This window comes from Fodinicola feengrottensis (genome assembly GCF_039530045.1).
In the GTDB taxonomy this organism is placed as follows: Bacteria; Actinomycetota; Actinomycetes; order Mycobacteriales; family HKI-0501; genus Fodinicola; species Fodinicola feengrottensis.
Window position 1 is genome coordinate 1 of sequence record NZ_BAAANY010000031.1, and the last position, 114,038, is coordinate 114,038.

The 114,038-nt window shown below is 68.4% G+C and carries 109 protein-coding genes, 1 tRNA gene and 1 riboswitch (1 of these 111 running past the window's edge); of the genes, 40 read left to right on the plus strand and 70 right to left on the minus strand.

All coding sequences use genetic code 11. The features are described from left to right. Window positions 1-15 precede the first annotated feature (15 nt). Window positions 16-92 (minus strand) — tRNA-Met (locus tag ABD301_RS31600). Window positions 93-287: 195 nt separating this feature from the next. Further along, window positions 288-3,209, minus strand: a complete 2,922-nt coding sequence (locus ABD301_RS31605; protein WP_344313929.1) for a UPF0182 family membrane protein — start codon at window positions 3,207-3,209, stop codon at window positions 288-290. A gap of 184 nt (window positions 3,210-3,393) precedes the next feature. Here ABD301_RS31605 and ABD301_RS31610 point away from each other — a divergent pair, with 184 nt between their 5' ends. Next, window positions 3,394-3,963, plus strand: coding sequence for a PPA1309 family protein (locus ABD301_RS31610; RefSeq protein ID WP_279582620.1), 570 nt, complete (start codon window positions 3,394-3,396; stop codon window positions 3,961-3,963). A 71-nt stretch (window positions 3,964-4,034) separates the two neighbouring features. Here the strand turns inward: ABD301_RS31610 and ABD301_RS31615 are convergent, their stop codons facing one another. Together ABD301_RS31615 and ABD301_RS31620 are read right to left on the minus strand one after the other, a co-directional pair. After that, window positions 4,035-5,030: a YlbL family protein gene (locus tag ABD301_RS31615; RefSeq protein WP_344313930.1), complete on the minus strand. Its 996-nt coding sequence runs from the start codon at window positions 5,028-5,030 to the stop codon at window positions 4,035-4,037. Window positions 5,031-5,068: 38 nt separating this feature from the next. Beyond that, window positions 5,069-5,542 (minus strand): MarR family winged helix-turn-helix transcriptional regulator, encoded by a 474-nt coding sequence (locus ABD301_RS31620; RefSeq protein WP_163572683.1) that lies wholly within the window; start codon window positions 5,540-5,542, stop codon window positions 5,069-5,071. Between the two features lie 126 nt (window positions 5,543-5,668). Between ABD301_RS31620 and ABD301_RS31625 the strand changes: the two genes are divergently transcribed. Beyond that, a complete protein-coding gene (locus ABD301_RS31625; protein ID WP_344313932.1) occupies window positions 5,669-6,958 on the plus strand; it encodes an FAD-dependent oxidoreductase in 1,290 nt (429 codons plus the stop codon). A gap of 194 nt (window positions 6,959-7,152) precedes the next feature. Here ABD301_RS31625 and ABD301_RS31630 read toward each other — a convergent pair whose 3' ends face one another. After that, a complete protein-coding gene (locus ABD301_RS31630) occupies window positions 7,153-8,217 on the minus strand; it encodes an NAD-dependent epimerase/dehydratase family protein (protein ID WP_163572682.1) in 1,065 nt (354 codons plus the stop codon). A gap of 95 nt (window positions 8,218-8,312) precedes the next feature. Between ABD301_RS31630 and ABD301_RS31635 the strand changes: the two genes are divergently transcribed. After that, window positions 8,313-9,551, plus strand: a complete 1,239-nt coding sequence (locus ABD301_RS31635; RefSeq protein WP_344313933.1) for a zinc-dependent metalloprotease — start codon at window positions 8,313-8,315, stop codon at window positions 9,549-9,551. A 134-nt stretch (window positions 9,552-9,685) separates the two neighbouring features. Here the strand turns inward: ABD301_RS31635 and ABD301_RS31640 are convergent, their stop codons facing one another. Then, entirely contained in the window at window positions 9,686-10,333 is a 648-nt protein-coding gene (locus ABD301_RS31640; protein ID WP_344313934.1) for a SpoIID/LytB domain-containing protein, read from the minus strand. Between the two features lie 57 nt (window positions 10,334-10,390). Continuing rightward, window positions 10,391-10,993: a CHAP domain-containing protein gene (locus ABD301_RS31645; protein WP_344313935.1), complete on the minus strand. Its 603-nt coding sequence runs from the start codon at window positions 10,991-10,993 to the stop codon at window positions 10,391-10,393. A gap of 133 nt (window positions 10,994-11,126) precedes the next feature. Between ABD301_RS31645 and ABD301_RS31650 the strand changes: the two genes are divergently transcribed. Both ABD301_RS31650 and ABD301_RS31655 read left to right on the plus strand, forming a co-directional pair. After that, entirely contained in the window at window positions 11,127-12,143 is a 1,017-nt protein-coding gene (locus ABD301_RS31650) for a hypothetical protein (protein ID WP_344313936.1), read from the plus strand. Window positions 12,144-12,271: 128 nt separating this feature from the next. Continuing rightward, a complete protein-coding gene (locus tag ABD301_RS31655; RefSeq protein ID WP_344313937.1) occupies window positions 12,272-14,623 on the plus strand; it encodes a family 20 glycosylhydrolase in 2,352 nt (783 codons plus the stop codon). On the opposite strand, the gene ABD301_RS31660 is transcribed toward ABD301_RS31655, so the two are convergent. Continuing rightward, window positions 14,624-15,265: a M48 metallopeptidase family protein gene (locus ABD301_RS31660; protein ID WP_344313938.1), complete on the minus strand. Its 642-nt coding sequence runs from the start codon at window positions 15,263-15,265 to the stop codon at window positions 14,624-14,626. It abuts the gene before it with no gap. 586 nt (window positions 15,266-15,851) lie between these two features. Between ABD301_RS31660 and ABD301_RS31665 the strand changes: the two genes are divergently transcribed. Beyond that, window positions 15,852-16,004 (plus strand): DUF5679 domain-containing protein, encoded by a 153-nt coding sequence (locus ABD301_RS31665; RefSeq protein WP_163510995.1) that lies wholly within the window; start codon window positions 15,852-15,854, stop codon window positions 16,002-16,004. Window positions 16,005-16,215: 211 nt separating this feature from the next. Further along, window positions 16,216-17,316: a hypothetical protein gene (locus ABD301_RS31670; RefSeq protein ID WP_344313941.1), complete on the plus strand. Its 1,101-nt coding sequence runs from the start codon at window positions 16,216-16,218 to the stop codon at window positions 17,314-17,316. 8 nt (window positions 17,317-17,324) lie between these two features. Here ABD301_RS31670 and ABD301_RS31675 read toward each other — a convergent pair whose 3' ends face one another. Further along, on the minus strand, window positions 17,325-18,257 hold the full coding sequence (locus ABD301_RS31675; RefSeq protein ID WP_344313942.1) for a PLP-dependent cysteine synthase family protein: 933 nt from the start codon (window positions 18,255-18,257) through the stop codon (window positions 17,325-17,327). 110 nt (window positions 18,258-18,367) lie between these two features. Between ABD301_RS31675 and ABD301_RS31680 the strand changes: the two genes are divergently transcribed. Continuing rightward, window positions 18,368-19,030: a winged helix-turn-helix transcriptional regulator gene (locus tag ABD301_RS31680; protein ID WP_344313943.1), complete on the plus strand. Its 663-nt coding sequence runs from the start codon at window positions 18,368-18,370 to the stop codon at window positions 19,028-19,030. Between the two features lie 53 nt (window positions 19,031-19,083). Then, complete coding sequence (locus tag ABD301_RS31685) at window positions 19,084-20,409, plus strand: ABC1 kinase family protein (RefSeq protein ID WP_344313945.1); 1,326 nt, start codon at window positions 19,084-19,086, stop codon at window positions 20,407-20,409. A gap of 1 nt (window position 20,410) precedes the next feature. Here the strand turns inward: ABD301_RS31685 and ABD301_RS31690 are convergent, their stop codons facing one another. The 4 genes from ABD301_RS31690 to ABD301_RS31705 form a co-directional block, all read right to left on the minus strand. Next, entirely contained in the window at window positions 20,411-20,626 is a 216-nt protein-coding gene (locus ABD301_RS31690; RefSeq protein WP_163572668.1) for a hypothetical protein, read from the minus strand. A 54-nt stretch (window positions 20,627-20,680) separates the two neighbouring features. Further along, the gene (locus ABD301_RS31695) at window positions 20,681-21,187 is read right to left on the minus strand and encodes a GNAT family N-acetyltransferase (protein WP_163572667.1); all 507 of its coding nucleotides are present in this window, start codon (window positions 21,185-21,187) and stop codon (window positions 20,681-20,683) included. A gap of 326 nt (window positions 21,188-21,513) precedes the next feature. Continuing rightward, on the minus strand, window positions 21,514-21,828 hold the full coding sequence (locus tag ABD301_RS31700) for a WhiB family transcriptional regulator (protein ID WP_279582608.1): 315 nt from the start codon (window positions 21,826-21,828) through the stop codon (window positions 21,514-21,516). A 779-nt stretch (window positions 21,829-22,607) separates the two neighbouring features. Beyond that, on the minus strand, window positions 22,608-23,129 hold the full coding sequence (locus ABD301_RS31705; protein ID WP_344313946.1) for an RNA polymerase sigma factor: 522 nt from the start codon (window positions 23,127-23,129) through the stop codon (window positions 22,608-22,610). Between the two features lie 94 nt (window positions 23,130-23,223). Between ABD301_RS31705 and ABD301_RS31710 the strand changes: the two genes are divergently transcribed. Further along, the gene (locus tag ABD301_RS31710) at window positions 23,224-23,709 is read left to right on the plus strand and encodes a GNAT family N-acetyltransferase (protein ID WP_344313948.1); all 486 of its coding nucleotides are present in this window, start codon (window positions 23,224-23,226) and stop codon (window positions 23,707-23,709) included. Between the two features lie 25 nt (window positions 23,710-23,734). Here the strand turns inward: ABD301_RS31710 and ABD301_RS31715 are convergent, their stop codons facing one another. After that, complete coding sequence (locus ABD301_RS31715) at window positions 23,735-25,891, minus strand: ATP-dependent DNA helicase UvrD2 (protein ID WP_344313950.1); 2,157 nt, start codon at window positions 25,889-25,891, stop codon at window positions 23,735-23,737. Between the two features lie 133 nt (window positions 25,892-26,024). Between ABD301_RS31715 and ABD301_RS31720 the strand changes: the two genes are divergently transcribed. The 4 genes from ABD301_RS31720 (at window position 26,025) to ABD301_RS31735 (ending at window position 28,100) form a co-directional block, all read left to right on the plus strand. Continuing rightward, a complete protein-coding gene (locus ABD301_RS31720; RefSeq protein ID WP_163572663.1) occupies window positions 26,025-26,270 on the plus strand; it encodes a mycoredoxin in 246 nt (81 codons plus the stop codon). An 85-nt stretch (window positions 26,271-26,355) separates the two neighbouring features. Further along, complete coding sequence (locus tag ABD301_RS31725; protein WP_279582607.1) at window positions 26,356-26,805, plus strand: ANTAR domain-containing protein; 450 nt, start codon at window positions 26,356-26,358, stop codon at window positions 26,803-26,805. Between the two features lie 20 nt (window positions 26,806-26,825). Then, window positions 26,826-27,443, plus strand: coding sequence for a nucleoside/nucleotide kinase family protein (locus ABD301_RS31730; RefSeq protein WP_344313951.1), 618 nt, complete (start codon window positions 26,826-26,828; stop codon window positions 27,441-27,443). Window positions 27,444-27,590: 147 nt separating this feature from the next. Further along, the gene (locus ABD301_RS31735) at window positions 27,591-28,100 is read left to right on the plus strand and encodes a DUF3558 family protein (protein ID WP_344313952.1); all 510 of its coding nucleotides are present in this window, start codon (window positions 27,591-27,593) and stop codon (window positions 28,098-28,100) included. Window positions 28,101-28,436: 336 nt separating this feature from the next. Here ABD301_RS31735 and nudC read toward each other — a convergent pair whose 3' ends face one another. From nudC to ABD301_RS31760, 5 genes are all read right to left on the minus strand, one after another. Then, window positions 28,437-29,327 (minus strand): NAD(+) diphosphatase, encoded by an 891-nt coding sequence (gene nudC / locus ABD301_RS31740; RefSeq protein WP_344313953.1) that lies wholly within the window; start codon window positions 29,325-29,327, stop codon window positions 28,437-28,439. Further along, window positions 29,324-30,655: a M16 family metallopeptidase gene (locus ABD301_RS31745; RefSeq protein WP_344313954.1), complete on the minus strand. Its 1,332-nt coding sequence runs from the start codon at window positions 30,653-30,655 to the stop codon at window positions 29,324-29,326. The genes nudC and ABD301_RS31745 overlap by 4 nt, the downstream gene beginning before the upstream one ends. Next, entirely contained in the window at window positions 30,652-32,007 is a 1,356-nt protein-coding gene (locus ABD301_RS31750) for a M16 family metallopeptidase (RefSeq protein ID WP_344313955.1), read from the minus strand. Before ABD301_RS31750 ends, ABD301_RS31745 begins: the two co-directional genes overlap by 4 nt. A gap of 73 nt (window positions 32,008-32,080) precedes the next feature. Next, window positions 32,081-33,091, minus strand: a complete 1,011-nt coding sequence (locus tag ABD301_RS31755; protein ID WP_344313957.1) for a PP2C family protein-serine/threonine phosphatase — start codon at window positions 33,089-33,091, stop codon at window positions 32,081-32,083. Between the two features lie 292 nt (window positions 33,092-33,383). Beyond that, entirely contained in the window at window positions 33,384-34,394 is a 1,011-nt protein-coding gene (locus ABD301_RS31760; RefSeq protein WP_344313959.1) for a DUF2510 domain-containing protein, read from the minus strand. 134 nt (window positions 34,395-34,528) lie between these two features. Here ABD301_RS31760 and ABD301_RS31765 point away from each other — a divergent pair, with 134 nt between their 5' ends. The 3 genes from ABD301_RS31765 (at window position 34,529) to ABD301_RS31775 (ending at window position 37,477) form a co-directional block, all read left to right on the plus strand. Then, entirely contained in the window at window positions 34,529-35,371 is an 843-nt protein-coding gene (locus tag ABD301_RS31765) for an endonuclease/exonuclease/phosphatase family protein (RefSeq protein ID WP_344313960.1), read from the plus strand. Between the two features lie 352 nt (window positions 35,372-35,723). Further along, window positions 35,724-36,740 carry a medium chain dehydrogenase/reductase family protein gene (locus ABD301_RS31770; RefSeq protein WP_344313962.1) on the plus strand — a complete coding sequence of 339 codons (1,017 nt, stop codon included), beginning with the start codon at window positions 35,724-35,726 and terminating at the stop codon, window positions 36,738-36,740. A gap of 20 nt (window positions 36,741-36,760) precedes the next feature. Further along, the gene (locus tag ABD301_RS31775) at window positions 36,761-37,477 is read left to right on the plus strand and encodes a class I SAM-dependent methyltransferase (RefSeq protein WP_344313963.1); all 717 of its coding nucleotides are present in this window, start codon (window positions 36,761-36,763) and stop codon (window positions 37,475-37,477) included. On the opposite strand, the gene ABD301_RS31780 is transcribed toward ABD301_RS31775, so the two are convergent. The 5 genes from ABD301_RS31780 to ABD301_RS31800 form a co-directional block, all read right to left on the minus strand. Further along, on the minus strand, window positions 37,469-40,774 hold the full coding sequence (locus ABD301_RS31780; RefSeq protein WP_344313964.1) for an ATP-dependent helicase: 3,306 nt from the start codon (window positions 40,772-40,774) through the stop codon (window positions 37,469-37,471). The genes ABD301_RS31775 and ABD301_RS31780 overlap by 9 nt on opposite strands. Window positions 40,775-41,784: 1,010 nt before the next feature. Next, on the minus strand, window positions 41,785-44,970 hold the full coding sequence (locus tag ABD301_RS31785) for an ATP-dependent helicase (protein ID WP_344313965.1): 3,186 nt from the start codon (window positions 44,968-44,970) through the stop codon (window positions 41,785-41,787). Between the two features lie 864 nt (window positions 44,971-45,834). Further along, complete coding sequence (locus ABD301_RS31790; protein WP_344313966.1) at window positions 45,835-47,046, minus strand: hypothetical protein; 1,212 nt, start codon at window positions 47,044-47,046, stop codon at window positions 45,835-45,837. Window positions 47,047-47,098: 52 nt separating this feature from the next. Further along, window positions 47,099-47,716 carry a TetR/AcrR family transcriptional regulator gene (locus tag ABD301_RS31795; protein ID WP_344313967.1) on the minus strand — a complete coding sequence of 206 codons (618 nt, stop codon included), beginning with the start codon at window positions 47,714-47,716 and terminating at the stop codon, window positions 47,099-47,101. 83 nt (window positions 47,717-47,799) lie between these two features. Continuing rightward, complete coding sequence (locus tag ABD301_RS31800) at window positions 47,800-48,162, minus strand: SPW repeat domain-containing protein (protein WP_344313969.1); 363 nt, start codon at window positions 48,160-48,162, stop codon at window positions 47,800-47,802. A gap of 282 nt (window positions 48,163-48,444) precedes the next feature. Here ABD301_RS31800 and ABD301_RS31805 point away from each other — a divergent pair, with 282 nt between their 5' ends. Then, window positions 48,445-49,590 carry a hypothetical protein gene (locus ABD301_RS31805; protein WP_344313970.1) on the plus strand — a complete coding sequence of 382 codons (1,146 nt, stop codon included), beginning with the start codon at window positions 48,445-48,447 and terminating at the stop codon, window positions 49,588-49,590. Here ABD301_RS31805 and ABD301_RS31810 read toward each other — a convergent pair. From ABD301_RS31810 to ABD301_RS31840, 7 genes are all read right to left on the minus strand, one after another. Next, window positions 49,587-49,910, minus strand: a complete 324-nt coding sequence (locus ABD301_RS31810; RefSeq protein WP_344313971.1) for an MGMT family protein — start codon at window positions 49,908-49,910, stop codon at window positions 49,587-49,589. The genes ABD301_RS31805 and ABD301_RS31810 overlap by 4 nt on opposite strands. Before the next feature lie 246 nt (window positions 49,911-50,156). Further along, complete coding sequence (locus ABD301_RS31815) at window positions 50,157-50,684, minus strand: hypothetical protein (RefSeq protein ID WP_344313972.1); 528 nt, start codon at window positions 50,682-50,684, stop codon at window positions 50,157-50,159. 69 nt (window positions 50,685-50,753) lie between these two features. Continuing rightward, window positions 50,754-51,917 (minus strand): adenylyltransferase/sulfurtransferase MoeZ, encoded by a 1,164-nt coding sequence (moeZ, locus tag ABD301_RS31820; RefSeq protein WP_344313973.1) that lies wholly within the window; start codon window positions 51,915-51,917, stop codon window positions 50,754-50,756. Between the two features lie 124 nt (window positions 51,918-52,041). Next, window positions 52,042-53,247: a WD40/YVTN/BNR-like repeat-containing protein gene (locus tag ABD301_RS31825; RefSeq protein ID WP_344313974.1), complete on the minus strand. Its 1,206-nt coding sequence runs from the start codon at window positions 53,245-53,247 to the stop codon at window positions 52,042-52,044. Next, window positions 53,244-53,867, minus strand: coding sequence for a SigE family RNA polymerase sigma factor (locus ABD301_RS31830; protein ID WP_344313975.1), 624 nt, complete (start codon window positions 53,865-53,867; stop codon window positions 53,244-53,246). Before ABD301_RS31830 ends, ABD301_RS31825 begins: the two co-directional genes overlap by 4 nt. Window positions 53,868-54,253: 386 nt before the next feature. Continuing rightward, window positions 54,254-55,171 carry a DUF3152 domain-containing protein gene (locus ABD301_RS31835; protein WP_344313976.1) on the minus strand — a complete coding sequence of 306 codons (918 nt, stop codon included), beginning with the start codon at window positions 55,169-55,171 and terminating at the stop codon, window positions 54,254-54,256. A gap of 58 nt (window positions 55,172-55,229) precedes the next feature. Beyond that, window positions 55,230-56,276, minus strand: a complete 1,047-nt coding sequence (locus tag ABD301_RS31840) for an alpha/beta fold hydrolase (RefSeq protein WP_344313977.1) — start codon at window positions 56,274-56,276, stop codon at window positions 55,230-55,232. Window positions 56,277-56,452: 176 nt separating this feature from the next. On the opposite strand from ABD301_RS31840, the gene ABD301_RS31845 reads away from it, so the two are divergent. From ABD301_RS31845 to ABD301_RS31855, 3 genes are all read left to right on the plus strand, one after another. Then, window positions 56,453-57,106 carry a TetR/AcrR family transcriptional regulator gene (locus ABD301_RS31845; protein ID WP_344313979.1) on the plus strand — a complete coding sequence of 218 codons (654 nt, stop codon included), beginning with the start codon at window positions 56,453-56,455 and terminating at the stop codon, window positions 57,104-57,106. Between the two features lie 20 nt (window positions 57,107-57,126). Next, on the plus strand, window positions 57,127-57,426 hold the full coding sequence (locus ABD301_RS31850) for a DUF3107 domain-containing protein (RefSeq protein WP_425552001.1): 300 nt from the start codon (window positions 57,127-57,129) through the stop codon (window positions 57,424-57,426). A gap of 372 nt (window positions 57,427-57,798) precedes the next feature. Continuing rightward, window positions 57,799-60,765 carry a helix-turn-helix transcriptional regulator gene (locus ABD301_RS31855; RefSeq protein WP_344313980.1) on the plus strand — a complete coding sequence of 989 codons (2,967 nt, stop codon included), beginning with the start codon at window positions 57,799-57,801 and terminating at the stop codon, window positions 60,763-60,765. 7 nt (window positions 60,766-60,772) lie between these two features. On the opposite strand, the gene ABD301_RS31860 is transcribed toward ABD301_RS31855, so the two are convergent. After that, window positions 60,773-61,438 carry a ferritin-like fold-containing protein gene (locus ABD301_RS31860; RefSeq protein ID WP_344314142.1) on the minus strand — a complete coding sequence of 222 codons (666 nt, stop codon included), beginning with the start codon at window positions 61,436-61,438 and terminating at the stop codon, window positions 60,773-60,775. Window positions 61,439-61,587: 149 nt separating this feature from the next. Between ABD301_RS31860 and ABD301_RS31865 the strand changes: the two genes are divergently transcribed. Then, complete coding sequence (locus ABD301_RS31865) at window positions 61,588-63,189, plus strand: DEAD/DEAH box helicase (protein ID WP_344313982.1); 1,602 nt, start codon at window positions 61,588-61,590, stop codon at window positions 63,187-63,189. Next, on the plus strand, window positions 63,186-63,491 hold the full coding sequence (locus ABD301_RS31870; RefSeq protein WP_344313984.1) for a hypothetical protein: 306 nt from the start codon (window positions 63,186-63,188) through the stop codon (window positions 63,489-63,491). Before ABD301_RS31865 ends, ABD301_RS31870 begins: the two co-directional genes overlap by 4 nt. Here ABD301_RS31870 and ABD301_RS31875 read toward each other — a convergent pair. Genes ABD301_RS31875 through ABD301_RS31885 form a run of 3 tightly spaced genes read right to left on the minus strand, consistent with a single transcriptional unit; the run spans window position 63,480 to window position 65,726 of the window. After that, window positions 63,480-64,283 carry an alpha/beta fold hydrolase gene (locus ABD301_RS31875; RefSeq protein WP_344313986.1) on the minus strand — a complete coding sequence of 268 codons (804 nt, stop codon included), beginning with the start codon at window positions 64,281-64,283 and terminating at the stop codon, window positions 63,480-63,482. The genes ABD301_RS31870 and ABD301_RS31875 overlap by 12 nt on opposite strands. A gap of 45 nt (window positions 64,284-64,328) precedes the next feature. Then, window positions 64,329-64,916: a TetR/AcrR family transcriptional regulator gene (locus ABD301_RS31880; RefSeq protein ID WP_344313988.1), complete on the minus strand. Its 588-nt coding sequence runs from the start codon at window positions 64,914-64,916 to the stop codon at window positions 64,329-64,331. A 21-nt stretch (window positions 64,917-64,937) separates the two neighbouring features. Continuing rightward, window positions 64,938-65,726: a ParA family protein gene (locus ABD301_RS31885; protein WP_344313991.1), complete on the minus strand. Its 789-nt coding sequence runs from the start codon at window positions 65,724-65,726 to the stop codon at window positions 64,938-64,940. Between the two features lie 70 nt (window positions 65,727-65,796). On the opposite strand from ABD301_RS31885, the gene ABD301_RS31890 reads away from it, so the two are divergent. Both ABD301_RS31890 and ABD301_RS31895 read left to right on the plus strand, forming a co-directional pair. Beyond that, window positions 65,797-66,621 (plus strand): alpha/beta fold hydrolase, encoded by an 825-nt coding sequence (locus ABD301_RS31890; RefSeq protein WP_344313992.1) that lies wholly within the window; start codon window positions 65,797-65,799, stop codon window positions 66,619-66,621. Continuing rightward, on the plus strand, window positions 66,618-67,487 hold the full coding sequence (locus ABD301_RS31895) for an oxygenase MpaB family protein (RefSeq protein ID WP_344313993.1): 870 nt from the start codon (window positions 66,618-66,620) through the stop codon (window positions 67,485-67,487). The genes ABD301_RS31890 and ABD301_RS31895 overlap by 4 nt, the downstream gene beginning before the upstream one ends. Before the next feature lie 34 nt (window positions 67,488-67,521). Here ABD301_RS31895 and ABD301_RS31900 read toward each other — a convergent pair whose 3' ends face one another. From ABD301_RS31900 to ABD301_RS31935, 8 genes are all read right to left on the minus strand, one after another. Then, window positions 67,522-68,358 (minus strand): RecB family exonuclease, encoded by an 837-nt coding sequence (locus ABD301_RS31900; protein ID WP_344313994.1) that lies wholly within the window; start codon window positions 68,356-68,358, stop codon window positions 67,522-67,524. A gap of 23 nt (window positions 68,359-68,381) precedes the next feature. Continuing rightward, a complete protein-coding gene (locus ABD301_RS31905) occupies window positions 68,382-68,990 on the minus strand; it encodes a MarC family protein (protein ID WP_163572705.1) in 609 nt (202 codons plus the stop codon). Further along, window positions 68,987-69,853, minus strand: a complete 867-nt coding sequence (locus tag ABD301_RS31910) for a PHP domain-containing protein (RefSeq protein WP_344313995.1) — start codon at window positions 69,851-69,853, stop codon at window positions 68,987-68,989. The genes ABD301_RS31905 and ABD301_RS31910 overlap by 4 nt, the downstream gene beginning before the upstream one ends. A 166-nt stretch (window positions 69,854-70,019) precedes the next feature. Further along, the gene (locus ABD301_RS31915; protein WP_344313996.1) at window positions 70,020-70,859 is read right to left on the minus strand and encodes a PH domain-containing protein; all 840 of its coding nucleotides are present in this window, start codon (window positions 70,857-70,859) and stop codon (window positions 70,020-70,022) included. 168 nt (window positions 70,860-71,027) lie between these two features. Next, entirely contained in the window at window positions 71,028-71,675 is a 648-nt protein-coding gene (locus ABD301_RS31920; protein ID WP_344313997.1) for a DUF6758 family protein, read from the minus strand. Between the two features lie 78 nt (window positions 71,676-71,753). Continuing rightward, window positions 71,754-72,491 (minus strand): type 1 glutamine amidotransferase domain-containing protein, encoded by a 738-nt coding sequence (locus ABD301_RS31925; protein WP_344313999.1) that lies wholly within the window; start codon window positions 72,489-72,491, stop codon window positions 71,754-71,756. 318 nt (window positions 72,492-72,809) lie between these two features. Beyond that, entirely contained in the window at window positions 72,810-73,430 is a 621-nt protein-coding gene (locus tag ABD301_RS31930; RefSeq protein ID WP_344314143.1) for a TrmH family RNA methyltransferase, read from the minus strand. A gap of 36 nt (window positions 73,431-73,466) precedes the next feature. Then, the gene (locus tag ABD301_RS31935) at window positions 73,467-74,126 is read right to left on the minus strand and encodes a MaoC family dehydratase (protein WP_344314000.1); all 660 of its coding nucleotides are present in this window, start codon (window positions 74,124-74,126) and stop codon (window positions 73,467-73,469) included. Between ABD301_RS31935 and ABD301_RS31940 the strand changes: the two genes are divergently transcribed. Further along, a complete protein-coding gene (locus tag ABD301_RS31940) occupies window positions 74,099-74,503 on the plus strand; it encodes a PH domain-containing protein (RefSeq protein ID WP_163572709.1) in 405 nt (134 codons plus the stop codon). The genes ABD301_RS31935 and ABD301_RS31940 overlap by 28 nt on opposite strands. A gap of 39 nt (window positions 74,504-74,542) precedes the next feature. Here ABD301_RS31940 and ABD301_RS31945 read toward each other — a convergent pair whose 3' ends face one another. From ABD301_RS31945 to ABD301_RS31955, 3 genes are read right to left on the minus strand one after another with little or no spacing between them, the layout of a single operon-like run. After that, window positions 74,543-74,923, minus strand: a complete 381-nt coding sequence (locus ABD301_RS31945) for a thiol-disulfide oxidoreductase DCC family protein (protein ID WP_344314001.1) — start codon at window positions 74,921-74,923, stop codon at window positions 74,543-74,545. Next, window positions 74,920-75,423: a suppressor of fused domain protein gene (locus ABD301_RS31950; RefSeq protein WP_344314002.1), complete on the minus strand. Its 504-nt coding sequence runs from the start codon at window positions 75,421-75,423 to the stop codon at window positions 74,920-74,922. Before ABD301_RS31950 ends, ABD301_RS31945 begins: the two co-directional genes overlap by 4 nt. Window positions 75,424-75,427: 4 nt before the next feature. Continuing rightward, window positions 75,428-76,309: a LysR family transcriptional regulator gene (locus ABD301_RS31955; protein ID WP_344314004.1), complete on the minus strand. Its 882-nt coding sequence runs from the start codon at window positions 76,307-76,309 to the stop codon at window positions 75,428-75,430. Window positions 76,310-76,390: 81 nt separating this feature from the next. On the opposite strand from ABD301_RS31955, the gene ABD301_RS31960 reads away from it, so the two are divergent. Continuing rightward, window positions 76,391-77,206 (plus strand): isocitrate lyase/PEP mutase family protein, encoded by an 816-nt coding sequence (locus ABD301_RS31960; RefSeq protein ID WP_344314005.1) that lies wholly within the window; start codon window positions 76,391-76,393, stop codon window positions 77,204-77,206. A gap of 158 nt (window positions 77,207-77,364) precedes the next feature. Here ABD301_RS31960 and ABD301_RS31965 read toward each other — a convergent pair whose 3' ends face one another. Continuing rightward, window positions 77,365-80,349: a DUF6242 domain-containing protein gene (locus ABD301_RS31965; RefSeq protein WP_344314006.1), complete on the minus strand. Its 2,985-nt coding sequence runs from the start codon at window positions 80,347-80,349 to the stop codon at window positions 77,365-77,367. A 118-nt stretch (window positions 80,350-80,467) separates the two neighbouring features. Here ABD301_RS31965 and ABD301_RS31970 point away from each other — a divergent pair, with 118 nt between their 5' ends. Further along, entirely contained in the window at window positions 80,468-81,556 is a 1,089-nt protein-coding gene (locus ABD301_RS31970) for an Rv2578c family radical SAM protein (protein WP_344314007.1), read from the plus strand. 170 nt (window positions 81,557-81,726) lie between these two features. Here the strand turns inward: ABD301_RS31970 and ABD301_RS31975 are convergent, their stop codons facing one another. Further along, window positions 81,727-82,917 carry an acyl-CoA dehydrogenase family protein gene (locus ABD301_RS31975; protein ID WP_344314008.1) on the minus strand — a complete coding sequence of 397 codons (1,191 nt, stop codon included), beginning with the start codon at window positions 82,915-82,917 and terminating at the stop codon, window positions 81,727-81,729. Between the two features lie 199 nt (window positions 82,918-83,116). Here ABD301_RS31975 and ABD301_RS31980 point away from each other — a divergent pair, with 199 nt between their 5' ends. Further along, the gene (locus ABD301_RS31980; protein ID WP_163572713.1) at window positions 83,117-83,473 is read left to right on the plus strand and encodes a DUF4190 domain-containing protein; all 357 of its coding nucleotides are present in this window, start codon (window positions 83,117-83,119) and stop codon (window positions 83,471-83,473) included. A 42-nt stretch (window positions 83,474-83,515) separates the two neighbouring features. Here the strand turns inward: ABD301_RS31980 and ABD301_RS31985 are convergent, their stop codons facing one another. Beyond that, window positions 83,516-84,286 (minus strand): SDR family NAD(P)-dependent oxidoreductase, encoded by a 771-nt coding sequence (locus ABD301_RS31985; protein ID WP_344314009.1) that lies wholly within the window; start codon window positions 84,284-84,286, stop codon window positions 83,516-83,518. 132 nt (window positions 84,287-84,418) lie between these two features. On the opposite strand from ABD301_RS31985, the gene ABD301_RS31990 reads away from it, so the two are divergent. Beyond that, window positions 84,419-84,772 carry a DUF4190 domain-containing protein gene (locus tag ABD301_RS31990; protein ID WP_344314010.1) on the plus strand — a complete coding sequence of 118 codons (354 nt, stop codon included), beginning with the start codon at window positions 84,419-84,421 and terminating at the stop codon, window positions 84,770-84,772. Here the strand turns inward: ABD301_RS31990 and ABD301_RS31995 are convergent. After that, window positions 84,769-85,860, minus strand: a complete 1,092-nt coding sequence (locus ABD301_RS31995) for a serine hydrolase domain-containing protein (protein WP_344314011.1) — start codon at window positions 85,858-85,860, stop codon at window positions 84,769-84,771. The two genes, ABD301_RS31990 and ABD301_RS31995, sit on opposite strands and share 4 nt — an antisense overlap. 154 nt (window positions 85,861-86,014) lie before the next feature. Further along, a riboswitch (cobalamin riboswitch) is annotated at window positions 86,015-86,077 on the plus strand. Window positions 86,078-86,170: 93 nt separating this feature from the next. Between ABD301_RS31995 and ABD301_RS32000 the strand changes: the two genes are divergently transcribed. The 3 genes from ABD301_RS32000 to ABD301_RS32010 are packed head-to-tail and all read left to right on the plus strand — an operon-like array spanning window position 86,171 to window position 88,910. Beyond that, window positions 86,171-87,130: a helical backbone metal receptor gene (locus ABD301_RS32000; RefSeq protein WP_279582652.1), complete on the plus strand. Its 960-nt coding sequence runs from the start codon at window positions 86,171-86,173 to the stop codon at window positions 87,128-87,130. After that, entirely contained in the window at window positions 87,127-88,125 is a 999-nt protein-coding gene (locus ABD301_RS32005) for a FecCD family ABC transporter permease (protein ID WP_344314012.1), read from the plus strand. Before ABD301_RS32000 ends, ABD301_RS32005 begins: the two co-directional genes overlap by 4 nt. After that, on the plus strand, window positions 88,122-88,910 hold the full coding sequence (locus ABD301_RS32010) for an ABC transporter ATP-binding protein (RefSeq protein WP_344314014.1): 789 nt from the start codon (window positions 88,122-88,124) through the stop codon (window positions 88,908-88,910). The genes ABD301_RS32005 and ABD301_RS32010 overlap by 4 nt, the downstream gene beginning before the upstream one ends. Before the next feature lie 73 nt (window positions 88,911-88,983). On the opposite strand, the gene ABD301_RS32015 is transcribed toward ABD301_RS32010, so the two are convergent. Both ABD301_RS32015 and ABD301_RS32020 read right to left on the minus strand, forming a co-directional pair. Then, window positions 88,984-89,997, minus strand: coding sequence for a DUF8189 domain-containing protein (locus ABD301_RS32015; protein ID WP_344314015.1), 1,014 nt, complete (start codon window positions 89,995-89,997; stop codon window positions 88,984-88,986). A 137-nt stretch (window positions 89,998-90,134) separates the two neighbouring features. Further along, window positions 90,135-90,944, minus strand: a complete 810-nt coding sequence (locus ABD301_RS32020; RefSeq protein ID WP_344314016.1) for a siderophore-interacting protein — start codon at window positions 90,942-90,944, stop codon at window positions 90,135-90,137. A 133-nt stretch (window positions 90,945-91,077) separates the two neighbouring features. Between ABD301_RS32020 and ABD301_RS32025 the strand changes: the two genes are divergently transcribed. Both ABD301_RS32025 and ABD301_RS32030 read left to right on the plus strand, forming a co-directional pair. Further along, the gene (locus tag ABD301_RS32025) at window positions 91,078-91,251 is read left to right on the plus strand and encodes a hypothetical protein (RefSeq protein WP_344314017.1); all 174 of its coding nucleotides are present in this window, start codon (window positions 91,078-91,080) and stop codon (window positions 91,249-91,251) included. A gap of 62 nt (window positions 91,252-91,313) precedes the next feature. Next, window positions 91,314-92,546 carry an MFS transporter gene (locus ABD301_RS32030; RefSeq protein ID WP_344314018.1) on the plus strand — a complete coding sequence of 411 codons (1,233 nt, stop codon included), beginning with the start codon at window positions 91,314-91,316 and terminating at the stop codon, window positions 92,544-92,546. A gap of 322 nt (window positions 92,547-92,868) precedes the next feature. Here ABD301_RS32030 and ABD301_RS32035 read toward each other — a convergent pair whose 3' ends face one another. The 9 genes from ABD301_RS32035 to ABD301_RS32075 all read right to left on the minus strand — a co-directional run bounded on the left by ABD301_RS32035 (window position 92,869) and on the right by ABD301_RS32075 (window position 102,096). After that, window positions 92,869-93,336, minus strand: coding sequence for a RidA family protein (locus ABD301_RS32035; protein ID WP_344314020.1), 468 nt, complete (start codon window positions 93,334-93,336; stop codon window positions 92,869-92,871). 31 nt (window positions 93,337-93,367) lie between these two features. Further along, window positions 93,368-94,519 (minus strand): aminotransferase class V-fold PLP-dependent enzyme, encoded by a 1,152-nt coding sequence (locus ABD301_RS32040; protein WP_163572720.1) that lies wholly within the window; start codon window positions 94,517-94,519, stop codon window positions 93,368-93,370. Then, window positions 94,516-95,388, minus strand: coding sequence for an acetylxylan esterase (locus ABD301_RS32045; RefSeq protein ID WP_163572721.1), 873 nt, complete (start codon window positions 95,386-95,388; stop codon window positions 94,516-94,518). The genes ABD301_RS32040 and ABD301_RS32045 overlap by 4 nt, the downstream gene beginning before the upstream one ends. Next, the gene (locus ABD301_RS32050) at window positions 95,385-96,332 is read right to left on the minus strand and encodes an acetylxylan esterase (RefSeq protein ID WP_344314021.1); all 948 of its coding nucleotides are present in this window, start codon (window positions 96,330-96,332) and stop codon (window positions 95,385-95,387) included. The genes ABD301_RS32045 and ABD301_RS32050 overlap by 4 nt, the downstream gene beginning before the upstream one ends. A 5-nt stretch (window positions 96,333-96,337) precedes the next feature. Next, window positions 96,338-97,501 carry an ABC transporter ATP-binding protein gene (locus ABD301_RS32055; RefSeq protein ID WP_344314022.1) on the minus strand — a complete coding sequence of 388 codons (1,164 nt, stop codon included), beginning with the start codon at window positions 97,499-97,501 and terminating at the stop codon, window positions 96,338-96,340. 3 nt (window positions 97,502-97,504) lie between these two features. Continuing rightward, window positions 97,505-98,410: a carbohydrate ABC transporter permease gene (locus ABD301_RS32060; RefSeq protein WP_344314023.1), complete on the minus strand. Its 906-nt coding sequence runs from the start codon at window positions 98,408-98,410 to the stop codon at window positions 97,505-97,507. Beyond that, window positions 98,407-99,363 carry a carbohydrate ABC transporter permease gene (locus tag ABD301_RS32065; RefSeq protein ID WP_344314024.1) on the minus strand — a complete coding sequence of 319 codons (957 nt, stop codon included), beginning with the start codon at window positions 99,361-99,363 and terminating at the stop codon, window positions 98,407-98,409. The genes ABD301_RS32060 and ABD301_RS32065 overlap by 4 nt, the downstream gene beginning before the upstream one ends. 4 nt (window positions 99,364-99,367) lie before the next feature. After that, on the minus strand, window positions 99,368-100,711 hold the full coding sequence (locus tag ABD301_RS32070; protein WP_344314025.1) for an ABC transporter substrate-binding protein: 1,344 nt from the start codon (window positions 100,709-100,711) through the stop codon (window positions 99,368-99,370). Window positions 100,712-100,791: 80 nt separating this feature from the next. Further along, window positions 100,792-102,096 carry a hypothetical protein gene (locus ABD301_RS32075; RefSeq protein ID WP_344314026.1) on the minus strand — a complete coding sequence of 435 codons (1,305 nt, stop codon included), beginning with the start codon at window positions 102,094-102,096 and terminating at the stop codon, window positions 100,792-100,794. Window positions 102,097-102,378: 282 nt separating this feature from the next. Between ABD301_RS32075 and ABD301_RS32080 the strand changes: the two genes are divergently transcribed. Genes ABD301_RS32080 through ABD301_RS32090 form a run of 3 tightly spaced genes read left to right on the plus strand, consistent with a single transcriptional unit; the run spans window position 102,379 to window position 104,574 of the window. Continuing rightward, on the plus strand, window positions 102,379-103,620 hold the full coding sequence (locus tag ABD301_RS32080) for a magnesium transporter MgtE N-terminal domain-containing protein (protein ID WP_344314027.1): 1,242 nt from the start codon (window positions 102,379-102,381) through the stop codon (window positions 103,618-103,620). Continuing rightward, entirely contained in the window at window positions 103,613-104,122 is a 510-nt protein-coding gene (locus ABD301_RS32085; RefSeq protein WP_344314028.1) for a DUF1003 domain-containing protein, read from the plus strand. Before ABD301_RS32080 ends, ABD301_RS32085 begins: the two co-directional genes overlap by 8 nt. Before the next feature lie 11 nt (window positions 104,123-104,133). Continuing rightward, the gene (locus ABD301_RS32090) at window positions 104,134-104,574 is read left to right on the plus strand and encodes an SRPBCC family protein (RefSeq protein WP_163572729.1); all 441 of its coding nucleotides are present in this window, start codon (window positions 104,134-104,136) and stop codon (window positions 104,572-104,574) included. Window positions 104,575-104,704: 130 nt separating this feature from the next. Here the strand turns inward: ABD301_RS32090 and ABD301_RS32095 are convergent, their stop codons facing one another. From ABD301_RS32095 to ABD301_RS32105, 3 genes are read right to left on the minus strand one after another with little or no spacing between them, the layout of a single operon-like run. Further along, window positions 104,705-105,025 (minus strand): AzlD domain-containing protein, encoded by a 321-nt coding sequence (locus ABD301_RS32095; RefSeq protein ID WP_163572730.1) that lies wholly within the window; start codon window positions 105,023-105,025, stop codon window positions 104,705-104,707. Then, window positions 105,022-105,726: an AzlC family ABC transporter permease gene (locus tag ABD301_RS32100; RefSeq protein ID WP_344314029.1), complete on the minus strand. Its 705-nt coding sequence runs from the start codon at window positions 105,724-105,726 to the stop codon at window positions 105,022-105,024. The genes ABD301_RS32095 and ABD301_RS32100 overlap by 4 nt, the downstream gene beginning before the upstream one ends. Window positions 105,727-105,736: 10 nt before the next feature. Beyond that, the gene (locus ABD301_RS32105) at window positions 105,737-106,594 is read right to left on the minus strand and encodes an AraC family transcriptional regulator (protein ID WP_344314030.1); all 858 of its coding nucleotides are present in this window, start codon (window positions 106,592-106,594) and stop codon (window positions 105,737-105,739) included. Window positions 106,595-106,702: 108 nt separating this feature from the next. Here ABD301_RS32105 and ABD301_RS32110 point away from each other — a divergent pair, with 108 nt between their 5' ends. Beyond that, a complete protein-coding gene (locus ABD301_RS32110) occupies window positions 106,703-107,848 on the plus strand; it encodes an Mrp/NBP35 family ATP-binding protein (protein ID WP_344314031.1) in 1,146 nt (381 codons plus the stop codon). 146 nt (window positions 107,849-107,994) lie between these two features. On the opposite strand, the gene ABD301_RS32115 is transcribed toward ABD301_RS32110, so the two are convergent. The 5 genes from ABD301_RS32115 to sigE all read right to left on the minus strand — a co-directional run bounded on the left by ABD301_RS32115 (window position 107,995) and on the right by sigE (window position 112,621). Next, window positions 107,995-108,426, minus strand: a complete 432-nt coding sequence (locus tag ABD301_RS32115) for a Sec-independent protein translocase subunit TatB (RefSeq protein ID WP_344314032.1) — start codon at window positions 108,424-108,426, stop codon at window positions 107,995-107,997. Between the two features lie 115 nt (window positions 108,427-108,541). Further along, entirely contained in the window at window positions 108,542-109,996 is a 1,455-nt protein-coding gene (locus ABD301_RS32120; protein ID WP_344314033.1) for a S1C family serine protease, read from the minus strand. A 97-nt stretch (window positions 109,997-110,093) separates the two neighbouring features. Further along, window positions 110,094-111,230, minus strand: coding sequence for a sigma-E factor regulatory protein RseB domain-containing protein (locus ABD301_RS32125; protein WP_163573793.1), 1,137 nt, complete (start codon window positions 111,228-111,230; stop codon window positions 110,094-110,096). A gap of 73 nt (window positions 111,231-111,303) precedes the next feature. Further along, on the minus strand, window positions 111,304-111,888 hold the full coding sequence (locus ABD301_RS32130) for an anti-sigma factor (protein WP_344314034.1): 585 nt from the start codon (window positions 111,886-111,888) through the stop codon (window positions 111,304-111,306). A 91-nt stretch (window positions 111,889-111,979) separates the two neighbouring features. Then, window positions 111,980-112,621, minus strand: a complete 642-nt coding sequence (sigE, locus tag ABD301_RS32135; RefSeq protein WP_344314035.1) for an RNA polymerase sigma factor SigE — start codon at window positions 112,619-112,621, stop codon at window positions 111,980-111,982. Between the two features lie 485 nt (window positions 112,622-113,106). Between sigE and ABD301_RS32140 the strand changes: the two genes are divergently transcribed. Continuing rightward, window positions 113,107-113,754, plus strand: coding sequence for an O-methyltransferase (locus ABD301_RS32140; protein ID WP_163573796.1), 648 nt, complete (start codon window positions 113,107-113,109; stop codon window positions 113,752-113,754). A gap of 4 nt (window positions 113,755-113,758) precedes the next feature. On the opposite strand, the gene ABD301_RS32145 is transcribed toward ABD301_RS32140, so the two are convergent. Then, window positions 113,759-114,038: the 3' portion of a hypothetical protein gene (locus tag ABD301_RS32145; protein WP_163573797.1), read on the minus strand. 32 nt of this gene lie beyond the right edge of the window; 280 of the gene's 312 nt are visible here — the last part of the coding sequence; the start codon falls outside the window, past its right edge; it ends in the stop codon at window positions 113,759-113,761.

A 114,038-nucleotide genomic window follows, 5' to 3' on the forward strand; every position in this document is an offset into this window, starting at 1 on the left:
CGGCGCCCTTTTCCCTGGTAGCGGGGGTAGGATTTGAACCTACGACCTCTGGGTTATGAGCCCAGCGAGCTACCGAGCTGCTCCACCCCGCGTCGCTGAAGAGAACATTACACGGCCCCGCAACGCGATGGCAAAGGGGGTCGCCCTTCCACGCCGGATAAGTGGCCACCATCACGTCATAGGCACGTCACGCTGCGGAAACGTCATGTTCGCCGAGTGGCCGCACAGTCGTACGGGCCTGGTGAAAGCTCACCAGGCCCGTACCAGAAGTGACCGAGGTTACAAAATCAGCTGGGCGCCTTCGGCGACCCGGACGGTCCAGGCGACGCTGAGGCCGATGGGCTGGCGCTCGCGCTGGGTTGGGCCGCCTGCGCGGCCTGGAACTTCTCGATGGCCGCCTCCAACTGTTGTTGCGCGCGGCCGATCCGGACGAAGTCGTCCGCCTTCTGGGCGGCATGCAGCTCGGTGATGGCGGCCTGGATGGCCTTGACCGCGTCGTTGAGCTGGGAGCTCACGCCGGTCGGTGGGCTGCCGGAGGTGGGCGGGGTGCTCGTGGTGGGCGGGGACTGTCCAGTCAATGCTTGGATAACGTCGGACACGGACGACCCGGAGACGACCTTTCCGTTGTACGAGGCGAAGATCAGCTGCAGGGTGGGGAAAGGCGCGGCCCCGGACTGGGGTTGCAGGTAGACCGGTTCGATGTAGAGAAGTCCCCCGTTGACGCCACCAATCGGCAACATCAGCAGATTTCCGTATTTCACATCGGATCCGGAGGTCGCACCGGACCCCTTCAGCTGGGTAAGTCTGGTGGCGATCGCCTGGTCGTTGACCAAGTTCGTCTGAGCCTGGTTGGGGCCGGCGGTCGACGACGTGGGCGGCAGCGGGTAAAGGTTCAGCACCGTGCCTCCATCCCCGTCGTACGAGGCGGAGAACATCGCCGCGAGGCCGTCGCCTTTGGCAAAAGTGAGGGCGCTGGTGGTCTGGAATGTCAGGTTGTTCTGCTTGGGAAACTGGGCAAGCAGGAAGTACGGCGGCTGGGCGCCGGTAGGCCGGGTCGGATCCGGTGGCACCTTCCAGAAATTCTGGCCGCCGAAGAACTCCTGCGGGCTGGTCACGTGATAGCGGGTCAGAACTTCGCGCTGGACCTTGAAAAGATCCTCCGGATAGCGGAAGTGCGCGGCGAGGTCCGGCGAGATATCGCTGGCCGGCTTGAGAATCCCACCGAACGCCTTGTCCCAGGTGTCCAGCAGAGGGTCGTCCTGGCCCCATTTGTAGAGTGTCACGGCGCCCGTGTACGCGTCGACCGTGGCCTTGACGGAGTTCCGGATGTAGTTGATCTGATCCTTCTGCTGCGCCACGGTTCCGTTGCCCGTCAGCGAGTCCTGCGTCGCGTCACCCAGAGTTTCGCTCTGCGCATAGGGAAAGCTCGACGACGTGGTGTAGCCGTCCACGATCCAGACGACCCGCCCGTCCACGACCGCCGGGTACGGGTCGCCGTCGACTCGCAGGAAGGGCGCCACCTTCAGGACCCGATCGCGTGGATCCCGTACGTAAAGCAGCTTGGATTCGGAGTTCACCGCACCGGGCAGGATGAAGTTCACCGCGTGCATGTTGATCGCGTACGCCAGCTGGCGCAGATACGAGTTGATCGGCACGCCACCGACGCCATTGGCCGCCTTGTACGTCGTGTAAACCGGCGCACCGGTGGACGTGACGTGGTCGTACTCCTGCGGCTGGCTGCCTTCCGGCGCGCCGACGATCGAGTAGTTGTCCTCGAATTCCTCGCCGTAGTAGATCTGTGGGTCTCCCACCGGGATTTGCTGCTCGTTGCACATCGCGGTCTGGTCTGAGGACAGGAAACCAGAGACATAGCAGGGCTGTCCGTTGTTGGTTACCTTGCTGGTCGGCGCGGCGACGAATCCGTACCCGTGCGTGTAAACCTTGTGCTCGTTGCTCCAGTTGGTCTGAGTGCCGGTGAGCCCGTCGTAGTTGAACTCGCGGACGCCGACCACGTATTCCTCGGGTTTGCCGGCAGTCTGCGAATACTGGTCCACGTCAAGTTTGTCGTTGAACTTGTAGAAACCGTTGCCGCGCTGGTTCTGCAGGAAGGTCGCGGACACCACGCTCGGGTCCAGCAGCCGGATGTTCGGCACGTTCTGGGTGTCCGTATGCAACAAGGAGGTGGGTGCCGACTGGCTGGGGTTGTAGCTGGTCTGCTTCACCCCGGCGATGCCGTACGAATACCGGGTCGCCTCGATGTTTCGCTGGATATAGTTCGATTCCAGCTGCGCCGCGTTCGGCTTGACGTAGACCTGGTCGGCGACGAAGGGCACGATGCCGCCGGCCAGCACCGCCGACACGCCCAGCAGCGCGATCGCGACCACCGGCAGCATGGCGTTGCGCACCCAGATCGCGATCACGAACATCACCGCCACGAACACCGCGATCAGCAGCAGGATGTTCTTGGCTGGCAACAGATAGTGGATGTCAGCGTACGAGGCGCCGTCCACGCCGGTGATGTCGCTGGACGAGAAAACCAGGCCGTAGCGGTCGAGGTAGTACGCGTATGCCTTCAGCAGCAGAAAAGCGGCCAGCAGTGACCAGATGTGCAGCCGCGCGCGGTCGCTCATCCGCTCCCCCGCGCCCTGCAGCCGCACGCCGCCGTACAGCCAGTGCAGGAAAACCGCGCCGACCAGGCTCAGCACCACGGCCGTGAAGGCGACTCCGAGGACGTACCGGAAGAACGGATATTCGAACATATAGAACGAATAGTCCTTGCCGAACTCCGCGTCGGCCTTGCCGAACGGCGTGGAGTTGGCATATTGCAACCACACCTGCCATTGGCCCTGCGCGGTCAGCCCGGCGACCACTCCACACAGCCCGGCGACCAGCGAGATCAGCAGCCGCAGCCGCGGGGTCAGCCAGAGTCGATATCGCTCCAGGTTCTGTTGCTCCAGCGACATCGGCCGGTATGCCGGCTGCAGGCGGTATGCGAGCCACAGGTTCAGCCCCACGAACGCGGCCATCACGGCCCCGACGATCAGGAACATGAAGACCCTGGTCTGGAGCATCACGGTGTAAACGTCGCTGTAGCCGACCGAGTCGAACCACCACACGTCGGTCAGGACGGTGACCAGGCTGGAGCCCAGCAGTGAGATCGCCAGCAGCACCACCACGACCACCAGCAGCACCCGGCTGCGACGGCTCACGGTGGGCAAAGGTGCGCGCATCGCCACGCTTAACTCCCGGTGTTTTCTCGCTTACCTACCACTACCCGGTCCACTATTGCCCACTCGGAACACGTCCGGGCCGGCGGGCCGACCAGCGGCGCCACCTGCGACCGTATCCCGCTGCGCGGCAAAGCGCCGGCAGGTCGTTTGCGAAGATGAACAGATGCTTTCTGAAGCCAACGCCGAACAGCCCGCCGACGGTTCCGCCGCAGCAGCGGCGGACGGCCAGCTCACCGCGGTGGTGGCCGAGCTCGAGCAGCACGCCGACAGCCTCGGCTGGGACCGCCCGCCGACGCTGTTCGCGCTGGTCCCGACGGCCGAACTGGTGGCCGCCGAGCCGGCCCTCGCGGCTGCGCTGGGCCTCGCGGACGGCCCGGTGGATGCGGGCGGCTTGACGCCGGTCGAGCAGGAGCCACTCGGGGACGGGCCGCTGGATGAGGCGCTCGCCGGCATCCAGTGGCCGCCGGAGGTGGCCGGTTGCGCGTTGATCAACGAGGTCCTCGTGCTACCGCCGTCGGCCGGCGAGGCGCCGGCGGGCACCGACCCGATCCGCTGGGCCAGCGAGCATCCAGCGCGCCGCGAAGTACGGCTGGTGGTCGGCGTCGTACGGGACGGCGGGCGCGCGTCCCTGCTGCGGATCCGGCCGACCGCGCTCGCGTCCGACGAACCGGTCGTACCAGGCGCCGACCTGGCCCCCAACCTCGCCGCCGCGCTGCTGTCCACTTTGGACTGACCGCTTTTGTCCGCAACGCCCCGCCGCTTGCGCAACGCGCGAGTAACGGGGCGTTGCGGACGAAAGATACGTCAGCAGGCCGGGATCGCGCCGGACTTCTGGCGGAGGTTGGTCAGCGCGGTCACCGCGCCGCCGAGCGTGCTGACCTTCACCAGCCGCAGACCGGCCGGGGTCGCGGATGACGCCTCGGCGCAGTTGCCGTCAGGCACCAGGAAAACCGTCGCGCCGGCCTGCCGGGCGGCGATCATCTTCTGCTGGATGCCACCGATGATCCCGACGTTGCCGTCGTCGTCGATCGTGCCGGTGCCGGCGATGAAGGCGCCGCCGGTCAGATTGGCGTCGCTGGCGGTGTCGACGATGCCGAGCGCGAACATCAGGCCGGCGGACGGGCCGCCGATGTCGGAGAGCTGGATCTTGACGGTGAAGGGATGCGGTTGCGTCTGATTCAGCCGTACGCCCAGGATCGCCCGCTTCTGGTCGTCCATGCCCAGTTGTACGGTCGCGCTGCCAGCCGATCCGCCCCGCAGATAACCGACTTTCACCGTGTCCTTGGGCTGGTGGGTGGCCAGTTGGGCCTGCAGGCTCCCATTGCTGGTCACCGGCTTGCCGTCCACGGTGGACAGCTCGTCGCCGGCCTTGAGTTTGCCGTTGGACGGCGAACCGTCCGACAGCGACACGACCTTGACGTGTACGGGGAAACCGATCTGGCGCAGCGCCGCGGTCTCCGCGGAGGTCTGCGACTGGGTGAAGTCGTCGGCGTTCTTCGCCTCGATCTGCTTGCGCGACTGGTCCGGCGGGTAGACGAACTCGCGTGGCAGCACCGCCGAGTCGCCGTCGATCCAGTAGCGGATCGCGGTGCCGAGGTCGATCTGGTCAATCGCACTGACCGTGGTCAGGTTGAGGTGACCGCTGACCTGCCGCGCCGTCCGGCCGTCCAGCGTGATGATCTTCTTGCCGCCCACACTGCCGAGCGTGTTGACGGTCGGCCCGGGCAGCTCGGCCACGTACGGCACCGGCAGCCACGCGAGGGCGATGCCCATCACGATCAACAGGACCGCTCCGGTCAACACAGTCCACCCTCGCCGCATCACCCGCCCAGTCTGCCTTAGCCGGAGTCCGGGTCGCTGACCAGCCTCTGGGCGTGCTCGTAGTAGAGCCGGGTGTTGAAACGCATGAATTCAGTCAGGTGGGTGAGCGTGGTGTCGTCCAGGCCCCGGAGGTAGACGTTGCCGTCCTCCACCAGCGGCCCGTAGATCCCCATCGCCAGGTCGGCGCCCTTCTCGGTCGGTTGGACGAGCACCCGCCGCCGGTCGCCGCTGTCGCGTACGCGCGTCACATAGCCAGCGCGTTCCAGCCGGTCGATGGCGGTGGTCACCCCGCCGGTCGTGAGGCCGGCCGCGGTCGCCAGCTCGCCGGGCGTCAAGGTGCCGCCGCCGAGCGCCAACTCCAGGCAATGCATGTCCGTACGGTTCAAACCGAGCCGATCCGCCACTCGCTGGTCGAGCACGTCCAGCGCACGTTGGAACTCCTGCATCACCGGCCCCAACTGCCGTACCAGCCGCTCGTGTGTGGACTCCATATCCAACCTCCGTCACAAGTCTCTTGACATTCTAGAGATCTCTCGCCTAGATTCTCCGTCAGGTTAGGTTACTAGAAATTCTAGAGAATCTTTGCGGGAATCTCTCATTGATCTAAGGAGTTTGCGATGCGAGTCATCATCATCGGAGCCGGAACCGGCGGCATGTGCCTCGCGCACGGGCTGCGGCGCGCAGGCGTCGAGGTGTCCGTGTACGAGCGGGACCGCACTCCTACGGGCGGGCTCTTCGGCTATCGGGTCGGCATCGACCCGACCGGCAACCGGGCGCTGCGGGACTGCCTGCCGCCGGAACTCTTCGACACGTTCCTGGCCACCTGCGCCCGGGCGCCGAAGCATTTCAACGCGTACACGCAGGACTTGAAGCGGCTGGTCTCAGTTGACCTGCGAGACGACAGCGACCCGATCAACAGTGAGCGGTCGGTGTCCCGGACGATCCTCCGGCAGGTGTTGCTGACCGGCATGGACGACGTGGTCCATTTCGACAAAACCTTCGTACGGTACGAGCAGCACACGAACAGCGTGACGGCATATTTCAGTGACGGCAGCAGCGCCACCGCAGATGTGCTGGTCGCCGCCGACGGCACGCGTTCGGCCGTACGCCAGCAATATCTGCCACACGCGCGCGTCGAGGACGCCGGTGTCATCTCGCTGACAACAAAACTTCCCATCACCGCCGAGACGCGCGCACTGTTGCCTAAGGAGGCTTTTGAGGGCCTGTCGCTGATCTTCGGCACTCGGGGCACGCTCGGCATCGTGCACGTGATGGAGTTCAACTGGAACAAGCCCGGTGGTTCTGAACCACTCAACCGCTGGCATGGACTACTTCGCGACAACACCGACGACTACATCAACATCGCCATGTGGACGTCCGCGGACCGCTTTGCGGCGAATGTCGGCAAACTCCGCGGCGCCGAGGTCATCGAGCTCGCGCTGGAAATGACCCCACACTGGCACCCGCACCTGCGCCGGCTGTTCGAGCTGGGCGACCCGGCCAGTTCCTTCCCGGTGGTGACGGCCACGTCGGTGCCTGTCGACCCGTGGCCGACCACCAACGTGACCCTGCTCGGCGACGCGATCCACACCATGACACCGGGCCACGGAGTCGGCGCCAACACCGCCCTACGCGATGCCGCACTCCTTTGCCGCTGCCTTGTGGGCAGCGACGGAAGCCTGCTGGATGCCATCGGCGCGTACGAGGCGGAGATGATCCCCTACGGGTTCGCGCGGGTGCGTGACTCGCTCAACAACAACGGCACCAGCGGCAACGATCCGCTCTACAGACCATTCGCCGGCCGACTTGCGATGGCCGGCGCACGTACGTATTTCCGCGCTGTCGACAAGATCCCCTCAGTACGCCGGAAGTTCGTCGATGACCTCACCACTTACCGCGAATCCTGAGGGTGCGGCGCGAAACTGTCGTACCCACCCCGAAAAATCACCCCCACCCAGAACGGGTGGGGGGCGGGTTAGAGGAAAACTGTCCACTGAAAATAAGAACAAAAGCCTCACACCCACCCCCCACCCGCTCAAAGGGAGGGGGCAAGAAAACAGCACGCGTACGACAGTTTTGAGCCCCACCCGGCGTGTCGGCTCTACTTGCCCGAGGCGCGCCGTTTGCGGGCCCGCCGCACCAGGGCGGCCGTGCCAATCAAAGCCACCGTCGCCCCAGCGGCAGCGGTGGCGGCTGTCGCGCCCTTGGGATCGACGGGCAGCCGGTAGCCGCGAGCGGGGCGGCCGTCCGCGTAGTCAGTCAGCGCTTCGACGTTCGAAAAGGTCGGTTTCCACCCCGCGTCGCGCAACCGCTCGCTGCCCACCACCCAGGGATAGACCAGGTAAGCCAACTCCGAAGGTGAGCTGGTCACCCCGATCGAGTGCAGCCGGGCGGCCGTACCGAAGGCGATGGCGGCTGGTAGTTCCAGCGGGCGGCGGCGCAGGACGCGTTGCACTTCGGACTGGTCGATCCAGCCGTCCGAGCCGACCGTGGCTGGGCCGGACATCCGGGTGGTGACGGCGGTCGCGACGGCGGCGGCGAGGTCGTCGACGTGGCAGAACTGCCAGTGCGGCTGGGTTCCCCTGACGACCAGCAGCCGCGGCCCGTCGAGCAGGCCGTTGGCGGGGTTGGGCAGCCCCGGGGCGAGCAGCCAGGCCGGCCGGAGCACACACACGTCGGTCTGCGGATATGCCTGGTCCACCGCGTACGCGAGGCGTTCCAGCTCCAGCAGCTCGGCGACCGTGCCGTCGGCGGTGGCCAGGATCTGCTGGTCCTCGGGCAGCGGCACCGGGTTGTCGGCGGCGGCGCCGTAAACCTGGGCGCTGGAGACCAGGACGACTTGGCGTACGCCGGCGGCGGCCGCGGCCATCAGCGCAACGGAGACACCGACCTCGTTGGCCCGCCGCTGGGCACGGTCGGGTTGCTGGTCGGTTTCGCTTGGCGCATAAACCAGCGCTTGTACGCCCCGAAGCGCACCCGCCAGCGAGGCATCGGTCACGTCCACCCGGCGCAGGGTCACTCCGGGCACCGGTGGGCGCACAGTTCCGAGGGCGATGACCTGCCTGATCGGCTCGGTCGCCAGCAGCGCACGGCAGATCGCCGCGCCGCTCACCCCGGTCGAACCGATCACCGCCACCACCCGCGGCGACTCGCCGCGCGCGGTCACCGCGGCCCTCCCTGAGAACTGGCAGGTCGTGCCCGAGACAACCGCGCGCTGGGGACTACCTTTGAATCCATGACCGCCGCCGCTGTGAGCACGCCGTGACCACTCCTCCCACCCCACCGGGTTTCCCCGGCATGCCAGATCCGAACGACCCCGGCCAGATGCAGGCGTTCCTGGCCCAGCTTCAGCAGATGTTCGCCACCGCCGGCACCTCCGACGGCCCGGTCAACTGGACGCTGGCCCAGCAGATCGCCGAGCAGGTCGCCCGGCCGACGGACCGTTCCCTGACTGCCGCTGAGCGTACCTCGGCAGCGGACGCGATAAGGCTCGCCGACGTCTGGATCGACCCGGTCACGACGCTGCCTTCGGGCGCGCGTACGACCGCGGCCTGGACGACGCTGGAGTGGATCGGCGAGACCCTGCCGGTGTGGAAACAGCTCTGCGACCCGGTCGCGTCGCGGGTGGTGGCGGCCACCTCCGGCTCGCTCCCGGAAGGCATGGCCGAGCAGCTCGGGCCGATGCGCGGGCTGCTGGACGGCATTGGCGGAATGGCGTTCGGGCAGCAGGTGGGGACCGGCCTCGGCCAGCTGTCCGCGGAGGTGCTCACCTCCTCGGACATCGGCGTGCCGCTCGGCCCGCCCGGCGTGGCGGCGCTGCTGCCGGCGAACATCGACACCTTCGCCGAGGGTCTGGAGCGCTCCGGCGACGAGGTGCGGCTCTACGTGGCACTGCGCGAGGCGGCGCACCAGCGGCTCTTCGAGCACGTGCCGTGGCTGCGGGCACACCTGCTCAACTCCGTCGACGCGTACGCGCGCGGCATCAGCGTCGACCGGGAGGCGATCGAGGACGCGATGTCGTCGATCGACCCGGAGCAACTGGACCCGACCAACTTGGAGTCCCTGCAGAACTCGCTGGCCGGCGGCATGTTCACGCCCAACGACACACCTGAACAGAAAGCCGCGCTGGCCCGCTTGGAAACCGCGTTGGCGCTGGTCGAGGGCTGGGTGACGATGATCGTCGAGGCGGCCGCCGGGGACCGGTTGCCGGGGCTGTCCGCGCTCGGTGAGGCGTTCCGACGGCGACGCGCGTCCGGTGGGCCGGCGGAGCAGACCTTCGCCACCCTGGTTGGCCTGGAGATGCGGCCGCGCAAGTTGCGCGAGGCGGCGGTGCTCTGGAAGACGCTAACCGAGGTGCGCGGCGTCGAAGGCCGGGACGCGATCTGGGGCCACCCGGACCTGCTGCCCTCCTCCGACGATCTCGACGACCCCGAAGCGTTCGTACGCGGCCAGGACGACGACGGCCTGGACGGCCTCGCCGACGACCTGAAAAACCTTTAGACGTATCAGCCTGGCGCCTGTTGAGGTTTTCTTTAGGATCACATTCCACGCTTGGGCACTCTTGAGGAGTCGCCTTGATGTGGATCCATTTTCGGCCGGGTAAGGCCGGCGGTCGCCCGCCGGCCTTACGTCGATCAGGTCGTGGTGCCCAGCGTGATGTGCGGGTAGTAGATGCCCAGCATGTAGCTGTAGTTGTGGCCCTGCAGCGCGCAGGTCTGCGAGGCCCACTGGTGCATGATGTTGGTTCCCTGGCCGGTCGTACAAGCCTGGCCGCGGGTGCCGGCGCGGTACTGGCTCGCGAAGACCACGCCGCCTTCGCGGGCGAGCACCTTCCAGGTCGCTTTCACGGCCGCAGTCGTGTTCGCGTTGGCGCTGCCAGCCTTGTAGACCTGGTAGCTGGTGGTGTCGTCGACGTCGTAGCACTTGCCGCCGTAGCTGTGCCCAGACGAGTGGTTCGCCCAATACCAGGCGAAAGTTTTCACGGCCACCGCGCCGGCATAGAGCGACTGCGCCTTCCAGCTGGCGATCCATTCGTTCGGCAACACGTTGTCGACGTACGTCTGGAATGGCACCGCCACGACTTTGCGTTGGGACCTAAGCAAAACGTGAATGGTGGTCGGCGGTCTGGTCTCGGAATGGAAGCCACCACAACCGGTGGCGGCCACCGCGGCTTCACCGGCACCACTGCTGGCACCGGGTCCGGTGTCCGCGGTTGCCGCACTCGTACCAGCGACCAGGAACGCCAATGTCATCGCCGCGACAGCGAAGAGTTTTCTTTTCATCGATTCACCTTCGTGGAAAGGGGAACCGCCGGCACCCGGCCGGCGGTTCACCGCGAATCAGACCCCGGGCGGGCTGACGTAGCCGGAAATCAGCCAGTTGCTGCCACCCGAGCGGGCGGTTATCGGATTGATGTGGCTCTTCACGACGTGCGTGCTGCCAGGACCTCCGGAGCCGTAGTCGCCATTCATGGTGTCGATGTATCCATTGCTGTAAACCGCGGTCACGATGCCCACGTGGCCACCCGTACCAGCGCCGGGCTGACCGAAGACGACGATGTCACCGACCAGCGGATTGCCGCGCTGGCCAGCCGGCCGCGCCTTGAAAACGTGATGCGCCTTGCCCCAGGTGCCGACGTCGGTGGCCACCCAGGTGGTCGGCGCTGGCGTGACTCCGGCGTGCCGCCAGACCCAGCTGGCGAATACCGCGCACCACCAGTTCTGGCAGGCGGACGTGCCGCCCGCGGTGGTGAACGACGTGCAGCTCTTGCCGACCTGCGCGTTCGCCATGCTCCGAATGCCAGCGCGGGTGGCTTTTGCCGGGGCGGCAACGGAACTGGAGTCCGCGTACGCCGAGCTGCTGGTCGCAGTGACGGCCATCGCCACCGCGGCCAGCGTGCCGAGCAACACGCCGACGAATCGGGTTGTTCGCTGTCTTGCCATCTGTGCCTCGCAATCTCGGCGGAGTCGGCCGGATTCGCTCGCCGGCCGGCGCCAAGGCAACCATCGAGTTCGGAACTCCAGCAGGGCGCAATAGCCAGCTGGCAGGTTTGTGCCATTGACTTCAGGAGAATTGATGGTCACTGACAATGTCTGGGCTACCGACCTGATCGCCGAGCTCGCGCCCACGATCACACCGTCCTACCTGCGACTTCTCGAGGATCGGGAGCTGTCCGTAAGAGCGGCGGCCGAAGAGCTCGGCGGCGCCGAAGTGCTGGAAGACCTGACCGCACTTGGCCTCGCCTTCGTCGATCCACGCGAACCCGACCAGGTGGTCGCGGCCCATCCATTGGACGCCCTACAGAGTGTTTTACTTGCCACCGAAAGGAAACTGTCCCGCCAGCAAAGCCGGGTGCGGGCGTCTTTCCAACAGCTGAGCGACATACAAAACCAACGCGCCCGCGATGGCGGCGACGCCACCGATCAGCTGGTACGGATCATCACCGATCCGCGGGAAATCGCCGGCCTCGCCACCGGCCTGATGAGCCTCGCACAGCAGGACTTCATGGTTCTGGACACGTACACATTCCCATGCGTGCCGACCGAGTCGGTGGCCGCGCCACCGATTTTTCCTTCCCAGCACCAGGTTCGCTGCCGAGCGGTCTACGAAGCCGAGTATTTCGACCATCCGGTCGGGCAGGCCATCCTCGCCACCGGGGTGATCGCTGGCGAAGAGGCGCGAGTGGTCCCCCGGTTGCCGCTCAAGCTGAAGATTGTGGACGACACGGCCGCGCTGGTGCCGCTCACCGACACCGGAGTGAGCACCGCGATGCTGGTGCGCTCCCCCACCCTGATCCGCGTGCTGCGGAACTATTTCGAGCTGCTCTGGGAAAGAGCCACGCCGATCCAGGTGACAGCCGGCCGGACATCGGCAAGGCAGGTGTCAGAGACCGCCGGGCCGGTGATTTCCCAACGGCAGGTGCGAATCCTGCGGTTGATGGTGCTGGGCCTCAAAGACGAGGCGATCGCCCGTCGCACCGACGCGAGCCTTCGAACCGTACGACGGGAGATCTCCGCCATCATGGACATCTTGATGGTGTCGACCAGGTTCGCCGCCGGCGCGGCCGCGCGGCGGCTGGGGCTGATCGAGTGAACCGTGGCCGCTTGCGGAAAGGATCCGTCCGCGACTTGATGGCAAATGTCACTTCCATGGAGTAGACCACTCTCTTACACTGCCTCCCGACTCGTCCGGTCGTGTTTCGGCGCGCGGGAGGCAATTTCATGTCAACGTCCGTACGAGCGATGGTCGCCGCGCTGCTCGCCGCGACCGCGCTGCTGGCCACGCCGGTGCACGGCAGCGCCGCCACCAAGATGCCCACTGTCGTACCAGCCCTGCGGCAGTGGACGGCTGGGACGGGCAACGACTACCAGTGGGCGACATCGAGCCGACTGGTGGTCGATTCGACGGCCTTGGCCGGCACCGCCGCGACTTTCGACACGGACCTGGCCACCCTGACCGGCCGCGCGGTACAGCAGGTGTCCGGGCCGGCCTCGTCCGCGCAGCCCGGTGACATCGTGTTGAGCCTCAGCGCCACCGCAACGCCGACGCAGTCCGAGAGCTATGCGCTGACGACCGGCGCGACGCTGACGGTTGCCGCTCGTACGGACACCGGAGTTTTCAACGGCACGCGTACGATCCTGCAGCTGCTGCGCCAACAGACACAGCTGCCGGCCGGCACCGCCACCGACTGGCCGGCCAGCCCGGAACGCGGTTTCAGCGTCGACGTGGCCCGAAAGATCTACACGGTGCCGTGGCTGCAGCGAGAAATTCAGGACATGGCCTACCTGAAGCTGAACCTGCTGCACCTGCACCTGTCCGACAACGAGGCATTCCGGGTGGAAAGCTCGACCGTGCCGGGGATCGTTTCGTCTGAGCACTACACGAAACAGCAGATCTCCGACCTGGTCACGCTGGCTGGCCGCTATCACATCACGGTGGTGCCGGAGTTTGACATGCCGAGCCATCTGGCCGCGTTGCTCAACGATCCGGACTACCAGAACCTGGCGATCGTGCCGGCCGCCAACGGCGCCATCGACATCGCCAACCCGGCCGCGCGCGACCTGCTGGCCTCGATCGTACGCGAATACCTGCCACTTTTTCCCGGCAAGTACTGGGATCTGGGCGCTGACGAATACGTGCAGAATTACGCCGCCTATCCGTCGCTGGTGAATTACGCGCATTCCCACTGGGGTCCCAACGCGCCCGCGATCGACACTTTCTATGACTTCGTCAACAGTATGGCGACTCTCGTCCAGGGCAGCGGCAAAACCCTGCGGATGTGGAATGACCAGCTGACCACCGATCCGCACCCCGAGGTGCCGCTCGCGGCCGGCATCGCGATCGACTACTGGAACGGTGGCGGTACGAACCTGCTCGGCCCGGATCAGTTGGTGGCCAACGGAAATCCGGTGATGAACGCGAGCTGGCACGCGGGCGCGGCCGGCACCACCGTGCTCTATTACGTGCTGGGCGGCGCGAAACCCGACAATCCCACGCTTTACCAGAACTGGAACCTGTTGATGTTCGACGGCAACCGGTCGATGAGTCCGACCAACGCCGGCAGTCTGCTCGGCGCCCAGCTCAGCCTCTGGTGCGACTCACCGCGCCAGCAGACCGAAGACCAGGTCGCGGTCGGCATTTGGCCGACCCTGCGAATACTCGCCCAACAGACCTGGGGATCCCCGAAACCCACCACGTCGTACGCGACTTTCCAGCAGATCATGGAAAACGTCGGCAGCCCGGTGCCACTGGGTGAATCGATGGCGTCGGTCCGCGGGCCGGACGGCCGGATGATGGTCTTCGCGGCCGGCGACGGCGGCACGGTGTCCGTACGCCAGCAGAACACCCCGAACGGTGGTTGGGGCGGATGGACCTCGCTCGGCGGCAGCGGCTACAGCGCCATCTCGGCCGCCGTCAACGGCGACGGTCAGGTCGAGGTGTTCGCGGTCGGCCCGTACGGCCGGGTCGCGGTCAGCGTCCAGGACGACGACGGCTGGCAACCCTGGTCGAGCGCACCGGGCGGCAATAACGTCCGCGGGATAGCAGCCGCCACGGACGGTCAAGGCGTCGTCCATCTCTTCGCGCTGGGCAGCAACCAGGTGCTTTACCAGAGCGCCCAGCAGCCGGACGGATCCTGGAGCACCTGGGACCCCTCGCTCGGCGGCTCGCAGCTACAGGCGATCTCGGCCGCGACCAGCCCCTCCGGGCAGGTACGGGTCTTCGCCGTCGGCGGCGACGGGGTGCTGTACCAGAAATACCGCAACGGCGACGGGTCCTGGTCCGGCTGGGACGGCTCACTCGGCGGCAGCGACCTGCGCGCCACCACGGCGAACACCGGCGTCGGATTCGACGTGTACGCCCTCGGCGGCGACTTCGCCGGATGGGGCCGGTTCAGCGACCCCAACGGCATCTTCCAGTCGTGGGCGTCGTACGGCGGCAGCGACCTGGAGCAGCTGGCCTCCGGCCGCAACGCGGACGGGCGGCCGGAGCTGTTCACCCTCGGCGGGAACGGCTCGTACTACACCACGTTCCAGCAGACCAACGGCGCTTGGACAGGCTGGATCAGCTGGTGACTATTCGCTCTCGTCGTCCTCGCCGATGTCCAGTCCCGCGGCAGCCGCCACACCCTCCAGGTAGCCCCGCGCGCGCTCGGTCCGCGGATACGCCTCCAGCAGCCGCCAGAACTTGGCGCTGTGATCGGGCACCCGCAAGTGCGCAAGTTCATGCAGCAGCACGTAGTCGACCACCCAGGTCGGCATGTCCGCGAGCCGATCGGAGAGCCGGATCGTACGGTCCGTCGGCGTGCAGGAGCCCCACCGCGTGCGCTGGTTGGTGACCCACCGGACGCTAACCGGGCGGGCGCCATCCAGATAGCGGCGGCCGAGCTCGACCGCGCGGGCCAACAGCTCCTGGTCACTGGCCGGCTGACGGCGCCTTCGGGCAGCCAGTCGGGCAACCATCCGGTCCACCCACTCGCGCTCCTGGGCCTTGGTGAAGCTGGCCGGCAGCAACACGACCACCCGGCCGTCGTCCTCGTACGCGGACACCGTCCGGCGCCGACGCCGGCTGCGGCGCACCTCCACCGGCAGACCGGTTTGCCCACCCGTTGAAGTGGTCGCTGGCAGGGTCCCTGGCATGGCGGCATCCGGCGCGTCCCGCCGCGGCTCTTCCCGTTGCTGCACAGACGCCCCGGCCGTCGGCCTGGTGCCGGTCACGAAACCCAAGGTAGTGGCTCAGATCGCACTTCATCGATCAACCCGGCCGGCAAAGCCGCAAACTTTTTCTCGTACACAGCCGGTGCGTAGTGTTTACGCAGGTCAGAAGGTAAACGCTGGGTGAACTTCAGCTGTGTCCACAGGGTCGTGCACCGACCCGTCCACAGTGGCGCCGGTCACTGTCCCCACCCCGTCCACAGGGTTATCCACAGGCTGTGGAGGTCTTGCATTGACGCCAGCCGTCCTTCGCCCTAGCGTCCTTAACAGCGGAGTCCTCGGCGAGAACACCGGCCCGATGCAAGGGGAAGGCAGCGGGAAGGCGTTGTTAGCCGGGGACTCTGTTTTTGTGTCTCTCGACACCTCTTCAGTGCCGGAAATTCGTTGTGGTCAGCCGGAAATTCATCCGGAAATGACCGCCGAATGATCCCTAACGCACCCCCTCCGCGTTACCGGAAAATCCGCTGAATCGCGACTCGCCCAGCGATTAGGGCCACCTCAAGCGGCCGGAACGCGAGAACGACGGTACTGTGCGATCGGCCCTGTCACACGCGTGACAGCGGGGGAATCGAGAGGTAGAGGAGGCGACGTGGCCGAGACCTACAACGGATACTGCGTCAAGTGCAAGGAGAAGCGTGACTTCTCCGGTGAAGTTAGCGTCAGCGACTCAGGACGTCGGATGGCGAAAGGCACTTGCCCTGTTTGCGGCACCAAAATGAACCGCATTCTGGGCAAGGCCTGATTCCATTCGGGGACGGATAACCAACTGTCCCTGTCGCACCAAAACGGTGGGCGGGTGGTCGCGAGACCACTCGCCCACCGTGCTTTCCACTGCCCTGTGGACACAAAGTCGTCCTGTGGAAAACCCGGATCGACCCATCGCGGACTGGCACGCTGTGCGATGACGGCGTGACCGAACGGCACGCCCGCCACGATCCGAAGGGGGCGCCGCGGTGGGACGCACGCTGATTCCGATCCGGGCGCTGTGGCGCGACGGCCGTACGCTCCAGCTCGGCACCGACCCGGACCGCTCGGTGGTGCTGGCCGAACTCCCGTCCGGGGCCGCCGAGGTGCTCGCGCTGCTGGACGGCGCCCACAGCGATGCGGCCGTACGAGCGTGTGCCCTGGATGCGGGCGTGCCCGCGGAAAACGTCAACGAGTTGCTGGAAGCGCTGCGGATCTGTGCCGCGGTCACCGACCACGACCCCGCTGGCGACCTGCCGTCCCGGATGCCCAGCGCCATCCGCCGGCACCTGCGCGGCGAGCTCGCGGCGCTGGTCCGGCGGCACGGCACGCTCGCCGGCGAAACGCTGAGCCAACGGACGCGCAAACGGGTCGTCCTCTACGGCGACCCTCGGTTCGTTGGCCCGCTGGCGTCGGCGTTGGCCGCGTCCGGCGTGCACCGGCTCTGGATCCACGCCACCGGCCAGGCTCGACTGTTCGAGGCCATGCCGGCGGGCCTGCGTAGCGACGACGAAGGTCGCCCTCGCGGCACCGCCCTCGCCGACGCCGTCTGGGCCGTCGCGCCGGAAGCCGACCTGCGCCCCTTCCCCGGCTGGACAGTCCCCGACCTGGCCATCATCGCCGGCCCGGTGGGCGCCGCCACCGGCGCCGAACCGCTGCTGGTGCGCCGGTCTCGCGCCCAACTCGCGCTCGGCGCTCGCGACGGCATGGCCGTGGTCGGCCCGTTGACCGTGCGCGGCCGGACCGCCTGCCCCGGCTGCGTGGAACTCACCCGGACGGACCGCGACCCGGGTTGGCCGGCCATCGCCGCCCAACTCGCCAGCTCAGCCGTACGCACCGACGTGCCACCTGACCCGTGCTCGGTCGCCACCACCCTCACCGCGGTCGGCCTCGCCGCCGAACAAGTCCTGGAACACCTGGACGGCGGCCGCCCCGCCGCCCGCTCCGCTTCCCTGGAACTCACCGCCGGCGGCGCGGTCATCCGCCGCCGCCAATGGGACCCGCACCCGTCCTGCCCTTGTACGCATTCCGCCGCGGCCCCCGCCCCCATTCCCGACGCCGCTGCCGCTGCCGCTGCCGCTGCCGCCTGACCTTGCGCTCAGCGTTGGTAAACGCTGGTGCTCAGGTATTTCAAGCCGGAGTCCACCAGCAGGGTGGCGACCCTCGCGGTCGGTCCCAGCCGCTGCCCGACCTGGATCGCCGCGAGGACGTTCGCGCCGGACGACGTGCCGGCGAACAGGCCCTCCTCCCGTGCCAGCCGCCGGGCCATCAGCTCGGCGGCGTCGGTCGGGACGGTCACGATCTCGTCCACCGCTGCCGGGTCCCACATCGGCGGGAGGTAGCCGATCCCGGTGCCTTCGATGCGGTGGGCGCCGGACGAGCCGCCGGACAGCACCGCGGACTCGGCCGGCTCAACCGCGACGACCCGCAGCCCCGGATGATGTCCGCGCAGTTCGGTCGACGCTCCGAGCAGCGAGGCGGTCGTACCGACGGACTGGACAAAGGCGTCCACCCGGCCGCCGGTCTGGTCCCAGATCTCCTCGCCCATCGGCCGGTAGCCGGCGATGTGGTCGGTGTTGGTGAGCTGGTCGGTCCAGTACGTACGGGGTTGCCGGCTGAGCCGCCGGGCGGTCTCGATCATGGTCAGGATGAGCTTGCGGGTGATCAGACCCCGCTCGCTGGGCACTACCGTCAGCTCGGCGCCAAAAGCCGCCATCTGGTTCAGTTTGTCCTGGCTGAAAGCGTCCGAGCTGACGATCCGGAGGCGATAGTCCCGGGCCGCGCAGACCAGCGCGAGCGAGGCGCCGGTGCTCCCACTGGTGTATTCGACGACCGTGTCGCCGGGTCGCAGCCGTCCATCCGCCTCGGCCCGGCGGACCATCGCCTGCGCCATTCGGTCCTTCATGCTCCCGGTCGGGTTCTGGCCTTCCAGCTTGACCACGATTTCCGCGCATCCCGACGGTACGACCCTGCGCAGCCGTACCAACGGAGTGTTCCCGATCGCCTGCAGCACACCGCTGCTGATACCCATGTGCAAACCGTTCCTCTCGATGGCCTGTCTCCAGGTCTCGATGGTCGATCCGGCCACTTCGCCTTCTCTAGTTCAATTGTTGAACTCGTACGGCTGGATACGCTGCTGCGATGAGCGGATACGGACAGTTCTGCGCGGTCGCCCGGGCCCTGGAGGTGCTGGGCGAACGGTGGACCCTGCTGATCCTGCGGGAGCTGCTGCTCGGCGCGAAAACCTTCACCGACATCTGCCGCGGTCTGCCTCGCATCCCGCGCGCGACGCTGTCCACCCGACTGCGCGGCCTGTGCGCCGCCGGCGTCGTCGAGCACGCTGACGGTGACTACCGGCTCACCGAGACCGGCCTCGCGCTGGCGCCGGTGCTGCGCGAACTCGCCCGATGGGCGGTGACCACCGACGCGGCCGCGCTGACCGACGGCGATCTCGACACCGCCGCGCTGACCTGGGACATGCAGCGCCGCGTCGAGGTTGGCGCGCTGCCCGACCGTACGGTCGTGCTGGCCATCGACTTCACCGACCGAGCCGCAACCGACCGGCATTTCTGGCTGCACCTGGCCCGGACAGGCGTCAACCTGTGCCGGCAGGACACCGGAGCGCCGGTCGACGTCTGGCTCGCCGCGCCGACTGCCGCGGCAACCCGGTGGTGGCTCGGCGACCTGTCGTGGGCACAGTTCCTGCGCCAGCCAGGCGTACGAACACACGGCGACCGGGTCCTGCAACGGCAGATGCACGGCTGGTTTTCCCGATACCTGTTCACGCCGGAAGCACTGGGCTGAAGCAATCCCGTACGAAGCGCGCTCGTGCCAGCCAACGTGGGATAATTACCCGTGTGAGTGACATTCCTCGGTGGGCGGTGACGCGGACGGTCAAGCTGGCGTCGTTGCCGTTGGGGATCGCTGGCCGGGCCACTCTCGGCCTCGGCCGGCGGTTGGGTGGCAAGCCCGCCGAGGCGGTGGCCGCGGAGATTCAGCGGCGTACGGCTGACCAGCTGTTCTCGGTGTTGGGGCAGCTCAAGGGCGGCGCGATGAAATTCGGCCAGGCCCTGAGCGTGTTCGAGGCGGCTTTTCCGGAGGAAGTCGCGGGGCCATATCGGGCAGCCCTGACCAAACTGCAGGAAGCGGCGCCGCCGTTACCGGCGCGGGCCGTTCACGAAGTGCTGGCCGAGCAGTTGGGGCCGCAGTGGCGGCGCAAGTTCCAGGAGTTCGACGAAAAGCCGGCCGCGGCGGCCAGCATCGGCCAGGTGCACAAGGCGATCTGGGCCGACGGCCGCGAGGTCGCGGTGAAAATCCAGTATCCGGGAGCTGGCCCGGCGCTGATCAACGACCTGAACCAGCTGGCCCGGGTGGCCCGGCTCTTCGGTGCCGTGCAGCCTGGCCTGGACATCAAGCCGCTGATCACCGAGCTGAAATCGCGGGTCGCCGAGGAGCTGGACTACCAGCTGGAGGCGCGAGCGACCCGGGCCTTCGCGAAGGCGTACGACGGCGACCCGGAGATCGTCGCGCCCAAGGTGCTGGCCGGCGCGGACAAAGTGCTGATCACCGAGTGGATCGACGGCACCCCGCTGTCCGCGATCATCGCCGACGGCACGCAGGAACAGCGCGATCGCTGCGGGCTGCTGATGGGGACCTTGCACTTCTCCGCGCCGACCCGGGCGAAACTGCTGCACGCCGACCCGCACCCGGGCAATTTCCGGCTGCTTGACGACGGCCGGCTCGGGGTGCTGGATTTCGGCGCGGTGGCTCGGCTGCCCAAGGGCCTGCCCGAACCGGTCGGCCGGCTGACCCGGTTGGCATTGGAAGGCGACGCCGACGGCGTGATGGAAGGCCTGCGGGCGGAAGGTTTCGTGCCCGACTCCGCGCACGTCGATGCCGAGGGCATCCTCGCGTACCTGCGGCCGATGCTGGAGCCGTTGGCGGTGGAGGAATTCCAGTTCAGCCGGGAATGGCTGCGCTCGGAGGCCCGCCGGATCGGCGATCCGCGCAGTCCGGCGTACGCGCTCGGCCGCCAGCTCAACCTGCCGCCGTCCTACCTGCTGATCCACCGGGTGACACTCGGTTCGATTGGCGTGCTGTGCCAGCTGAACGCGCGCGCTCCTTACCGCTCGATCGTGGAGCGCTGGCAGCCCGGGTTCGCCGCCCCGAAACTCACCAAGTAACTCACCACCACTCGGTGTCGAGCTTGGCCTCGATGTTCCGGAGGTTGACGCGTACGCACGCCTCGCACAGCCACCCGAACTCCGTGTCATGACTCCACCCCAGCGCCGGCAGCGGCGCTTGGTGACCGCAGCCGCGGCAACTGACCGTGTCGTTAGCCGCTTGGGCAGGTGACTCGTGGTCCGGCATTCCCTCGTCATACTCGCGCCGAGCCGCCACCGCAATACGCCACGCGAGGATGCCCGATAGTCGCCTCGGCAGGCGTTTACGCAGCTAAGAGGGTGTGCACCCGGAGATGTCGCACTCGTACCAGGTGCCTTGCTTGCCGCCGAGGTCAGCTGGGCCAGCCGGACCAACCGGCACGAAACCGGCTTTGGCCAACACCTTCTGGGACGCGGTGTTCGGGTGGGAGGTGGCCGCTCGCAAGGTGCGCACCCCGTGGCGTACGGCCGCCACCTGGCACAGCTCGCGAACGGTGGCGGTCGCCACACCGCGGCCGGCAACGTGCTGGGCGACCCGATAGCCGAGGTCGGCGGTGCCGTTCTCGATGCCGAAAAGGTTGAATCTGCCAAGCACTGAGCCATCTTCGTCGACCAGCACGTAGAAAGCGCAGCCGCCGGCTTCCTGGCTCGCCAACGAGGCGTTGTACAGGTCGGTGAAATGGTCGAAGAACTCGTCGCCGCGGTCGGAAATCGACGCCGCGAAGTAGCCGCGGTTCGCGATCTCAAAAGCCAACACGGCCGGGGCATGGTCACCGGTCAGCGGCTGTAGCTCGTACACGTGCGGACTCTAACCCCGACGGCGTTACCTTCGGAATCCGATTATTCGTACGTACGAGAAAAGGCGCGCCGCCCGCCGACCGGATCCGAGTCCGGTCGACGAGCGGCGATGATGGTTGTTTGTTTGATTAGTGCGGTAATCCGATTTTCAGTGCTCGCGCAGGTAACGACGGACGCTGCGCGCGACGACCCGGGCGGGGCGAGGCGCTGGATAACGTACGGTCTGTTCCTCGCGCATTCGCGCTCGGGCGTATGCCTCATGCATAACTAACATTCGAAGACTCCTAGTAAGTTCTGTGTCGCTGATAGTGGAACCGTGCTGGGCGCTCATGCCGCAACCACCGGGGTGCGGGCAGCGTCTGCCTTACGCGGGCGTCCGCGGGGACGCTTGCGGGCGATCACCGCGCCGCGTTCGAAAATCTCGCCACCCCACACTCCCCACGGCTCGCGCCGGTCCAGGGCGCCAGCGAGGCAGGCGGTGCGCAGCGGGCAGTCGATGCAGAAATCCTTGGCGCGGTCGAGGTCGCGCGGGTTTTCGGCGAACCACAGGTCGGGGTCCTCACGGCGACAAGGAAGCTCCGAGTCGTCGTCGATCCCCGGCTCGAGAACGGCAACAGTGACGCTCAGTGTCGGGTAAGACATGCCGGGTTTCACCTCTCTCCAGTCTTTACGGGCGGTAGCTCGTGGGCGGACGGTTTGAGTAGTGGCTGGTCAGGGGGTGGCCAAACAAAAAGGCCGTGGATCCCGGTGGGGATCCACGGCCTCGAAGTGAGCCGGCAGGAGGTCTGGTGACCTCATGTTCGCCTACTTCGAGGGGGGATTCCCGGGATGGGACGCCGCATCTTCATCTGGAGATCGCCCAGACCGCTGCCCGGCTTGACGGGCAGTACGGCGATGAAGGCAGACGTCTCCTGCTGGACTCGGGCGTCCGGACCACACGTACGAAGCGCGCCTCCGTACGTCGGTGCCATGTGAGCCTGCGCGCGCACAGCAGCCAGGACGGTCGACGCCTCATAAGTCATTTCGTTACCGCTCACGTCGCCCACCTCCTGTCTGCTCGTCAGATCGCACAGCGCCGCCTGCTGATGGCGACGATTGGAGGTTACGCGCACGGCGACGGGGAGCACAACGTATTTACCGGCAACTTTTTCCATCGTCGGCAAGATCACGCTCAAATCTCTTGGTGACCGCCCAGTATTCAGGATTTCGGCCGACCTGGACGGTGCCCGAACGGTTGCCCGCACGCTCGTCGCGATGCCGAACTTTCGGTTAACCGTCACAACGTCTGAGTGATCGGCACCTTTTGATCCCTGTCACCTGCCATGCGGACCGCTCATATTTACGGCCATTAGCGCTGGTCTTCTTTGCGGCCTTCTTTACGGCCTCGGTGGCGGCTTGAGCGGCGAACTGGCGTACCAACGTCAGGCGGCCGAGAGGCAGCGCTCGCCGGCGAGCGACTCGGCGAGCGCCTGCCGGCCGCGGCGGAGCCGGGATTTGACGACATTGGGCGACACCAGCTGCGACTCGGCGATATCGCCGACCGAGAGATCGGCCAAGTAGTAGAGAGTCACGGCTTCCCGTTGCTCGTACGGCAGCTGCCCGATCGCGGCGACCAGCATCACCCGGTCCGGCCCGGGCTCGGGCAGCCGCTCGTCGGCCAGCGGGAGCTGTCGCACCAGCCGGTCGTGGGTCTGCCGACGGCGGAACCGGGAACGGGCGATGTTCAGCGCGACGACCCGCATCCACGCGCCCGGACTGTCCGCCGCCGCCACCTTGCCCGGCTGCGCCAGGGCCCGGATGAACGCCTCCTGAACCACGTCCTCCGCCTCGGCGCGGTCGCCAGTCAGCGCGTACGCGGCGCCGACCAACCCCGGCGCCGACGCGCGATAGACCTGTTCGACGAAAGCCTCGTCGCGGTCCAGCTGGCTTGCGATGTCTCGCACCTCAGGCTCCTCACTCGGTGTTGCCCCTTCGAGACCACTCTGACCGTTTTGCCGGTGGAAATCGTCAACCCGGCGTGCGTCGTACCGTGGTGCTATGTCGATCACCGGAACAGTCGTACGACGTGCCGGACCAGCGGACGCGGCAGCGCTAGTTTCCTTGCGGGCATTGATGTTTCAGGAAATGGGCAGCGACATCGGCGACCCGGACGCGGCCTGGTTGGTCAGCGCCGAACGGTGGTTCGCCGACCGACTCGGCAAGCCGGACGAGTTCGCCGCGTTCGTCGTGGACGACCCGGTCGACGGTGTCATCTGCTGCGCGGCTGGCATCTGCGATTCGCACGCGCCGACCCCGAAGAACCTGAGCGGCCTGCATGGCACGGTCTTCAACGTCAGCACCGATTCCCGGCACCGCCGCCGGGGTCACGCGCGGGGATGCCTTACGGCGCTGCTCAGTTGGTTCCAGGACGAGACCGAAGTCCAGGTGGTCAATCTGAACGCGACCGGCGACGGCATCGGGCTCTACGAGTCGCTCGGCTTCGTACCACCGCGGTTCCCAGCGTTGGCGATCCGGCTGACCTGACCTGCGGGCTACTCGAGGGCAGGCGTCAGGCGGTGGAGTTGCCGGGGTCGGGGACGGAGTCCGGGAGGGCGCCGGCGACCAGGGCGAGCACGGCCTGGCCGTAACGGGTGAGCCGGGCCGGGCCCATGCCGGGGATCTCGCCCAGCTCGGCGAGTGAGTCGGGCTGGTCCTCGGCGACCGCGGTCATGCTCGCGTCGGTCAGGATCAAATACGGCGGGACCGCCAGCTCGGCGGCGATCCGTTCTCGCCACTCGCGCAGCCGCTCGAACAGCTCCGCGTCCGGTTCCGGTGGCGGACAGCCGCCGCAGCGGCGGAGCTTGCGCTGCGTCGAATCGAACAGCGCGACCCCGCAGAGCCGGCAGGTCGGCAGCCCACGCTTGGGCTTGGCAGGGCTGGACGCGACGAACGACGTCGCACGAGTGGCCTTCTGCTCCGGGGCATCGGTGGGCAGGAAGCGGCTGGGCCGCCGACCGGATCGGCCGCCGGGCTGGCGAGCCGCCGCCCAGGACAGCCAGAGCCGCTCCTTGGCCCGGGTGATGCCGACATAGAGCAGCCGGCGCTCCTCCTCGATGTGGTCGGTGGTCTGCGCGTACGAAATGGGCATGGTGCCCTCGGTCAGGCCGACCAGGAACACCGCCGCCCACTCCAGACCCTTCGCGGCGTGCAGCGACGCGAGCGTGACGCCCTCCACGGTCGGGGCGTGCTGAGCGGTGGCGCGGCCGGCGAGCAGGTCGTTGAATGCCGGCAGGCCAGCACCCGCCGTGCCAGCCACCGTGCCGGCCGCGATCGCGTCGGACGCCAGCCTCACCAGCGCGGCCAGCGCCTCCCAGCGCTCCCGGGCGGCGCCGCCGGGCGGCGGCGCGGCGGGCGTGAAGCCGCCCCCGGACAGCGCGTCGGTGACCGCCTCCACCAGCGGCTGGTCGGCCGCCGCCGCGTGCGCCGCCCCGCGCAGCAGGATCATCGCCTCGCGCACCTCGGGCCGCTCGAAGAACCGCTCGGTCCCCCGCACGACATAGGGCACGCCCCGCTCGGCGAGCGCCTGCTCATAAAGCTCGGACTGCGCGTTCGTACGGAACAGCACGGCGATCTCCGAAGCCGGGGTGTCACCGGTGATCAGCTCCGCGCAGCGGGCCGCCACTGCCTCCGCCTCGGCAGTCTCGTCCTCGCACCGGACCACCCGCGGCACCGGGCCGTCCGGACGTTGGCCGACCAGCTTCAGCCGAGCCGCCGCGTGCTGCCCGCTGGCCCCGGCGATCACCTGGTTGGCCAGCTGAACGACCTGTGGGGTCGACCGGTAGTCGCGCTCCAGCCGGACGACCACCGCGCCCGGCCGCTGCCGAGCGAACCCGAGCAGGTGATCAGCGCTGGCCCCGGTGAACGAGTAGATCGTCTGGCTCGCGTCGCCGACCACACACAAGTCCTCGCGGCCCCCCAGCCAGGCCTCCAGCAACCGCTGTTGCAGCGGGTTCACATCCTGGTATTCGTCCACCACGAAGTGCCGGTATTGCGAGCGGATCTGCTCGGCCACGTCCGGGTGCTCCTCCAGCGCCCACACCATGGCTCGCAGCAGATCCTCGAAGTCGATCCGCTGGGAACGGCGTTTGAGCTGCTCATATGCCATATAGACGGACGACAGCGCGGCCGCGTCAATGGGCAGCTCACGCTCGGCCTTTGTGGCCGCCGCCGGGAAGTCGCTGGCCTCGATCATCATCGCCTTGGCCCACTCGATCTCCGAAGTCACGTCCCGCACCGCGGTGCCGGCCAGCCGGACGCCCTCGCGCAGGGCGGCCTGGGAAACCAGCCGGCCCTTGCTCTCCAGCAGCTCCGGCATCGGCCGGCCCTGGAACAGCCGTGGGGCGAAATAGCGCAGCTGGCGAAGGGCGGCGGCATGGAACGTACGCGCCTGGGCACCGGCCACCCCGAGCTGGATCAACCGGCCGCGCATCTCACCAGCGGCCCGCGCGGTGAAGGTGATGGCCAGCACGTGCCGGGCCGCGGTCTCGCCGGTGAGCGACCTGTATGCGATGCGATGCGTGATGGTCCGCGTCTTGCCCGTGCCAGCACCGGCCAGCACGCAGACCGGGCCACCGGGGGCCAGCACCGCCTCGGTCTGCGCCTCGTCGAGGCCGGCGAGCACCGCCGACACCGCGGAACTTCGCTGCCGCTGCCCGGTTGTGGTCACGGGTGCGATCCTCGCAGCCGGGTCCGACCAAAACGCGCCGGACCCACCGCCCTGTCGTGTTGCATAGAGCACGGAAGATGTGGACGGGTCGCGGTGTTTAGCCATTACCAGGTCAAAGAGACAGAGGTGAGCAATGTCCAGCGTCACGATGTACAGCACTCCGTGGTGCGGTTACTGCAAGCGGCTGAAGGCCCAGATGGGTCGCGAGTCGATCCCGTACACGGAGGTGGACATCGAGCAGGACCCGGCGGCCGCGAAGTTGGTGATGAGCGTCAACGGCGGCAACCAGACCGTCCCGACCCTGGTGTTCGCGGACGGAACCGCGCTGACCAACCCGAGCCTCGCGCAGGTCAAGGAAAAACTCGCGTCAGCCGCATAAGTCTTTCGGAGCGGTACGCTTCTGGGCATCGTGGAGGCTGTGGTCTGTCCGCAGGCTTCGCACTGACCCGTAGGCGGCCCAAGAGATGCGTACGCAGGATCCACCGGAGGACCCGCTGCCGCTCCTGTCTCCCGTGGTCGTTCGGCGTACGCCAGCCGGCTGGGCGGTCGAGTCCGAAGAGGTCGACACCCTGGTGGAGGCGCTGGTTTTCGCCGACCTGGTGGCCGCCGACTCCGGCGGCCCGACGTCGCCTGGCCAGCGCCCCGGCCCGGTCGTCGGCGAGGTGAACGAGACCGAGCGGCTGCGGGCCGCGGTCAGCCAACTGCAGCACGCGCTGTCCGTACGGGTGACCATCGAGCAGGCCATCGGCATCCTCGCCGAACGTACGCACCAAGCCCCACGCGAGGCTTTCGAAGAGCTGCGCAAGGTGGCCCGGTCCCACGGCAGTCGCGTACACGACATCGCGGTGGCCATCGTCGCGTCGGTTACTGATGCTTCGATCGCCCTTCCCGGCGACCTTCCGACCCGGCCGTAACCGCGTTGCACCCAAAACCGGTGACGCCTGACGCCCTCGTGGAGCTCGTCGTCGATCTCTGTGCCAGCTCAGTCGCCGACGGCCGGCGGCTGCGAGTCGCTGTCGACGGGCATCCAACGGGCGGGACCGGGCCGCTGGCCGATGCCGTCGCCGCCGCGTTGCGGGCGCGGGGAACGACCGCGCTGCGGGTGTCGACGCGGTGGTTCCTGCGGCCAGCCTCGCTGCGGTTCGAGTTCGGGAAGCAGGACATCCAGTCGTACGCGGAGTCCTGGCTCGATGTTTCGGCGTTGCGCCGCGAGGTGCTGGATCCGCTCGGCCCCGGCGGCTCCGGTCGCTGGCTGCCCACCCGCTGGGACCCGGACGCCGACCGGGCCACCCGAGCCCCGTACGAGACCGCGCCGGCCCTCGCGGTGTTGCTGGTCGACGGCCCGTTGCTGCTCAGCCGTGGCCTGCCCTTCGACCTCACCGTGCACCTGCACCTGTCGGCCGGCGCGCGGCAGCGGCGCACTCCCGACGAGGAGAAGTGGACACTGCCGGCGTACGAGGACTACGACCGGACCGTCCGTCCCACCGACACGGCGGACGTCGTCGTACGCACCGACGACCCCCGTCACCCGGCGGTCGTTCTTCGGCACTGACCGAACGGGAACTGCCCCTTCAGGAAACCGAAAGGGACGTACCCGGCGTAAATAGGTGGTTCTACTGATACTCGGCGGCATTTCCCGGCTTACGTTTGCCGTGCGGTCATTTTCTCCGCGCCAGCATTCATCCAGAAAGGCCTTTCCGTGATCACCTCTCGCCGTCTGCTCCTTGGCTCCGCCACGGCCGGCATCGCCGCCACTCTCGCCCTCACCGGTTGCGGCCCAGCCGCCACCGCCACCGGCACCGGCAGCGGCCCGGCCGCCCCCAAGGCCGCCGCGGCGACCACCATTCCGGACCCCTGCACCCTGCTCACCAAGGACGACATCACCACCCTCACTGGGACCAAGATGGAAGCCGACGGGAAAGCCGGCGCCAACCACCAGTGCGACTGGAACGAGCCCGACCCTGCCACCGCCTACGGTGTGAGCCTGCAGATCCTTCCCATCACCAAAGAGCGATTCCAACAGGACGCGGCCATCGGACACCCGGTGACCGGCGTCGGCGACTCCGCATACACCCTGGCCGGTAGCCTGATCGCGCTGCACGGCACAGTGACACTCCGGGTCCTCTACCTGCCCGCCCTAACCACAGACAACACCCTCGTCATGAACGTCGAGAAGAAGATCGCCACCGCGGTCCTGGCAAAGTTCTAATCTTCACATCCCTCGGTGCGGCGCGAAACTGTCGTACGTGTCTGTTTTTCTTTCCCCCTCCCTTTGAACGGGCGGGGGGTGGGTCGAGAGGTAGACCTTGATTTTTAGTTGAACATCGGTCCTCGAACCCGCCCCCCACCCGTCACTGGGTGGGGGTGATTTTTCGGGGTGGGTACGACAGTTTTGAGCCGCACCCCTACGGACACGGTCGGCGCCATTGTGTCGCTACCTCATGTTGACCTTGGCCAGTTGGCCCTCCCCAAGCGGGAAAAATGGCCCACCTGGTGGGCCAACTGACCAAGATCAACAACAAATTCCAGCTGGATCGGATTTTCTTCAGATAATGCCGTCGAGCCAGTTGCTGATCAGGTAATACGCGATGGACGTGGTCATCGGCATCACCCTGTTCGCGTCCCGCTGCGCCCGGATCTCATCCCGGGTGAACCAACGAGCGTCCTCCAGCTCCTCGTCCACCCGGCGGATGGGCTGCGCCGGGTCCGCGAGCGCGCTGAAACCGAGCATCAGCGACGCCGGGAACGGCCACGGCTGACTGCCCACATACCGTACGTCGGTGACGGCGACCCCGGTCTCCTCGGCGACCTCGCGCACCACCGCGGCCTCCGCCGACTCCCCCGGCTCGACGAAACCGGCGAGCGTCGAATAGCGCCCGGGCGGCCACTCCGCCTGCCGGCCGAGCAGGGCGCGACCGGCCGGTCCGGCGACGCCGTCGTGCACCAGCACGATCATCGCCGGATCGGTACGCGGGAAGATCTGCGCGCCGCCCTCGGACACCCGCACCCAGCCGCCGTCGCGAGCCTGCGTGGGCGCGCCGGTCACCGGGTCATATGCGATGTTGTCGTGCCAGTTGGCCAGCGCCACCGCCTCGACGAACAGGCCGGCGTCGCGCGCGCCGAGGCTGGCGCCGACGGCCCGTACCGTGTGCGGCTCCGGCCCACCGGTCTCGGCCGGCAGCTCACCTCTGACGGCGAAATACACCTGCTCGTCGTCCTCGCCGAGGAACAGCCGGTCGCCGTCCGGCGCCGCGTCCGCGGCGACCAGGATCAGCTCGTACGGCCGGGTCGAGGTGTCGACCAACGCGCGGCCGTCGGCGTCGACGACCAGCACCTGCGCCCGTTTCCAGGCATCCGCCAGCCACTGTGTGTCCCGCCGCCGGTGGGCGGCCCGGTTCACCGCGGAACGCCCGAGCGGCAGCTCCCGCTCGGTCATCCGCGCTCGACCGCGCCCAACGCCGCCAGCGGCTCGGCGACCGTACTCGCCTCGCCGACCACCACGGTGACGGCGGCGGACGGCCGCAGGTATTTCAGCGCGGCGGCTCGCACCTCATCCAGCGTGGTGGCCTGCAGGTTCACCGCGTGCTGGTAGAACCACTCCAGATCCAGGCCGGCGCCGACCAGCGCGCTGATCGTGCCGGCAAGCCCGGACTGGGATGCCACCGAAAGGGCCTGGGTGCCGACGGCGTACTGCCGGGCCTGCTCCAGCTCCGCCGCGGTGATCGGCACCGCGCCGATCCGGCCGAGCTCGTAGTTGACCTCCAGCAGCGCCGGCGCGGTCACCTCGGTGGCCACGTCCGCGTCCACGCTGATCATCGAGCCGGCGACCGAATGCGAGAGCACCGCGTGCGGCGAGTACGTGTAGCCCTTGTCCTCGCGGATGTTCTCCACCAGCCGGGACGAGAAATAGCCACCGAAGACCAGGTTGGCCAGCTGCAGCGCCGGATAGTCCGGGTGCGAACGGCCGACCGCCGGCAGCGCGAGCCGCAACGACGACTGCACCGAACCCGGCCGGTCGACCAGGAACACCGGGCCCATCTCAGGTGCCGGCACCGGCTTGAGCGCCGCGGCGTTGGCCGTACCGGTCCAGTCCGAGAGCGCCTTCTGGGCCGCGTCCAGGGCCCGGCCGGGAGCCGTGTCGCCAACGATCACCAGCGTGCCGGCTTCCGGTACGACACGGGTGTCGTGCAGCTTGCGCAGCGCCGCCGAACCAATCGACCGCACCTCGTCGGGCTCGGGGACCTGGATCGCGTACGGGTGGTCGCCGAAATAACGCCGTTGCAGGGCCTTGCGGGCCACCTGCGAGGGCTGACTGTTGGCCATCTCCAACCGGTCGCCGAGCCGGTCCCGCTCCGCGGAGACCTCCTTGGCCGGGTAGGTCGCGTCGGTGAGCACGCCGCCGAGCAGCTCCAGGAGCTTGGACAGGCCGGACGCGAGCGAGTTGCCGCCCACCATCAGCCGGTCCGGGTCGGTCGACACCGACAGCCCACCACCGACGGTCTGCAGCTCGGCGGCGATGTCCACCGAGGACATCGTCGACGTGCCCGACAGCAGGGTCTCGGACAACATGAACGAACGCGGCAGATACGTCTTGCCAGTGCCGGCGAACGGCACCCGCAGCCGGATCTCCACCAGCGGCACGCTCGGTCGGCGGACCGCGATCACCCGCAGGCCGTTGTCGAGAATCCGCTCGGAAACCGACGGGCGCTTGGGCTTACGCGGCTCCTCGAGGTCGGGAAGCGTGGTCGGATATGGCTGGGTCACTGGGCACCTCCGGGGTGGACCTCGACAACTGCCCGGCGGTTCGGCGCCAGCGCGGCCGCGGCGGCCACCACCTGGTCGGCCGTCACCTCGGTCACCATCGTCGGCAGCTTGCCGACCAGCTCGGCCTCGCCGCGCTGCTGCTCGAAAACCGTCATCGCGAGAGTGCGGGACAGCACCGGGTCGGCTTCGCGCAACAGCTGGGCGGCGAGCCGGGCCTGGATCCGGTTGAGCTCGGCGGCCGAAAGCCCGTCGGTAGCCAACCGGTCCAGCTCACTGTCCATAGTGGACAGCACGGTGTCCGCGGCCACCCCGGGCGGCGAGTGCACCTGCAGGATCATGGCGGTCGGATTGCGTACGTCGAACGGGTCGCCCATCAGCCCGCAGTAGGCCGAGACGCTGGTTGCCAGCCGGTCGTCGTGCACCATCCGCTGCACCAGCCGGGAGGCCTCGCCGTCGGTCAGCACCTCGCCCAGGACCACATACGGCAGGTATTCCGAGAGCGACCCGATCGGATCCGGCACCCGCCACGCGGCCGCCAGCGCCGGCATCGGCGCGTGCGGGTCGGCGTACGACTGGCGGCGCTCGCTGGTCAGGTCCGGCTCGTCGAAGTCGGGGCGAACCGGCGTCTCGCGGCCAACGATCGCGCCAAAATGCCGCTCGACCAGCACCGCGCCATGCGCCACATCGAAGTCGCCGGCCACCGCCAGCACCGCGTTGCTCGGCGCGTAATAGCGGTCGAAGAACTCGGCCGCGTCGGCGACGGTCGCGGACTCCAGGTCCACGAAGGCGCCATAACCGTCGTGCGCGTTGGCGAAGGTGTCGAACAGCACCGGCGGCAGCTTCAGCCAGGGGAACCCGCCGTACGGCCGGTTCAGCACGTTGACCCGGATCTCCTCCTTGACCACCGAGATCTGGTTGGTCAGGTTCTCCTCGGTCAACCGTGGGCCGCGCATCCGGTCGGCCTCCAGGAAGAGCGCGCGCTCCAGCGCCGCCGACGGCATCAGCTCGTAATAGTCCGTGTAGTCCAGGTGCGTCGACCCGTTGAACACCCCGCCGGACGCCTGCACGTGCCGGAAGTGCTCCAGCTTCTCCAGGTTTTCCGAGCCCTGGAACATCAGATGCTCGAAAAGATGGGCGAACCCGGTTCGCCCCTCCGGCTCGCTGCGGATGCCGACGTCGTACGTCAGCGCGACGGCGACCACCGGCGCGCTGCGATCGGGTGCCAGCACGACCCTCAGGCCGTTGGCCAGGGTCAGGCGCTCGACCGGATAGCTCACCGGCTTCACGGTCACTGGACGGGAGGAGCCGCGCCGGGCCGGCGCGATCACAGAACTCGCTGATTGACGGGCCACCGCACGACCCTAACCGGCTCGGGTGCCCATTTGCTGGCAGGGCGGCGATGTTCGGGCGATCTCTTCGAACTGGTCAGGGCTGGGCGGGTTGGGTTCGCACGGTTTGCGGCTGGTTGTTCGCCGCCGGCTGCCGCTGGCTGTTCGCCGCTGGCTGGGGCTGGTTGTCCGCCGCTGGCTGGGGCTGGTAGTCCGCGATCACCACGGTGACGTTGTCCGGGCCGCCACCGGCCAGCGCGGACTCGATCAACCGGTCGACGCAGCCGGCCGGGTCCGGCTCGGCCGCGAGGATCCCAGCGATGGTCGGTTCGTCGACCGCCGACGGCAGGCCGTCGCTGCAGACCAGATAACGGTCCTGCGGGTCGGCGTGCAGCTCGGCGTAATAAACCTCCACCGGCTCGCCCCGCAGCACCCGCGTGACCACCGATCGCTGCGGATGGTCGTGCGCCTGCTCAGGGCTGATGGCTCCCAGGTCGACCAGCATCTGTACGAACGTGTCGTCCTTGGTCAGCTGCACGAACCGGCCGGCCCGCAACCGGTAGCACCGGGAGTCGCCGACATGAGCGAGAACCATGTTCGGATCCGGCTCATCTCTGCTTGGCTCTTTCGCGGTGGCGTCCGGGTCTGCCGTCGCCTCGGGTTGGGGGCTCGACTGTGCTGCGGCTTCCGGGGCCGGCTGTGCTGCGGCTTCCGGGGTCACCGCGCCTTGGGCGCTCGACGCGGCCTGGGAAGTCGACGCCACCGCCGGAGTCAGTAGCTCGGGCCGCTGCTCATCGTCGGCGAATACCAGCGCGGTCAGCGTCGTACCGGCGGCCACGATCGCCGGGTCGCTGTTGAGCTCCTCGGCGATCCGCCGGTTGGCCGACTCGACGGCGCTCTGGAGTGCTGTCCTGACATCCGCGAAACACCTCGGTCCGTCCAACCCGGCCAGCGTCTCGATGACCATCCGGCTGGCCCGATCGCCGGCCGACATCCCGCCCACGCCGTCGGCCACCGCCACCAGATGCGCACCGACGTGGTGGGAGTCCTCGTTGCCGACGCGAACCAGCCCGGTGTGGGTGGCGGCGGCCAAACTGAGGTGGGGCATGCAGCAAGGATGCCTCTCCGCAGCGACAAAGCGTCACCGAACCCGCACAATTCCTGCCCGGATGCCGGTCCGTCAGCCAGATGAACGCCCGTGACCGCACTGGTGAACGGTCATCTCACTTGCCATCAGCTCTGTCCAAAACTGGCCCGTTTCCCCGGCGAATCCCGCTCTGGCTCGATCCCACCCAGCGCCAGACTCCCCAGCCCGCCCCCGAATGTAACGATACAGCGAGGTTTCGCCCGTTTTGCGAACCGTACCGTCATTAGCGAGTACTCGAGCGGATGAGAAACAGCTACAGCGGCCGGATGGAGTCGATGACGCTTTCCACGGTGCTGTCGTACTGCGCGTGGGTGCCGGGGATGGACAGGTACAGGACCGCGGCGCTTGGTTTGCCGACGTCGACCAGGACGACACCAACCAGTTCGGAGGTGGCGTGCAGGCCTTCGGCGTGGAAGTGCAGGCGGAAGACCGACACCCAGGCGGGGCGGCCGCCGAGGGAGGTCATTTCGTCGCGGATGGGTTGGGTGGTGTTCGGGTTGGGGTAGAAGTTGGCGCGTACGTCTTCGGCGACCTGTTGGCCGGTGCACTTCAGGTCGAGTTCGGTGCCGTCGTTGACGGTGGCTGGTACGGAGCCGGACAGCACCGAGGCGAGGTAGTCACGGCCCGGCTCGTAGTCCGGTTCGGTCACGAAGTAGTAGCCGGTCTTGAACTGGACGCCGAGGGTGCCGGCGCTCCAGACTTGGTTCCACGGCATCCACGGGCCGTCGGCCTTGGCGTACGAGATGCCGGCGTCCGAGTCGGCCAGGCGTGGCCGGCTGTCCGGCGGGGGCGGGCTGCCGGGCGGGGCGGACGGTTCGGCGGTCGGCGGCGGGCACAGCTGGGCGAGCGGCGGTTTGGTCGGGCCTCCACCGAAGGGGCCGATGCCTCCGGACGCGAGCCCGGACGTGGTGCTGGCGACCAGCAGGACGACCACCAAGATGGCTGCGGCCACGACCACGATGCCGGCCGTCCACAAGACCGCCGGGCGCCGCCACAGCGGCCGCGGAGCCGGGATCGTTTCCTTGTCGGCGGCGGTGTCGTTGGGTCGCCAGCCGCCGAAAGGATGGGCGGCTCCGGCGGCGAGTACGTCGGCGGAGCGGCTCGGTTTCGACCCGGCGGCCGCCGAGGCGGCTGGCTGGGATGCCGCCGGCGTACCCGCCTTGGTGGCCGCTGACCAGCCCATTCCGTCCCACCACCGGACCTGGCCGGCGGTGCCGTCCGGGTCCGCGTACCACCCGGGCGCCCGGCGGTGAGGTCCAGTCATACGTCCATTGTCAGGCCCCGGCGCCAGCACCGACCCTGTGGCCTAGCTGAGCGTCGACTGGCCCTCTCGGGCGTACGGATGCGGCGCGGGTACGGCTGAACGGGATGACCGGCGCCGTCGCTACAGTCATCGCCATGCGGCTGGCCAGCTTCAACGTGATGCACGGCCGGACCCTGAGCGACGGGCGGATCGAGCCGGGCCGGCTGGCCGCGGCGATCGCCCGACTGAACGCCGACGTGCTGGGCCTGCAGGAACTCGACCGCGGGCAGCCGCGGACCGGTGGGCGGGATCTGACCGCCGAAGTCGCCACCGCGACCGGCACCGGCGCGCAGGCCAGGTTCGTAGCGACCGTCAGCGGGGTTCCGGGACAGGAGTGGGAGCCGGCCACCGGCGACCCGGTGGAGATCGACGCGCCGACTCGGGGGCCGGAGTACGGCATCGGGCTGGTCTCTCGGTGGCCGGTGAAGTCGTGGCACGTGACCCGGCTGTCGCCGACCAAGCTGCGCTCGCCCGTGCTGGTGCCCGGCCCCAAGGCGCAATCCGGCAAGTTGCTGGTGCCCTCGGCCCGGCCGGCGCTGATCCAGGACGAGCCGCGGGCGATGCTGGCCGCGGTGATCGAGGCACCCTTCGGGCCGGTGACCATCGCGACGACGCACCTGTCCTTCGTGCCGGGATGGAATGTCAAGCAACTGCGCCAGGTCTTCGCGGCGCTGGCCGAACTGCCCGGCCCGCATGTGCTGCTCGGCGACCTCAACATGCCCGCGCACGGGGTGAAACTCGCGATCAGCACGCTAGGCAACGTGGCCACCCCGTGGCGGATGCTGGCCAAACTGCCGACCTATCCAAGCAAGGGACCGCGGATCCAGCTCGACTATGCCCTCACTGACAGTGACGGTGAGCTGCCGGAGCTGCTGCACGCGCACAACCCCGCGCTGGCGCTCTCGGACCACCGGCCACTGCTGCTGGAGTTTGCCTGATTTCAGCGGGAAAGCTGGGTTTGGCAGCCACTTCACGTTGGACGGTCCGTTGCGTGACGGCAAGGCATCGGGGGCGCTGGCAGACATCGCGAGGGGGGTTCGGGATGTCCTCTTTCTCCGATGCACTCGACCGTACGTAACGGACCGCCTACAAAAAGTAACTGATCGTGGCCGAGAAAGGAAGACCCTCGGCCGAATATCTCGCCACAAAAGCAGCGCGACCATCGCCGCCGGCGAGCCTCGAGCTAACCCTGGCCCATCACACCTCTTTAAGACCTTGACATCGACTGCGTGACAGTTGCACACTTCAGTTAGAGCTTCTAACTAAAGTTAATGACTCTAAGGAGATCTGATGGACCGCCTAACCGAAGTTGTGTTGCCGGGGGTCGTCGAGCCCGAGGGCCTGCTTGTCCAGGAGCGGCCGATCCCGAGCCCCGGCCCCGGCCAGGCGCTGGTTCAGGTGGTGGCCACCGGCGTGTCTTTCGCCGAACTGCAGATGCGCAAGGGCCGCTACTACGACCAGCCGGCCTTCCCGTTCGTACCGGGCTACGACCTGGTCGGCGTCGTGACCGCCGCGGCCGATCCGGCGCTGGTCGGACAACGAGTCGCCGCCCTCACCAAAATCGGCGGCTGGACGACCCACGCGATCATCGACACCACCGACCTGGTCGCCGTGCCGGACGAGGTGGACGCGACGTACGCCGAGGCGGTCGTCACCAACGGCATCACCGCTTGGCAGATGTTGCACCGCAAGGCACGGGTCAGGGCGGGGCAGACGATCTTGGTGCACGGCGCCAACGGCGGTGTCGGCTCGCTGCTCGCGCAACTGGCGCTGATCGCCGGCGTACGGGTGATCGGCACCGCGTCCAGTCAGCACCACGAGGAACTGCGGGCGCTCGGGATCACCCCCGTCGACTACCGCACCGAGGACGTGCCGGCCCGGGTTCGCGAGCTGGCGCCCGGCGGTGTCGACGCGGTGTTCGACAACGTCGGCGGCCAGAACCTCGACGACGCGTGGGCACTGCTGCGACGCGGCGGTTCGGTCGTGTCGTACGGCGTCGCAAGCGCGGTAGACGGCAACGGCTCGGCGATGCTGGGGGTCTTGAAGGTCCTCGGCCGGATGTGGTGGTGGAACACCGTCCCCAACGGGCGCCGGGCCTACTTCTACAACCTGTGGGCCGGCCGCACATTCACCCGCGGCCGCTTCACCGCCCGGTTGCGGAAGGACCTTGGTGCCGTCTTCGACCTGCTCGCCAGCGGGCAGCTCAGCCCGCGGATCGCGGCCACCCTGCCGCTGTCCCAGATCGCCGACGCGATGAAACTCGCCGAGACGCGTACGGCGGTCGGAAAGATCGTGCTCATTCCGTAGCCGTTGGATACCGTCGTGGCGTGCCGGACGCGATTTTCGCTCACCCTCGCCTCGCCGCCATCTACGACGCGATGGACGGTGACCGCGACGACCTCACCGCGTACGTCGCGATCGCCGACGAATTCGGCGCCCAAACGGTGCTGGATATTGGCTGTGGGACAGGAAATCTGGCGATGTCGCTGGCCGGAACGGGTCGTACGGTCGTCGGCGTCGATCCGGCGGAGGCATCGCTTGAGGTCGCTCGTACGAAAGACCCAGCCGGAAAAGTCACCTGGATCCATGGCGATACGAATGCCTTGCCCATGCTGGCAGCAGATCTCGCGGTGATGACCGGAAATGTGGCGCAGGTTTTCCTCAGCGACGAAGAATGGACTTCGACGCTGCGAGCCATTCAGGCGACTCTTCGCCCGGGCGGCTACTTCGTATTCGAGACCAGGCGGCCGCAATTCCGGGGCTGGGAAGAATGGGCCACCGAGGTGACCGTCGACGTGCCGGGAATCGGCTCGGTCGAACAGCACCTTGAAGTCACCGAAATACGGCTTCCTTACGTTAGTTTCCGCCACACGTACACATTCCTGGCGGACGGCGAGATCCTCACCTCGGATTCAGCCCTGCGGTTCCGGGACCGCGACGAGGTGGAAACGAGCCTGGTGGCGGCCGGCTACCGGGTGCTGGACGTACGGGACGCGGCCGACCGCCCTGGGCGAGAATTCGTCTTTGTCGCCGCGTCAGGATGACGGCTCGGCCAACGGGACCGACGCGATCAAAGCGGCCAGGCCGTCGCTGTCCAGCAAGTCGGCGGGCCGGACCGTACGATTTGCTCGTACATAATGGAAAGCGGCACTGACCCGCTCCAGCGGGACGTGCCGGAGCCGGGCCCAGGCAAGGCGGTAGGCGGCCAGCTGGATGGCGGCCGCCTCGGCGTCCTTGCCGGTCGGCGGGCGGCCGGTCTTCCAGTCGACCACCTGCCAGGTCTGCGCGTGACCTTGGTCAGCGGTCTTGAAAACCGCGTCCATCCGGCCGCGGATGACCATGCCGCCAATCACCATCTGGAACGGCACCTCGACCGCGTGCGGGGTCCGCATCGCCCACTCGCTGGCCTCGAAAGCGGTCTGCAGCGCGGAAAGCTCGCTGTCCGGCTCGGCGCCGGCGTCCGCGGCACCGGGCATGCTGTCCAGGTCGAGCAGCACGTCCGCGGTGAACCGGCGCTCCAGCCAGGCGTGGAACGCGGTGCCGCGACGGGCCAGCGGGGCCGGTTTGTACGGCATCGGGCGGCGCAGCCGGCGAGCCAGCTCGGCCGGATCCCGGCGCAACGCCACCAGCCGGGACACCGAGAGCTCGCCCGGCAGCGTCACCACCAGGTCGTTGCGGCGGGCCCGGCGGGCCCGCTCGGCGAGCAGCACGTCCACGTCCTGCCGCCAGCTGTCGGCCACCGCGATGTCCTCTGTTGGCAGCATCTCGGTGACCGAGAACAGGCTCGGCTGCAGTGACTCGTCGGCCATCTCCGCCGCGTTGCCCACGCCCAGCTCGGCCAGCGCGGTCCGGACCAGGTCGGCGCCCACCTCCATCGCCGGCCGGCGGGCGGCCAGCGGATCGTACGGCCAGGTGTGCGTGACTGCCTCCGCCAGCAGCGGGTTCGCCGCGTCCTCGGCCGGCTCCTTGGCCCACTCCAGCACGGTGCCAGCGCCGTCCTCACAGGTTTCCCGGACCTCCTCCAGGAACCCCGACGGTCTTACGGCCTGCTTGCCTTCGCCCCAGCGGTAGCCCGTACAGACCAGCACGGACCGAGCCCGCGTCAGTGCCACGTACGCGAGCCGGCGCTCCTCGGTCAGGTCCCGCTGGCCGCAGTCGGCGCGGAAACTCTCCCGGGCCAGGTCCGCGTCCTTCTGGGTGTGCGCCCGGGCCAGGTTGAGCACCGGCAGCGAGTCGCGATCGCCGCGCAGCGGGAACGGCAACTGGGAGATGTCGGTCAGCCACGCCGACTCGGGCGAGCCAGCCGAGGCCGGGAAGAAGCCGTCGACCAGGCCCGGCACGAAAACCGCGTCCCACTCCAGGCCCTTCGCGCCATGCACGGTCAGCAGCTGGACCCGGTCCGGGTCGACGTCGACGTCGCCGGCCTCCAGCCCGCGCTCCGCCTTCTCCGCGGCCTCCAAATACGCCAGGAAAGCCGGCAGCGTGACCTGCCCGGTGCCGACGAAGTCCGCACAGACATCGGCGAACCGGTCCAGGTTGCTCCGAGCCGTACTCGGGCTGCGGCCCGGTCGGGACGCCACCTCGATGTCGAGGCGGAGCGTACGTTCCACGTCCGCCACCAGGTCCGGCAGCGGCTGGCCGGCCCGCCGGCGCAGCCCGGCCAGCTCACCCGCGAGGTGGCGCAACCTGGCATAACCCTGCGGGGAAAACCAGTCGGCCGGCGGGAGCTGGTCCAGCGCGTCCACGATGGACACCTCGTCCAGCTCGCCCGGCACCGGGCTCTGCCCACTCTCGCCGCGGTTCTGCCGGACCATCACCCGGGCCCACCGGCCAAGCGCCTCCAGGTCGCGGGCGCCGATCCGCCAGCGCACGCCGGTCAGCAGCCGCATCAGCGCGTCGCCAGCTCGCGGCTGGACCACCACCCGCAGGGTGGCGACCAGGTCCCGCACCTCCGGGGTGGCCAGCAGGCCGCCAATGCCGACCACCTCGACCGGGATGCCTTCCAGCCGCAACGCCTCAGCGATCGGCTCCAGCCTCGTACGCTTGCGGCACAGCACGGCGATGCTGCGACCGCCCTGCCCGGCCGCCCGCCGGTCGGCGTCCACCGCCCACAGTCGGCTCACCCGGTCGACGATCGAGTCCGTCTCGTCGTTCACTGTCTCGTACACCGCGCAGCTGACCTGGCCGGCACCCGCGCCCGGGCCGGGCATCAGCTCGTCCACGTCGATGCCGCCGCCGCGCAGTGGCCCGGACACCCGGTTGGCCACCGCCAGCACGCTCGCGCTGTTCCGGAAACTGGTCTGCAGCGCGTACCGCGGCGCGGGCGTCTTGTCGACGGTCCGGAACTCGGAGCGGAACCGGGCCAGCGTGCCGGCGCTCGCGCCCCGCCACGAGTAGATCGACTGGCACGGGTCGCCGACCGCGGTGACCGGGTGGCCGCCGCCGAACAGGCTGCGCAACAACACCAGCTGCGAATGGCCGGTGTCCTGGTATTCGTCCAGCAACACCACGCCATAGCGAGTCCGCTCGACCGCGCCCACCTCCGGCACTTCGCGAGCGATCTCGGCGGCCAGCCGCATCTGGTCACCGAAGTCGAGCACTTCCCGCTCGCGCTTCAACCGCTGGTATTCGGCCAACAGCGGCAGCAGCTGTACGCGGGCCTTCTGCCTGGTCAGCACCCTCGCCATCGGCGCGAGCGGGGCGTCCGCCGACCCGCCGACCTTACGCGGCAGGGCCTCGACCTGACCGACCAACGCGGCGGTGAAATCGGCCAACTGCTCGGGGTCGACCAAGTGGTCGGCGAGCTCACCGGACAGCGCCACGATCGCCTGCACAACGGTCGCCGGAGCCAGGTCGACCGCATCCATCGGGCCGTCCCAGCTGTGCACCACCTTGAAAGCCAACTGCCAGCAAGCAGCCTCGCCGAGCAACCGTACGGACGGCTCGACACCAATCCGCAACCCATGCTCGGCGACCAGGCGAGACGCATACGAGTGGTAGGTGCTGACCATCGGCTCGCCGTCCACCGCACCCTGCTCACCCGGCGGCAACAACCCGAGCGCCCGCACCTGCGCGAGCCGTCGCCGCAGCCGCTGCGCCAACTCGGCGGCGGCCTTGCGGGTAAACGTCAGCCCAATGACCGCGTCGGCTCGTACGGCACCGCTGGCCACCAGCCACACCACCCGGCTGGTCATCGTCTCCGTCTTGCCCGACCCGGCGCCGGCCACCACCAGGCTCGGCTCCACCGGGGCCGCGATGACAGCCGCCTGGTCGTCCGTCGGCCGAGGCAACCGCAGACGCTCAGCCAGCTGGAACGGATCCAACGCCAGCGTCGCGGTCATACCACTATCGGACCACGTCCGGTGCATAGAACCGACGAGACCCCACCGGCGTGTCTGAGTTTATGGCCGCAGTTCCTGCGGCGGCGCATCCGGTTCGCGTCGCCGGGGCGCCCAAAGAGCGGGCACCCCACCGCCGCGAACCTGGGTGGCCTTCGGCCGCCGCGCGGACGGGGTGGGGATCGGTGTGGTGCGGATTGGTGTGGCTGGGATGGGTGTTGAAGTACCTGTTACGGCGCGAAATTGTCGTACGTGTCTGTTTTTATTTCCCCCTCCCTTTGAACGGGCGGGGGCAATGCCCTTAAGTAGTTGAGAGCTGTTTGTGCAGGTCAGAGCCTATGTTTGGATGCGCGAGACAGGGGGTGAGCTGGGTCTTTTCGCGGGTCGGCGAGACACTGCCGCGGTCTCGGTCCGGGCGAGGAGACGAGCGCGACGTACGTCAGCAGTCCGCAACACTCAGCGTCACCGAGTCGCGGAGCTTGTAGCTACTGGTAGTGAGATTCGTTGTTGATCTTGTTCAGTTTGCCTACCCAAAACGGACATGGGACTGAATTGTCTTTTTTGGGTAGGCAAAGTGAACAAGATCAACAACTTCGACACCGACACAGCCGCAGCCCCGGCCCGCACAAAGGGGGCAGAACAGCCGTTCCCGACCAGGCAGCCGGCGACCCTCCGGCACTCCGACACCCATTCTGAGCAGGTGAAACGCTTAACTTAAGGGCATTGGGGTGGGGATCGGTGTGGTGGGGATTGGTGTTGAAGTACCTGTTACGGCGCGAAATTGTCGTACGTGTCTGTTTTTCTTTCCCCCTCCCTTTGAACGGGCGGGGGTGGGTCGAGAGGTGGACCTTAATTTTTAGTTGAACAATTGGTCCTCAAACCCGCCCCCCACCCGTTCTTGGGTGGGGGTGATTTTTGGGGGTGGGTACGACAGTTTCGCGCCGCACCCTGTGTTTTGCGGCTGGCTCATTCGGTTCTTGTGAGAGACGAAAAGTGACGACGGATGACCTAGGTCAGCCGGTGACCTGGCCGCCGTGGGGGTCGGCGGGGCAGGACGTACGCACCGGGCAAATCGAGCAGTAGTCGTTGACCGACGCGGTGAACACCGACCCGGCCATCCCCTCCGCGACCTGGTCCAGCAGGTCGCGGGCCCAGGCTGGGTCCTCGGTGTCGGGTAGGGGCGGCTGCGTGCGTTCCACGAAGGACTTGGCGGTGGTGCCCAAGTGCACCAGGACAGCGCCGCCGGGCCGCCGGCCGTGCGCCGGGAAGGCACCTTCCTCGATCGCCAGCTGGTAGACGCCCAGCTGCGGGTTGGTCGCGGCCTGCTGCTTGGACGGTGCGCTGCTCCCGGTCTTCAGGTCGACCACGACCAACCGGCCGGCCGGATCCCGTTCCAGCCGGTCGATGCGACCGTGCAGCGAAACCGAGCCGAGCTGGATCTCGAAGCCCTCCTCCACCGACACCAGGTCACGCTGGTTGGCCTTGATCCAGGCCAGCAGCTTGCGCACCATTTGGCGGGCCCGCTCGCGCTGCTTGTTGGCGACCCAAGGCCCGCCAACGTCGATGTCGTCCCACCCGGCGTCGATCCGCGCGTCCAACTCCTCGGTGGTGACACTGTCGTCGACGGCGAGGGTGGCGGCGTCGTGTACGAGCATGCCCAGCCCTTGGGCGCCGCCAGGCCCAGCGGTGCCGCCGGCGCCCTCCAGCAACCAGCGCAGCGCGCAGGTGTCGAACTGCTCGACCCGCGAGGGCGACACTCGTACGAGCTCGCCATCGGCCTTGAGCGGAGCCTCGGTGGACTGCGGCTGCAGGCCGTACCAGTCGTCCGGATGGGCACCGGGCACCCTGTCGGCGGCCAGCCGGGCCAGCTGCTCGGCGGCGGCCCGGCGGACCGCGAGCGGTCGCTGGGCGTCGGTGACCACCGAGCGCAGCTCGGCGACCAGGGCGGGCAGCGACAACGTACGCGGCACCGACGTGACTGGCCGAGGCCGCTCCTCCCAGGTCGGCACCAACTCGTCCAGGAACCTGGACGGCTCGTTCTCGGAGTCACCGACCGCGGTCACCAGCAGCGACCGCCGGGCCCGCGAGCAGGCCAGGTAGAAGAGCCTGCGTTCCTCGTCCAGCAGCCGGGTCAGCGCGCCGGAGGAACTCAGCTTGGCCGGCGAGCCCTCCCCCACCACCCCCGACACCACGTCGACCAGCAGCTCGGACCCCAGCAGCGAGCCGCGCGGGCGCAGGTCCGGCCAGTTGCCTTCCTGTACGCCGAGCACCGCGACCACGTCCCACTCGCGGCCGAGCGCGGCATGCGAGGAGGTAACCGTGACCGCGTCACCGGAAGGCGCGCGCTCGGCCAGGCTGTCGCCGGGCACCTGCTGGCCGAGCAGGTGATCCAACAGCGCGTCCGGGCCGGATCTGGGCAACCGGTCGACCAGCCGGGCAGCGGCGTCGAAAAGCGCGACCACGGCGTCCAGGTCCGCGTCCGCGGAAGCGCCGCGGCGGCCGCCCGCGCGGCTGTCCGCCGCCCAACGCTCGGCCAACCCGGTCGCCGCCCACACTTCCCACAGCACGTGTTCGGCGTCTTCGCCACGGCCGGCCGCCTCCCGGGCGGCCTTCACCAGGTCCGCGATCCGCTGCGCCGGCGCGGCCACCAGTGGCGGCACCTCCATCAGCTCGCCCGGATCCTCCACCGCGGCCCGCAGGACCTCCGCCGACGTACGCGCCCCGCCTTCGGCCACCTCGACCCGGCGCAGCCACTTGCGCAGCCGGTGCAGCGACAGGCTGTCCGCGCCACCGACCGGCGACGCCAGCAGCGCGATCGCCTCGTCGGCGGTGAACTGGTCCGGCCGGTTGGCCAGCCGAAGCACCTCCAGTAGCGCCTGCACGGCCGGCTGGGCCACCAGCGGCAGCTCCTCGGAATGGGCGGTCATCGGTACGCCGGCAGCCAGCAGCGCCCGCCGCAGGCCCGGTAGCGAGTGGGTGGTGGACCGTACGAGCACCGCCATCCGGTTCCACGGGACGCCGTGAGTGAGATGGGCCTCGCGGAGCCGGTGCGCCACATAAGACGCCTGCTGGCTCGCCGACCGCAGGACATGTGCCTCGACCTGCCCGTCCGGCGCGAACGGGGCGGGCCGCATCAGCCGGTGGTCGGGCCGACCGCGCAGGCCCATCGCGATCCGCGCCCAGGCGTCGGTCAGCCCTGGCCCGGCCCGGTAACAGGTGTCGAGGGCGACCGTGCCGGCCAGCTCACCGGCCCGGCCGAAGCGGTCCGGGAACCGGGCGAGGCACGCGGTCGTACCACCGCGGAACGTGTAGACGGCCTGATCCGGATCACCGGCCACCACCACGGACTCGGCGCCGGCGGCCAGCGCACGCAGCAGCGCCTCCTGAGCCGGGTCGGCTTCGGCGTACGAGTCGACGTAGACGTGGGTGAACCGGCCGGCCTCGCGCTCGGCGAACTCCGGGTCGGCCGCGAAGGCGTCCAGCACCGCCCTGACCAGCTCCGCTGGGTCGTACGCGGTGTCGTCCGCGAGCGCCGTCACCGCCGCGTACTGCGCCATGAACTTCGCGGTGGCGCCCCAGTCGACCCGGCCGTGCTGGCGACCCCATTTGCGCAGTGTGGAAGCGCCGACTCCGCGCTCGGAGGCACGCATCAGCAGGTCGCGCAGCTCGCGGGCGAACCCGCGGGTTCCCAGCGCCGGATGCAGCCACGCCGGCCACCGCCGCGGGTCGTCGATCAGGTCGCCGGCCACCAGTTCACGAATGACGTGGTCGTGCTCGGGGCCGGTCAACAACCTCGGCGTCTGCTCCCCGAACGCGGTCGCCCGCCGGTGCAACACCGCGAACGCGTACGAATGCCAGGTCCGCGCGGTCGGCTCGCCACTCGCCCCACCCAGGCGCCGGGCGATCCGCTCCCGCAACGCCGCCGCCGTCCGCCGGTCGAACGCCAGCAACAGCACCTTCTCCGGCGGCACCCCGGACGCGATCCGGGCGACCACCGCCTCCACCAGCGCCGTCGTCTTGCCGGTGCCCGGCCCGCCCAGCACCCGCAGCGGCCCGTTGTGGTGGTCGATGACGGCCCGCTGGCCAGGATCGAAGATCAGTGGCTGCGCGGCATCACCAGGACCTTCGGAAGGCTCCCGCCGCTGCGGGTCCGGCAACGCTGCCCGTACGAGCCGGTAAGAAGCCTGCTGGCCACTCACCCCGCGATCGAACCACGCCCCACCCCCCAAACCTCGCCCGACCCGCCGCCCACCTCGCCGATGTCACTTTCGGCGATATTTTCCGCCTCCCCACACAGGTGCTGCGGCGCAAAACTGTCGTACCCCTCGGGCAGATTTGCCCCCACCCAGTGACGGGTGGGGGGCGGGTTTGAGGACCGATGTTCAACTAAAAATTAAAGTCCACCTCTCAACCCACCCCCCGCCCGTTCAAAGGGAGGGGGAAAGAAAAACAGACACCTACGACAATTTCGCGCCGTAACAGGTACTTCAACACCCGCCCCAGCCACACCAATCCCACCACACCGATCCCCACCCCAATGCCCTTAAGTTAAGCGTTTCACCTGCTCAGAATGGGTGTCGGAGTGCCGGAGGGTCGCCGGCTGCCTGGTCGGGAACGGCTGTTCTGCCCCCTTTGTGCGGGCCGGGGCTGCGGCTGTGTCGGTGTCGAAGTTGTTGATCTTGTTCACTTTGCCTACCCAAAAAAGACAATTCAGTCCCATGTCCGTTTTGGGTAGGCAAACTGAACAAGATCAACAACGAATCTCACTACCAGTAGCTACAAGCTCCGCGACTCGGTGACGCTGAGTGTTGCGGACTGCTGACGTACGTCGCGCTTGTCCCCCTTGCGCGCCGTAACAGGTACTTCAACCCCTATCCCAGCCACACCAATCCCCACCCCACACCCGCGCGGCGGCCGAAGGCCGCCCAGGTTCGCGGCGGTGGGGTGCCCGCCGTTTGGGCGCCCCGGCGACGTGAACCGGACGCGCCGCCGCAGGCACTGCGGCCAGAAGCTCCGCGCCGCCGCAGGCACTGCGGCCAGAAGCTCCGCGGCCATCAACTCGCCTAGCCGGTACCGCCGGTGCCGCCGTTGCCGTCGTTGCCCACGTCGCCGGTGGTTTGGCCGCCGTCGGTGGTGGCGCCGCCGGTGGTGTCGGCTTTCTTCGGGCGGACCGACACCGAGCGGGACTTGCTGCGGGTGCCGTCGTCGGAGATCGCCACGATCGTGTACTTGTGGCCGACGTTGTCGCACGGGAACGCCACTTGCGGCGAGTCCTCGGGACCGTAGTCGTCGATCTTCCTGCCATCCACCTTCAGCTCGATCTTGCTGGCGTCCTTGACCTGCCAGGTCAGCTGGACCTGGCCGTCACCGCCGCCGGGGGTGCAGGTGACTCGGCTGGGTGCGTCGAAGGAGGTGATCCGTGGGCCGAGGCCGCTGGAACTGGCGGATGCGGACGCGGACGGGCTGGGCGGCGGCGCGGCCGTCGTCGGATTGATCGTGGGCGCGGTCGTGGGGGTCGCGGCGGTGTTACCGCCGCTGCCGAACAGCGCGGTGCCGGCGATCACGCCGAGCGCGGTGACCAGGATGATCGCGAGGACCACGCCGAGCACGATCAGCGCCGTACGGCCGCCCTTGCGCTTGGGCGGAGGCGCGTCGTAGTCGTCTTCGTCGTCATAGCCGCCGCCACCGCCCCCGTAGCCGCCGCCACCGCCCCCGTAGCCGCCGCCACCGCCGCCGTACGGGCCGCCGTAGTCGCCGTCCCGGCCACCGTAACCGCCGGCCGGGGGAACGGACGCGCTACCCCTGATCGGGCCGGTGCCGGCGGAGCCGGGCGGGAGCACCGACGTGCCGCCCGGGACGACCGGCACCGAAGCCGTTGCCCGGGTGCCACCGGGTGGCACCGGCGGCAGGTACGTGGTGTGGTCGCCGGCCGGGAACATCTCCCGTTGACCGGATCCGGCCGGCGGCACCTTGCGGGTGGGGTCGTTGCCGGGATCGACCGGCGGCATGAACGTGGTTCGCTCCCCGCCGGGGGCGGGCGGCGTGACCGGTTTGGTCATGTCCGCGTTGCCGGCCCCGTAGCGGGCGGTGGCGTCCGGATCCGGCCGACCGGCCGGTGCGTCATCGTCCTGGAACGGGTCGAACAGCTGGGTGCCGTCCGACTCCTCCGGCAGCGGTTGCTGACGACGAGCGCGGTCCGCGGCGGATTCATCATCCCTAAACGGGTCGAATCGCTGCGTACCGTCCGGCGCGTCGCGGTGCGGTGGCTGGCTCACGGTTGAAACGACAGCACATCACCATGTCATTCGTCTAATCGGGGTCGGTTTTTCAGGCCCCGTTGGGGGCCACCGAGGCCTTCCCGGCGACCGCTTCGCCGAGCAGTTCGACGATCTCGTCGGTGTCCCATCCGGGCAGCCCGAGGTGGGTACGGCTGGCGTCCTGCAGCAGCGCGGAGACGAAACAGTCGGCCAGCGCGGCGAGCCGCGGCGGCCTGATAGTGATGCTCGTCGCGGCGCTCACGCTGTCCCGTACGAGCTGGGCGAGTGTGTCGTGCACCGCAGCCAGCGCGCTGCGGACCTCCGGGTGGGTCTCGGCCTCCCGGACCAGGATCCGGCGAGCCGTGTACGACGACGCGTTCCACTCGTCGAACCGGCGGGCGACCCGCCGCAGGGTCGCCGGCACGTCACCGGGCACCGCGAGGCCCTCGGCCTCGTCCAGGTGGGCCTGGTTGGAGCGCTCGTTCACCAGCGCGACCAGCAGGTCCGTCTTGGCCGGGAAGTAGTAGAAAACCAACCCTTTGGGGACATGTGCGGCTTTGGAGATCTTGGACACCGCGGTCGCGTCGAACCCGTTGGCGGCGAACAGCCGCTCGGCGGCGTCCAGGATGCGGGCCCGACTGTCGGCGTCCGGGCCGGCCGCTCCCGGCCCTGGAGTGTGGGTGGCCATCGTGCCCTCCTGACAAACGCCGGCGGGGCCGGCAACCGCCGGCCCCGCCACCGTAGGAACCTCTTCCACTGGACGCAACTGGTTCAGTGCTGTGCCAGCTCCTTGTGCGCCTTGGTGCTCACTGGGACCGCCCAAAGGCCTGCCACGACGGCCACGATGCCACCGATCCACGAGGTCCAGGCAGCGCCGCCCAGTCCTACGTACGTGAACACGAACGGCGCGAGGAACAACAACACTCCCAGCACCGCGTGCACGTACTCGGTAGCGACCACGCCCGGCGAGTAGAGGGACCACAACGACGTGGCCGCGAGCAACACACCGAGCACGATCAGCGTGGTCAGGGCGCCGGGTTCTCCGGCCGTAGTGACCACCAACGGTGAAAGTGCGACAAGCACACCAACGACGAGCGCGACCCAGTCCTGCCATCGGGTCCATTGCTTCGCCATGACCGACCACCTCCTGAGAAGAACATCAGGTCAGCTCTTGACTGGCCATCCGGTCAATTTCAAGTATGCGTCGGAATCCCGGGCGTGGCAGGTCAGTGTGCGGTCGATCATCGCGGGCCCGCGACCGTCTAGTGAGGCCCGCCTTTTGCCCTATCTAGGAATGGAAAGTACGGCAATTCGCCGGAAAACGCTTGTAGGACAACGGTTACGCATCGTGCGTCGCTTGGTACCGTGCGTCTGGCCAGCCGTACGCCTGCCCGACCACTTCCAAGGAGCCCAGCGATGCCCGTTGAGCGCAACGATTTCCAGGGTTCGGGCGAGCGGCGGACCAGCCGGCGCGGATTGGTCACCGGGGTAGCCGCGGCCGCCGGCGGGGCGGCCCTGGGCGCCGTCGCACTCCCGGCAGCCGCGTCGGCGTCCGCCGGCCAGGCGGTCATCCAAGGCACCACGAACTTCGTCGGTGCCGTCGGCACCGGCCTCAGCTCGACCACGACCACCAGCAGCACCCTGGAGGTCAGCAACACCGCCAGCGGGTCCAACGGACGGGCACTGACCTGCACGGGCGGCAGCGTGCTGGGCGCCGCGATCTCGTCCGGCGGCACCCACGCCATGCTGGTGACCGCGTCGAACAGCAACGCGTACGCGGCAATCCTGACCGCCTCGACCAGCACCACCGGCAACGGCGGCGCGCTGCTCGTACAGAGCAACTCCAGCCACAACACCGCGCTGCGGGTCATCGGCAGCGGGGCCACCAGCGCGAACCTCGCGGCGCCGTTCTCGATCGGCGTCGACGTGGCGGCCGACTACCCGGTCAACATGACCGGTACGCGCAGCGACTTCTACACGCTGACCACGGTCGGCGGGAAGGGCCTCTACGCACGCAGCGGCACGGTCGCGATCACCACCGACGGCAACGGCCAGTTCAACGGGAACGTCGACATCACCGGCACGTTGACGAACCCGATGGCCACGATGACCATCGACCACCCGGCCGACCCGGCGAACAAGACGCTGAACCACGCGCTGGTCGCCTCGCCAGAGGCGAAGACGGTCTACGACGGCGTCGTGACCGCGGACGCGGACGGCAACGCGACCGTACGACTGCCGGCCTATTTCGGGCTGCTCAACGGCGACTTCCGCTATCAGCTCACCGCGATCGGCGCCGCCGCGCCGAACCTGCACGTGGCGACCGAGATCGCCGGCAACGCCTTCACCGTCGCCGGCGCGCCGGCCAACACCAAAGTCAGCTGGCAGGTCACCGGCATCCGTAAGGACCCTTACGCGCGGGACAACCCGGTGACCGTCGAGAAGCCCAAACCGACCAGCGGCTCGTTCCTGTTCCCGAGCGGCTACGGCCAGCCGCCCTCGGCCAGCACCAGCGCGGTCGAGCGCCAGCAGCACACTCGTACGACCGGCCAGCGACTCTAAGCGGGCGTGTTGTCCTCCGGCCACCAGCGGGCCACGGCGACGACGACGTGCTCGCCACGAAAGGGCACTGCCTCGGACAGCAACCGGGCGTGCGCCTCGGTCTCGTGTCCTGGGGGCAGCCGGCCGTTGCTGGCGACCACCCGGTGCCAGGGGACACCGCCGCCATAGCGGCTCATCACAGTGCCGACCGTCCGCGCCGAGCCGCGGCCGAGGTGGTCCCGCAGGATCTCGGCGATCATGCCGTACGTCATCACCCGACCGGGCGGGATCCGCTCCACGATGTCGAGCACCGCCTCCGCGTACTCACTCGGCAGCGTCAACACTCACCCCGGTTCGCTCCGACCCCGCCGGCGCGGCGATCGCTCGCACCGGATGGTAGTTGCGGCCACCGACAGCCCGGCGGCTAGTACTACAGGGCTACTCACGCGGATGAGAGTCGAGATCCAGAAGTTGGCTGCTGGTGCCGTGGGGAAGCCTTCATAGCAGCGCTATGGGGGCTTTCCCACGGTGCCTGCAGCCGACGCTTGGATCTCGACCCTCATCCACCTGGAATTAGGAGACACGCCCTAGTCCGTACCGACGAACGGGGTGATCCAGGTGCGGAACCGGTCGCCGAACTCGTCCTGCGCGGCCTTGACGATGGCACCGGGGTCATCCGCCGATTCCAGGCCGTGTCGCTCCCGCAACCACTTGACGAAGATGTCATGCGAGCCGCTGTGCTCATCGTCGTCTTGCCGGTAGAAGTACGCCTCGTCGTACATCGCCATGATCTCCGCGTCGTACGCGAGCAACCGCAGCAGCTCACCGAAGTTGCGCGCGATAATGTGCTCGCCGCCCTCGTCGCCGAACACCGCGATCGGCAGCGCGGCCAGGTCCTCGCGGTCGTCGACCCGCCAGATCACGTACTCCGAGCCAGAACCGTTGGCCTGCGCGATCGGGATCAGCCGATCGAGGAACTCGGGCTCGGTCTGGTCGACGGCGATGAACGATCCCTTGTCGTTGTAGCCGTAGATTTCGAAGCCGGCAGCGAGAAAGCTGTCGGCACTGTCGTAGAGGTCCTTGAGCTCGTTGAGCTCCGGGATCGGCGAGTACATGCGCACAACGTACAGATGGCGCCCACCAGGGGTGGGCGCCATCCGTACGTCCTAAAGGGAAGAAGTCGCTCAGTACTCGGGCAGCGACGGGTCGACGTTCTTGATCCAGGACAGCACGCCGCCCTGGACGTGGACGGCGTCCTTGAAGCCGGCCGCCTTGACCGCGGCGAGCGCCTCGGCCGAGCGGGCGCCGGACTTGCAGTGCAGCACGATCGGACGGTCCTGGGGCAGCTCGGACAGTGCCTCGCCGCGCAGGATCCGGTCCTTCGGGATGAGCACCGAGCCGGGGATGCTGACGATCTCGTACTCGTTGGGCTCCCGCACGTCGATCAGCTGGAACTCCTTGCCGGAGTCCATCATGTCCTTGAGCTCGAAGACGGTGATCGTGGAACCCTTGATCGCGTCCGCCGCCTCTTCGGTGACCACACCGCAGAAGTCGTCGTAGTCGATCAGCTCGGTGACCTTCGGTGCGTTCGGGTCCTTGCGGATCGGCACCTCACGCCACTTCATCTCCAGCGCGTCGAAGACCATCAGCCGGCCCAGCAGCGTGTCGCCGATGCCGGTGATGAGCTTGATCGCCTCGGTCGCCTGGACGGCCGCGATCGACGCGCAGAGCACGCCCAGCACGCCACCTTCGGCGCACGACGGGACCATGCCGGGCGGCGGCGGGACCGGGTAGAGGTCGCGGTACGACGGGCCACGGGTGTCCCAGAAGACACTGACTTGGCCGTCGAACCGGAAGATCGAGCCCCAGACGTACGGCTTGTCGAGGATCACGCACGCGTCGTTGACCAGATAGCGGGTCGCGAAGTTGTCCGTACCGTCCACGATCAGGTCGTAGTCGGCGAAGATCTCCAGCACGTTGTCGTTGTCGAGCCGCGTGTCATGCAGCACGACGTTGACGTACGGATTGATCTCCTGGATCGAGTCGCGCGCCGACTCGGCCTTGGAGCGGCCGATGTCGGACTGCCCGTGGATGATCTGGCGCTGCAGGTTGGACTCGTCGACGGTGTCGAACTCGACGATGCCCAGCGTGCCCACGCCAGCCGCGGCCAGGTAGAGCAGCGTCGGAGAGCCCAGCCCACCGGCGCCGATGCACAGCACCTTGGCGTTCTTCAGCCGCTTCTGCCCGGCCATCCCGACATCGGGAATGATCAGGTGCCGCGAATACCGGCGGACCTCGTTGACTGACAGCTCGGCGGCCGGCTCGACCAGTGGTGGCAATGTCGCCACGGTGGCGCTCCTCCCATGACGGTTGGGTCTTTACGGGGGCAACCACCCCAGCTCCCGCTATCTTCCCACCGTCCCGGAGTCAGGTACGCCAGCCGCGGCACACGTCCCGCCCCTCGGACACCCGCTACGGCGCGCCGTCCCACGGAACCCCCGGCGGATGCGGCACCGGTCGGTAGTGCAGGCCGTCGGTCGACATGAACTCGGCAGAGATCGAGGTGACGAATCCGCTCGCGACGTAGAGGCTGGAGCCAGCCCGCCTCAGGGTGCTGGCCTGTCCGGGCGTCCCGGCGATGGACAGCTGGTGGAAGGTCTGGCCAAGATCGGTGGTGCGCCGCAGCCCGTTGTTCCCCCACAGGACGAACGAGTTGTCGGGCAGAACCACGATGCCCGAGATGACATCGTCCAACGGGCGCACCGGTTGCCACGTGCGCCCGGTGTCCTTGCTCACGTACAACTCGCCTCTGCCCTTGGGGCCGTACATCGTCTTGGCCTTGTCGACCGGCGCGAGCGCGTGCACCGCGTAGAACGTCCTGCCGTCGTACGTCCCGACCTGCGCGGTTTGGGTGAGGGTTTTCCCGAAGCGATGGGCCTCCCAGCTCGCGCCCCGATCATGGCTGATGACGAAGCCATTCGCGCACGAGAGCCAGAGCGAGCCGTCAGGCAGTGGGGCATCTCCCGGATCACCGCAGTCCGCCGGCACTCCAGTCAGCGGGTGCAGCTGGCCAGTGGCTGGGTCGATGGTCCCCACAAAGCTGGTGTTTGAGTGCCCGCCGGAAACAACCGTGGAGTACGAGAGCAGGGGCCACTTCGGTGGGAGGGCGGACAACGCAGCACCGCTGTCCGACGGACGCCTTTCCCACCTCACGCCGGCGTCGTGGGTGATGGTATTGCCCAGGACGAAGGTCCGCGAGTCGATGCCCAGCGCGGTGATCCCGTTCGCGTCGGGCTGGAACCACGCCGGCATGCTCGACTGCCGCCAGGTGCGGCCACCATCGACGGTGTACGACCACGCGGTGGTCCGCTTGTTCTGGAATCCGACCTTCACGACCACGGTGTTGGCGTCGATGACCGAGGTCTCGTAGACGTATCTGGTTGGCGGCCGTTGGAGCACCTGGGTGACATGTGGAGTCCGGTCGGCAGTGGATACCGCCACGACCGACGTTGCCAACACCGCGACCAGCGCGGTGACGCCTCCGACGATCGCGGCCCACGAACGCCAGCGCCGGCGGGCACCGCGGGCGGCCAGTCCGGCGAGGCTGTCCAGCCGCGCGTGCGCGACGAACTCCTCCTGGATACCGGCGAAGCTCTCCGGCAGGTCGATCAGAGTCATCGCGCCGCCCTCCGAGTGTCGTGGTGGTCCGCGATCATCGCTTTCTCCGGCTCTCTCTCGTCCCATCCGACTTCATCGCGGATCTGGTAGCCGTCGGCGCGTAACAGCTCGGCGAGCGCGTTGCGGCCGCGGTGCAGTCTCGTCTTGACCGAGGTCACGGAGACCTCAAGAGCCTCGGCGGTCTCCTGGATGGACATGTCCGCGAGGTAGAACAGGGCGATCGTCTCCCGCTGGCGGGCCGGCAGCCGGCGTACCGCGTTCATCAGCACGATTCGCTCGGGTGCGAGTCCGGGCAGGTTCGTCGACTCGGGCTCGGCGAGCCTGGGCAGCAGCATTCTCAACCGCTGTTTGCGGCGGATCCGCGATCGGGCGATGTTCATCGTGACCGTACGCATCCACGCCACCGGGTTGTCCGCGCGCAGCACGAGCGCGGGCGTCGCGAAGGCTCGTACGAACGCCTCCTGGACCGCGTCCTCGGCCTCGGCCCGGTCGCCCGTCAGAGCGAACGCGGTCACCAACAAATAGCGCGACGACTCACGGTAGAGACGCTCGATGATCTCCCTTGCGGCGCGCGCTGGCGCACCCGCAGGCTCGGCTTGGAGCTGGTTGTTGTCCGTCACAGGGCCCCCGTCATCCGGCGTGAGATTGCAGGAGGGACGCCCGACAACGGCGAAAGGTTACCGCCTTCGACCACCGTTTCGCGGCCGCCAGCGTGGGCTGCTTACACTCTGCCCCAGAGGGCATTCTGAGAGCTGGGTATGCTTGCCTATGTTCGCGATGCCTCATCGCGTGCGTCACGCGCACGCGATGAGGCATGGCGAACAAGACCTGACATAGCTTCCCGGGCATATACCCAAAATCCGGTGACCGGGCGTGAGAATCAGTCACACCAGCCACTCCAGCCCCAAACCAGGCACCCCCGAACTCGAGTTTGCAGGGATGCACTGACAAAAAGCGGTGCCTGGTTCGTTCTCCCCGTCGGCGCTGGAAACTGGAAATAGGTCGTCTACGGAACGGCTGGGCCGGTGACGAGTTTGCCGTCCACGTACGGCCAGGGGTTGATGCGACAGCCTTTGAGGCCGAGCGTTTGCTGCTGCATGACCGGCGCGAGCTGGCCGGCGGCCGGGCAGGCCATGTGGCCGTGGCCGAGTCGGTGGCCGACCTCGTGGTTGACCGCGTATTCGCGATAGAGGTCGAGGTGGCCGACGAAGTCCGGGACGGCGGTGAGCCAGCGGGCCAGGTTGATCACCACGCCGTCGCCGACCCGGCAGGATGTGTAGCCGTCGGTGGTCAGCGGGAAACAGAGCCGGTCGACGGTCTTGGGTGAGGCGAGCCGGATGGTGACGCCTGGGGTGCCCGTGCTCACCCGCTGGAAGGCGATCTTGCCGGCGGCCGTCCACGATCGCGGGTCGTCGAGGATCTTGTCGACCTCGGCGGCAAAGGCGGCGGCCTGTTGGCCGGTGCCGTTTTCGACCTCCACTCGGTAGGTCAGCAGCGTGCCGTGTCCGACGACACCGGTGCCACCAGGCGCCGCGGTGAACGTGCCGGCGCCCTGGTCGACCACTCCGGGCGGCGCCGGGCTGTCCGACGGCTGCGGTGCCGCGGTCGAAGGACCGGCCGACGGTGAGGGGCCGGTGACGACCGGGGCAGCCGGCCGTACGGCCGAAGTGGCGGGAGCGGGCGTCTGCGCGGTGGTCGTGTCACCGGCGGCGGAGCGGTCCTTGAGACCGTTCGTGAGGTCGACGCTGACCAGCACCAGGGTGACGGCGAGGACGGCTAGTACGGTCCAGCGGCGACGCTGCAGGGCCTGTTGCTTCGCGGCCCGTGACTGGGCGGGCCGTGGCCGAGACTGGGTGGACCGAGAGCGGGCCGGGGCGGTCCTGGAGGGACTGCGCCGTGCCTCTCGATCCGTCACCTGGGTCACTTGATCAGAGTGCCACGAGTGACCGATCTATCCGGTTAGGCGCTCGTTGGGCGAGTCGTCAGCCGGCGACTGGCGCGGGCACGTCAGCCGCGGCCGCGTCCCGCAGCAGCGCGATGGTGGCCCGCGCGACCTGCCGCGGACACTCCATCTGGGCGATGTGGCCGGCGTTGCCGAGCACCATCAGCCGGCTGTCCGGAATCGCCCGCGTGGTCGGCAGCGCCACCCGGGCGTCCACCAACTGGTCCTTGCGGCCCCACACGACCAACGTCGGCGCGACCACCCGGCGAGCCAGCCACCAGAGCGACTGGCTCGGGATCGCCGCGTAGCTGGCGACATAACTCGCGACCAGCTGGCGGAAACTGCGGATGTACGACTCGCCCATCCACGGCAGCTCGCGGCGGACCCGCAGGGCCTCGATCGCCTCCTCGACGCGCTGCTCCGGCACGACCGAGGGATCCGCGTAGCAGCGCAGCATGGTCTCCCGGACGATGGCGGCGGGTTCGCCGGTACGGGCGATCCGGGCCACCAACCGGCCGTTGGACGGCACCGCGACGACTGGCAGCATCCGCAGCTGCAGCGGCCGCAAATGGACCGGCGGCATGGCTGGCGAGATCAGCGTCAGGGTGCGGACCAGGTCCGGTCGAGTAGCCGCGACCCGTACCGACACTGCCCCGCCGAGCGAGTTCCCGAACAGATGCACCGGGCCGCGGCCAGACTGCTCGATCCAGCGGATCACCGTCTCGGCGAACCGGGTCTGGCTGTAGTCGCCGCCCGGCGGCCGACCGCTGCCGCCAAAGCCGGGCAGGTCGAGCGCCTGCCCGTCCAACCAGGGCGCGAGCAGGCCGGCGAGGTCGGTCCAGTTGGTCGACGAGCCACCCAGGCCGTGCACATAAAGAGCCGGCTCCGAGCCGGCCCGACCCGGGGTGTCGCGCACCACGATGGGCGTACCGTCAACCTCCACTGTGCGGGCCGGCCACGGCCGCAACACCCCGCCGTTGGCAGACTGGGCACCATACTGGGCGAGGTCGGGAAGCTCCTCGTCCAAGGCCAGCGGTGCCGGCCGCGGGACCGGCGCGGCAGCGGCAGGGGGTCCGAAGAGAAGCATCTCGCCATGATAGCTACCCATTAGTAATCTGGTGTTCAGTTAGTTTTACCGAAAATGTTGGGTTCGGGGCCGCAGAGGTGCCGCGTGCGAGCATGGAGGGTCATGTACGGGGAAACGGGCACCACGGCGGCCACGAGCGCGAACATCGACCGGCTGGTCCGGAGCGGAGGCGAGTCATGAGCACCGAGCCGTTGACCAACGGTGCGGCGGCGCACCCCGCCGACGGGGAGCGCGCCACCGCGGCCCGGCTGCCCCGCCGGGTGCGCCGTGCGCAGCTGCTGCAGGCGGCTCGCGAGGTGTTCGTCGCGCAGGGCTACCACGCCGCCGCGATGGACGACATCGCCGAGCGCGCCGGCGTCAGCAAACCAGTGCTCTACCAGCACTTTCCCGGCAAGATGGAGCTTTACCTGGCGTTGCTGGAGACGCACACCACCGACCTGGTCGACCAGGTCAAACGTTCGCTGGCGACCACCACCGACAACAAGGTGCGGGTGCACCGGGCCGTCGAGGCGTACTACGAGTTCGTCGACAACGAAGACGGTGCCTTCCGACTGGTCTTCGAGACCGACCTGGGCAACGATCCGGCCGTACGAGGGCTCGTCGACCGCGGCAACCGGGAGTGCGCGCAGGCCATCGCGGACACCATCGCGGCCGACACCGGGCTCCCCCGCGAGCACGCCGAGCTGCTCGCCACCGGTCTGATCGGCTCCGCCCAGGTGTCAGCCCGATACTGGCTGACCACCGACCGAAAGGTCCCGATGGGCGAGGCGATCGAGCTGGTCGCCGCGGTCAGCTGGCGCGGCATCTCGGGCTTTCCCCGGCATTTGTAGGCTGCGTGGTTGACTAGGGCATGTTCGTCCGGCCTCTGGGGTTGGACGCTTCGTACGAGATCATGCAAGTCCTTGAGGAGGCCGCACAGGTGGAGGTCAAGATCGGCGTCCAGTTCGCCGCGCGCGAGCTGGTGCTGGAGAGCACGGAGTCGGCGGCCGAGGTGGAGCAGGCCGTCATGGCGGCGGTGTCGGACGAGTCGGGAGTGCTGACGCTCACTGACGACAAGGGCCGCAAGGTCCTCGTCCCGGCCGGCAAGCTGGCCTACGTGGAGATCGGTCCGGAGACCGCTACCCGCCGGGTCGGTTTCGCGGCCAGCTGACGGGTTTCGCCACGCCACCACGTGCCCAGCGCGTGGTGGCGTTTTGCTGCCCGTACGCGACTGGACTCCACTGACGTGACGGTCGCCGTTCGGGTCGAGGTCTCCGGTTTTGTCAGCCCCGCCGAGTTGGCTCGAGTTCGGGGGCGGCATTTTCAGCCCACCACTGCGCCGCGCCCGAGATCGTACGTTTCGCGCACCGGTCACCGCGAGAGCGTGGAAATGCGGTACGTCCGCGGATGAGGTGTGATCTTGTCGAGGAGTAGCCGTACGACGACCTGGAGAAAGGGTTCTCCATCGTTGAAACATGGCAAACCGACAAGCCCGGGCGGTGTTGTCCGCATTAGAGGTGGACTAAGGCAATCCTTAGCCGGCATGATGCGGAGCGTGCCGGCCGGAGCCGCCGCCGACGAGCTGGTCGGCCGCGAGAAGGAAGTCGACCTGCTGGACCGGGAGCTGGACGCGCTCGGCGGCGGGCGGACCGCCCGTACGGTCGAACTGGTCGGCGAGCCCGGGATCGGCAAGACCCGGCTGATGCACAGCGCTCGGCTGTCGGCTCGCCAGCGCGGCCACCTGGTGCTGGCCGGCCGGGCCACCGAGTTCGAGCAGCCGATTCCGTTCGCGGTGATCGTGGACGCCTTGGACGACCACCTCAGCGAGCTGTCCGAAGAGGTGCTCACGCCGCTGGGCGCGGAGCGACTGGGGTTGCTGGCGACGGTTTTCCCGGCGGTGGCCGCCTGGGTGCCACTGCCGGCCGGGAACGGGCTGGTGACCGAGCGATACCGGATGCACCGGGCGATCCGGGCGCTGCTGGAGCTGTTGGCCGCGCCGGCCGGGCTGCTGTTGATGCTGGACGACGTGCACTGGGCCGACCCCGCGTCGATCGAGTTGCTGGAACACCTGCGCCGGCATCCGCCGCGGGCGCCGCTGCTGATCGTGATGGGCTACCGGCCAAGCCAGGTGCCGGCCCGGCTGGTGGCACCGATGGCCGGCGACGACGCCGGGCTGATCCGAGTGGAGCTGGGGCCGCTGTCGGTCACCGACGTGAACCGGCTGCTCGGGCCGGACGCGAGCCCCGGCCGCGGCCGGCTGCTGCACCGGGAGAGCGGCGGCAACCCGTTCTACCTGCATGCGCTGCGGTCCGCGCCGGTCGACCCGCTGACCGGGATGCCGGCGGTGTCCGGCGCCAGCCGGCAGGTGATCGGCGCCGAGCTGGCCGCGTTGTCGCCGCTGCAGGCACTGGTCGCGAACGCGGCAGCGGTGGCCGGTGACCCGGTGGACCCGCAGCTGATCTCGGTGGTGACCGAGCTGGACCTCGCCGAGACGCTGGAGATCCTGGACCAGCTGACCGCCCGCGACCTGCTCCGGGTGACCGAGGACGGCCGGCGTACGCATTACCGCCACCCGCTGGTACGCCACGTCGCCTACATCTGCGCACCAGCCAGCTGGCGGCTGGGCGCGCACCGGCGGGCGGCCGCGGCGCTGGCCAGGCGGCCCGGTGACACGGCCGCGCTGTTGCGGGCCCAGCATCTGGTCCGGTCGGCGGATCCGGGCGACACCGAGACCGTCGAGGTGCTGCGCTGGGCGGCCGGCCACACCGGCACGTACGCCCCGGCCACCGCGGCCCACTTCCTGGCCGCCGCGCTCCGGCTCACGCCAGACACCCCGGCGAGCGCCGCTGAGCGCCGGGAGCTGCGGATCGCCCTCGCCAGCGCGCTCACCTCGGACGGCCGGTTCGACGAGGCCCGCGACCTGATCCGCGGGGTCCTGGGGTGGATACCGGCCGGGCACCACGAGCAGCGGGTACGGGCCGTGCTGCTGGCCGCACAGGTGGAGCGGCTGCTCGGCCGCAACGAGGTGGCGCGGCTGCTGCTGACCGACGAGCTGGGCCGGATGACGGCCAGCGAGCCGGCCCAGGCCGAGCCGGGGCCGGCCGCGGTGGCGATCGAGGAGCTCAAGCTCGAGGTGGCCCGCAGCGCGGTCAACTGCGCGGTCGCCGCCGACGACCGGCCGCTGCTGACCGGGATCGCCGACTTCGCCCGTACGCACGGCCTGACCTCACTGGAAGCCGCCGCGGTCGGCGTACACGCGGTGTCCGCGCACGCGATCGGCGACCGGGAGGAGGCGGTACGGCTGACGGACCAGGCGGCCGCGCTGGTGGACTCGTTACCGGACGAGGAGCTGGCCCGGCACCCGCATGCCGCGTCCCGGCTGGCGGCCGCCGAGATCGACCTTGGCCGGCTGGAGAGCGCGGTGGCGCATGCCGAGCGCGGGCTCACGGTGGCCCGCCGCAGTGGCCGCAGCTACCTGGTGATCCAGATGGGCGTCACGCTGACCGTCGCCTACCGCAAGCTCGGTCGGCTGCCGGAGGCGCTGGCCTGCACCGAGGACATGGTGGACGCGTCCGAGCTGACCGGCAGCCACTACCTGCGTGGCATCTCGCACTGCCTGCACGCGGGGGTAAGAGCCGTCCTCGGCGAGGCACCGGACCGCCGGGCGCTCGCCGAGCACGCCACCGTCGTCATCGCGAGCCGCAGCTGGTGGTCCCGGGCCGCGCTGATCCTGGCCGCCGAGGCGATGCTGGCCGACGGCAGCGACGCCGGGGCACAGGAGTGCCGGCGGATCCTGGTCTCCGGGCACGACGAGCTGACCATCTTCTCGCTGTTGCACCGGCCCTTCGCCTACCGCCTGCTCACCCGAGCGGAGTTGCGGCTCAACCAGCTGGAGGCGGCCGCGCGGTGGGCCACCCTGGCCGAGGCGACCGCCGATCCGGCGCTGGCCGGCCAGGTCGGGCTGGCCCAGCTGGCCAGGGCGAACGTGCTGTTCTGCGGCGGCTCACCGCACCGCGCGGCGGCCCTGGCCAACGCGGCGGCGGCCAAGTTCCTGGCCGCCACCATGCCGCATGAGGCCAGCCGGGCGCTGCTCATCGAGACGGACTGCCTGCTCGCTATCGGCGACCAGCCGGGCGCCCGGCTCCGGCTGGAGGAAGCGGCTGACCTGCTCCACACCTGCGGAGCGTACGAGCCGCAGGCCGTCGCCGTACGCAAGCTGCGCCGGATCGGTCGGCGGGCCGGCCGGATCGACCGGGTCACCGACCTGACCACCTCGCTTCCGCTGGGCGCCGCCGGATCGACCGAGCCACTGACCGCCCGCGAGGACGAGATCGCCCGGTTGGTCGGGATCGGGCTGACCAACCAGCAGATCGCCGACCGCCTGGTGGTCAGCGTCCGTACGGTCACCACCCACGTCTCGAACATCTTCCGCAAGCTCGGCGTCGTCTCCCGCGCCGAGCTGGCCGCCCACCTCGCCGGCCACAACCCCGCGAACTCGACGTTTCGGTAGCCGGCCGTTAGTTGCTGAGGCCCAGGGCTTTCATGCGAGCTGAGTGGGCGCTGGTGAGGCGCTTGAAGAGTTCGCCGATGCCGGTGATGTCACCGGAGCCGGCGACCACCAGATCGGTCAACGCCTCCCGTTCGGCCGCGACCCGCTGCGCCTGGCTGAACGCCTCGCCGACCAGCCGCCGGGCCCACAGCGCGAGCCGGCCGGCCACCGACGGGTCTTCCTCGACGGCGGCCCGCACCTCGGCGACGGCGAAGTCGGCGTGCCGGGTGTCGTGCAGGACCTGCTGGACCAGCGTCCGGTCGGCCTCCTCGGGAAGGAACTCGGCCACCTCACGGTAGAAGTCGTCCGCGATCCCGTCGCCGACGTACGCCTTGATCAGGCCCTCCAGCCAGGTCCGCGGCGCGGTGGCCCCGTGGAAGGCCTCCAGTGGCTCGGCGAACGGCGCCATCGCCGTCTCCGGGTCGGCGCCGAGCTCGTCCAGCCGTACGGCCAGCAGCTCGTAGTTGCGCATCTCGTCCGCGGCCATCACCGCTAACACGGCGCGTCTGCGCAGGTCCGGGGCCAGCCGGGCGTCGGCGGCCATCCGGTCGAAACCGATCAGGGTGCCGTACGCCAGCACCCCCAACAGGTCGATGACCGCGGTCTTGGTGTCGGCGTTCTCTACCCCGCTCAGCTGGTCCTCCCGCGTCCGACGCCCTCAGGCATACGGGCACTACGCACTCCCGTACGAGACATCGTCCGGCGGCCGGCCCGAGCGCAGGCTACACCCGCTCACGACCGGCACCGCAGAGGTCCGCGAGTCGCGAATGGGCACGGCGTAGGATGGGGGTCAGGTTCGCACTGAAAGGCACCCTTCTGAGCACCGAAAACGTATCTCCAGACAGCCAGGACGACCTCCCGCCGGCCCGGGCGCTCGATCACTCCACCACCGGGGCCCCCGAGGTCGAAGACGTCGAAGAGCTCGCCGCCCGCGCGCCGGTCAAGGAGACCGCTCCGCTGTTCGCGTCGCTGGGCGTGCGCAAGGAGACGGTCGAGGCGCTCTCGAAGGTCGGCATCGACCGCGCGTTCGCGATCCAGGAGCTGACCCTGCCGATCGCGCTCGGCGGCTCCGACGTGATCGGCCAGGCGCGCACCGGCACCGGCAAGACGCTCGGCTTCGGCATCCCGATCCTGCAGAACATCAAGGCCCCCGCGGACGGCGCCGACGGCGTCCCGCAGGCCCTCGTGGTGGTTCCGACGCGTGAGCTGTGTGTGCAGGTCAGCAGGGACATCGCCACCGCCGGCAAGACCCGCAAGGTGCGGGTGCTGTCGGTCTACGGCGGTCGTGCGTACGAGCCGCAGGTGAGCGCGCTGCGGTCCGGCGTGGATATCGTGGTCGGTACGCCGGGCCGGCTGATCGACCTCGCCGAGCAGCGCCAGTTGGTGTTGGGCAAGGTCCGGATGCTGGTGCTGGACGAGGCCGACGAGATGCTCGACCTGGGCTTCCTGCCGGATATCGAGAAGATCCTCCGGATGATCCCGGACCAGCGCCAGACGATGCTGTTCTCGGCCACCATGCCGGGACCGATCGTGACGCTGGCTCGGCAGTTCATGAAGCAGCCGACGCACATCCGTGCCGAGGAGCCGGACGAGGGTCGTACGGTGCCGGCCACCGACCAGCACATCTACCGGGCGCACTCGCTGGACAAGCTGGAGATGTTGGCGCGGATCCTGCAGGCCGACGGCCGTGGTCTCGCGATGGTCTTCTGCCGGACGAAACGGCATGCGCAGTCGCTGTCCGACGACCTGGAACACCGCGGTTTCGCGGCCGCGGCCGTGCACGGCGACCTCGGCCAGGGCGCCCGGGAGCAGGCGCTGCGGGCGTTCCGGGCCGGCAAGGTCGACGTTCTCGTAGCCACTGACGTGGCGGCCCGCGGCATCGACGTCACCGGGGTCACGCACGTGATCAACTACGAGTGCCCCGAAGACGAGAAGATGTATTTGCACCGCATCGGCCGGACCGGCCGGGCCGGTGCGAGCGGCGTCGCGGTCACCTTCGTGGACTGGGACGACATCGCTCGCTGGCAGATGATCAACAAGAACCTGGACCTGCCCTTCCACGACCCGCCGGAGACGTATTCGACCTCCGACGTCCTCTACGAAGAGCTGAACATCCCGAAGACCGCGAAGGGCGTGCTGCCGCGTGCGCAGCGCACCCGCGCCGGCCTGGACGCCGAGGAGATCGAGGATCTCGGCGAGACCGGCCGGGGCCGCAAGCCCGCCCGCGGTCGTACGAGCGCGAAGGCGTCCGTCGGCAAGGCCACCACGTCCAAGGCGAAGTCGGACAGCGAGGGCGGCACCACCCGGACCCGCGCCCGCCGGCGGACCCGCGCCGGCCAGCCGGTGCAGGAGCCGGCCGAGGGCGCGCAGAAGCCGGCTGAGTGAGCGAAGACTCGTTCTGGCGGCGGCCGGACGACCCCGCGCCGGGGCCGAGCCGGCCCGCTGACAGTGGGCCGGTGGTGGCGGCGTATGTGCCACCACCACGGATGCGGCTGCCGCCGCCGTGGGTGAGTTCGGGCCCCTTGCTTGCCCGGGAAACGCCAGCACCCGTGTTGCCGGAGCAGGATCACGCCACGATGGACGCGGTGGAGTCGCAGGCAACCACACTGACGGTGGTCGTCGCGATCGCCGTCGGCGGAGTGGCGCTGGTGTTGCTCGTGCTGGCGTTGCTGCGGCTAGTTTTTTAGGAACGCCAGAACCTGCGCGACGAACTCGTCCGGGACCGTGTCGATGGCCGTGTGGCCCTGCCCGACCAGCTCCACGAGTTCGCTGCCCGGCACGGCCGCGGCTGCTGCCGCGGTTGACGCCTGGAGCGCGGCGGGACTGACCGTGCCGACGAGGAACCGTACGGGCATCTTGAGCTGGCCGAGCCGCGCCGGATCCGCCGTGTAAGCGTTGACCGTTCGGCCCTCGCGTACCAGGGTGGGCGCGATCTCGATGCGGCGCTGCCACATCGGTTCGGCCTTCATCGCGTCGATCCGCTGCTGCGGCACACCGACCGCCTCGCGGTAGAAGACCTCCAGCGCAGCCTCCTGCTCACCGGCCTCCAACAAGCCCTGCACCCGCACCAACGCATCCGGCGGCACCGCGAAGTGCCCGGGCGTCGCCAGCGGCGGCTCGTAAAGCAGCATCGCCGCGATGTTGTCGCTGATCAGGCCGGTCTCCATGGACGTGAGGGCGCCGTACGAGTGCCCCAGCACCAGAGCGGGCTCGCCGATCGAGGCGATCACGGCGGCGATGTCCTCCGCTTCGCGGGCGAGCGCGTACGCACCATCGCCGTCGCCGCTCAGTCCACGGCCGCGCCGGTCGACCAGATGCAGCGTGTAGTGCTCCGCGAGCGGGTCCACCACCGGCGCCCAGCGGTGATGGTCAGCCGTGGTGCCGTGCACCGCCACCAGCGCCGGACCGGTGCCCAGCCGCTGGAAGCCGATCTTCGTACCGTCCGTGGACGTGACCGTGCCGAACTCGCCTGTCGCCATCTGCCCTAATTACGCGGCCGCCGGCCGGCGGGGCACTCGCGGGTGTCATGCGCAAAGTTCCTGAATCTCCTGGGTGACCACGGCCGCGAGGCGGTTGGCGACCTGGACCAGCGGCGCTGTGTCCTGTCGGGTACGAGCCAGCAGCAGCGCACCCTCCAGGCCCGACAACACCAACACGGCAAGTTCGGCCGCCGTCGCTTCCGCGAGACCAGCCTGTGTCAGGTGGTCGGTGATCGACGCCAGCCATCCCGCGTAGCCGGAGTCGCAGGCGCTGCGCACTGTGGGGCTGTCGGCGACGTCCAGAGCGACGCTTGCTATTGGACAGCCGTCAAGGAAACCGGAGCTTTCCAGCCGAGCCGTGAGGAGATCGCCCATCGTACGAATCGCCGAAGCCGGATCGGGCGCGTGTTCCAGGACCGCGTCGATCACCTGGCCCAGGTCTGTCGCGCCGAGACTCACCGCTTCGGCGGCAAGTTGCTCCTTACCGCCGGGAAAGTGGAAGTACAGCGATCCTTTCGGGGCGGCGGCCTCGGCCAGGATCTGGTTGACCCCGGTCGCGTGGTACCCCTGCCTGCCGAACAAGCCCTGCGCGGTCTCGAGCATTTGCTTGCGCGTCTGCCCACGAGGTGTCATAGTCAAAATATAGAGACTGGTCTAGAAATTTGCAAACTCTGGCCCGAGCAGCGACTTTGCGAGCTTTCGGTACGCCTTCGCGCCCTTGCTGGCACTGTCGGTGGCCAGCAACGTACGGCCGGCGGCCGGCGCCTCGGCGAACCGGATCGTCCGCGGGATCGCCGGCTCCAGCACGTCCACGCCGTAGCGCTGCGAGATGTCCGCCAGCACTTCGCGGGAGTGGGCCGTGCGCCCGTCGTAGAGCGTCGGCAGCACGCCGAGGATCCGCAGGTTGGGGTTGGTGATGCCGACGACGTCGATCGTCACGGTGTCCAGCAGCTGACCCACCCCGCGGTAGGCGAGCGTCTCGCACTGCATCGGGATGATCAGCGCATCCGCCGCGGTCAGGCCGTTGATGGTCAACATCCCGAGGGTCGGCGGGCAGTCGATCAGGATATCGTCGTACGAGCGGCCATCCTCAGCGATCCGGGTCAGCGCCTGCCGCAGCCGGTATTCACGGTCCTGCACAGGCAGCAGCCGCGCCTCGCACCCGGCCAGGTCGATCGACGCCGGCAGCAGGTCCGGCCCTTCCTCGGTGCCGACCACCACCGCCCGCGGGTCGACCAGACCGAGCATCACCTCGTACAGCGACACCTCGATGGCGTCCGGGTCCAGCCCGACCGAGAACGTCAGGCACGCCTGCGGGTCGAGGTCAACGAGCAGCACTCGACGACCGGCCTCGGCGAGCGCGGCCCCGAGGCAGGCCACCGTGGTGGTCTTGCCGACGCCACCCTTCTGGTTGGCGAACGTCAAGACGCGCGGTCCACTCACCCTGACCCCTTGGCTTGCCGCATACCGATCATCCTGTCGTGGATCGGCTGTCACGGGCACTATAGGGAGCGTGAGTCAGATCTCCGCGCACCACGCCCGGGTTGGCCGGATCGGTGAGGTCGCCGTCCTGGACAGCCACGCCACCGCTGAGCTGCGCGGGACCGCGCTGCTGGTGCCCGGCTACACCGGGTCCAAAGAGGACTTCGTCGATATCCTGGACCCGCTCGCGGCCCGCGGTTTCCGGGTGGTCGCGATGGACCAGCCGGGCCAGTACGAGTCGCCCGGGCCGCCCGACTACCTCGCCTACACCCCTGACTGGCTGGGCGGGGCGGTAAGAGCGGTGGCTCGCACACTCGGTGCGGTCCATTTGCTCGGGCACTCCTTTGGCGGCCTGACCGCGCGGGCCGCGGTGATCGCCGAGCCGGCGCTGTTCGCCTCGCTGACACTGCTGGACTCCGGCCCGGCCAAGCTCGGCGGCAGCCGTACGGCCCAGATCGACATCCTGGAGCCGCTCTACGAGTCCGGTGGCATCGAGGCCGTCTATGCGCAACTGGAGCGGTTGGCGATGGCCGATCCCGCCTGGCCGACCCGCCCGCAGGCGCTGAAGGACTTCCTCCGCAAGAGGTTCGTCGGCTCCACCCCGGCCGGGCTGCGCGGGATGGGCACCTCGCTGGTCACCGAGCCGGACCGGGTCGACGAGCTGCGGGCGACCGGCGTACGAGTGCTGGTCGCTTACGGGGAGCACGACAACGCCTGGCGGCCGCAAACCCAGGCCGTGATGGCCGAGCGGCTTGGCGCCCGGACCGAGGTGATCGCCGCCGCGGTGCACTCGCCGGCCATCGAAGCGACCGAAGCGACCGTGAAGATCCTCGAAGACTTCTGGTCCCAGCCGTGAACGGCTCTAGCAGCACCGCCGTGAACGGCTCTAGCAGCACCGCCGTGGGCGGCGGGCTGTTCGCCGCCGACAGCGTCACCTGGCAGGTGCACCGCGACCCGGCGATGATCCTCGGTGGCTTACGGGCACTGTTCCTGCAGGCGCTGCACCCGGCCGCGATGCGCGGGGTCGCGCAGAACTCGGACTTTCGGGCCGACCCGTGGGGGCGGCTGATGCGTACGGCCGAGTTCGTCGGCGTCACCACGTACGGCACCGAGGCCAACGCCCGCAAGACGGCGGCCCGGATCCGTGGCATTCACCGGAAACTGCGCGCGCTCGACCCACAAACCGGTGTCTCGTACCGGATCGACTCGCCGGACCTGCTGCTTTGGGTGCACTGCGCGGAAATCGACTCGTACCTGTCCGTCACCCGGCGGGCGGGCCTACGGCTGTCCGCCGCCGACGCGGACCGCTATGTGCTGGAGCAGGTCACTTCCGCGGAACTGATCGGCGTACCAGCCGACGACCCACGGATCCCGCGCTCAGTGCGGGACCTGGACCGCTATTTCCAGTGGTTGCGCCCCGACCTCGCACTCACCCAGGAAGCCCTCGCCGCGGCCCGTTTCCTGCTGTCCCCGCCGATGCCCACCTGGGTCCGCCTCGGCACTCCCGCCGCGCCGGCCTGGGCGGGCCTGGCCAGCCTCGGCTTCGCGCTGCTCCCCCGCTGGGCCCGCCGCATCTACGCCCTCCCCGGGCTGCCCACCACCGACCTCGGCGCCGCGGCCATCACCACCGCCCTGCGGATGGCCGTGCTGGCGGTGCCGCCCAGATTCCGGGACGGCCCACACTACAAAGCCGCCCTGGCCCGTACGACCCCAGCCGCCTGACCCAATTCTTCCCCATTCCCTTCGAGCGCGGCGGTTATTCGACGGCGACCCAGGAGGCTTTGGCGGGAGCCGCCGCTTGGCCTTGGGGACAGTGCCGGCGCCAGTCGCACCACGAGCACATCGGCCCAGGGGTCGGCGCGAACACCGCCTCCGCGTCGGCGCCGGCGGAGACCTGCGCGGTGGCGGCCACGATGTCCGCGGCGGTGTCCTCAGCCCGGCGCACGTGCCGAGCCAACGACTCCTCGGTGTGCTCGTGTGCGTGGACAGTCCCGGTAGGCAGGTGATGCAACTCGACGCGGCTGCATGGCCGGCGAAGCGTTCGCCGAGCCGCTAGGGCGTAAAGCGCCAACGCGCGCGAACCGCGGGTGTCATCGCTGGTCAGCTCGCCGCGGCCGGTCTTGTAGTCGACGATGACCAGCTCGCCGCCGCGCTGGTCGATCCGGTCCACCCGGCCGGAAACCGCGAGCCGCTCGGTGGTGGTCGCGACCGTCCGCTCCAGGCCGACCGGTTCGAAACTCGGCTCGATCTCGGACACATAGTCCTTCACCCAGTCGGTCGCCCGCGCCCGCACGGCCTCGGACTGCTCCCGGTCGCGGAAGCCGTCGGTCAGCCACCCAGTGGCCAACAATCCGGCGATGCCGGTCTGAGTCCGCTGGTCAACGGGCAGATCGAACCAGCCGCGCAGCGCATTGTGCACGCTGGCACCCATCGAGTTGTGCGCCCAGGGCGGCCCTTTGGGCAGCTGCGGACGGTCCACGTAGGTCATCCGGTAGCGCCGGGGACATTGCTCGTACGACGCCAGACGCGACGGCGTACAGCTGAAAAGCCGGGTGGGCATTCCCTCAAAACCAAGCTGCTGCACGGAATTCATCTTCCCAGACGCGTACGACAGTCCTACCCGCCGTGGGCGCTGATGAATCCGTAGATGGAGTTCGCGATCAGTTGGACGGCGATCGCCGACACCAGCAGACCGCTGATTTTGGTGACCAGCACGATCCCGCTGTCCCGTACGACCCGGACGATCAACGACGAGAACCGCAGGAAAAGATAGAGCGAGAGGTGGACGGCGACGATCGCGGCGGCCACCGCGACGTAGCCCCCGACGCCGGTGGCGCGCTGGGTGAAGACGATCGTCGCCACGATCGCGCCCGGACCAGCCAGCAGCGGGGTGCCCAGCGGCACCAGCGCGACATTCACGTCGGCCACCTGCTCCGGCGGTTTCTCGTTGCCAGTCAACAACTGCAACGCGACGAGCAACAGCAGCAGCCCGCCGGCGCCCTGCAGGGCCGGGATGCCGATGCCCAAATACGTCAGGATCTGCTGGCCGGCGACCGCGAAGACCGAGATCACCGAGATGGCCACCGCGACCGCCTGCCAGGCCGACCGGGAGCGCCGGGCGCCGGACTGCATCGAGGTCAGGGCAAGGAAAAGCGGCACGGTGCCGGGCGGGTCCATGATCACGAACAACGTCACGAACGCCTCGCCGAACAGCTTGAGATTCATCCTCTTACCGGTTCGACACCGGACGCCTCGGACAGCAACCGTTCGTACGCCGACGGCTCGGTCGTCTCGGCACCGAGCGCGATCGTTTTGTTGGCACCGTGGAAATCGCTGGAGCCGGTGACGAAAAGCCCCAGCTCGGCGGCGATCGCCCGGATCTTCTGCCGAGCCGGCGGTTCATGGTCGACGTGGTTCGCCTCAATGCCGCCCAGGCCCGCCTCGGCGAGCACCGCGTACGCACCATCGGGCACCAGCAGCCCACGCTTGGCGGCCATGGGATGCGCGAAGACCGGCACCCCACCGGCGGCCCGTACCAACTCGATGGCGGTCAGCACGTTGGTGTCCGGCTTGGCCACCCGATAGCGACCGCCAGCACCGATCCAGGCCGCTGTGAACGCTTCGTCCATTGTGGACACAAGGCCACGGCGTACCATCGCGCGGGCCACGTGCGGACGTCCGACCGGACCACCACCGGCCTCCTCGGCCACGTCGTCCCAGCGCATGTCGTGGCCGTCGGCGACCATCCGCTCGACCATCGTACGGGCCCGGCCGACCCGGCCCTCCCGGACTCGCAGCCGCTCGGCCCGCAACCGCGGCTCGGCCGGATCGAACAGGTACGCAAGCAGGTGCAGGCTGATCGGCGGCTGGTCCCTATCGGCCGGCCACCACACACATGACAACTCGGCGCCGCGGATCAGCGTCAGACCGCTGGGCACTGCCGCGGCCGCCTCGGCCCAGCCGGCGGTGGTGTCGTGATCGGTGAGCGCGACCACGTCCAGCCGCGCGTCGACGGCCGCCCGCAGCACCGCGGCCGGCGACATCGTGCCGTCGCTGGCCGCGGAGTGAGTGTGCAGGTCAATGCGCATATCCCGGGCAGCCTAGCGTCCCGGCCGAAGTGTCCGAATGCGGCCCGAGGCGGCCACTGAACCGGCTGTTGTCCGGCGGCGACCTCACCGTTCCGCGCAGCCTTCCGAAAAAGGTCGACGCATGACTTCGACCTGCCAGATCACCTAGTACAACAGGGCTGTAGTACTAGTCGGCGCGCCAGGGGCCGGGGGTGCCGGCGGAGTCGCGCTTGCGAGTCCGGGTGCGCTTGGGCGGCACCGCTTCCGTGCTGCCGTACATCTCGTCGCACATCAGCAGGTAGAGAGCATTGGGCCGGGGCAGCGTGGAGATCTCCCGCAGCGCCTGGTCCTGGCCGGCGGACTCCACGATGAAGGTGCCGTAGTTGAGCATCCTGCCAAGAACTGTCTGGTTGTACGCCATATCCGTGACGCGGCCGAGCGGCATCATCGCGACCTTGCGGGTAACGATGCCGGAAACCTCCATGATGCGTTTGTTCGTCAGCACGAACCGGTCGTAATACCAGTCGGCGACGCCCCACATCACCCAGAGCAGCAACAGCACCCAGAGCAGCAAGATGATGCGCAGGATGATCGGCGCCGCGTTGGCCAGCACCCCGCCGAGGTAGCCGACCACGAACGGCGACAGCGCCGCCGCGAGGATCTGCTTCCACAGGAAGATCGGGTGTTTGCGCCATTCGCCGCGGAAAGTCTCGCTGCCGAACAGGTAGTTGTCGACCACCTTGCTGGGGATCTGCTCACCGGAGCCCACCCGCCCGGGCAGCGTCATCCGCCGATCGGCCCGGCGGCGGCGCCTCGGGGTGGACGTGCCGCCCGTGGACCTGGTGCCGCCGGTCGTACGCGCACCGGTGGAACGCGGGCCGCCGCTCGTCCGGGCACCCGAGGGCGGTGGCTTCTCAATGCGGATGACCTGCGGGAGCGGCTCGGTCTCCTGGTCATACTCCGAACCCGGTGTGCGCTCCGGCCCAGGCTCGGATGCCGAGTCAGACGGGTCGCGATCGTCGTCCATCAGCGGCACCTCCTCACCAGCAGTGACGTCCAGTTCATCACACCGTGACGCCGGCTACCAGCCCGCCCATGGTCACATTTATGGCAGGCAGCACCGCATTCCGGGGCCAACTGGTGCTCAGCCTACCGGTCGGCACACCCTTCCGGCACGTTTGTTGGCCGGCGCGTGTTACTGAGTCGGGTTGATCAGATAGGGCGACGGAGCGCCGTAGACCAACTCACCAGGAAGCCGCTCACGGCCGTCCATCAGCTCCACGTTGTCCGCGAGCAGGTATCCCGCCTCGGCCGGCCAGAGCACCGCCCACAGCCACAGGCCGCTAGCCTCCCCGACATACGCACAACGGTCGTCAGCGCTGTCCACCGACCACAGCGGCGTCGGGTGGCCGTCGACCTTGACTTTGGCGTGCGCGCTGGTCGTACGGGCGGCTTCGGCCAGCGCCGGACCCGGATCGGTCCCGACCACACCGGCGTAATGCGCGCCGAGCCCAATGCCCAACTCCTCGGCGATCAGCACCACGTCAGCCGCGCCGCCCGAAAGCGCCGGGCCGGTGCAGGCGATCGCGGTCGCTCGTACGCCACTGCGGTCATCGCCCACCCAGCCGAAACCGGTGATCGTCCAGCCCGGAAGCAGCGGCCAGGGCACCCACATCGGCACTTTTGCCTGTTGCCGCAACATTTTCAGCACATCGCTGTCGGCGTGCCCCGGGATCCGCAACGGCAACACCACACCGTGCTGGTCGCACCGCCAGTCGGACGACATCATGCCGGGCGCGCGCAGCACACCGCCGCAGCGCGGGCAACTGGCCGAAATGGACACAGAGTCACCGTGGCCCGGCAACCATTCCCCGTCAAGTCGAGACTCTGTCCGGCGCTGGTGTTGATGAGTTCTGGACGCTCAGCGTCCCAAAGCCTCGATCACGAGCCGAGCGGCCTGCGCACCGGAATACTGTTGCTGACCGGTGATGAGGTTGCCGTCCCGCACGGCATGTGCACGGAACGCGCCCTGCACGATGAAGTTGCTGCCCGTCAGTTTCCGTGCCTCGGTCTCGATCCGGAAGGGCTGGATCGACTGCCCGACGTAGTCGTCCGCGAAATCCTCCTCGGAGTTGGCGAAACCCGTCCAGGTCTTGCCGTTGACCAGCAGACTCCCGTCGGCCAGCCGGACCCTCAGCAACACACAGGTAGCGTGGCAGACCACCGCCGTGATCTTTCCCGCCTCATAAAAGTCACGGACGACATCATGTACGCGTTCGTTCTCATAGAAGGTGTACATCGGCCCTTGGCCGCCGACAAGGAACACCGCCGAATAGTCAACGTGGTCGACCTCACCGAGTGCGGCCGTGTTCGCTACGAGTTTGGCGTGCTCCGGTGAATTCACAAACCCCAGACTGATCAGGTCGGAAGCGGAATATCCCGACTCGTCGCGAGGGTCGCTCCAGCTGTCCGCGCGGACCGGACCGCCGGCCGGGCTGGCGATCTCGACCTGGTAGCCGTTCTCGGCGAACTCCCAGAACGCGTGGGTGAGCTCCGCCCACCAAAATCCGATCGGCCACCCGGTCTGGCCGGACGTGGCGGGATCGGACACCACCATGAGGATCTTCTTCTCGGAGAGAATGTCTACCGTTGAGCTCATCGCAGCGGATCCTTTCAAACAACTGGCTGGTTATGCCGGGGCATTCTTGATGGCGAGCATCGCGGTGAGCGTGGGCGGCTCGGTACGGAGTTGGCGGGCTGCGGCAAAGCCACCAAAGCGGCCGACGTGACCAACGACGTCATGAGCCAGGACATGGCCCGGCCGAGAAGTACAGCATGAACCGACGGTAGCCGTGGCTACCTTTCACGGGTCTGAAACAGCTGACGTGCCATTCACCAACCGATGTGCGCCACCCTTGCTGGCCGAGCCCAAACCGGCTGGCATTGCCATTTCGCAGACTGACCAAGATGAGTGTTGCTACGCATCAGGGGGTGGTGGGGTGGCGTGCGTACGGATCCAGGCGTGCATCGCGATGCCGCTGGCCACGCCGGCGTTGATCGAGCGGGTTGAGCCGTATTGGGCGATCGAGCAGACCAGGTCGAGCTGTGCGCGGGCGTCGTCGGACAGGCCGGGGCCTTCCTGGCCGAAGAGGAAAACGCAGCGGCGCGGCAGCTCGGTCGTCTCCAGTGGCACCGCGCCGGGCAGGTTGTCGATGCCGACCACGGCGACGCCGTCGGCTCTCGCCCAGGCCAGGAATTCCTCGACGGTCGGGTGAAACCGCAGGTGTTGGTAGCGATCGGTCACCATCGCGCCGCGCCGGTTGAAGCGCCGCTTGCCGACGATGTGAACCTCGCGGGCGAGGAACGCGTTGGCGTTGCGGATCACCGTGCCGATGTTCAGGTCGTGCTGCCAGTTTTCAATCGCCACATGGAAGTCGTGCCGGCGCAGGTCCAGGTCGGCGACGATCGCCTCGTGCCGCCAATACCGGTAGCGGTCCACCACGTTGCGCGCGTCGCCGTCGGCGAGCAGCTGCGGGTCGTACGTCGGGTCGTCCGGCCACCGGCCCGGCCAGGGGCCGACGCCGACGGTCGGCACCATGCCGACCGAGCTGGCGTCAGGAGCTTCGGTCACCGGCTAATTCTGCGGTACGGGCCGGCCGGGCTGCTCGCCGCCGCGGGCGTCACCGTACGACTGCTTGGGCACCATTACCTTGCGCCGGAACACACACACGACAGTGCCGTCCTGCTTGTAGCCGCGCGTCTGCACGTACACAATCCCGCGGTCGTTCTTGGACTTCGACTCGGTCTTGTCCAGCACCTCGGTCTCGCCGTAGATCGTGTCGCCGTGGAAGGTCGGCTTGAGGTGCTTGAGCGACTCGACTTCCAGGTTCGCGATCGCCTTGCCCGACACGTCCGGCACGGACATCCCCAGCAGCAGCGAGTAGATGTAGTTGCCGACCACCACGTTCTTGCCGAACTCGGTGGTCTCGGCGGCGAAATGCGCGTCCAGGTGCAGCGGGTGGTGGTTCATCGTCAGCAGGCAGAACAAGTGGTCGTCGTATTCGGTCACCGTCTTGCCTGGCCAGTGCTTGTAGATCGCACCGACCTCGAACTCCTCGAAATACCGCCCGAACTGCATCGAACCACTCCTTACCAGGTGCGGAAACCTGGCCGAATCTTGCCTCAGGGTGGCTGCCGGGCGTACGGCGAGGTGGCAAACCGCACGAGTGACAACAGCCACAGCACGGCAGCTGGCAGACTGGCGCGGTGCCCAGCGAACAACCCATCTCCCCATGGCTCCTGCGACCGCGCCCGATTCAGCTCCTCCCGTCCGTTGCCACCAGCGTCGTCGCGGTCGCGCTGCTGTCGTGGCTGTTCGGGCGGGGACTCGGCGTGCTCGGCTTCATCCTCTGCGCGGTGTTCGTCGCCCGGGACGCGATCGGCGCGACGGTGTCCAGCGACGGCATCCGAGTACGCGGGGTCGTGCGGTCCAAACTGATCACCTGGCGCCGGATCGAGCGGATCGAGGCGCCCGGTAATCGGGTGTCGATCGCCGGTATGACCTGGGCAACCACCTTGCCGGCTCCGCGCAAGGGGATGTTCGGCGACCCGGACTTCGACTCCAAGGTCGCCCAACTCCGCGACACCTGGCGCGCCAACCTCTCCGACTAACCAGACAGGGCCTAACCCATCCTCACGCTCGTCGGCCGGTTACTGGGCGTCGCGGGCGGACTGGGGCAGGGAGCAGTATGGGGTGCCGCCGGGCAGGTGCGAGCGGTTGCGGGCGATCAACCGATAGAGCGGGTCGGCGACCCAGCGGACCGGGCGCAGGGCGAGGAAGTGGCCGAGCGGGCGCCAGCCACGGCCGGCGGAGACCAGCAGCCGCGCGAAGGCGGCGGGACCGGCGTACCGGCCGTCTGGTCCGGACCATTGCACGGCCTCCTCGCACTGTTGCGCGGTGAGGCCGAGCGAGCCCAGGTCGGCGTGCTGCCAGGCCACCAGCGGCACCCGCGGCCGGACCCGGCGCTCAATCCACCGGGCCGTACTGGAGCAGAAAGCACAGTCACCGTCATAAACAAAAACCGCGGTCATGACTCCAGTGTCGACCCGCCGGCGGCCGGCGTCACCGTGAGGAAGCGCACCGGATCGCGGCCGCCGTCAAGGACCAGGTCTGGTACGTGCGACGGCTCCCCCAACAGCACGGACGTCACGTCCGAGCCGTCCCACAGCGGTTGCCCGAGCTCGACCGTCCCGCCCGGCCGCAGCACCAGGCCCTCGACGGACGGCACGGCGGCGACCACGGCCAGCGCCCGCAACACCGAGTCGCGCGGCTCGTCGAGCGCCAGCACCAGCTCCACCCGCGGGCCGGCGACCGGATCGGCCAGCATCGCGGTCGGCTCGGCCATCGGCGCGCGGGACGCGCCCAGCGTCGCGTACACCACCGAGCCGTCCGGTCGCGGCCCGAACCGCAGCACGTCGATCCGTTGTACGCCAAGGAAAGTCACGGAGGCCCGGCCGGAATCGGCACCGAGCGCGTTCACCAGATGCGCCTCGACGGTGACCAGCACGTCGTCTCCCGGTTCCAGTCGCACGTCGTCAGCGTAGTTCCGCAAGCAGGGTGCGGGCCGCGCCGGACAGGTAGCCGTTGGCGCGGGTGACGACGGTCACCGGTGCGGTGATGTCCAGGTCGGCCATGTCCAGTACGACCAGGGAGCCGGCGGCGAGCTCTTCCTGCACGCTGCTGTCAGGTATCAGCGCGATCCCGAATCCGGCCTCAATGAGCCGTTTCTGCGCGGTGAGGCTGTCGATACGCAGGATCTGGGCCTCGCTGACGCCAGCCGCGTCGAAGGCCCGGCGAACATTGCGGTTGGCCGCCTCAGGGCGAGCCGGATTGTCCGGGAAGGCAATCCAGCGCTCGCTTCCCAGCGCGCCGATAGCGATTTTCCGAGTATCCGCGAGCCGATGGTCCGGCGCCGCGACGATCACCTGGCGCTCGGCGAAAATCTCCTCACAATGCAGCTCCGGAGCCAGGTCCGGGCCGTAGCGCAAGCCCATCGTGACGTCCGCCCTGCGGACCAACTCGCTGACCTCGTCGCTGGTCGCGGTCTGCAGCCGAACGTCGATTTTTGGATGCCGCTCGGCGAAACGGCGGAGCACGGCGGTGAGCCGGCTGCTGGCCAACGTCCCCACCAACGCGACCGCGAGCGGGCCGACTGCGGACCTGAGGCCGTCAACGGCGGCCTCGGCATCGCGCAGGGCTGCCAGGACGGTCTCCGCGTACGGGAGCAACACGCGCCCGGCCTCACTCAGCACCAGGGCGCCGGGCGTACGTTCAAAAAGCGGCATTCCCAGCTCCTTCTCCAGCAGCGCGAGGCGGCGGCTGACCGCTGGCTGGGAACGGAACAGTGCTTCGGAGGCGCGCGTGATGCCGCCGGATCGATGGATCGCGACGAACGTACGCAGCGCTTCAGAATCCATGACACCCACATGCAGCAAACTGATGGCTCACCACCAAAGTATGCATTGGGCAGATGCAGCTAGCCGCTCTACGGTGGGTTCATGACCAAAACCTTCCGGGAACTACACGATGAATGCTTCTTGATGCCCAACGCCTGGGATGCCGGCAGCGCGATCCTGTTGGCCGAGGCCGGCTTCGCGGCCATCGCGACGACCAGCGCCGGAATCGCCGCGGCGCTGGGCAAGGCCGACTTCCTGGTGCCCGAGGGCGCGACCGCGGTGTCCCGATCGCAGATGTTCGATCGCGTCCACCAGATCGTGTCAGCCGTCGACATTCCGGTCAGCGGCGACCTGGAGAACGGCTACGGGGACAAGCCCGAGGAGGTCGCCGAAACCATCCGGCTGGCCATCGACGCGGGCCTGGCTGGCGCCAGCATCGAGGACCACCACAGTGGCGCCATCTACGACGACGATCTGGCCGTCGAACGCATCGTGGCGGCGAAGGAGGCCGCCAGCGGCACTGACTTCGTCCTCACCGCCCGTACGGACTACATCCTGCTTCGCCCGGCCGACGGCCTGTCCGCCGCCGTGCGCCGCTTCCAGCTCTTCGCCGAGACCGGCGCCGACTGTCTCTACGCGCCGGCCGTCAACGACCCGGCCATTCTTGCGGCGCTGGTGGGCGCAAGCGAGACTCCGATCAACGCGATCATGGGCCGCAACGACACCGTCGCTGGCCTGGGCGCCGCCGGCGTGGCCCGCATCAGCCTCGGCAGCGGCATCTCCCGCGCCGTCCTCGGCTTCATCCGCGACTGCGCCCGCGAACTGCTCGACCAGGGCACCATGACCTTCGCCGACCGGCAGATCTCGCATCCCGATCTCAACGCGGTCTTCGCTCGCCGCGAACTTTCCCGCCCCTGACAACCAGGTGCGGCGCGAAAATGTCGTACCGACACTGTTTTCTGGCCCCCACCCAGATCGGGTGGGGGGTGGGTTTGAGGACGCGCGCGCGAGAAAAAATCGCACCGTCGCTGACCTCGACGATCTCGCCAGCGAAAACGCCGAATTCGTAGAGGGGGTCAGGTCTGGGGTTGGCGCAGAACCACGAGGGACTGGCCGCTCTGGGTGTAGGCCTCCCCCACCGCGACCAGGTCTCCGCCGAGTCCGGCGAGGGTCGACAGGTGCTGGTAGCCGGGGCCGGTCAGCCGACTGTCCTTGATCGTGTCGAAACGCCACTGCTTGCCGTCCGCCGACGACCAGATCGCCGCGTCCGGGTTGCTCTGGTCGCCGAGCGACCCGACCGCGACCAGCCGTGAGCCCAGTACGGTTGAGTCGTTCACCGCGGCCCGGTGGGTGACCGTCACGGCGCCGCTGGCGCCCGGCAGGACCGTCGACGACCACGTCTTGCCATGGTCCGTCGAGGCGTACGCGATGGCCACCTGCTTCGGGTCGGTCCCGCCGCTGCCGACCTGGCCAAGGCCGACCACTGTGCCGTTGGGCAGCGCGCTCACCGTGTCCAGCTCGCCGCCGACATAGCCGGCGGGCAACGGCAGCACCTGCGAGGCCCAGTGCAACCCGTCGGTGCTGACGTACGTGGAGGGCTGCGCGATCCCGTTCTTCTCGGCGCCGCCCACCGCGTAGGCGGTGGACCCCACGGCCGTCACGTCGTTGATGGTCCGCTCCGTGGTGTCGCTGGTCGCCAGCAGGTCATCGCCCGTCACTCCGCTGCCTGGCAGCCACGTCGAACCGTCAGTGGACCGCCACACGGCCGCCGACACCCGGCCGTTGTCGCGCCGGTAGCCGGCGACCAGCCACCCTTGCCCGTACGCGGTGGCGGACAGCGGTGACGAGCCGTAGTAGATGCTGTTACGCCCATAGACGGTCGGATGTCGTACGACCGCGGGCGTCGCGTCCTTCCAGTCCGACCCGTCCTTGGACGACACGAACACGCCCTCCGGTGTCGGGCCGGTGGACACCGAGCCGACGGCCAGCCAGCCAGCCGGGCCACTGGCCAGGTCGACCAGCGCCGGTCGGGCCGCCGGCTGGCCAACCGCGCCGGCCGGCAGCGACACCATGCTGAAGTCGCCGCCGTCGCTGGACTTCCAGAGCGCCGCCTGGCCCCGGCTGGTCCCGATCGCGAGCAACCCGCCGCCCGGCTTGGCGCGCAACGCGGTGACCGAGAGGGCCGGCCGTACGCCAGCGGTCGCGGCTGACATCGTGACGGCGGACCACGGGCCGTTGGGAGCGCGCACCCACGCCTGCGCGGCGGCGTTGGAGGCTGAGCCGCCGCTGCCCACCGCGACCACGCTGGAGCCATCGGTGGCCAGCGCCCAGATCCGCTGGGTGCCCGGCCCGGTGAGGCCACCGGCCGACACGTTGGCGAGCGCGTTCGCCGGCCCCTGCAGGAGCATGCCGTCCAGGTCGTCGACGCCGCTCCGCTCGTCCGTACGATGGCCGGCGACCACGAGTTGGCCATTCACCTGGACGACCGCGGACGGGATGTCGTCCTGCGCGGTGGCCATCGCGGACTCCGGCAACACCTGCCAGTTCGCACCGTCCGGCGAGGTCAGCACCACGCCGTCCCAAGTGGTCAAGCCGCCGCCCTGGGCGACCGCGAGGAACCCGCTGTCGGTGGCCACGATGCTGTTCACGTAACCAAAAAGCTTGTTCGTCGCGGTCGGATTCGTCTGGAACTCGGGGCCGATCGTCAGCGCGTACGACTTGCCGGCGTTCTTCGAGACAGCGAAGTAGTGGCCGTTCTGGTTCTGGGCATCGGTGAAACGACCGCCGATGACGATCGTCGAGCCTCTTACGGCGACCGCGTCATAACGCACGTCATGCGTGCCCGGCGGCTGTTGGCTGGCCGGCTGCCGGGTCCACGTGATGCCATCCGCCGAGGTCCACACGACCGCGCCGCCAGGAGTGGCGACGTTGTTGTAGCCGACCGCGAGATAACCGGTCGACGTGGTGGTCAGCTCGTTGACCGTGTCGCCGGGCCGAAACACCGTCGGCTGGGTCGCCCTGCGCAGCCAGCTCGCGCCATCGGAGCTGGTCCACAGCGCGATGCCCACGTCCGCGGTGCCCAAAGCCACCCACCCGCGCGACCCGTACGCCACCTGGTCCGGCACGTCTGTCGGGGTGGTGGCCGCGATGCCGTTCGGGTCCAGCCGGGCCGGCTGCCAGGTCTGGCCACTGTCGGTGGTCTGCAGGAACAGCGGCTGGGTGCTGCTGCCGGTGGCCTCGCCGACCGCGACGAACATCGACTTCCGGCTGGAGGCCACGTCGTACAACCGCTGGTCGATGCCCGCGCCGGCGGAAGCCGGATAAGCCGCGAACTTGCTGCCGTCATCGGCGGCCTGGGTGCTGCTGGGCGCGGGCTGGCGGCCGAAATACCAGACGCCGGCGAGCGCACCGCCAGCCAGCACCAGCAGACCGACCACCACGCCGGCCACCACCGACAGCATCCGGCGGTTGCGTCGGCGACGGTTCGCACCGGCCGGCAGCGGCGGGATTGGTTCGCCATAAGGCGACACATTCCAGTCCGGACGCTGGCCATAAGGATTGCCCGAAGTCGGGTGGCCGGAGGTCGGCTGGCTGGAGACGGGCTGCGCGGAGGGTTGCAAGTACGGCGACGACAACCCAGGAGCGGGCTCGGCGTAGTACGGATTGTGCTGGGTCTGCTCCTGCGGCGACGGCTCGTACTGCTGGGGCTGGTAAGGCTGGGGTTCGTACGGCTGCGGCTGACCGGCGGGCTGCCCGTACGGCTGCTGTCCTTGCTGATACGAGGGGTCCTGCGGCGCGGTCGGCGGCTGGCCGGGCTGATAGGGGACCTGCTGCGGCGGCTGCTCGTATGGCGAGCGCTCCGACGGCTGGCCGTGCTGCGGATCGCCCTGTGCGGGCGGGCCGTATTGCTGGCCGTAGGGCGGCTGCCCGTACGCCGGCGGCTGCTCAGGCTGCTGACCCGGCTGCCCATAAGGCTGCTCGGGTGGTCTGGAGAAGGACGTCGTCTCCTCCGGGTCGGGCTGCTGCGGCCCACCCGGTGCTCCCCACGAACCGTCGTTCATCGCTCTCCACTGTCGGGTGATGACGATTATTTCCGATTCCGGCCACCTCGGCTGCCCCGCCCACCCATCGCCCGAAATCGGCTCGACAAATACTCGAACGCGTGTTCGAATCTTAGTCATGCGATGGGAGGCTCAGCTCGTCAATCCGCCGGACGCCTCGGCCGCGCTGGCCGACGGAACTCTGCCATTAGAGCTGCCGTTGGATCTTCCGTCGCAGACCGCTGGCACCGGACCGCTCGCCGGTTCGGTGGTGCGGACGTTCGACACGCCCGAGTTCCGCGGCGTGACGTTCTACGAGGTGCGGGCGAAGTCGGTGCTCAACCGGGTGCCAGCGGCTTCCCAGGTGCCGTTCGAGTGGACGGTCAATCCGTATAGAGGCTGCACCCACGCGTGTCGGTATTGCTTCGCCCGCAAAACGCACAGCTATCTGGACCTGGACACCGGCCGCGGCTTCGACACCCAGGTGGTGGTGAAGGTGAATGCCGCCGAGGTGCTGCGCCGCGAGCTCGCGGCGCCCCGCTGGGAGCGGCCGCACGTCGCGATGGGCACCAACACCGATCCGTACCAGCGGGCCGAAGGACGCTACAAACTGATGCCTGGCATCATCAGCGCGCTGGCCGAATCCGGCACCGGCTTCTCGATCCTCACCAAAGGCACCCTGATCGCCCGCGACCTTCCCCTGCTGGCGAAAGCGGCCGCCGGTGCCGGAGCGGGAGCCAACCTGTCCATCGGCTTTCTCGACCGGGAGATCTGGCGATCGGTGGAGCCGGGTACGCCCAGCCCGCAGGCCCGGCTGCGGGTCTGCGGACAGCTGTCGGACGCCGGCCTGAACTGCGGAGTGCTGCTGGCGCCCGTGCTTCCGTATCTGACCGATTCGGACGAGTCGATCGACGCCACCGCGGCCGCGATCGCGAGGGCCGGCGCGCGGCAGCTGACCGGCATCGCACTGCATCTGCGTCCGGGCGCGCGCGAATGGTTCATGGCGTGGCTGAGCCGCGAGCATCCGGAGCTGGTCCAACGTTATCGACGGCTCTACCGAGGCGGGACGTACGCGGACGCCGACTATCGCGCCGAGCTGAGCAGCCGGATCCACGCGGCGGCGCAGCGGCACGGCCTGAACCGGCGCAACGACACTCCCGGCCGGTGGACGGGTCAGGCTCCAGAGCCGCCGCCACCAGCGCAACCCGAGCAGCTCACGCTGATGTGAAAACGCGGCCAACCAACCGGGCGGGTCAGGCGTCACAGGGATGGGTGCTTTACAACGAGGTGGGGCGCCCCTGCAATGGGGGCATGGGGGTGGGTGGATCGGGGTCCGGTGGTGCGGGCTCGCTCGTTGGTGGGGGTCAGCATGAGCGGCGCACACCGGGCCCCGATTGATCAGATTTTGTATTCCTTGAGCAGGCCACGGCTGATGATCGTTTTCTGGATCTCGCTGGTGCCTTCGCCGATCAGCAGGAACGGCGCTTCGCGCATCAGCCGCTCGATCTCGTACTCCTTGGAGTAGCCGTAGCCGCCGTGGATCCGGAAGGCGGCTTGAGTGACTTCGGCGCAGTATTCGCTGGCGATCAGTTTCGCCATCCCGGCCGCGACATCGTTGCGCGTGCCCGAGTCCTTCAGCCGCGCGGCATTCACCATCATCGCGTGCGCGGCCTCGATCTTGGTGGCCATCTCGGCCAGTGAGAACGCCACAGCCTGGTGTTCGGCGATCGCCTTACCGAAGGTTTTTCGTTGCTGCGCGTACGAAATCGCCAACTCAAACGCGCGGATGGCGATGCCGCAGGCGCGGGCGGCGACATTCACCCGGCCGACCTCGATGCCGTCCATCATCTGGTAGAAACCCTTGCCGGTCTCGCCGCCGAGGATGGCGTCCGCGCCGATCCGGTAGTCGTCGAAGACCGCCTCGGTGGTGTCGACGCCCTTGTAACCCATTTTCGCGATCTTGCCGGGAATAGTCAGCCCCGGTGACACCTCACCGAATCCGGTCGGCTTTTCGACCAGGAAGGCGGTCATGTTCTTGTACGGCGAATCGGCGCCCTCGTTGGTACGCACCAACAAGGCGATCAAATTCGAGGAACCGCCGTTGGTGAGCCACATTTTCTGGCCGTTGATGACATATTCGTCACCGTCCCGAACAGCCTTGGTACGGATCGCGGCCACGTCCGACCCGAGTTCGGGCTCGGACATCGAAAAGGCGCCGCGCACCTCACCGGTCGCCATCTTGGGCAGCAGCCGCTGTTTCTGCTCTTCGGTGCCGTGCCGGGAAATCATGTAAGCGGCGATGAAATGCGTGTTGATCACGCCGGAGATGCTCATCCAGCCGCGGGCGATCTCCTCGACCACCAGCGCGTACGTCAGCAGCGACTCGCCGAGCCCGCCGTACTGCTCGTCGATGGTGAGCCCGAAAAGGCCCATCTCCTTCATTTTCTCGACGATCCCGGCCGGATACTCGTCGGCGTGCTCGAGCTCCTGGGCGACCGGGATGATCTCCTTGTCCACGAAGGTGCGGACCGCGTCGAGGATCTCGGTCTGGATGTCGGTCAGTCCGTGGGTCTGCGCCAGCCGCGCCATGGTGTCACTCCCGGTCCGTAGCGGTTACCGGTCAGTATCGGCGACCGATGGCCCGCTCCGCGACTTCGTGTGGAGGTTGTCACGTGCTGAACCGTGCAACCTCTCACCCATTCGTGCCATTACGGCGGTCATCCATCCAGGTATGGGACCGCGCTGCCACACTCAACGCATACCAACGGGGACTTCCTTGGAGCCAGCGATGACCTACCAGCCACCTGTGACCGGCGGACCTTATGGACCGAACGGCCCGTACCCGTACCCCTACCCACCGGCACGCCGTACGAACACCATGGCGGTCCTCGCCCTGGTCTTCTCCTTCGTCTTCGCGCCGGTTGGCATCTTCCTCGGCTACCGGGCGAAAAAAGAGATCGCGCGAACGGGCGAGGACGGCGACGGCCTGGCGACCGCAGGCATCATCGTCGGCTGGGTGCACTGCGGCATCTGGGCGCTGGTGTTCCTGATCTGGATCGCCTTCATCGTGCTCTACGTCGTCTTCGCGATCAGCCTGGTCGGCGCCGCGGGCGCGGCCGGCTCCACCAACGCCCTATTCTTCTAGATATTGGCCTTCGACGGCCCGCGGCCGGGCCGTCGAAGGGAATCAGCGGCGGCCGGAGTCGACGCTGTTGCCGCCGTCGACGACCAGCATGTGGCCGGTGATGTACGAGGCGGACGGTGAAGCCAGGAAGCACACCGCGGCCGCCACCTCCTCGGGCGTGCCGGGCCGCCCGACCGGCGTGTGCCGGCCATATTCCAGCTCGGTGGCGGTCGACGACGACGTACGAATCCAGCCCGGCGCCACCGCGTTGACGGTCACCCCGTCCGCGACGACCTCCATCGCCAGCGCCCTGGTCAGGCCGACCATGCCGGCCTTGGCCGCCGCGTAACCGGCCTCGGCTGGCACCGCGTTGACCGGGCCGGTGGTAGACGCGACGTTCACGATCCGGCCCCAGCCGCGCTCGGCCATCTGTCCCACCAGCGACCGCGACACCAGGAACGCGGTGGTCAGGTTGCGGTCGATCTCGGCCCGCCAGTCCGCGTCGGACAGGTGCGCCACCGGCCGCAACACCTCCGGGCTCGCGAGCGAGGCCATCCCGGCGTTGTTGATCACGATGTCCGGCTCGCCGACGCTCTCGGTGAGCGCGTCCGAGAGCGCGCCCACCTCGGCCGGGTCGACCAGGTCGGCGACGAACCCAGCGGAGTCCAACTCCTGGGCGCGCTCGTGGATCCGCTTGGTGGTCGACACGATCGCGACCGTGGCGCCCATCGAGCGGAGCCGGTACGCGACGGCGAAACCGATGCCGTATGGGCTGCCGGCTCCGGTGACCAGCGCCACCCGGCCGCTCAACTCGTCGCTGATCTTCTCGACCACTGAACTCCCTGCCCGCTCGCGCCTTCGGCTGTCGTACGTTCGCGGCAGAATCTCCAGGAGTGCCCCGATGCCGGCGTACGGTCCGGTCTGTCACGCTACCCTGGCCGGCAGATCCGAGCGGAAAGTGAAGCGATGTCAAATCCTTACGACCCCTATGGGAACCAGCCGTACCAGCCCGTCAGCGGCTATCCCGGCGGTTACCCGGCCCAACGCAGCACCAACGGGCTGGCGATCGCCTCGATGATCCTGTCCATCCTCGGGGTGGTGTCCTGCTGTTTCTTTGGCATCGCCGGCGCGATCATGGGTCACGTTGCCACTGGCCAGATCCGCGAGCGAAACGAGGACGGCGAGGGCTTCGCCAAGGCTGGCATCATCATCGGCTGGGCCAGCGTCGCCCTCTGGGTCGTCATCATCATCGTCTATCTGTTGATCTTCGGCGGACTCTTCGCCATCGGCCTCAGCCACACCCCACCGACTTATCGCTAACCGCCGCAGTAGGCGGTGTCGAGGAGGTTCCGTACGGCGGTGCTTGCCTCGGCGGTCGGCTCATAAGGCGTGGCGTAGGCCTCGACCCGGCGCATCCCGTCGAGTGAGGTCATGGCGAAGGTGTTGAAGCCCTGGATGCCGCCGGCGTGGCCCCAGGCAGTGCCGCAGGTCAGCGGGATCTGCATGAAACCGAGGCCGTAGCCGGAGCTGAACGGCAGTGTCCTGCGCATCTCGGCGAACTGCGCGGGCGCGAGCAGCCGGCCGCCGGTCAGCCCGGCGAGGAACCGGTCGAGGTCGGCGGTGGTGGACACCAGCGCGCCGGAGGCGCCGGCGATGGTCGGGTTGATCTCGGTGGTGTCGACCGCGTAACCGTCGACCGGCAGGTAGGCGTGTACGTGTGCACCGGCGATGAACGGGTTGTCACCAGGGGCCGAGGAATCGTGCATGCCCAGCGGGCGGAAGACGCGTTGGGTCACCTCGTCGCCCCAGCTGTGCCCGGTGACGGCCTCGATCAGCATCCCGGCCAGCAGGTAGTTGGTGTTGGAGTAGCTCCACGCGGTGCCGGCTGGGAAGTTTCGCGGCTTGGCCGCCGCCTCCGCCACGAATGCCTCGGCGGACTGGTGCTGGAACCGGATCCGCTGGTAGGCCTTACCGTCCAGCGGGACGTCGTCGGTGTAGTCATGCAGGCCGCTGGTGTGCTGCAGCATCATTCGTACGGTGATCTTGTCGCCGTCGGCCAGTACGCCGGGCAGATAGCGGGAGACGGGGCTGTCCAGGTCGACCGTGCCCGCCCCCACCAGCTGCAACACGACCGTGGACAGGAACATCTTGGTGGTGCTGCCGATCCGAAACCGGCCGTTCACCGGCACCGGCAGGGACGTACCGCGGACCGCGGTGCCGGCGCGCACGATACGGGTGTGGCCGGCACTGGTGATCCGGACCTGGAGCCCCACCACGCCGGTACGGGCGGCCTCGTCGGCGAACTGTTGGAGGGAATCCGGGCTCGCCGCGGCGAGGGCTGGCGTCAAGGCGATGGCCGCGGCGGCCACGGTGGCAATGGCAAGGATGCGAAGTCTGAGGTTTCTCATGAGGTCTGAGTCTTCCGACGGCGATGCGCGCGTACGTCCGTCGCGGGACTGACCGTGTCCCTTAAGGGCGGGCGGCCTTGACCCTGATGGATCCGGCTCCTTGGGGTAGTGTCCGGCTGCCGGCGGTCCGCCGCTGGCGGCGCAGGCCAGCGAAGCCGGTGGGAATCCGGCGCTGTCCCGCAACTGTGAGACCGCCGACTAGGGCGGTCGAGCCAGGTCGCCTGGCCCTGCGCCGGTCCCGCTGCTCGGGACGCGGGTTGCCGGCCGGCGAGGGACCAGCCGCGGCCAGCGCGTCCCCCGCCGACAGGAGTTGGCAATTTCCACCACAATTTCCACCACAATTTCCGCTACCAGGCGCTGGCTGCTCGCGACCGTACTCACCGCCGCCGTGCTCAGCGGCTGCGCGCAGGCGCCACCGCCCACGACCGGCACCGCCACCTCGGGCGCCGCCTTCCCGGTCACCGTGCAGGCCGGCAACGGCCCGGTCACCATCAAGGCCCGGCCGACCCGCATCGTGTCGCTGTCGCCGACCGCCACCGAGATGCTGTACGCGATGAGCGCCGGCTCGCAGGTCACCGCGGTCGACGACCAGTCCGACTTCCCGACCAACGCGCCGCGCACGAAACTGTCCGGCTTCAAGCCCAACGCCGAGGGAGTGGCCGGCTACAAGCCTGACCTCGTCCTCATCCAGAACGACGCGAACGGCCTGCTGGCCGCACTCACCCGACTCAAGATCACCGTGCTCGTACTCCCGTCGGCGACCACGTTGACCTCGGCGTACGCGCAAATGACAGCGCTGGGCACCGCGACCGGGCACCAGCAGCAGGCCGCTCAGGCGGTCGCCGCCGAGAAGTCGAAGATCGCCACCGCGGTCGCCTCCACGCAGGGGCGCGGCAAAGGGCTGAAGGTCTATTACGAGGTCGACCCGACCTACTACTCGGCGACCTCAAAGACGTTCGTGGGCGACATTTACCGGCAGTTCGGGATGATCGACATCGCCGACGCGGCGAAGGGCACGGCGCCGGACTATCCGCAGCTCTCGGCCGAGTTCGTGGTCCGGTCCGCGCCGGACCTCATCGTGCTGGCGGACACCAAGTGCTGCGGGCAGTCGGCCGCGACGGTCGGCAAACGGCCCGCCTTCGCCGACGTTCCGGCCGTACGCACCGGCTCGGTGGTCGCTGTCGACGACGACATCGCGTCCCGCTGGGGACCGCGGGCGGCCGACCTCACCGCGGCCGTGGCCGCCGCGATCGTGCACCGGAAGGCGTGACGACGGCCGGTCTGCGGCCGACCCTCGCGATCGGCGGCGTGCTGGTCCTGCTGGCCGCGTCGATCCTGCTCGCGGTGTGCGTCGGCGCCGACGTGGTCAACCCGGTCGCGCTGCTGACCGGGCACCTGACCGGCGTGGACGCCGAGGTGATCGGGCAGCTCCGGCTGCCGCGGGTGCTGCTGGCCGCGCTGGTCGGCGGCATGTTGTCGCAGGCCGGCGCCGCGTACCAGGGCGTCTTTCGCAATCCGCTGGCCGACCCGTACCTGCTGGGCGCGGCGGCCGGCGCGGGCCTGGGCGCCACCGCGGTGATCGTGCTGGCCGGTGCCACTGTGGTCGGCACGATCAGCGCGGTGCCGCTGGGCGCCTTCGTCGGCGCGGTCATCGGGATCGGCGGCGCGTACGTCCTCGGGCGAGCCGCCAGCCGTACCGGCGGCACCGCGGCCCTGCTGCTCGCCGGGGTCGCCATGACGGCGTTCCTGACCGCTGTCCAGACCGCGTTGCTGCAGGCGCACAACAGTGACTTGTTGCAGGTCACCGCGTGGATCCTCGGCGAGCTCGGCACCGCGAGCTGGCCGTCGCTGGGGTTGCTCGCACCGTACGCGGCGATTGCCGCCCTCGCGCTCGCGTTCGCCGGCCGTTGGCTGGACGTGCTGTCGGTCGGCGACGACGAGGCCGCTTCGCTGGGTATCCGGCCGGAGCTGGTCCGATTCATCATTCTGCTGGCCGCGTCGCTGTCGACGGCGGCCGCGGTGTCGGCGGCCGGGCTGATCGGCTTCGTCGGACTGGTCGTGCCGCACATCCTGCGTCGACTGGCTGGCCAGTCGTACCGGCTGCTGCTGCCGCTGTCGCTGTTCGGCGGCGCGGCCTTCCTGGTGCTCGCCGACCTGGTCTCTCGTACGTTGTTCTACCCGGCCGAGATCCCGATCGGCGTGGTGACGGCCTTTGTCGGCGCGCCTTTCTTCGCGTTCCTGCTGCTGGTCGGCAGCCGCTCATGAGCGACCCCAGGCTGCGTGTCGCCGGCGTGTCCGTCACGCTTGGGCGGTCGGCGATCCTGCGCGATGTCGACCTGGCCGTGCCAGCCGGCTCGTGGGTGGGCGTGATCGGGCCGAACGGCGCCGGCAAGTCCACCCTGCTGCGGGCCGTCCTCGGGCTGGTCCGGCACACCGGGCGGATCAGCCTCGACGGCACCGACATCGGTGCCCTGCGGCCCCGCGACCGAGCCCGCCGGATCGCGTACGCGCCGCAAACACCGCTCCTGCCGGCCGGGATGTCGGTGGTGGACTACACCCTGCTGGGCCGGACGCCGTACCAGTCGATGCTCGCCGGCCCGCGACGCGCCGACCGCGAGCTCGCCGAGGGCATCCTGCACCGCCTGGACCTCACCGATTTCGCCGGCCGGCCGCTGCAGACCCTGTCCGGCGGCGAGCGGCAGCGGGTCGTACTGGCCCGCGCGCTGGCTCAGCAACCGAGCCTGCTGCTGCTGGACGAGCCGACCGCGTCGCTGGACCTCGGGCACGCGCAGGCCGTGTTGGAGCTGGTCGACCGGCTCCGGGTCGAGGACGGCATCACCGTGGTCAGCTCGCTGCACGACCTCGCGCTGGCAGCGCAGTATCCCCGCGAGCTGGTTCTGCTGTCCGGTGGCTCGGTCGTCGCCGCCGGCGCGGCCGCCGACGTACTCACCCCAGCCGCCCTGGCCACGTACTACTCGGCACACGCCCACGTCGAAGTCGGGCCCGACGGCGTACGCATCCATCCTTTGCGCACTCCCCCACCCTCCTAGCCGTCTCCCCACGACCACACAGCGTCACGCCTGTCTTTACTCGGCGCCACGGAGAGTCAGGAAAGGCCGGGGACTAGGCGACGGTGCCGCCGAGGTCGGTCCAGGCTTTGCTGGCGGTGTTGTAGACGTAGAGATGGCCGTCGGCGCCGCGGGCGAACACGTTGGCGCGGTCCGGCTGACTCGGGACGCCTTCGTCCAAGACGTACGGGGTCGACGTGATCGCGCCGCCGGCGCGGTAGGGCGGGGTGTTCAGCGAGGCCCCGTTGAGGAAGTAGAGAGCGCTGTCGGTGCCGCGATAGTAGTACCGCAGGCTCCGCTCACCGACCGACGCGGCGGACGCGACCTGCGCGGTGCCCAGGCGTACGGGCGCGCCGAAGTAATGTGAGTCGCCGTTCACGCCGTTCACCATCCGGTAGAGATTTCCATCCATGCCACGGAAAGTCAGGATCGTGTTCTGGTAGACGGCGTTGTACGACAGCGCCGGCGCTGACGTGATGAGGGCCTTGAAGTCAGTCCCATTCGTGTAGAGCTTCCCGTCGGCGCCGCGGGCCGCGTAGAAGACGACCTGGTTCGTCGGCGTCGAGAAATGCTTGTCGTAGTTGACGCCGAGCGGTGACGTATACGTCCCACCCAGCACGTACCAGCTCTCCCACGCGTTCAGGTCGTCGTTGTCATTGACCGTCGTCATGGCCCGCCCAGCCAGGTCGGTGGTCAGGATGCTCACGTCGAGCTTGGGCACCGGGGCCGTGCTGGTACGGGACCGGCCGAACGGTCGCGGCGCGCTCGGCGGAGGTGGCTGCGAAGTGAAGACCATCGGACCGGTGGCCGCGCCGGCCGGGATCCGGGTGTCGATCCACGGGGCGTTGGGCGCGATGCTGCGCATGTGGATGTGCCCGTCGGTGCCCCGGACGAAGGCGTACGTGCCGGCCGGCAGCGACGACCCGCCGGGCAGCACCGCCGCCGACACCGCGAAGGGCGACAGCGGCGCTGGTACGACCGCGGCCTGCGCGGCAACCGCGCTGGTCAGGACCAACGCAACAGCCGCGGCGACGGCGACGATCTTGGTCGGCAGAGCCTTACCAGGCACGGAAATCGCCCTTTCCCAGCACGCACTCCCCGCGGTGCGGCCGGCGGTCGGAGGGAGCCAGGGCCGCACCGTGCCCCGGCGACGGCTTCTCCACCGTACCGACGATTCAGGCTATTTGGTGACGAAATGCGCCTTGTTCATATCGGCTCGTGGTGGTCGTGGTTGGCGGTGCCGCGCTTCCAGTAGCCGCTGATCGACGTCCAGTCCTTGTTCGCGCCCAGCTCATCGGCCAGATAGCGGCGGATCGGCCGCAGCGTGCCGGCCTCCCCGGCGGCGAAGAAATAGCCGTCGCCGTCCGGCAGCTTCAGCTCGCGCAACGCCGACAACAGCAGTTCGGTGCTGCCCGGCTCGGCGCCGTCGCGATGCAGCCACCGCACCTCGACGCTGTCCCGGTTCGCCAGCGACTGCTCCTCGGCCGCGTCCGCGACCTCCAGCAGCACGATGACCCGACTGGACGCCGGCAGCTCCTCAAGATGCCGGCCGATCGCTGGCAACGTGGTCTCGTCGCCAAGCAGTACGTAGTAGTCGAAGTCGTCGGGCACCAGGCGCGACCCACGCGGCCCGCCGATCGCCAGCTTGTCACCCGGCTGCGCCTGCGACGCCCAGCTGGAAGCCGGCCCGTCGCCGTGTACGACGAAATCGATGTCCAGCTCACCGGCGGCCGAGTCGTACCGGCGTGGGGTGTAGTCCCGAGCCTCCGGCCGCTGCTTGCCCTCCGGCCAGCGCACCCCCTCCGGACCGAGCTCAGGCAGCACCGGCTCCGCTCCGGCCGGCGAGAAGAACACTTTGATGTGGTCCGCCGGCCCGAGGCTTACGAAACCCTCCAGATCCGGCCCGGTGAACGTCACCCGGATCATTCGCGGGGTCAGGTTGTTCACCTTGGCCACTTCCAGGGTCCGCAACCTCACCTCGTGCCGTACCCGCTCCACCTCATGCAGCACTGCCATCCGCCAACCCCTTTGTTAGGTATACCTAAGGTGCTCACTGTACGACTATCGCCGATACATCGCTACCACGGCCTGTCATGGCCGCGCCCTACCGGGGATCACGCGCAACTCGGTCACCGTACGCGGGCAATGGATGTATCCGCGTACGGCGAACGTGGGCATGATCCGGCTCATCACCGCCGGCGCCCTGGACCTGGGACCCGAGCACGTCACCCGCTTCGACCTTGACCACGTCAACGACGCGGTCACCCACGCCGCAGCCCACGGCGGCCCGTTCGAACGCACCATCCGCATGCCGAGGCCGTAACCTCAGTACGACGCGGGAGCCATCGGAAACCGCTCGTACACAAGCCCTTCGGGAGTGCATTGTTGCCCGCACCTGGCGCCGCCGACGTCACGACCACGCCATCTGCCGTACGCGCCATCGTGGCCTCCCCGCTCTATCGCGGCGCGACCGTCGCGCTGTTCCTGTCCGGGCTCGGCATGTCGGCCGCCGCACCACAGATCGCGTTGTTCCTGGTCAACGACCTGCATGTGCCGCTGGCCACGGCCGGCCTGTACTACCTCACGAACGTCACGGCCCCGGTTGCCGGCTACCTGATCGGCGCACGCTCGGACCGTACGGGCAAGCGACTGGGGCTGTTCCGGCTGTGCGCCATCACGGGATTCGTCGGCTGGGCCTGTATCGCGCTCGCCGAGCGGGCCTGGATGCCGTTCGTGATCAGCGCCCTCGTGCTGGCCTTCTCCGGTGCGGCCGGCTCGCAGCTCTTCGCGGCGATCCACGATGACCTGCGGGCGACCCGCAGCCCGGTGGGGGACGGCGTGGTTTCGATTGTACGGATGGCTCTGACCGCTGGCTGGATCATCGGCCCCGTACTGGGCTCAATCCTGGCCACCGCCGTCAGTCCTCGAGCGATGTTCGCGGCCACCGCGCTCTGCGCCCTCGCCCAGATCGTCCCCCTGGGCTTCCTGCGCACCGCCCCGCCGCAGCCACGGACACCGGCCACGCCGGCGTCCGAGCACGTCACGCGCCGCCGCGGACTACAGGTCATGCTGCCCCTGCTCACCTTCACCGGACTCTACGTGCTCGTCTACGCGGGAGAGCCGATCAAATACGGCTACCTGCCCATCTACATGCACGACGACCTCCGCCTGCCGACCCTGGTCAGCGGCGCGGTGATCGGCATCCAACCCCTGATCGAGCTGATCCTGATGCCGGTGGCCGTGATTGTCGCCCGCCGCATCGGCATGCTGCGCCTGATGATCCTTGGCGCCGCCTTGGGCGTCGGCGCCAATCTCTGCTTCGCGCTGACCGGGAACGCCACCGGCATGTTCGTCGGGCAAATTCTCATGGGCGGCGTCTGGGGCATCTTCGCCGCACTGGGCATCATCGTCGCCCAACGACTGCTGCCCGAAGCAGTCGCGACCGCCTCGGCCATTTTCATGAGCTCCACCGCGATCGCCAGCGCCCTCGGAGGGTTGACCGGCAGCCTCGGCGTCAGCGCCTTCGGTTTACCGTACGTGTTCCTCGGGGCGGCCTTCTACGGCCTCATCGCCACCGGCGGGATCGCGATCATGAGCCGATCCCGGCCCATGCGCTAGATGACCACTTAGAAACGTTTGACGGACGGGTGTGGAACTCTGCAGGTCGGCAAACGTCAACAGAAGGCGCGTCAAGCGCAGGGTCTCTGGTTCTCGTTCTCTGCCTCGGCGGGCGGAGCCCTGGCACGTTTCCGGGGCCGAGGGAGAGAACGAGAACCAGAGACCACCACCAAACCGCAACACCCGCACCCCGACCCCCACCTCTCCCGAGGTAGCAGGTCCAAATCCCAGAACCCTGGCACCCCAGCAAAACCACACCGCCCCTACCTGCCCTTCCCTGATACAAAGTTAAGGGCGCGGGGTTGGGATGAGGGCCGGAACGTCAGTCGCGAATAGCCACGATCAGCTCAATTTCCACCGGCTGGTTGTCGGGGAGGTTGGAGGTGCCGATGGCTGAGCGGGCGTGTTGGCCGCGGACGCCGAAGATTTCGATCATCAGGTCGGAGAAGCCGTGCACGACTTTGGGCTGCTCGTGGAAATCGTCGGCGCTGTTGACAAAGGCCAGCGCTTTGACGATCCGGTCGACCCGGTCGAGGTCGCCGAGGTGGTCGCGGATGCTGCGCAGCAGTTGGACGCCGGTCGCGCGAGCCGCGTCATAGGCTTCTTCGGGGCTGACTTCGGCGCCGACCCGGCCGCGGTAAAGCAGTTTGCCGTCGTTGTCGGCCGGTCCGTGGCCGGATACGAACAGCAGGTTGCCGTGCTGGACGCATGGCACCAGACCGGTGCCTCGCTGCAGCTTGGTCGGCAGCTCGATGCCGGCTTCCCGCAGCTTGTCATCGATGAATCCCACTACTCACTCCTCTTTCTCTTTGTTGTCAACATTATCGGCGCCGAGACTCCAACAGGCGGCGCAGTTCGGACAGCACCAGCTCGTCCTCGCCGTTCTGCAATGTCTGCGGGTTCAGGGCTATCACGTCGGGATCGACGGCACCGACCGCGATGTGCGGATCCGCGGACCAGAGCGCTTCGACCAGACTGTCCCGGTCCCAGCCGCTGGCTGGTCCAATGTGGACCATCGCGCGTCCGTGCGGTTGGCCCGCCTCACTGGGATAGCCGCGCTCGACCTCGATACCAGGCAGGCCGGAAAGGCCGGCTATCCACTTCTGTACGGACGTTTCGTACGCCGCCAACAACGCCGGCTCGTCCTGCTGAAGAGACCATTCCACCGCGGCCAGCAAGCCAAGCAGCTCCTCTTTGCCGACCTTCATGCCGCGACCGAGCGAGTGATTCGGGGCACCGTTGGCCCGCGCCGCCTCGATCAGCCAGCCCTTGCCGACCATCAGCCCGGTCGACTGCGGGCCTCGCAAACCCTTGCCACCACTGAAAACCGCCGCGTCGGCGCCGACCTCAGCGGTGAAATGCCACAGCGAGGAAATCGGCGGCACCTGGGCGGCGCCGTCGACCACCACAGGCACTCCGGCCCGGTGCGCGATGTCCACCACTTGCTCGATCGGTAGCGCGCCAGCGCTGAAGTGAGCACCAGCGAACCACAGGACGCAGGCCGTGCGCTCGTCGATCGCGGCCGCCAGCTCGTCAGGTTCTGGTCCCACCTCGACGATCCGGACACCGACTTGGCGCACTGCGTAGTCGTACGCGTTTCGTTGACTGCCATAGATAATGACCGTCTTCTCGCCGGTCTTATCCAGATATGGCAAGTCTTCGATAGCGACCGGATTCGGGCCGCCCTTCGGGCCTGAAACGCAGCCGATTACGGCAAGCGTCAGCAGCGCGGCCGCACCACTGGAGACAAGGGCGGCCTCATTGCCAGTCACTTTCGCCAGTCGTTGGCCCACCGCGCGATGTAATTCGAAGACGTCCACGAAATTCCGGGAAGCCGCGGCCATCGCCGGCAGCACCGGCGGCGCGACCAGCGAGCCGCCGAGTTTTGTCAGCGTCGCGGCCGCGTTGACCACCGGGCGCAGACCCAGCGACGCGTACGCCTCGTTCACATATCGATCCGCGGGCGCTGTCATGCGGACGTACGGTCGAATCGTGACAGCGCCGGCAACCCGAATTTCCCCGCCAGCCAGGCATCCGCGGCGTCGTTGTCGGTCTGCCCCTCGTGGCTGACCACATACCGTTCGGCGTCCAGTTTCCCGGCAAGCGGCAGCAAAGCACTGGTCTCGCTGGAAATATCGACGCGTACGGACGCCCGAACCGCCGCCGCGTGCCGGTCCGAGTCGAAGAATTCCAGCGTACGACTCACCGCGTCAGTGTCCGCGGGAGTCGTACGGAGATGGTCGTTGAACTCCTCCATCGGATAGTCCGCGGTGGCCTTGCGCAGTTCCGCCGCGCGGTAGAGCAACGCGCCGGTGACCTGCAGCGCCGCGAAGACCGGCCGGCGGGCCGCGGTGAGCACGGCCAGGTCATCTCCGACGACAGCGATCCGAGACTGGTCGACTTCGGGAAGGCCGCTGAGGAATTCGGCGGCCCGCAGGCAGTCGGCGACAATCCCCCGGTAGACGTACCTGGAATCGTCCGCGATCCGGTCCGTCAGCAGGCCCGGATATGCGGCCGCATAAGGAGAATCCGCGGTCCGCTGACCGCGGTGCGCGATCGTCAACGTCACGTATCGGAGCCGGTCGTTGTAGTGCGGCGGATTGTTGACGCTGCCGTAGCGCGGAGTGGCCAGCAGCGCCGGGAAAGGGCCGTCGCCGGTCGGGATGCTCAGATACCCGAAAATCCGGTACGCGCCAAGGCTGGTCAGCCGCACTTCGTAGCCGGTGAAATCGTCAGTGCACCGGCCGGGGATCCGCTCGATCACCGGCCGGGCCGGTAAGTCTGTCAGCTCGATGTCTATTTTCTCCCAGTACGCCGTGAAATCCGCGTCTGTGATGGTCACTTCCCCTCCCCCGCCGCGCCGGGCTTGAGGTGCCCGGCGAGGAAATCGTCGACCTTGGGCAACACCCAGTGCAGCCCGGCGTCATGGCCACAGCGCTCGTACGTGTGCAGCTCCTTCTCGCATTTCATCGCGTCGTACACGGCGAATCCAGTCTCTGGCGGGCAAACATCGTCTTCCAGTCCGATGTAGACGAACATCGACGCCCGGATGTTCGGCGCGAAGTTGACGCCGTCGTAGTAGCCGACCGTCTCGGCCATCTGCTGTTCGTGGTCCGGGTGCACGCGCAGGTACTCGTTCATTTCCTCGTACGGGTACGAATGCGTCAGCTTCGCCGAATCCATGAAACCGCACAGGTAGGGCGCGCCGGCCGCGCCGCACTTGATGACATCCGGCAGCAGGGCGGCGGTGGTGATGGTGAGCGCACCGCCCTGACTGGAGCCGGACAGTCCGACCCGGTCGGCGTCCACCTCCGGCCGGGTCAGCGCGGTTTCCACCGCGCGAACGGCATCCACGTAAAACCCGCGATATCCGTACGTGTTCGGGTCCACGATGTTCTCGACCAACAGCCCCGGATAGCCCGGGTTGAAAAGCTGGTTCGACCGGAGCTTGCCGCGCGGCGCGACGGCGAAGGCCGCATAGCCCTGTTTCGCCCAGTGCTTGGGAACCGTCGGCTCCGAGATATAGCCCGGAAGCATCATCAGCGCCGGATAAGGTGGCGGCAGATACTCGGGGCGTGGCACCGCGAACCAGCCGGAAATCCGTACGCCTTCCCAGCTGTCGTAATGCACATCGTAAACAGCGATTTCCTCGGTCGAGCGCTCCGGCACATAGTCGAACGACGGCCGCAGCGGCACCGCGGCCACCTGTTGCAAGGTAGCGGCCCAGAATTCCTCGAAATCATCTGGCCTGTGCACGTCGACGGTGTAGCGCTGTGGTTCCCGCACCCGCGTCACCCGGTATCCCCCTTCGCAGCTGCCGGCGATTGGTTGGCTACCACTGAATCCTGCCGGTTCAGTGGGGTCGCCGAGCGCGCCGCCAGCACCGCGCGCCCGTCGGACGGGTCGAAAAGATGTACTTTTTCGGCCGGAAATTCGACGGTGACCTGGGCGTTGACGCCGACCTGGTAGGGCGCCGGCACCCGCGCCTTGACCAGCTGCTCACCGAGACTGACCGTGACGAGTACGTCCGCGCCCAGTAGTTCGGCCACGAAAATCTTAGCCGCGGTACCGTTTTCCACACCCAGGAGGACATCTTCCGGACGGATGCCCAGCACGGCTTCGCGGCCGGACAGGTCGTCGACCGCGGCCGACGCGTGGTCGGGCAACTCGATCGCGATGCCCTGGTGCCGGAACAGCAGTTTGCCGTCCTCCCGCTGGACTTCGCCATGCAGGAAGTTCATTGGCGGGCTGCCCATAAAAGACGCCACGAACAGGTTCGCCGGCCGGGCGTAAATCTCCTCCGGCGAAGCACACTGCTGAACCAGGCCGTCCTTCATCACCGCGATCCGGTCGGACATCGTCATCGCCTCGACCTGGTCGTGCGTCACGTAGATGAAGGTCCGCCGCAGGTCCGCGTGCAGCCGCTTCAGCTCGGCCCGCATCGTCACCCGGAGCTGAGCGTCCAGATTGGACAGTGGCTCGTCCAACAAGTACGCGCCGGCGTCCCGGATAACCGCCCGTCCCAGGGCGACCCGCTGGCGCTGGCCGCCCGAGAGTGCCTTTGGCTTGCGTTCCAACAAGTTCTCGATGCCGAGCGATGCGGCCACCTGGTCCACCCGGGACGCGATCTCCGCCTTCGGTACGCGCATCATCCGCAGCGCGAACCCGATGTTCTGCGCGACCGTCTTATGTGGATAGAGAGCGTAGCTCTGAAAAACCATCGCCACGTCCCGCTTGTTCGCGGGTAGGTGCGCGACCGGCTGGTCATCGAAGAATACCTCGCCGCCGGACGTACGTTCCAATCCGCAAATCATCCGCAGGGTCGTCGACTTCCCACACCCGGACGGTCCGACCAGGGTCAGGAACTCCCGGTCCGCGATGGTCAACGACAGGTCGTCGACGGCGACCACACCGCCGAACTCCTTGCGTACGTTCTCCAACCTGACTTCAGCCATCGTCTATCCCTTCACCGAACCGGCGGCCATGCCCTGCACGATCAACCGCTGGCAGATCAACACCAGCACCAACGGCGGCACCACGGCCACCACCCCCGCAGCGGCCATCAGAGTGACCTGCGTGTTCAGGTCGGTGGCGAAGTTGGCCGCGATCACTGGCATCGTCTGCGAACTGATGGTGCTGGTCATGAACAACGCGAACATGAACTCGTTCCAGGCGGTCATAAAGGCGAAGATCGCCGCCGCGACCAGCCCGGGCGCGGAAATCGGCAGGAACACCGACCACATCATCCGGAACCACCCGCACCGGTCCACCCGGGCCGCGTCCTCCAACTCCCGTGGCACCGAACGGATGTAGTCCTTGAGGATCCAGATCGTGATAGGCAGGGCGAAAGTCGTGTACGACAAAATCAAAGCGCCATACGTGTCCAGCAAATGCAGCGCTCTCATCACCAGATAGAACGGGATGATGATCGCGATGCCGGGCACCATCCGGGTCAGCAGATAGACGATCAGCAGCACTTGGCTGCCCTTGAACTGAATCCGGGAAAACGAGTAGGCCGCGAAAGTTCCCAGCACCAGGTTGAAAAGCGCGGTGGTGAGAGCCACGATCATGCTGTTCATCAGCGCGTACGGCGTGTCCGCTACGGCGTGCGAGCCGAGCAGCGCCTGGTCGGTGGTGGGGTGGATGAAGCCCAGGAAGTTCGCCAGCGTCGGGTCCTTGGGTAGGAAGTGCGGCGGCACCGAGGTCGCGTCCACCTCGTGCATGAAGCTCATGTTGACGATCCAGTAGAACGGCAACACCAGCCACAGCGCGAAAAGGATGGCCACCGTGTAGAGAATGATCTTGCGCCACGGAATCCTGGACATCAGCGGGAGCGCCGGCCGGCTGGCCGGAATGCTGGTCATATCTCGATGCTCCCCTTCTTGTAGAGCACCGAGATGTAGCCGATCGAGATCACCAGCGTCACCAGGGTGATCACCCAGGAGTAGGCGCTGCCCAGACCGAAGTCGGTGTACGTGAGGACGGTGCGGACGTTGAGCACGGCGATCACGTTGGTGGCGTCGCCCGGCCCACCGCCGGTGAGGACGTAGATCGTGTCGAACGCGCGGAAGGCGTTCATCGTCTCCAAAATCAGCACGATCAGCAGCGGGTGCAACAGCCACGGCAGGGTGACCTGCCGGAATCGCTGGAAAACCCCGGCACGGTCGACTTTGGCCGCGTCGTACAACTCGCCCGGGATGGTGGACAGCCCGGCCAGCAGGATGATCACCGTGAACGGCAGGGTGTTCCAGACCTGCGCCACCGCGGTGATCAGGAAGGCACCGGTCGGCGAGGTGAGGAATGCCTGGTACGAGTCGATAAATCCGAGCTGGTAGAGCAGTCCGTTCAGCGGTCCGGTCTTCGCGTCGAAAATGGTCCGCCACATCAGACCGTTGACCACTCCGGGCATGGCCCATGGCAACAACACAAGACTACGCAACAGACCGCGGCCGACGAAGGTTTCGTTGAGCACCAAGGCAAGGGCGGTGCCCATGAGCACGGTCAGGCCGAGCACCACCACCACGAAACCGACGGTCACCTTCAGCGAGGTGAGAAACTCCGGGTCGGTGACCAACGAGAGGTAGTTGCCGAACCAGACGAACCTCTCCAGCGCCGGCAGCTTCAGGTTGTATTTGTGCAGGCTCAGCCAGAACGAATAGCCGATCGGGTAAGCGACCAGCACGCCGATCACGATCATCGCCGGTGCATTCAGAAAGTACGCTCGGAGAGTGTCACTGATCCCGCGCCGGGGCGGCCGGCGCGGCGGCTTCACCTCCTGCGCACGCGGTTTCGTGGTGTCCACGGCTGTGGTCGCCACGGCGTCAGGAGTATTTCTTCTTGAGGGACGCCACCGACTGGGCCAGGGTCTTCACCGCCGCGTCCGGGGTGGTCTGGTTGTTGATGATCTGCTGGACCGTCTTCTGCTGCTGGTTCTCGTACTCGCTGTACCAGGGCTGCTTGATGGCCGTCCGCGGCCGAGCCAGCGAGGCCAGTTTGGCGTAAATGGTGGGATCCGCGAACTTGCCAAGCGTCTGCAGCACGTCCGGGTCCTTTTCCAACGCCCGGAACGGAAAGCCGAGACCCTTCTGCTGGAACCAGAACTTGGACGTGTACGGCTTGCCGCTGGAGTCCAGTCCGCCCATGTAGTTGAGGAGTTTGAGCGCCTTGTCCTTGACCTCGGTGTTCTTGCCCAGGCAGTACATCCGGGTGTTGCTGACCGTGCCGACCACCTGGCCGTCCAGGCTCGGAACGTACGCGATCTTGAGCTTTCCGGCGGCCTTGGACTTGGTCGGGTCGTTGTAGTCCCGCAGCGCGTAACGAGCGCCGACGGTGAACGCGTACCGCTCGGTTTTCATCGCGTTGTCCAACGGAACCGGCAGCAACTGGAGCACCGCCGGGTCGATCACCTTGCTGACCGTGGCGGCCTTGTGCAACCAGGCGAACACGTTCTTGGCGGTGGCGTCCTTGCCGTCCATGGTCGGCTCACCATTGGCGTCGAAGAGGTCACCGCCACTGGCGAAGATCAGCCCCCAGACCCACGCCCACCAAGTGTCCTGCAACTGCCCGGTGACACCGATCGGATACTGCAGAATGCCGGCGTTCTTGATTTTCAGCGACTGCTGCTCAAGCTCGTCAAGACTCTTGGGCGGTGCCGAAATGCCCGCCTTCTTGAGAATGGACTCGTTGTAGATCAGACATTGCGAGTCGGTGTAGTACGGCAGGCCGTACCGCTTGCCACCGACGGTCATCGCCTGCGCGTTCGACGGGTAAATGCCGGAATAGACCTCGTCGACGCCGGCCAGGCCGTCGATCGGTTGGAGGTAGTCCGCGCCCACCCAGCCAGCCAACGAGTCGTCGTACACGTAAAGCGCGTCAGGACCGCCGCCACCGGTGAATTCGGCGACCGTCTTCTGCACATACTGCGCGCTGGTGATCGGCGTGTACGCGACCTTGATGTCCTTGTTCAGCTGCTGGAACCGGGCGACGTTCTGCTGGACCAGCGCGGATTCGTAGTCCCAGCCGGAAAACTTCACCGCACCGGAGCCCCCGTTGCCGCCGCCACCCCCGCAGGCGGCCAGTGCCGAGCCGAGCACCGGCAGGCTGGCGGTCAGCGCCCCGAGTTGCAGCACCCGCCGCCGGCTGAGGTTTGTTTCGCGAGCGTCCATGATTTTCCTCTCGGATGGATCGATCGTCCGGACCGCCACGCCGCGGTCACCGGACGAAGACAACGGGTTCTTCTCGGAGATCAGGTGTCGCTGATGGTCGCGGCGATCGTCAGCTGGTAGAGGTTGGTGGGTCTGCCTTTGCGGTTGACCTGCGCGCTTCCCCGCTGTACGGCCAAACCGCTGGCGATCAGCTTGCGGATCAGCCGCCGCCCACTCGGATCGGTGATGCACAGAGCGTCGGCGAGGTCGCCAGGAGACAACGGTTTTCCGGCCAGTTTCCGGTCCACCGCGGCTAATCGTGAGATGGTGGCGGCGGACAGGCCGGCTTTGCGGGCCAGTTTTTCCAGGTCCGCGCCATGTTCGCGGTAGGTGAAGCTGAGCGGTGTAGCGCCGGGCCGCAGCGGCCCGACCATCAGGCCGTCCTCGTCCATCAGGCAGCCGCACGGTGCGCCGTACTGCTCCGCCTGCGCGGCGGCCTTCTCGGCCAGCACCACACATTTTCGCGCCGACGAACCGATCCCGAACCCGGCCGCCACCCGCAGGCCCAAGTTCGTGTGAGCGGTCCCGACCACCGGCAGCGATGACCAGTTCTGGGTGACATCGTTGAAAAGTGCCCGATGGGCGAGCACGACCACACCGCGCCGGCCGCGGTTGTCGACCCAGGCGTCGGCGAATTCGGGGGTGTTCAACAACATGTTCAGCAGACCCACCCGGGCCCGATCCAGGTTGGAGTCCTTGTCGAAGCCGACCACCGAGAAAATGCCGGCGGCGAAAGACAACTCGCGAGCCCGTTGGGACTGGATCCGCAGCACCAGCTCGTGAAGTTCGGCTCGTACGCTGGACTTCAGCGGCGCCACGTTGAGCAACCGCACCTTTTCGCCGAGCCGCCGGGTCACCTCGCTTCGCACGGTGATGACATATCCGCCCGGATTTTCCTGCTGGAATTTCTGGTGGAAGTCGATGATCTGGTCGTAGGAGGTGTCCGCCGCGTACGGCAGGCAGGCGATCTCGTCCGAGCGCATTCCGAGCGCGCTGGTGACGTCCTCCACGATCGACCGGTCGAAGGTGTCGATGCTGATGGGGCCTGGCGCCCAGCCCTGCCGCAGCGCCCGGCCAATGGTGAGCGTGAGCTCCAGGGTCGTGTAGCGGGTCACTGACAGCGGCAGGTCCGGTGGCAGGAAGTCGCGGCAGGCGTCGTACGGGACCAGGCCGAGGATCATGCCGTCCAGGTGGACGCGGCGCAGCATCGCCTTGACCTTGGGTCGGATCTCCTTCTCCTGGTCGTACGCCACCACCTCCAACTGGACGCCGGTGAGCGTGCCACTCGCCTCCACCAGCCGGTCCTGATGAGAGCTGTGCAGGACGAGCCCGAGAACCATCCGCATGCCGCCGCCAATACGATCTATGTCCGTAAATAGCTCGTTGAAGGATTTGGGGTACCGTTCCACGGCTGGCGGCCAGGGTCAAGACTGCACTGATTCAGACCTGTTAATCTGCGGTTTCGCAGGCCTACAAACCCGGACATACGCTTCCCAGCCTCTCTTCAACGGGAACTCAGTGCCCCTTGGGGACAGCAACACCAGGGGACGGTTAACGAGCCATTACCGAACCCGTACTGGGGTGATGCGGCAGGCCGGCTGGTCGCGGGCCGATTACGCTCTACAAATGTGACGACGGCGACGCGGATCTACCTGGCCCGACTGGCCGGAATCTCGGTTTTCGACCCGAACGCCGAACCGGTCGGCAAGATCCGCGACACGGTCGTACGCCTCGGCGCACAGCCGCCCCGGGTGACCGGGCTGGTCGTGGACATCACCCAGCGACGCCGGATCTTCGTCCCGATCGGCCGGATCACCTCGCTGGACGTGGACGCGGTCGTGCTGGCCAGCGGCACGGTGTCGCTGCGCAGGTTCGAGAAGCGGCTCGGCGAGACACTCGTGCTCGGGGAGTTGCTCGACCGCCGGATCACGATGGCCGGCAGCGACGTGGCCGCGACCGTTATCGACATGGCGATGGAGAAGTCCCGTACCGGCGACTGGCAGATCAGCCGCGTGGCCGTACGCGAGACGATGCCGGGTTTCCTGCAGCGGCGGCGCGGTCAGCTGCACCAACTGGACTGGGAAGACGTGCTCGGGCTCGCGGTTCCGGACCAGGAGCAGGGCGCCGACACGCTGATCGAGATGATCACCGAGATGAAGTCGGCGGACGTGGCGAACCTGCTGCACGACCTGCCGGCCAAGCGCCGCAACGAGGTGGCCGAGGCACTGGAGGACGAGCGGCTCGCGGACGTCCTGGAGGAAATGCCGGAAAGCGACCAGATCGACATTCTCAAGTCGCTCGACCGTGAGCGGGCCGCCGACGTGCTGGAGGCGATGGACCCGGACGATGCCGCCGACCTGCTGGCGGAGCTGCCGGAGCAGGAAAAAGAGGGCTTCCTGAAGCTGATGGAGCCGGACGAAGCCGCCGGCGTACGACGGTTGCTCGTCTACACCGAGGGCACCGCCGGCTCGATGATGACGACCGAACCAGTGATCATCGCCGCCGATGCCACCGTCGCCGAGGCGCTGGCCCGGATCCGGATGTCGGAGTTGCCACCGGCGCTGGCCGCGCAGGTGTACGTCTGCCGGTCCCCGCTGGTCACTCCGACCGGCCAGTACCTCGGGCTGGTGCATTTTCAACGCCTGCTTCGAGAACAGCCCAGCGTGCTGGTCGGCGGAGTGGTCGACTCCGATATCGTGCCGCTCACCCCGCACACGTCGCTGCCGGACGTGACCCGCCACATGGCCACGTACAACCTGGTCGCGATGCCGGTGGTGGACGGCGAACAACTGGTCGGCGCGGTCACCGTCGACGACGTCCTTGACCACCTGCTGCCGGACGACTGGCGAGAGCGGAGTCTGCATGCCTAAGGAAAACTTGGCCCGGCGCCGGCTGGACCAGCCCAAGGGCAGCGACCGGATGGTGCTGCTGTCCGACCCGGACCTGTTCGGTCGGTTCGCCGAACGGGTGGCCCGGTTCTCCGGCACCGCGCAGTTCCTGATCTACATGACGATCGTCATTGTTTTGTGGCTGCTGTGGAACACATTGGCGCCCAGACATCTGCAATTCGACCCGTACACTTTCACGTTCCTAACTCTTTTGTTGAGTCTGCAGGCAAGTTATGCGGCACCTTTCATTCTGCTCGCGCAGAACCGGCAGACCGACCGCGACCGGGTCGGCATCGAGGAGGACCGGCAACGCGCCGCCGCATCCAAGGCGGACACCGAATACCTGGCTCGCGAAATCGCCGCGCTGCGGATCGCCCTCGGCGAGGTGGCGACCCGCGACTTCGTACGGTCGGAATTGCAGCGGCTGATTGAAGACCAGCGCGACGACGAAGAACGTCCGCGGAAAAAACGCGAAAGAGTCTAGAAAGGAACTTCATGGCAGAGGTCACCGCGTCGACGGCTCGGGTGCTGGACGCCCCGGCCGACCGGGTTTTCGCGGCCGTACGGGACTATTCCGGTGCCCGGCAACGGATCCTGTCCGAGCAGTTCAGCGAATACGAGGTGCAGGATGGCGGCACCGGCGCCGGCACCCGGGTGCACTGGAAGCTGCAGGCCACCAAAAGCCGGGTCCGGGACTGCCTTTTCGAGGTCAGCGAACCAGGTTCGCATCAGCTGGTGGAAAAGGACGCCAACTCCAGCATGGTCACCACCTGGACGATCAGCCCGGCCGGTGATCGTACCGAGGTGAAGATCAGCACCAGCTGGGCCGGCGCCGGCGGAGTCGGCGGTTTCTTCGAGAAAACCTTCGCGCCACTGGGTTTGCGGCGGATCTACGACGAGCTGCTGACCAACCTGGACAAGGAAGTACGCGCCTAAGAGCAGGTTGTGCCGGGCCGCTGGAAGGGCCGTGGCTCATCGACTGCAGCACAATGTCCCGCACTCGACATCGAGTGCGGGATTTTGTGCCGCACTCAACGACCAAGACCACGCTGTCCGCGGTCAGATCTCAGAAGAAGAGGCGTACGAGTGCCGCCGTGACCGCTGCCACCACGACAATCACGATGAAAGGTGCGCGCAGGAGCAGCGCGATGACGGCGGCGGCCAAGCCGGCCGTACGAGCGTCGATGACCAGTCGTTGGCCGGTTGCGAACGCTTCCACGGCCATAAGAGCGGCGAGCAAGGCGACGGGGAGCAGCTCGACGGCACGGCGGATGCGCGGCCGTTCCAGCACTTCGTTCACCCGGGGCACGCCGGGGAGCAGCAGCCCGAGCAGCTTGATCCCGTAGCTGCCGACGGCGGCCACTGCGATCGCTATCCAGAGCGTCACGTCGGGTCCTTCGCGGGTCGGTGGCGCAGCAGTACGGGCAGGATGACCAGCGCGGACAGCAGGACCGGTACGCCCGGCGGGAGCAGTGGCGTGGTCGCGAGGGCCACCAGCGCGCCGCCGATCGCGATCAGCCGCTCGGTCCAGCCAGCTCGCAGCCGGGGCGCCAGCAGGCCGAGGAACGCGGCCGGCGCGGCGGCGTCCAGGCCGAAGGTCTGCGGGTTGCCCAACACGCTCGCGCCGGCCGCGCCGACCAGGGTCATCGCGTTCCAAAGCACGAAAACCGCGCCGCCAGTCACCCAGAACCCGAGCCGCGACAACGCCGGTTCCGGCTGGGCCACCGCGACCGCGGTGCTCTCGTCGATGACGAGGTGGGCGGCGAGCAGTCGGCGTGGCCCGCCCAGTCGCAGCAGCCCGGCCAACCGCACGCCGTACATCGCGTTGCGTGCCCCCAGCAACAGTGCGGACGCGACACCGCTGGTCAGGCCAGCCGCCGGACCGGCCGCGGCGATCACGCCGACCAGCGCGAACTGGCTGCCACCGGTGAACATCAGCAGGCTGAGCGCGCAGGACTGCCAGACGGACAAGCCGGCGGCGGTGCCGGCGGCTCCGAAGGCGACGCCGTACGCACCGGTGGCGGCGCCGACCGCCAGCGAGGCACGGATGACCGGCCGCCGGTTGGCGGTCGCGGTGGAGGTCGTCATAGCGGTCAGGCTACGAGCGCTGGCACCGGATCTCTTGAACGTTCTTGCTCAGCCGCTCGGATCGGTACGCGCCTGGGGTGACGCCGACGAACTGCTTGAAATGCCGGGTCAGGTGGGCCTGGTCCGCGAACCCGGTAGCCGCTGCGGCGGCAGCGGGCACCTCGCCGGCGTCTAACAGAGCACGCGCTTTCGTCACCCGTTGCTGGACCAGCCAGCGATGCGGCGGGAGGCCGGTGGACGCCCGGAAGGTGCGTACGAGCGCGTACTGGCTCATGCCGACCCTGCGGGCCAGCTCGTCCAGCGCCGGCGGATCCACCAGCTGGTCGGCCAGCAACTCCTGCACCTGACTGACCACCGCCGGCCGTGGCCGCGCCGACCGCCCCCGCCCGGGGCTGCCGTGCCGGCTCACCAACATGGCGATGGCCTGCAGGAACAGCGTGGTCGCGGCGAGCGGATCAGCGGTCTCGTACGCGGCCCGGTGAGCGGCCGCGAGCACCCCGGCGGTGGCCGGGTCGTCCATGATCGCCCGCGGGAAGGACGGCGTGCCACGCACGCCGGTCACCTCGGCGGCGACCGCGGCCACCACCGCCGGCTCGGGGTAGAACATCCGGTAAGCCCAGCCGGCCGGGCCGCCGGCAGAGCCGGTGTGCACCCGGTCCGGCTCGATCACCACGATCTGCCCGCCGCCGGCCTGGTGGAACCCGCCGCGGTAGTCGAACGCCTCCAGCCCGTCGGTGATCACGCCGATCGCATACCCGGAATGGGTGTGCCGGCCGAAGGTGTGAGTGACATATCGCGCACGGAGCAGGTCGGTATCGGGCACGCCGGGATGCCGCCAGTGCCGCGCCACCTCCCGTACCTGCCGCATTTTCCCGACCCTACCCGGCACCCAGCGACGATGACCCGGGTCGAACCCCGCCGGCGGTTACCGCTGCCGGGGGAAGCTGCGCGTACATACGGCGCCTAGCATGGGGACATGCCCGCAACCACAACCGCCGCGCCGACCGAGGACGCGATCCGCCAGGCGCTCGCCGGCGTCAACGACCCGGAGATCCGCCGGCCCATCACCGATCTCGGGATGGTCAGCGACGTACGGGTCGAACCGGACGGCCGGGTCCGGGTCGAGGTGCTGCTGACGGTGTCCGCCTGCCCCATGCGGGACACCCTGACCAGGGACGTCACTGCCGCGGTCACCGCCGTACCAGGAGTCAGCGGCGTCACCGTCGACCTCGGGGTGATGACAGCTGAGCAGCGCAAACAGCTGCAGGAGAAACTTCGCGGCCCGGGGCGGGCCGAGCTGGTCGTGCCGTTCGCTCAGCCCGGGTCACTGACGCGGGTGTACGCGGTCGCGTCCGGCAAGGGTGGTGTCGGCAAGTCGTCGGTGACGGTCAACCTGGCCGCCGCGCTGGCCGCCAAGGGGATGTCCGTCGGCGTGTTGGACGCCGACATCTACGGCTTCTCGATCCCCCGCATGCTGGGGGTGCAGGGCAAGCCGACCAAGGTCGAGCAGATGATCATGCCGCCGCAGGCGCACGGCGTGAAGGTGATCTCGATCGGCATGTTCACTCCCGGCAACACCGCGGTGGTCTGGCGCGGGCCGATGCTGCATCGCGCGCTGCAGCAGTTCCTCGCCGAGGTCTATTGGGGCGATCTGGACGTGCTCCTTATGGACCTGCCGCCGGGCACCGGTGACATCGCGATCAGCGTCGCCCAGCTGGTCCCGGGCGCCGAGATCCTGGTCGTCACCACCCCCCAGCAGGCCGCCGCCGAGGTGGCCGAGCGGGCCGGGTCGATCGCCCTGCAGACCCATCAGCAGGTGGTCGGTGTGGTCGAGAACATGTCCTGGTTGGAGCTGCCGGACGGCCAGCGGATGGAGGTCTTCGGCTCCGGCGGTGGCGAAGCGGTCTCCGCCGCCCTCGGGCGCTCGCTGGGTACGAAGGTGCCGCTGCTGGGCCAGATCCCGCTGGACACCGTCGTACGCGAAGGCGGCGACGCGGGCGTACCGGTCGTCCTCTCCGACCCGACCAACCCGGCCGCCGCCGCGTTGCTGAGCATCGCGGACAAGCTCGCCGCCCGCCGCCGTGGCCTCGCCGGCATGTCTCTTAAGCTCTCCCCCGCGTAAGACTGTCTCTAAGCATCTTGCCGACGGGTTAAGCGGTGGTTTGCGTTGTTGATCTTGGTTAGTTGGTCGGTACGAAAAGAACATTCCGGACTGATGCCCGGTTTGTACGGACTAACTAACCAAGATCAACTTCCCAAGCGCGCGGATCAGGTGGCGTCGGCGTCGTAAGGGGCGACGCTGGCGCGCGGCTCCGCGGCCTTGACCAGCGAAGTCGTGGGGCCGCCGGACGTGACGCTCTTGGGCGAGACGTTGGTCAGCGAGTGCGCGGTGTCGTTGATGGAGTCGGTCACGTGCTGCACGTCGCCGAAGGCCTCCCGCAGCGGGCGCGACAGGTCGTCGACCTCGTCGTCCGACAGCAGGTGCTTGCGGACGAAAGTCCGCGGGTTGAGGTCGGTGATGTCGATGTCCGTGCCGAGCTCGTTCTGCAGCTCGCTGGTCGCGTTCCGGGCCATCTGCCGGGCCGACCGCAGGAACCGGGCGGCGTCGCCGATCACCTTGGGCAGCCGCTCCGGGCCGAAGATGAACAACCCGAGCAGCACGAGGCTGATGATCTCCATGAACCCGAGGTTCTCGAACACCAGGCCTCCCCATCATCCCAAGGCCCGTAGAAGAGCCACCGTCCAGCCTACGTGCCCAGCCGGGCGTGTCTACCAAGGTCGGGCCAAGATGGCCGAACCGGTCCGAGAAATCCGCTCAGGACGTCTCGATGAGCACCACCGTCGTGGTGTGGACGCTGCCGTCCCGGCTGTATTCGACCGGTACGGCCGTACCAGCGGCCAACTTGCGGACCAGCGCGATCAGGTCGACCTGGTCGCTGACCACCTTGCCGTTGAACTTGGTGATCACGTCGCCGGACCGCAGCCCGGCCTTCTGCGCCGGACCGGCCGGCACGTCGGTCAGCCTGACGCCGCCGTTGGGCAGCTCGGTGGCGTCCAGACTGGCGCCGATCGCGGTTCGCTTAGCGGTGCCCTGGTGAGTGGGCGTAGCCGTCGAGATGATCTGGCCGGCGACCCGTTTGGCCAGGTTGATCGGGATAGCGAAGCCGATCCCAATGCTGCCCTTGCTGCCGCCGCCGGGGATCTGCGCGATCGAGCTGTCCACGCCGACCACCCGGCCGCCCCCGTCCACCAACGGGCCGCCGGAGTTGCCGGGGTTGATTGACGCATCGGTCTGTACGGCCGCCGTGTAGACCGGCTCCTGGCCGGAGGCATTGCCGTTCTGGTCGCCACCGGTCACCACCGGCCGGTCGATCGCGCTGACGATGCCGGAGGTCACCGTGCCCTGCAGGTCCAGCGGGGATCCGAAGGCGATCACCGGATCGCCGACCACGACCTTGTCGGAGTCACCGAATGGCAGGGTGGCCAGGCCCGACTTGCCGACCTTCAGCACGGCGATGTCGGAGTTGGGGTCACGGCCGACGATGCTCGCGTCCAGGCTGCTCCCGTCCGAGAAGACCGCCTTCAGACTGCCGCCGTTCGCGGCCGGCTCGGCCACGTGGTTGTTGGTGATGATGTAGCCGTCCTGGCGGACCACGAAACCCGAGCCGTTGCCCTGCTCGTTCTGGCCGTGGATCTCGATCGACACCACCGCCGGCTGGACCTGCTGGGCGATCGCGGCGACCGAGCCGGGCGCCCGGTTGGCCACCGCCGGCGTCGAGCCGTTGCTGCCGCCGAGGCCGCCACCGCCGTCTGCACCGCCGTTGCGGGAGGCCACCGCGTATCCCAGGGCGCCGCCCAGTGAGCCGGCCAGCACCGCCACCACGACGGACAGCACCGCCATCGCGCCGAAGCCGATCCTGCGTACGAGCCGCGGCTCGTCGACGACCGCCGGTGCCGGCGCCGCGGCGGCCGGAGACGGTGGCGGCAACCACGCCGGCGCCGAGCCGGGGTCCCGCCACGGGTCACGCTGCGCGTCCGGCACCCACCAGGGCGACTGCTCGGTGCTCGTCCCGTACGCCGGTGGACCGCCGCCGAAGCGAGCCGCTGCCGGTGCGTACGGGGAAGGCCCGGCGGCACTCTGAGCCGGCGGGACTGGCGTCGTCACGGTGTTCGGGGAAGCCCAGGCGGACGACTGTGCACCCGAGAACTGTGCACCTGAGGACTGCGCACCGGCCTCGTCGGTGCCGTCTGGCCGACTCTCGTCAGGCACCGAGGCCCACCTCCTGCGTCACAACTCAACCCCAACCAAGCAAACGTGGAAGCGCACGACGATGTGCCGAACCCCCGCCAACCCTGCCGCCGACCGGTCAGTCGAACGGGTTCACCCAGGATGCCACCCGGGCGATGCCACGGCCGATCCGACCGAGCACGCTCGTGTCGGGCGCGCGGTGCGGGAGCGCGGTGACCGCACTGTCCGCGACCGACGCCGGGGCGTCCGACACCAGGGTATAGACGGTGTCACCTCCCGCCCAGGTAAGTGTCCGGTAGAGCCCGGAACTGGCGTAAACGCTCGCGTCGCCGAGCTGCTCGGGATGCACGCCGCGCAGGTTCCGGACATCGAGCTGGCCGTGCTGGACGAACAGGGACGACGAGAACAGCCCGTTGGAGAAGCTCAGCTGGATGACCGGGCCGCTGGCGTCGGTCAGCTCGTACGCCTCGTAGCGCTGCATCCCGCCGGGCAGCACGTCGGGCAGCGGCCAGCCCTGCGCACGCAGCTGGGAGACCTGCGCGTCGGTCAGCAACTTCGCCGCCGGCACGGTCATCGCCGGCGCGGTGGTCTTCTTGCCGACCGGTGGGCTGCCGCCGTCCGGCGACGGCGGGTTGGCCGAGTCCGGGTTCCGGGCGGCCGCCGAGCCGACCTTGATGTCGACGTACGACGTGCTGCGGACGATGTGGCCGGCGTCGTCGAAGAGCTGTCGGCGAAGCAGTAACCCGGTCGCGTCGTCCAGCCAGAGCTTCGCGGCCAGCTGATGAGTGCTCAGCGACCGCGCCTCCACCACGCTGGTGGACCGGCCGACGCAGTCCGCGTCACCCATCACGGCGAGCGAATAGCCGTGCGTCAGGGTCGCCAGCACCAGGTCGTCCAGGCCGTCGTCGACCGGGTCACCCTCCAGTTGGCCGCTGGGCGTGTCGGAGTCCAGCGAGCCCGACTCGACCTTGCTGGTGGTGCCCCGGCCCGGCACGTGCCAGATGTCGACGTACGCGCTGGAAGTGGGCGAGGTCAGCACTTTCGTACCAGCGTAGAAAACGTCTCGGCTGGCGTCCACGGCACGCTGCAGCAGCTGCATGGCCGGCTGTTCCGCGGCGCTCAACGCGCGCTGCGTACGGTCGATTGAGCCTGGGTCGACGAGCTGGTCGTCCGGGTCTCGGCCGGGCCCTGCCGCGTACACGAACGCGGCGCACACAGCAGCGCCCACCACACCCGCGCTGATGGCGACCGCCACCCGGCGCGCACCACTCCAGGGCGCTGCCGTTCTGGTCCGGGGCTCCGCTTTGAGCCGGCGCGGGAGCAACGCCCTACCGACCGCCGCGACTGTCGAAGGCCGCGGGATCGAGGTTGAGGGCGGGGTCACCGCCAGGCAGGAGTCCCGCGCTGCGGCTGTGCTCGACCGTGTACGCCATCACCGGTGGGCGGACCATCTCGGTCTGCTCGGGCGCGCCGGCGATCGCGACCACCCCGAGGCTGACGGCGAAAGCGGCGAACCCGCCGGTGGCGCCCACGATGACAGTGTGTCGGCGCGAGCTGCGCGGGCCTCGGGACGGCCGGCCGGTGCCGGTGTCGCGGAAGCTGGCCTGCATGCGTACCTGCGGCAACGACAGGCCGGCGGGGCCGCCGTAGCCGGAGTCGTCGTCATTGTTGTCGTGGTTCGGACTCGCGTCCGGGATGGCCCGAAGCCGGTCCGCGAGGCTCATCGGCGCCTCCGGGCCGCCGAGGCCCGACAGCATCAGCTTCAACCGGCGCTGCGCCTCCACCTCGGCACGGCAGGCCGGACAACCGGCCAGGTGCACGAGGGCACGCTCGCGGGCCTGATGGCCCAGCACGCCGTCGGTGACAGCCGCGGCCAGCTCGCCCAAATGCCGCTCGGAAGCCGGGGAACTCACAGCTCGCCCCCAAAGATGCTGAGCTCGGTCCCCGTCACGTCACCTGTGGAGCCTGGCCGGCGGACGCGTACGTACGCGCCGCTTCCGATGCTCACGTCCTGCCCTCCACCGCCCCATCATCCCGATTGCCGACCGCGCGCAACCGGCGCGGGGTGCGGTGCTCGAGCGCTGAACGCAACGCCGCGCGGCCACGGTGGATCCGGCTGCGGACCGTACCGATCTTGATGCCGAGCGTCGCGGCGACCTCTTCGTACGACAGACCTTCGACATCGCAAAGCACGACAGCGACCCGAAAATCCGGTGAGAGGGAATCCAGCGCGGCCTGCACGTCGTCGTCGAACCGGTCGTCGGCGAAGGTCTCCTCCGGGGTCCGCGTGGAGCCGGCCAGCCTTTCGGCATCGTCGGGCAGCGCGGAGAACCGGATGCGGGCCTTGCGGCGCACCTGGTCGAGGAACAGGTTGGTGGTGATGCGGTGCAGCCACCCGGCGAAGGTGCCCGGCGAGAAGCCGTCCAGCGACCGGAACACCCGGACGAACACGTCCTGGGTCAGGTCTTCGGCGTCGTGCCGGTTGCCGGTCAGCCGATAGGCCAGCCGGTAAACCCGAGTCGAGTGCTCGCGGACGATCTCGTCCCAGGTCGGCGGTTTCCAGCCGTCCAGGGCACTGCGGTGCTCACCCGGGAACGCGTCGGGCACGGCGTACCCCTTCCAGCCGAGGCTTACGGTCGCATTCATCGTGCACCGTCCCTCCGCTGTAGACATCATCCCCGAGGCGGGTCACCTATCCCACCCATGGCCGATCTCATTCCCTCTCAAGTGCACGAACGGCCGGGAGCCCCACAGCGTTCCCGGTAGCGTGAATTCCACGGCAACCGTTCCCCCTTCTGCATCGTCTTATATCTCTCCACGCGCGATCACCCTCGTTGCTTCGTCGAACGCGCCTCACCACCTTGGCCCTGTCTGGTTATTGCGGCGGGCGATAGCCGAGCCCAAGAGCCGCCTGGCGGCACCGCGGAAAAGCCCCCATAGCGCTGCTATGAAGGCTTCCCCGCGGCACCACCAGCCAACTCCTGAATCTCGACTCTCATCCCACCGCAATAACCAGACAGGACCTAGACGCGCCGCAGCGGTGGTGGGTTGCCTCTAATAGGCTCGGGCAGCTCAGCCGCGACTTTCCGCGGCCAGCGACAGGACGCGGGAGGTGTGCCATCGCCGGTTGGGTGCAGTCGGTCACCACGATCGCCGACAGCATCGACTTCGTCGAGGGTTTCGTCGGCGAGGACGCGGTGCTGGGCGCGGCTCGCGGCAGGGCCGCCGAGGTGGGCTGCCGGGCGGTCGGGCCCGGGGCCGGGGCGACGTTGCGGCTGTTCGCCACCACGGTCGCGGCGCGGGCGGTGGTCGAGGTGGGCACCGGGACCGGCGTCAGCGGGCTGTGGCTGCTCCGCAGCCTCGCCGTTGGCGGGGTGTTGACCAGCATCGACACCGAATCCGAGCATCAGCAGCTGGCCCGCCAGACGTTCGCCGACGCGGGCATCCCGCCGGGCCGGTTCCGGCTGATCAACGGGCGCGCCACCGAGGTGCTGCCGCGACTCGCGGACAGCTCGTACGACATGGTGTTCGTGGACGCGGATCCGACCAGCTACCCGGAATACCTGAACCAGGCACTGCGCTTGCTGCGCGCCGGCGGAGTGCTGGCGATCAACAACGCGCTGGCCGATGGGCGTACGGCCGATGTCGGTGCCCGGGACGTGGAGGCGGTCGCCATGCGCGGCATCGCGGCCGCGGTCCGCGACGACGACCGGCTCGCCGCCGCGCTGCTGCCGGTCGGCGACGGATTGCTGGTCGCCACGCTCGGCCACCGCGCCTGACGGGTCAGGTGGCGAGCAGGAAGCCGAGCAGGCCGGTCAGTACCAGCCAGCACAGCAGCAACCCGATGATCGCCGGCCGGCGCGGGGCGCCCCGGAACATGCCATAGCCGATCAGCACCAGACCGAGCAGCGACAGCGCCGCCGAGATCCCGCAAAGGAATCCGTCGACGAGAGTGACCATCATGTCGGTCGAGCTGCCGCTGGTCGCCAGCCGGAGGAATTCCAGGACCACGATGGCGGCGGCCACGCCCGCGCAGATGAGCCCGAACCGGACACTGCGGGTG

Bases quoted from the DNA above. Each gene is read 5' to 3' on its own strand.
- ABD301_RS32085 (WP_344314028.1), top strand. From the start codon at position 103,613: ATGCCTAAGGAAAACTTGGCCCGGCGCCGGCTGGACCAGCCCAAGGGC.
- ABD301_RS31620 (WP_163572683.1), bottom strand. From the start codon at position 5,542: ATGGAGTCCACACACGAGCGGCTGGTACGGCAGTTGGGGCCGGTGATG.
- ABD301_RS32105 (WP_344314030.1), bottom strand. From the start codon at position 106,594: ATGCGGCAGGTACGGGAGGTGGCGCGGCACTGGCGGCATCCCGGCGTG.
- ABD301_RS32040 (WP_163572720.1), bottom strand. From the start codon at position 94,519: ATGACAGCGCCCGCGGATCGATATGTGAACGAGGCGTACGCGTCGCTG.
- ABD301_RS31850 (WP_425552001.1), top strand. From the start codon at position 57,127: ATGTTCGTCCGGCCTCTGGGGTTGGACGCTTCGTACGAGATCATGCAA.
- ABD301_RS31680 (WP_344313943.1), top strand. From the start codon at position 18,368: ATGAGCGGATACGGACAGTTCTGCGCGGTCGCCCGGGCCCTGGAGGTG.
- ABD301_RS31755 (WP_344313957.1), bottom strand. From the start codon at position 33,091: ATGCCCCACCTCAGTTTGGCCGCCGCCACCCACACCGGGCTGGTTCGC.
- ABD301_RS31710 (WP_344313948.1), top strand. From the start codon at position 23,224: ATGTCGATCACCGGAACAGTCGTACGACGTGCCGGACCAGCGGACGCG.
- ABD301_RS31700 (WP_279582608.1), bottom strand. From the start codon at position 21,828: ATGTCTTACCCGACACTGAGCGTCACTGTTGCCGTTCTCGAGCCGGGG.
- ABD301_RS31650 (WP_344313936.1), top strand. From the start codon at position 11,127: ATGGTCACTGACAATGTCTGGGCTACCGACCTGATCGCCGAGCTCGCG.
- ABD301_RS31610 (WP_279582620.1), top strand. From the start codon at position 3,394: ATGCTTTCTGAAGCCAACGCCGAACAGCCCGCCGACGGTTCCGCCGCA.
- ABD301_RS31720 (WP_163572663.1), top strand. From the start codon at position 26,025: ATGTCCAGCGTCACGATGTACAGCACTCCGTGGTGCGGTTACTGCAAG.
- ABD301_RS31945 (WP_344314001.1), bottom strand. From the start codon at position 74,923: ATGACCGCGGTTTTTGTTTATGACGGTGACTGTGCTTTCTGCTCCAGT.
- ABD301_RS31795 (WP_344313967.1), bottom strand. From the start codon at position 47,716: ATGGCCACCCACACTCCAGGGCCGGGAGCGGCCGGCCCGGACGCCGAC.
- ABD301_RS31915 (WP_344313996.1), bottom strand. From the start codon at position 70,859: ATGGACGACGATCGCGACCCGTCTGACTCGGCATCCGAGCCTGGGCCG.
- ABD301_RS32060 (WP_344314023.1), bottom strand. From the start codon at position 98,410: ATGACCAGCATTCCGGCCAGCCGGCCGGCGCTCCCGCTGATGTCCAGG.
- ABD301_RS31975 (WP_344314008.1), bottom strand. From the start codon at position 82,917: ATGGCGCGGCTGGCGCAGACCCACGGACTGACCGACATCCAGACCGAG.
- sigE (WP_344314035.1), bottom strand. From the start codon at position 112,621: ATGAATGCGACCGTAAGCCTCGGCTGGAAGGGGTACGCCGTGCCCGAC.
- ABD301_RS32010 (WP_344314014.1), top strand. From the start codon at position 88,122: ATGAGCGACCCCAGGCTGCGTGTCGCCGGCGTGTCCGTCACGCTTGGG.
- ABD301_RS31805 (WP_344313970.1), top strand. From the start codon at position 48,445: ATGCCCGTTGAGCGCAACGATTTCCAGGGTTCGGGCGAGCGGCGGACC.
- ABD301_RS32100 (WP_344314029.1), bottom strand. From the start codon at position 105,726: ATGACGACCTCCACCGCGACCGCCAACCGGCGGCCGGTCATCCGTGCC.
- ABD301_RS31990 (WP_344314010.1), top strand. From the start codon at position 84,419: ATGTCAAATCCTTACGACCCCTATGGGAACCAGCCGTACCAGCCCGTC.
- ABD301_RS31675 (WP_344313942.1), bottom strand. From the start codon at position 18,257: ATGGGTATCAGCAGCGGTGTGCTGCAGGCGATCGGGAACACTCCGTTG.
- ABD301_RS31910 (WP_344313995.1), bottom strand. From the start codon at position 69,853: ATGCGCATTGACCTGCACACTCACTCCGCGGCCAGCGACGGCACGATG.
- ABD301_RS31625 (WP_344313932.1), top strand. From the start codon at position 5,669: ATGCGAGTCATCATCATCGGAGCCGGAACCGGCGGCATGTGCCTCGCG.
- ABD301_RS32070 (WP_344314025.1), bottom strand. From the start codon at position 100,711: ATGGACGCTCGCGAAACAAACCTCAGCCGGCGGCGGGTGCTGCAACTC.
- ABD301_RS32075 (WP_344314026.1), bottom strand. From the start codon at position 102,096: ATGCGGATGGTTCTCGGGCTCGTCCTGCACAGCTCTCATCAGGACCGG.
- ABD301_RS31875 (WP_344313986.1), bottom strand. From the start codon at position 64,283: ATGGCGACAGGCGAGTTCGGCACGGTCACGTCCACGGACGGTACGAAG.
- ABD301_RS31980 (WP_163572713.1), top strand. From the start codon at position 83,117: ATGACCTACCAGCCACCTGTGACCGGCGGACCTTATGGACCGAACGGC.
- ABD301_RS32110 (WP_344314031.1), top strand. From the start codon at position 106,703: ATGCCCGCAACCACAACCGCCGCGCCGACCGAGGACGCGATCCGCCAG.
- ABD301_RS31815 (WP_344313972.1), bottom strand. From the start codon at position 50,684: ATGTACTCGCCGATCCCGGAGCTCAACGAGCTCAAGGACCTCTACGAC.
- ABD301_RS31655 (WP_344313937.1), top strand. From the start codon at position 12,272: ATGTCAACGTCCGTACGAGCGATGGTCGCCGCGCTGCTCGCCGCGACC.
- ABD301_RS31905 (WP_163572705.1), bottom strand. From the start codon at position 68,990: ATGAATCTCAAGCTGTTCGGCGAGGCGTTCGTGACGTTGTTCGTGATC.
- ABD301_RS31900 (WP_344313994.1), bottom strand. From the start codon at position 68,358: ATGAATTCCGTGCAGCAGCTTGGTTTTGAGGGAATGCCCACCCGGCTT.
- ABD301_RS31800 (WP_344313969.1), bottom strand. From the start codon at position 48,162: ATGGCGAAGCAATGGACCCGATGGCAGGACTGGGTCGCGCTCGTCGTT.
- ABD301_RS31760 (WP_344313959.1), bottom strand. From the start codon at position 34,394: ATGACTGGACCTCACCGCCGGGCGCCCGGGTGGTACGCGGACCCGGAC.
- ABD301_RS32055 (WP_344314022.1), bottom strand. From the start codon at position 97,501: ATGGCTGAAGTCAGGTTGGAGAACGTACGCAAGGAGTTCGGCGGTGTG.
- ABD301_RS32090 (WP_163572729.1), top strand. From the start codon at position 104,134: ATGGCAGAGGTCACCGCGTCGACGGCTCGGGTGCTGGACGCCCCGGCC.
- ABD301_RS31855 (WP_344313980.1), top strand. From the start codon at position 57,799: ATGATGCGGAGCGTGCCGGCCGGAGCCGCCGCCGACGAGCTGGTCGGC.
- ABD301_RS31955 (WP_344314004.1), bottom strand. From the start codon at position 76,309: ATGGATTCTGAAGCGCTGCGTACGTTCGTCGCGATCCATCGATCCGGC.
- nudC (WP_344313953.1), bottom strand. From the start codon at position 29,327: ATGACCGAGCGGGAGCTGCCGCTCGGGCGTTCCGCGGTGAACCGGGCC.
- ABD301_RS31640 (WP_344313934.1), bottom strand. From the start codon at position 10,333: ATGAAAAGAAAACTCTTCGCTGTCGCGGCGATGACATTGGCGTTCCTG.
- ABD301_RS31725 (WP_279582607.1), top strand. From the start codon at position 26,356: ATGCGTACGCAGGATCCACCGGAGGACCCGCTGCCGCTCCTGTCTCCC.
- ABD301_RS32025 (WP_344314017.1), top strand. From the start codon at position 91,078: ATGTATCCGCGTACGGCGAACGTGGGCATGATCCGGCTCATCACCGCC.
- ABD301_RS31840 (WP_344313977.1), bottom strand. From the start codon at position 56,276: ATGCTTCTCTTCGGACCCCCTGCCGCTGCCGCGCCGGTCCCGCGGCCG.
- ABD301_RS31845 (WP_344313979.1), top strand. From the start codon at position 56,453: ATGAGCACCGAGCCGTTGACCAACGGTGCGGCGGCGCACCCCGCCGAC.
- ABD301_RS31995 (WP_344314011.1), bottom strand. From the start codon at position 85,860: ATGAGAAACCTCAGACTTCGCATCCTTGCCATTGCCACCGTGGCCGCC.
- ABD301_RS31935 (WP_344314000.1), bottom strand. From the start codon at position 74,126: ATGGGGAGATGGGTTGTTCGCTGGGCACCGCGCCAGTCTGCCAGCTGC.
- ABD301_RS31930 (WP_344314143.1), bottom strand. From the start codon at position 73,430: ATGGTGCCGACCGTCGGCGTCGGCCCCTGGCCGGGCCGGTGGCCGGAC.
- ABD301_RS31925 (WP_344313999.1), bottom strand. From the start codon at position 72,491: ATGAGCTCAACGGTAGACATTCTCTCCGAGAAGAAGATCCTCATGGTG.
- ABD301_RS31965 (WP_344314006.1), bottom strand. From the start codon at position 80,349: ATGAACGACGGTTCGTGGGGAGCACCGGGTGGGCCGCAGCAGCCCGAC.
- ABD301_RS31780 (WP_344313964.1), bottom strand. From the start codon at position 40,774: ATGACCGCGACGCTGGCGTTGGATCCGTTCCAGCTGGCTGAGCGTCTG.
- ABD301_RS31960 (WP_344314005.1), top strand. From the start codon at position 76,391: ATGACCAAAACCTTCCGGGAACTACACGATGAATGCTTCTTGATGCCC.
- ABD301_RS31970 (WP_344314007.1), top strand. From the start codon at position 80,468: ATGCGATGGGAGGCTCAGCTCGTCAATCCGCCGGACGCCTCGGCCGCG.
- ABD301_RS31880 (WP_344313988.1), bottom strand. From the start codon at position 64,916: ATGACACCTCGTGGGCAGACGCGCAAGCAAATGCTCGAGACCGCGCAG.
- ABD301_RS31865 (WP_344313982.1), top strand. From the start codon at position 61,588: ATGGGGGTCAGGTTCGCACTGAAAGGCACCCTTCTGAGCACCGAAAAC.
- ABD301_RS31770 (WP_344313962.1), top strand. From the start codon at position 35,724: ATGGACCGCCTAACCGAAGTTGTGTTGCCGGGGGTCGTCGAGCCCGAG.
- ABD301_RS31765 (WP_344313960.1), top strand. From the start codon at position 34,529: ATGCGGCTGGCCAGCTTCAACGTGATGCACGGCCGGACCCTGAGCGAC.
- ABD301_RS31825 (WP_344313974.1), bottom strand. From the start codon at position 53,247: ATGACTCTGATCGACCTGCCGGAGAGCTTCGCCGGTATCCAGGAGGAG.
- ABD301_RS32020 (WP_344314016.1), bottom strand. From the start codon at position 90,944: ATGGCAGTGCTGCATGAGGTGGAGCGGGTACGGCACGAGGTGAGGTTG.
- ABD301_RS31645 (WP_344313935.1), bottom strand. From the start codon at position 10,993: ATGGCAAGACAGCGAACAACCCGATTCGTCGGCGTGTTGCTCGGCACG.